The following is a 115,343-nucleotide window of genomic DNA, read 5'->3' as shown; positions in this document are numbered from 1 at the left end:
GTACCATTTCTTTTCTATAGCGGCCGCTTCGTTTTGATCACCAGCTTTTGCGGCTTTAACAAGATCAGCAGCGATTGTTAAGTGGTCTTTAATTAATGCACTATATTTTTTTACTGCATTTTCTCCGTAGAATGGTTCAAGTGATAGCCCCATGTGTGTTGCATTTTGTAGAAGACGTCCAACGGTAACGTTTACGTCGGGCAAGTTAAAGATGATGCCTATAATGGCTAATCGTGTCCAAGCAACGTGTTGTTCCCATAAAGAACGCATATATCCTTTTAGAAAGTTTTCGTTTTTACTAACTCGGTAATTTCGTACAAATGAATCGAAGTTTCCATTAGTGATATGATAAGGGGAGTAATACGATTGCCAATAAGTATACATAAATAGTTACACTCCTTTGAACATGTATATCTCACAATATGATAAACGTTATTTTTAAGTTACGTGTCCAAGAGATTTTTTGAGAGTTGGAAAAGGAGAAAGTTGAAGGGGAATGAAAAACACACTTATGATATATATGAATAAAAAGAATTTTAAAATAATAGAGGTCCTGCAAGGGAAATTGCAGGACCTCAAAAGGGTATTGCCGAGATGTCGGACTCGACTAAGTAATATTAACATAAAATTCTTTCAAAAAAACCTGGTAAATGTGTCCAAATGAGAAGGGTGCTTTTTAATAAAGTTAAAGGGATCTGCTTCCCGCGGCAGATCCCTTTAACTAGATAATGTTGATGAGCAAAAACTCATCTAGAGTACTTTTATAGTAACAAATGAAATTCACTTTGTGTATTGAGAAAAAATGAATTGCTTGTATGAATGTAGCGGATTTATATTTTGCTTTTTGGAATTATAATCATTTGTGGAGAGCGGAATAGGGTTCTAAAATGGAGAAAAGACTTTTCAGCCAGGCTACGATACATTGCAATATGTAAGTATAAAAAAAGACCTGCTAATTTAAGCAGGTCAACATAAGGGGTTTATCTAACAGATTATTATATATGGTAACAACTGTATTGTAGTAAGTCTATAAGTTATATGTTGAGAAAATTTGTTTGAATGATATATATTTGGCACATGTATTAACGTTTAAAAAGTTGAGAAAGGAAATTCATAAGCTTGCTATAAGAAAATAAGGGCTGATACTTATAAAATGATTCATATTTCCACGCATCATTATTAGAGAATTGGAGTTGTTTATTTGATGCTTTAGGTTTGTTGGAATTATTGTAACGACTCTTCATAATTTAACCTCCTCAAATTCATATGTATACGATTAGTAGTATTCTAGGAAGGTAAATTAAATGAATATTTATTTTGAAATTCTTTCTTCTTGTGTACTAGATTTGTTTTTTTATGTTGGAAAACGTAGGAAGCAAATAGAACTCAAATACTTATAAAATTCAAAGTGGCGAGAATCAGTTTGATGATATAATGGGAATAGATGAAAGATAAAGAAAAGCAGGTGACTCTTTTTTGTTTACAAAAGCACAAGAACTTTTAGCGTCTTATTTCGGTTATTCGTCATTCCGAAGAGGACAAGATGAAACAATTAAAAATGTATTAGATGGGAAAGATACAGTCTGTATTATGCCTACGGGTGGTGGTAAGTCAATTTGTTATCAAATTCCCGCATTAGTATTCGAAGGAACGACATTAGTTATTTCACCTTTGATTTCACTTATGAAAGACCAAGTAGATACATTAGTACAAAACGGTATTTCAGCGACTTATATTAATAGTTCTATTTCTATTACAGAAGCAAATCAACGAATTCAATTAGCGAAACAAGGCCATTATAAGTTACTTTATGTGGCGCCTGAGCGTCTTGATTCAATGGAATTTGTTGATCAACTTATCGATATGAAAATCCCGATGATTGCAATTGATGAGGCGCACTGTATTTCGCAGTGGGGACATGATTTCCGTCCTAGTTATTTACATATACATCGCATATTAGATTATCTTCCAGAAAAGCCGCTCGTATTAGCGTTAACTGCTACGGCAACACCACAAGTTCGTGAAGATATTTGCAATACGCTTGGAATTAATCAAGAAAACACGATTATGACAACGTTTGAGCGCGAGAACTTATCATTCTCTGTCATTAAAGGACAGGATCGTAATGCTTATTTAGCGGATTATATTCGTCAAAATCAGAAGGAATCTGGGATTATATATGCAGCTACAAGAAAAGTTGTCGATCAGTTATATGAAGATTTAGGGAAAGCAGGAGTTTCTGTATCGAAATATCATGCTGGTATGAGCGACCACGATCGAAATGAACAGCAAGAACTCTTTTTACGAGATGAAATAAGTGTTATGGTGGCAACATCTGCATTTGGAATGGGTATAGATAAATCGAATATACGTTACGTTATCCATTATCAACTTCCAAAAAATATGGAAAGTTACTATCAAGAAGCAGGACGTGCTGGTCGTGATGGATTAGATAGTGAATGTATTTTGTTATATTCTTCTCAAGATGTGCAAGTACAACGCTTTTTAATCGATCAATCAACTGGAGAATCACGTTTTTCAAATGAGCTTGAAAAACTCCAAAATATGACCGATTACTGTCATACAGAACAATGTTTACAATCATTTATTTTGCAATACTTCGGAGAAGAGCCGAAGGAAGATTGTGGTCGCTGCGGTAATTGTACGGACGACCGTGAAAGTATCGATGTGACGAGAGAATCCCAAATGGTACTATCTTGTATGATTAGGACGAACCAACGATTCGGAAAGCAAATGATTGCACAAGTATTAACTGGATCTAAAAATAAGAAAGTCATTGAATTTAATTTTCATACTTTGCCAACGTACGGTCTTTTATCAAACCGTAGTGTAAAAGAAGTCAGTGAGTTTATTGAGTTTTTAATTTCAGATGAGTTAATTGCAGTTGAACATGGTACGTATCCAACATTAAAAGTAACGGAAAAAGGAAAAGAAGTATTACTTGGTAAAGAGAATGTTTTACGCAAAGAACGAGTAGAAACGAGACAAATTGTTCAAGACCATCCTTTATTTGAAGTGCTTCGTGAAGTGCGTAAAGAAATTGCACAAGGAGAAGGTGTACCACCGTTCGTTATTTTCTCTGACCAAACGTTAAAAGATATGTGTGCGAAAATGCCACAAAGTGACTCCGAACTCCTAACTGTAAAAGGAATCGGAGAACACAAACTTGTGAAGTACGGGTCTCACTTCTTACAAGCAGTTCAGCACTTTATTGAGGATAACCCAAACTATGCGGAAACAATTAAGACTGAAGTTGTTTCAGAGAGTAAAAAATCAGGAAAAGCGTCAGCGAATTCTCATTTAGAAACGTATGAAATGTATAAACAAGGCATTGATCTAGATGAAATTGCTAAAGAACGTAGCTTATCAAGACAAACAATTGAAAATCATTTAATTCGCTGCTTTGAAGATGGAATGGAAGTAGACTGGAACAGTTTTGTTCCTGCAGAATATGAATCACTGATTGAAACTGCCGTGCAAAATGCAGAGGGTGGTCTGAAATCGATTAAGGACCAACTTCCAAATGAAGTGAGTTACTTTATGATTCGTGCTTATTTACAAATTAGAAAGTAGAGACATATAAAGGGGATAGGGATTTATGCATCACGTTTTCGTGTATGGCACGTTAAGAAAAGAGCAAACGAATGCTCATTTTATGCAAGGTGCAATATGCATCGCAGACGAAGCATGGACGTATGGTAAATTATTTGATACATACGAAGGGTACCCTGCGATGATTTGTTCAAATGAGGACAAAGTATACGGAGAAGTTTATGAAGTAAATGATGATGTTCTGCAAAAGTTAGATGAACTTGAAGAATACACAGGTAATACAGAGAGTGATTTATATGACAGAATCACCGAAACGATTTATTTAGGTAATAGAGAAATACGTGCATTTGTGTATATTGCTCAAGATAAAGAGATGCTAAAGAAAGTCATCATTTCTGGTGATTGGGTGGAGTATCAACAAGGAAAATAAAAGCAGCTATAGAGCAGATAGTGGAATCGACCATTATCTGCTTTTTATATTGGTAATTTCAAAATTCTTATTATTTTGATAAATCATAAATATAGAGAAATAAAAATGGTTTTTTTCATGGGTGTCAGAAATTTAGTTTCTCACCTGTAGCAGAAAAATTTAGTGCAGGAGGAGAATAATAATGAACGAATTAAATGTGAAGGAATTTTACCAAAAACAATTCGAACTGTCGAATTACGATATCAATACAGAAAGCTGGTTAGAGCAGGTTGCTAAAGAAGTTCAAGAACAAGTTGGTCATCCATTTCAAGCGATGTTAGAACTAGGAGCAGGAAATGGTAGATTTGCAAGGGCGATGTCTAGGTTACAAGTGAAAATGACTACGGTTGAACTTGTACCAGAGTTAGTTATGTTTGCAAAAGAACATTCTACTAATAATATAGATATTCATTGCGCTGATTTTTATAAAATTAACTTTGAAGAAAAGTTTGATGTTGTTAGTTATTTAGACGGATTTGGTGTAGGAACAGATGATGAGCAATTGATTCTATTAAAACGGATTAAAAATTGGATGAAGGATGATGGATGTGCACTTATTGATATTTATCAACCATTGTATTGGAAAAAAGTAAGTGGACAAGAAATGTTCTTAAGTGTAGCTATGCGAAAATACGAATATGATAGTATAAATGAAAGAATGTTAGATCATTGGTGGGACCCTAATTATCCAAATGATGTAGTAACACAGTCTTTACGATGTTATACGGTAGATGAGATTAGCAATCTATGTGCTGAAGCTGGTTTAAGTATTATGGGATTCTTCCCTGGGGGAGCATATGATTTTGAAAAACGAAAATATAAAGAATTGGCAACATTAAATGAATGTTTGGCATATCGAATTAAATTAAAAAAGAGTAGGGATTAATCTCTACTCTTTTTTAATTTAGAAAATTCTTACTAAAACTATTGACTTTATGAATGGATTTTTAATACAATTATATTTCGACTGAAAAAATTGGAACGGACAGGAGGGAATCATCAAATGAACAACATTTTTGACGAAGAGTTACAAAAAATGAAAGATACTTTAAGTACGATGGATGATCAATTAGAACAGCTTGAAAAAATCCCGGTTTATTATGGAGAAGATTTTAAAGAGCAAATTCTTGAAAGTATGAGGGAGTCTAATAGACAAAGCTTACGTATTGGTGTACATGAGCCGTATTTTGGAAGATTAGACTTTCAGGAGGATGGCAAGGAAGACGTAATGCCGATTTACATCGGTAAAGTAGGTGTTTCAGATAAAGATACGATGAAACCAATTGTAATTGATTGGCGTGCACCTGTCGCAAGTATGTTTTATTCATTTACTGGTGGTGAAGAATTAGCATTTTATCATTCACCAGACGGATTAGTAGAAGGCGATGTTTATTTAAAACGAAACATTTCGATTCGAAAGAGAGAACTAGAACGTGTTGTTGATACATATGTGAAAGGAAATGAAGATGTCTCACATGCTGATGATTTTCTTCTATATCGATTAGGTGAGAATAAAGATAATAAATTGAAAGATATCGTTTCGACTATACAATCGGAGCAAAATGATATTATTCGTGCGGAAAGAAACTTACCATTATTAATTCAAGGGGTTGCAGGGAGCGGAAAAACAACGATCGCTTTACATCGCCTTGCTTTTTTAATTTATGAATATCGTGAACAACTTGAAGCGGAGAGAATGATCGTATTCGCTCCAAACAGTTTGTTTTTAGACTATATTTCGAGTGTACTTCCTGAGTTAGGGGTAGGAAATATTAGTCAAACAACGTTTCCAGATTGGGCATTACGTACGTTAGATGGTTCGGTGAAACTAAAGCAGACAGAAGAAAAATTGAAAGAAGCTTTTTCAATTAATCGCGATGAAAAAAAGGTTATGCTCGGAAAATTAAAAGGCAGGCTGGAATTTAAGTCGTTTATTGAAGAAAGAATGATTCAATTTGAAAAAGAATTAGTACCGACAAAAGATTTTGAGGCATGGGATAAAGCAGTTATTCCAGTGGAAGACGTTAAAAAATGGATACAAGTTGAATATAAACATTATCCATTAAAGAAAAGAAGAGAACGTTTAGTCGGCCGAATGAAGCGCTGGATTGAAATTGAACTTAAAAAGTTTGGAGAAACAAACGAGAAAAAGTTACTAAAAAAAGAAGCGACAAAGAGATTGAACACATATATGAATTTTTGGCCGAAAATGAGCCCGCTTTCACTATATAATTCAATGATAAAGAGTAAAGAAATACTCGAAGTATTACCTGAAGAACTTGTTCAAGAAACAGAAAAGAATTGTCGTAAAAAAGAAGTGTATGTAGAAGACTTACCAGCTTTAATTTACATACAACATCGCATAACAGGAATTGAAATTGGACAAAAGTTCCATCACGTCGTTATTGATGAAGCGCAAGATTTCTCGCCATTCCAAGTATATGTATTAAAAGAAATTACACTAGGTAATTCTTTCACCATATTAGGTGATTTATCTCAAGCGATTTATGATTATCAAGGAATTGAAGACTGGGGTGCTTTTAAGGAAGTATTCCAAGAAACAGGTTATTATGAACTGACGAGAAGTTATCGTTCTACAAAAGAAATTATTGAATTCGCGAATGAAATAATTAAAAATGCAGAGATTCCAGTGGGACTCGCAACTCCAGTTTTCCGTAGCGGTGAAGACGTGAAAGTAATTCCGGCAGAGGACCAATTTACTGAAGTTTTAAAGACATTACAGCATTTGCAAACTGAAGATGTGAAAACAATCGCGGTAATTGGAAGAACAGACGATGAATGCCGTGATATATATGAGAAGTTAACAAATGCAGAGTTGACTGTTAATGTCATTGAAGCAGATCAAAGCAAATATGAAGGTGGTATTTCGGTAGTACCTGTATATTTGGCGAAAGGTTTAGAATTTGATGCCGTACTTCTAATCGACGTTGATGAGGAACATTACAAAAATACAAAACATGATGCGAAATTATTGTATGTCGGATGTACGAGATCGCTTCATGATTTATGGATTTTCCATAGTGGGGAAGCGTCGCCATTAATTAAGGGATTAAAATAAATAAAAAAGAGGATTTTCTAGTAATAAACAGAAAAACCTCTTTTTTTCTATATAAGGATATAAGGGGAATGGATATGATTACAAAAGTAATAACAAAAAGAAATTGGGAAATCGCAAAAACAACTAGAGAGATTAATGAAGCCTCACTTAAAGAAGAGGGGTTCATTCATTGTTCATTATTAGACCAAGCTTTAAAAGTTGCGGAAACACATTTCAGTCATGAAGAAGATGTATTATTACTTACAATTGATCCATCCCTAGTAAAAGCAGAAATAAAATATGAACTTGCTTCTAACGGTCAAGAATACCCGCATGTATATGGAGTAATCAATTTTGAGGCAATTGTAGGTGTTGCACCATTTCTTAAAGAAAAGGGAGATTTTTTATTACCAGAGGGACAAAGTTAAGAGTGTTATAGGTATTTAAGTTAGCTAGAAAAGCGCAAATTATATAGTTTGTGCTTTTTATTGTATATATTTTTTGAAAAATTATTGTTTTTGTCACACTAATACTGTACGATACATAGTATAAAACACATACTGTATGACATATAGTAATGGAAATGAGGTGGGTGAATGGATACTTTATTAAATTCATTAATTACTGAGCTAAGGAGAGGGACATTGACATTAGCGGTTTTAAGTCAACTAAGAACGCCGCAATATGGATATTCGCTTGTCCAATTATTGGAGCAATCAGGAATCATGATAGATCAAAGTACTTTATATCCACTACTTCGCCGATTAGAAAAGCAGGAGCTAGTGACGAGTAGTTGGGATAAAACGGAGAGTAGACCTCGTAAGTACTATGTTTTAAGTGAATATGGATTAAATATATTTTTGCAGTTGAAAAAGGAATGGATAAAGGATTCAAAAGAACTTTATAACTTATTAAAGGAGGAGGACAAGAATGAGTTTGATTGATATGTACGTCCAAGAAGTTGCGAAGAGATTACCTGAAAAAAATCGTGAAGATATTACGCTTGAGCTACGGTCGACAATAGAGGATATGTTATCAGACGATTATAATGAAGATGATGTGAAGAGCGTTCTCGAAAAATTGGGGAGCCCGGTTTCATTGGCTAATGGGTATTTGGATAGACCGATGCATTTAATTGGACCACGCTATTTTGATGTATATACGACGCTATTAAAAATGATTATACCAATTGCAGCTGTTATCGCACTCATTGCAATGATTGCAGAAAATTTTATAGGCTATACTGGTGATCAAGCAGTATTAAATGTTATTTTACAATTGATAGGTAAAGGCATTGGGGAAATTGTCGAAGTAGGCCTCCATGTATTTTTCTGGTTGACACTTGTATTTGCTATTTTAGAAAGAACAGATAAAGACAAAGGTACCCAACCGTTGACGACAAGTTTAAAAAAATGGACTCCTGATGATTTGAAAAATATCTCGTATGTTCCAAAGAAAAAGTCAATCTCAAAGTTTGAAGTTTTTGGAGGTTTGATGTGGACAGCAGTTTGGGCTACCCTTTACTTTTATGCGAATCATCTTGTTGGCGTATATAATGGTGCAGCAGATGGACTGAAATTTGTCGCACCAACTTTCAATCAAGATGTTTTACTTCAGTATTGGCCAATCGTTGTAATTATGATCGTTTTCGAAGTAGCTATATCTCTTTATAAGTTAGTACAGGGACAATGGACGACAAGGTTGGCAATTGGGAATGCAATCCTACAGTTAGCTGCAACAATAGTATTCATTGTAATTGTAGTAAATCCTCATTTATTTAACGAAGGATTCATTATGTATGTGGCAAATGTGTTTGCAATTTCTCCAGAGGAATTTAAAACGTGGTTAATTGGTGGAGGGATAATTATCTTCATATTATCTGCGGTACTAAATGCAATTGATGGTTTTCGAAAATCTAGAATTCGGTTGTAAAAATAAGTTTGAATTATTATTAGGTAGATCAGTTGAAAGAAAGGTACAGAGAAATATCATTATGAAAGGAAGAAAACAATGATAAGGGAAGCAATGAAAAAAGATGTAACATTTATTTTAGATATTTATAATGATGCAATCCTTAATTCAACAGCTGTATATGCGTACAAACCTGTAACCCTTGAAAATAGAATAGATTGGTATGAACAAAAAAAGGCTGATGGCTATCCAATTTTAGTCTACGAGCTAGATAATAAAGTAGTAGGATTTGCGACATTTGGCCCCTTTAGGGCATGGTCTGCCTATAAATATTCAGTTGAACATTCTGTGTATGTTGATAAGGAATATAGAAAAAATGGAGTTGGGTCCTCTTTAATAGAAGAATTAATTACAATAGCAAAAGAAAGAGAATATATGACCTTAATTGCTGGAATTGACGCAGAAAATGAGAAAAGTATTGCCCTGCATCAAAACTATGGATTTGTTCATGCAGGAACAATAAAAAAAGCCGGTTATAAGTTCAATCGATGGCTAAATTTAGCTTTTTATCAATTGGAGCTTAATGGTCCTAAAAATCCTACTGAAGAATAGCTGTATCTATTACTTTAAAAATAATTTTAAAAAGAAATTGTATATATTTCAAAAGGTAGTATGAAGAAATCTCATGCTATCTTTTTCTTATTGTATTCATGATTATCATTTAACAAAAAAGGATTCTTATATTCTATATCGAATTTTGAGAAGATGATAAAACGATATAAGAAGAGGGATGAATATGCAGGCTGTCATTAAAAAAATAAAAGAAATACAAATTGGTCAAGTTGGAATACTTGTTTATTCAACAAAGAATGGAAATATAGTCGCTACCCATAACAATGAGCTATACGTTCCTTTAGCATCAGCAGCAAAAGTTGCAATTGGATTTGCAGTAGCAAAGATGGTAAAGGACAAACAAATTAATTGGAATGATACACTTCATCACATTAAGTTTAATCCAAATGAGGATAGTGTGCAGTTATATCCTCATTTACAAGGAAGAACTACATTAACACTTAGTAAAGCGGTTGAAGTAATGATAGCTTGCCACGACAGTTATATTGCTCACTCGGTTGTAATGCACTGCGGAGGATGGGAAACTGTCAGAGAAAATGTTTTAACGTACTTTTCAAAGATTCATATACAGGAAAACCCTAGAGATGAGCAAAATGTCGGAGAGTTAAATCAAGTTCTTTCACTTTTAGTACATATTTTTCAAGGGTATAAAGCAGAACCAGAATTATGGGAATCAATTATAAATGGAATTGTAAGGCAACAAGGTGATTATGAAGGAATACCGTATTATCATTTAGCGCATGTGACAGGTGGTTTATCCACCGCTATAATAAATATTGGTATAATAGGGATGTTTCATGAATCTCCGTTTCTTTATGTAATTGGGGGAAGAGATTTACCTAATCGATTTGATAATAAAGAGGTTGATGAAACAATTCTAGAAGCTTTGAAGTGCTTATATAAAGAATATAAGATGACAAGTCAAACAAACGTTGTAACCGATAATTGAATAAAAACGTTATTTTAATAGCAGGGAGGGGAATAGTGCACCTAAAGGAGTATACCGTTTACAAAAGTGAATCGCTCATATGTATCGGGACTATAAAGGAATGCGCTCAGCATATGGGAGTGTCTGGTGATTTCTAACATAAAAAGAGAGCACAAAGGCTCTCCTTAATGGTTTTGTGATCCGCCAGCAAAACGAAAAGATTCAAGTACTTCAATACATTAGAAATTTTGTGAACATGAAGTACAAGGTCCACCAGTCGGCTGAAATACAACATTGTCAACAAAAGCTGTTGCGCCTTCTCCCCCTGTAGCAGTATTTTGGAAAGAAATACATGCTGTAGTTACAGTAGCAGGTATACACACAACAAGAATATAATGTTGGAAAAGAGATTGTGGTTGATTCATAACTGGTACAATATGTGGAATGTTTAATGGACCAAGAGTTACAGGGGCAGGAGGACATGCTTGCCCAAGTTCTGGGAAAGATACTGAAGCTATAAGAAATGCACCATCCCTTACATCTGCAGCAAAAGAAAACGTATAACAACAACCTGCGTCAACATCAACTGTTTGATTAATACTTCCACCTGGATTAATTGATGCAGCTAAGAGACTAAATGAACCATTTGACAGAAACCGGCCACTATGAACGTTTGGAAACCCTACTTCTGAAACAGAACCTGCTTGATTCCAACCTGGAACTGGATCTCCTACTACTGCCGGCTCGTCAAATCCAGGGTTGTCAAGAATATTATTACATGGACAACATCCTACTGCTGTTGGACCCGTTGGGCCAGTTACGCCTGTTGGACCTGTTGGGCCCGTTGGACTTGTTGGACCTGTTGGACCTGTTGGGCCCGTTGGACCTGTTGGACCCGTTGGACCAATTTCAGGTGGAGGTAAAGGGGGACCGAAACATTCGCACGGAATATGAAAATTTTTTTTAAATTTACTCATTTTTACACCATCCTTATCATTTACCCACTTACACTCTATAGTTTATGAATCAGCTAACACGCAAGTATAAGGAAAAAGCCTTTAAAAATAAAAATAAGCATAAGCCCTTATGACACAAATATAAACCCATTCTATAATATATAAGGAACATGGCTTTACTCCAACAGCACTTATTTTTTGGCCATCTATTTTATTATTAATCGCTAGTTTTGCCGTTATAAGTTATGTGAGAATAGGCTATGTCTCTGTACCAGGCATAATTGGTTTTTCATGCTTTGTTACATATGCTGGATTTATATTCATCAGTATATTAAAGAGAAGAAGTAAAAATTAAATGTAGCTTACTAAGTTGAAAGGAGGAAATATATGAAAAGCATAGAGAACGGTACTCGCACTGAAGGTGAATACATTAAAAATAAAGTAATTCAATATAATATGTCTATCTTAACAGATGAAGTAAAACAGCCCATGGAACAAGTAAGTTTTGTAGTGAAAGATGAGGAAGGAAAAATCTTTGGCGGGGTAACAGGAACGATGTATTTTTATCATCTTCATATAGATTTTTTATGGGTTGATGAATCTGTTCGTCATGATGGTTATGGTAGTCAATTGTTACATAAAATAGAAGGAATTGCGATGGAAAAAGGATGTAGACTTATTTTACTAGATTCATTTAGTTTCCAAGCACCAGATTTTTATAAAAAGCACGGATACCGAGAATATGGTGTTGTTGAAGATCATCCTAAAGGGCATAGTCAACACTTTTTAGAAAAGAGATTATAATAATATTATGTATACTGGTTGAGGGGAGAAAAAATGTACACGTATAGATTACAACATGAACAACCAATCTGTGTAGAAAAAATAAAGAAACTTTACGATTCTGTAGGTTGGTGGCCAGAAAGAAAAGAAGTCGATATTCAAAAAATGTTAAAGAATAGTATAGCAATTGGAGTATGGGAAGAAAACGAATTAATTGGATTTGCTAGAGTTGTTACTGACGGTGTTTTTCGGGCGTATATTGAAGATGTTGTCGTACATGAGAGTGTAAGAAACAAGGGAATTGGTGAGAAGATGCTTACAATGTTACTTCGAGAGATATCTCATATTGATATTGTAAGTCTATTTTGCGGCGAGAAACTAATAAAGTTTTATGGTGAACAGCAATTTAAAGCGACGAAGCAAATTGTGATGCATCGTAATCAAATAGTGAAAGAATAAGAGGTGCCAATTAGAATGAATGCAACAAGAGCGTATTGTTTATCGAAAAGAAAAGCGACAGAGGATTCTCCAGATGGCTGGAGTGCAACATGTATGAGGCTCAATAATAAAATATTTGCGATAGTGAACCATGAAGAAGGGGAAAAAGCTGCGATTACATTAAAATGTGATCCAGAACTCTCTTTACGAATAAGAGAAGATTATCCAGAAACAATAATTCCTGGATATCATATGAATAAAAAGCATTGGAATACAGTGTACATACATAAGGATGTGGGGCAAGAACAAATTAATAAAATGATAGATTGGTCGTATGATTTAGTATTACAATCATTTTCAAAGAAAAAGCAGCAAGAGTTATTGGATTAAATACAAAGTGAAGTCGACTATAAATAGCTAGTAAAATGATTATATTTTACTAGCTATTTGCAGTTTTACATTATATATTAGGGGGTTTTGAAATGAATACGAAACGAAATAGATTACTATATGCGGTGTTTACTATAGTTGTTATTATTTTAGGTCTTAGTTCAAGAAAGTTTGCTTTTGCGTTACCAGATTTGTTAAATGAGTACTTAGGTGATGCTTTATGGGCATTAATGATTTTTACTGGATTCGGATTTTTGTTTCCTAAAATAGAAATGAAGAAATTAGCTTTTATTAGTTTGATATTTTGCTACGGGATTGAAATTAGCCAATTGTACCATGCGGAATGGATTGATAGCATTCGCGCAACGACTTTAGGTGGACTCGTATTAGGTTATGGATTTTTATGGAGTGATTTAGTGGCTTACACAATTGGTGTTGGAGTAGGAATGCTTGGTGAGTTTATGCTATGGAAGAAATAAAAGATGTAAAAAGGGGTATTTATGAAAAAAATAATATTAATAGGTTCTGGTGGTTCAGGAAAATCTACATTAGCAAAACAGTTAGGGAATAAATTAAATATTAAGGTGCATCATCTTGATGCACTATTTTGGAAACCAAATTGGGAGGGTGTACCGAAAGAGGAGCAAAGAACGGTTCAAAATGAATTAGTTAAAGGGGAAAAGTGGATTATTGATGGGAATTATGGCGGGACAATGGACATAAGAATTAACGCAGCTGATACAATTATCTTTCTTGATATTCATAGAACAATTTGTGTTTATCGTGCTTTTAAAAGAATTGTGCAATATCGGAATAAAACAAGACCGGATATGGGGGCTGGATGTGAAGAAAGATTTGACTTGCAATTTTTCAAATGGATATGGGAATATCCTAAGTCGAAAAGACCTGCAATTTTAAAAAGAATCGATCAATTCAATAAGGATAAAAGAATTATTATTTTAAAAACACCAAATGAGGTTCAACGATTCATAAAGGAAGTGCAGTAAGTATAAATTGGTGCATTAAAAACATTAAATTATGTTCCATTTTGAATGGAGGAATAATATTGAATGAAATAATTCGCTTGATTGATTCTTATATGGTAAAAATCCCAGCAGGGGAGATAGTTTTAAGAGACGATCGAATTAAAAGAGAATGGAAGGCCCAAATTAAGCCGTTTCTTCTTGCGCAATATACTGTAACGATGGAATTATATTATACTGTTATAAATGAATCATCAAATTCTTTTTTAGGCAATCATAAACCCGTTGTTAATACTTCTTGGAATGATGTGATTATATTTTGTAATTTACTTTCAAAAAAAGCGGGATTAAAAGAATATTATTCTATTAGTGATGGCGGTCAAAAGGTTAGTTGTAATGTAGAGTCCAACGGCTACCGATTACCTTCTGAGGGAGAGTGGCAATATGCATGTAAAGCAGGGACTACTGGGTATACATATGGAGAACTTGATAAGATAGCTTGGTATAATAAAAACTCGGATGGGAAAATTCATGAGGTCGGTAAAAAAGAACCGAATGCATGGGGAGTATATGATATGTTAGGGAATGTTTGGGAATGGTGTTATGATTTGTATGATGAAAAGGTATATGGATCGTACCGAATTTTCCGAGGCGGTAGCTGGGCTGAAGAAGCGAGAGGGTGCGGTGCTACTTGTCGCCGTCGTAGTCATCCTACATTTCATATAGATGATCTCGGTTTTAGGCTTGCTAGGTCAATTTAGCAGGAAAATGATACATATAACTCCGTAAAGAGTATGGAAAGTATCCATACTCTTTACAACATAGAAATTTTAAAATTTAAGGAGTGTTTTGAATGGCACGTGTTTTATTCATTAACGCTGGATCAGAAGGACATATAAATCCAACATTACATGTTGTAGAAGAACTGATTTCTCGCGGTGAAGAGGTAGTTTATTTTTCAATAGAGGCTTTCAGGGAGCGTATTGAGAAGACAGGTGCTACTGTACGAACGATTGATGATGAAAAATTTATAAAAGCATTTCTTTCCGGTGGTCGAAATTATTTACAGGAAAGAATAAACGGCCTTCTACATACAGCTGATATTGTAATACCTAGTGTTCTAGAACAAATTGAAGGTGAACATTTTGATTATATTATTCATGATTCGATGTTTGGCTGTGGTCGCTTAATTGCCCAAATTCTTAATCTTCCAGCCATAAATTCATGCACATCTTTTGCACAAGATGAAAAATCATTTAAACAAATGTTAGACCATCTTTCTAAAAATATCCCACTGGAAGTTCAGGATAGAATACATAATGATTTTGAAAACTTAACTAATGGAATTACAGAAAAATATGGTGTTAATATAAACTCACCGTATGAAGTTTTCTGTAATCCAGCTTCACTTACTATTGTGTATACAATTAAGGAGTTCCAACCTTTTGGGGATACATTTAATGAAACATTCAAATTTGTGGGTCCATCTATCTCTACACAAGTGAAAAATGAAGGTTTTGATTACACTTCAATTGAAGAAAAAAGCCTGATTTACATTTCATTAGGTACTGTTTTTAATGAAGCGCTTGATTTTTATAAACTTTGTATGAAGGCGTTCGAGAATAGTAAGCATACACTTGTTATGTCTATTGGCAACAAAACGGAAATAAGTGATTTAGGTAATATCCCTAAAAACTTCATTGTGAAAAACTATGTACCACAAACTGAACTTCTCAAATATACGAAACTATTTATTACACACGGCGGTATGAACAGTACGCATGAAGGGATATATAACGGTGTTCCACTCGTTGTAATTCCGCAAAGTGCAGATCAGCCAGTAATCGCAAGGCAAGTTGAGAATCTCGGAGCAGGGGTTACATTACAAATGCAAGGATTAACGGAGAGTCAACTACGTGAGAGTGTAGATCTAGTATTAAATAACTCTTCATTCAAAGAAACTGTTTTGAATATGAAGGAGTCTTTCCGAAAATCAGGTGGGTATAAGCAAGCTGTTGATGAAATTTTTAAATTTACAGGCTGTTATTAAAACTATACATGTGAAAGGGTGTCTATATTAAATGATATAGACACTTTTATGTTATATGAAGCGAGGAATTGATGAAATGGAAAGAATGAAAATACTAGATGTAAATTTTGCTGATATGACAGCTACACCATTTTTTCAAGTGGAGGCGAAAAATAGAATTAGATTCGATATAGAATTATTTGAGGGTAATTTGAGAGGATTAAGAGGGATTTTGACTGAACTTTTTAAAAGTCCTGATACGATTGATGTTTCATTTATTTCCGGTTACATAACATATGGTAAAAGTAAGAGAATAAATGAGAAAACAAAAATTGGAAGGTTCATGAAGATTAAGAATTGGACAGAAACGAAAGTAGACGTTGATGATCTTGAAAGTACAATCATATTTACTACGATTAAAGGTGTACATGAAGATGAAGTATATAAGTATTGCAAGTATGTCGTTAATGGTGATCAGCAAGCGTATATTTCTTTTTATAACGATACTTATTTATTGTATATAAGTACAGACGTTATTGACATTGTTTCACCAGATACAAGTTTAATAGAAAAGTTAAAACTTCAATACAGTGAAGAATATGATAAGTTTTATGAAACTATATTGACGGATTCGGAAATGTTTACAAGTGATAAGTAATTTCAAAGTATTGATAGAAAGATATATGGAAAATGGAGATGGCACGTTGTTTTAAAATAATGTGATCTCACATTGCCATGCGTTTTAAGTTAACGATGAAGGGTTTCAAGACGACTTGGTGCAATTCATCCATATATATACCTAAAATTTTTCATTACAAGTACTACAATTTCTATTGCTCACTTTTACTTTATAAATTTAGGATGTAGTTTTACGTGTTAGTAGTAATTTCACTGTTTCTGCACAACTTCTGCACACATTTAGGTGATTTCTATGTCATGATATATTCCATAAGTGAAATATTTCACAAGAAATGAAATGTTTCTTTACGACGGTGTATGCATATTTACGCATACACGAAATAAGATTGACTCTTGTTATTCTTTTACATCAAAGCCCACATTACACTACGAAGTATAACAAGAAGGGGACAGGAACATGAATAATCGATTTTTAAAACAACTACAAAACTTGAAAATGAACAAAAAAAGTATAGGAGCTGTTGCATTAACAGCTGGAATTATCAGCACGACACTTATTCCTCAAAATGCATACGCGCACGGCTTTGTTGAAAAGCCTGGTAGCCGTTCCGCTTTATGTAGTCCAACTTATGGTGCTCTAAATGTAAACTGCGGAAGTGTTATGTATGAACCACAAAGTTTAGAAGCTCCAAAAGGATTCCCACAAGGTGGCCCAGTTGATGGGCAAATCGCTTCTGCAGGTGGAAAATTTGGCGGTATTTTAGATCAACAAACAGCAAATCGTTGGTTTAAAAATACAATCACTGGTGGGGAAAATACATTTACTTGGAAGTATACAGCACCTCACTTAACAAGCAAATGGCACTACTATATTACAAAAAAAGGATGGAATCCAAATAAAGCACTAACAAGAGCAGACTTTGAGCCAATTGGCACTGTACAACATGATGGTTCTGCAGCTTCAAATAATTTAACTCATAAAATCAATGTACCTACTGACCGTAGTGGATATCATGTGATTTTAGCTGTATGGGATGTAGCTGATACAGCAAATGCGTTCTATAATGTAATTGATGTGAATCTCATCAATAATGTGAAACCAGACACAGAAGCGCCAAGTATTCCAAATGGAATTCAGGCGCAAAAAGTAACAGCGAATAGTATAGAACTAACATGGAACGTTTCTACGGATAATGTAGGAGTAAAAGGGTACCAAATCTTCCGTAACGGAGAGATGATTGACACAGTACCAGGCACTTATTTTATTGATAAGAAATTACAACCAAGCACAGAATACACTTATACTGTAAAAGCAATTGACGCAGCTGGCAATGTATCGAAAGAAAGTACAGCGCTTACAGTGAAAACAACAGTTGAAGCTCCTGATACAGAAGCACCAACACAACCAAAAGGATTACATAGCATGGGAACAACAGCGTCAAGTGTGGATCTAATGTGGAGCCCATCTGATGATAACGTTGGAGTAGACTATTACGATATTTATAGAGAAATAGAAGGAACAATGAAAAAAATTGCAACATCCAATACGACTTCTTATATGGATAAAAATTTACTCGCTAATACTACTTATAAATATGCAGTGAAAGCAGTGGATGTAGTTGGAAATGAATCCATACAAAGTGATACGTTCACAATCACTACAAAAACTGAAAGTGCTTCATATGAAGCGTGGGATGCAAAGAAAGCATATAAAAAGGAAGATAGAGTTTTACACGAGGGAAAAGTGTATGAAGCAGTCCAGAATTATGAAGGACATGGGGATCCAAACTGGATTTTTGCTTTATCCTTATGGAAAACAGTGTAAGCTTTACCTCAAAATGAAATGAAAGATGATGGGCTTTGATGCAAAAAAAGGAAGTTTGAGAGTTAACTTTTCTGCTTATAAAAAAGAAGACGTATTCAGCGTCGTCTTTTTGTATTAATCTAGAATATTCATCAAAGAGACTTTCAAACGAATAAGCTACAGAAAGGTTACTATACGAATACATAATGTAGAATCATATAGTAACCTTTCTATTATGATAACACTTTCGTCATAAGAATATGTGGAATTCCATCTTCCATAAATACGTCGGAAGAAGTTTGATAGCCTAATTTTTCATAAAACCCTTCAGCTTGTGTTTGACCGTGTAGTTTAACTTTGTTTGCTTCTTTGTTACGAGCAATCTCTTCTAACTTTTGAATGATTACTTTGCCTAATCCGTATTTGCGATAGTCTTTTAAAATACAAATTCTTTCTAGTTTACCCATTCCGTCAACGAATCGTATACGGCCAGTTCCTACAGGAAGTTCATTATAATAAACTAATATATGTTTGCATGCCTCGCCAATTTGGTCATATGTATCGAATTCATCTTCAAGAGGGACACCTTGTTCTTTTACAAAGACTTCTTTTCGAATGTGAAAGGCAGTTTCTAAATCTGTAAGTTCTGTTATGAGTTTGGATTGCAAATTGTTCAGCCCTTTCTAGTGTGATATGAATGTGTTTTCATAGTATATCATACTGTAATGCTATAAAAGAAAAAACTGACTTGTAAAAGTCAGCCTTTAACATGCTTAATATTCTTTTATACCGTTTTTTGTTCCGATGATCGCTTTGCTCGTCATATTGATAAATAATCCTGTTTCAACTACACCGGTAATCATCTTTAACTCTGTATGTGTATCATTTGGATTCAATATTTTGTTTGGAAAAATACAATCAATAATTAAATTGCCGTTATCAGTTATAAATGGTCCGCCATCTTTCATACGTAAACGCGTTTCGCATCCTAAAGATTGAATTCTCTTTTCAGTTTGCTTCCAAGAGAAGGGGATGATTTCAATAGGAAGTGGAAAGGTACCTAAATGTGAAACGAGTTTGGATTCATCTGCAATAATAATAAGTTCTTTAGAGGAGGTGGCAACAATCTTTTCGCGAAGTAATGCACCACCACCACCTTTTATTAATTGTAAATCATTATTGATTTCATCTGCTCCATCAATTGTGAGATCAAGTATATCAATTTCATTTAAAGAGATTAGCGGAATAGATAATTGTTTTGCTAATACTTCAGTTTCTTTTGATGTCGGTGCAGCTTGAATAGATAACCCTTCTTGTACACGGTGACCTAACTTTTGTATCGTCCAATATACGGTTGAACCCGTACCAAGTCCAATCGTCATACCATCTCTTACAAAGCCAGCAGCATATTCGCCTGCAAGCTGTTTTAAATTCATCATTTTACTCCGCCGGGCGTGATCCAGCATCTAAACCGGAATTTTCAACTGTAAGTATAGGGCGAACGGTAATATCTTTATGTACACGCATTTGGCACGATAATCGTAAGTGGTCTTCAATTCCTTTTTCCGTAATAGCTTGTTTTTCATCATTTGTCGCCTCACAAAAATCACCTGCAATGACTTCAACTCTACAAGTTGTACATCTTGCTTTGCCACCGCAACGATGAAGAATGTGTACACCGTTATCTTCAAGTGCTAATACTAATTTCGTTCCTTCTTTAATATCGAAAGTTCCGGTACCTTCAACTGTTAATTTTGGCAAATTGATTCCTCCTCATGTAAAATGCTATATAACATATTTATGACCCGTATTCATGAACATAAACATAAAATTAATTATAAGCCCCGTAACTTTTTTATTTGTTCAATCGTTTATTAAGTAAGCGCTGAAAAGGAGTGGTTATTTTGTGCACAAAAGTAACTCAGGTTTTAAAGGATCATATCGATATGAATCATTCAAATATAAATTTTTTAATTACACATTATGCAGAGGTAAAAAGATACTGTACGTTTTTGACGAAAAACAAATGGGATGGGGAAGACCTTGCCCAAGAAGCAATTTGCAAAGTTCTTCAAAAGTATAGTGAGAAGGAAATTTGTATAACGCTTCTGTATAAAATTGCTCGAAATCAATGGTTAGATCAAATGAAATCAAAATCCGTTCAAGAAAAGTTAGAACAGCAAAATACATTTGAAGAACCACATGGAAAAATTGCAGATTTGCATGAAATGGTAGGGAAAGTATTGTCTTCGTTAAATGTGCAACAATCCGTAATTTTATTATTGAAGGATGTTTTTCAGTATAGTATCGCGGATATTGCAAAAATATGCTCTGTATCAGAAGGGGCAGTGAAAGCATCTTTATTTAGGAGTAGAAATAGGCTGAAAACTGTAAATGAAGAAGGCATTGAAATAGTGGAGTACACGGATGATGTTGAAATCGTTGTAACTTCTATTCGAGAAGAAAGACCTGAATTGTTGACGAAACTTCTCCCAACAATAGATTTCACTAAGTTACCATCAATACAACCAGTGTTATTCTTCAGTATGAAACAATCTTCTTCTTACAGTTGTATGCTTAATGCGGCATAAAACAGATGGAGGGATTTATAATGAGTGTAATTCCTTACGTAATAGAACAAACGAAATTAGGAGAACGCTCCTATGATATATATTCAAGATTATTAAAAGACCGAATTATTATGATTGGTTCAGAAATTAACGATCAAGTTGCCAGCAGTGTAGTAGCACAATTATTGTTTTTAGAAGCGGAAGATGCAGAAAAAGATATATTCCTGTATATCAATAGTCCGGGTGGTTCAACGACAGCGGGATTTGCAATATTAGATACGATGAACCTTATTAAACCAGATGTGCAAACACTTTGTATGGGCTTTGCGGCATCGTTTGGTGCGCTTTTACTATTAGCTGGTGCAAAAGGAAAAAGATTTGCGCTCCCTAACAGTGAAATCATGATTCATCAACCGCTCGGCGGTGTAAAAGGTCAAGCAACGGAGATTGAAATTACAGCAAAAAGAATATTAAAGTTAAAACATGATATTAACAAAATTATATCTGATCGAACAGGGCAACCAGTAGAAAAGGTAGCTCATGATACAGAAAGAGATTATTTTATGACGGCAGTAGAAGCGAAGGAATATGGAATTGTTGATGCAGTTATTGAGAAAAAATAACGTAAAACAGGCTAGAGAATATACTAAATTCTCTAGCCTGTTTTTGTCATTCTTTATTCTTTTATCCATTCATCAACTAAAGCTTGATTCTTTTTTATCCATTTTCGAGCAGCTTCTTCTGGATCTTTCGTTTTATTTAACATGACCATTAACGTACCAAGTTGTTCATCGTTCATTTTCCATTGATCAAAGTATTTCACAATATCCGGATGATCTTTTTCGAAACCTTTACGAACGGAGTAATAAATGTCATCTTTTTCACCATATACTTTCTTAGGGTCTTTTAAATATTTTAAGTCAAATTCTGAAAAGCCCCAATGAGGATTCCAAAGCGTAACAGCGATTGGTTTCTTTTTCGTATATGCCTTCTTTAGTTCGCTCATCATCGCAGCTTCTGAAGATTGGACAAGTTTTAGTTTTATATCATATTCCTTCATTGCTTTATTCGTTAAATTCATTAGGCTACTACCAGGTTCAATCCCAACAATTTTATTATCTAGCTCATCTTTATGTGCATTTAAATCTTCAATACTGTTAACGTTTTTCACATAAGAAGGGACGACTAAACCAAGCCCAGTACCTTCATACCATTTTGATTTTAAGACGAAGTCATCTTTGTAACGGGCATTTAATGGTTTATCCGTAACAGGAAGCCATACTTCTAGATTCGCATCAACATCACCACGTGCGACGCCAGTCCATATCGCAGCTTTTTCTAAATACATGAGTTCAACTTTATAGCCTTTTTCTTCTAATAAAACTTTCCACATATTTGCGGTTGCGATATTTTCTTTCCAACTTGTTACACCAAGTTTAATTTTTCCTTTCGAATTTGCATTTGTTGCATTACAAGAAGTGAAAATCATACTAATAAATAGTAACAGACTTATAATCCATATTTTTTTTCGCATTCAAAACCTCCTGTGAAGCTTTTGCTTTTTATAAATTAATCTATAAGTGAACCTTCTTATTATGAACGGAAACAAGAATTTTTAAAGAAATCTTATATATGTCATTTTTATGTAATATTTCTCTGTAAAATCGCAACACTATGTAAATAGATGGGTAGAAAAGGAGTAGTGACATGGATAATACAAAGGTACGTGTTGAAAATGTAACAAAAGTCTTTGGGAAACATCCGCAACGGGCGCTTACCTTATTAAAAGAAGGAAAAAGCAAATCGGAAATTTTAAAGGAGACAGGAATGAACGTTGGTGTAAAAAAGGCAACGTTTGAAGTATACACTGGAGAAATTTTCGTTATTATGGGTTTGTCTGGTAGTGGGAAATCTACATTGGTTCGAATGCTAAATCAATTAATTAAACCGACAGCGGGGCATATATACATAGATGGTGAAGACATCGCAACGATGGAAAAAGAAGAATTGCGAAGAGTAAGAAGGACGAAAATGAGTATGGTTTTTCAGAAGTTTGCTTTATTTCCACATCGTACGGTAATACAAAACGTTGCGTACGGGTTAGAAATTCAAGGAGTTCCAGTAGAGGAACGAGAAAATAAGGCGTTAGAATCGCTACAGTTAGTAGGACTCGATCATCATAAAGATAATTACCCTAGTCAACTTAGTGGTGGTATGCAGCAGCGTGTTGGAATTGCAAGGGCACTAACGAATAATCCAGATGTATTACTAATGGACGAGTCATTTAGTGCATTAGATCCACTAATTCGAAAAGAAATGCAAGATGAATTGTTAGAGTTACAAGATAAAATGGAAAAAACAATTATTTTTATTACACATGATTTAGATGAAGCTCTTCGAATTGGTGATCGTATCGCATTAATGAAAGATGGAGAAATTGTCCAAATTGGAACACCGGAAGAAATTATGATGAGCCCTGCAAATGAATTTGTAGAGAAATTCGTTGCGGATGTGAATTTAGGAAAAGTAATTACGGCAGAATCTATTTTAAAAAGACCAGAAACGTTATTAATCGATCGTGGGCCGCGTGTAGCTTTGCAAATTATGAGAAATGCAGGTGTTTCTACGGTATATGTTGTGAACAAAAAGTATGAGTTTTTAGGTATTTTAACAGCGGATGATGCAAGTAAAGCAATGAAAAAACAATGGCCAATTGCTGATTTATTACTTAACGATATTCCACACGTTTATCTAGATACATTACTGGAAGAAACGTATGCAAAAATGGCGGAGATGAAATATCCATTACCCGTAATTGATGAAAAGAAAAGGTTGAGAGGAATTATTAAACGTGAAAGTGTCATTCAAGCTCTTGCAGGTAACATTGAGGAAGAGGTGAAAGACGATGAATAATATTCCGCGCATTCCATTAGGCGAATGGGTCGATTCATTTGTTGCAAGTTTATATGAGCACTTTGAAGGCTTGTTCCGAGGATTCTCCTATATTATCGGTGGATTTGTTGATTTACTCACTAATTTTTTAACAATAATACCAGCCATAGTGATGATTATCATCTTATGTTTCCTCATTTGGTACACAACGAGGAAATTATCTTTAGTCATTTTTACGCTCATCGGATTATTATTTATTTTAAATATTAACTACTGGGCACAAACGATGCAAACATTAGCGCTCGTACTTACGTCAGTTATTATTTCAATTATTATCGGAATTCCCATTGGCATTTTAGCATCTCAAAATGAACGTTTCTCAAAATTTTTAAAGCCGACATTAGATTTTATGCAAACAATGCCGGCATTCGTCTATCTCATTCCCGCGATAACATTTTTTGGAGTAGGCGTCGTACCAGGCATTATTGCTTCCGTTATTTTTGCTATGCCACCGACAATCAGATTTACAGACTTAGGAATTAGACAAGTTCCAGAAGATTTAATTGAAGCTGCGAATGCATTTGGCTCTACCGCATCACAAAAATTATTTAAAGTACAATTACCGCTCGCAACCGGAACGATCATGGCTGGCGTGAATCAAAGTATTATGCTTTCGTTATCAATGGTTGTAACAGCTTCACTTGTAGGAGCGCCAGGACTTGGCGTCGATGTATATCGCTCTGTAACACAAGTAAATATCGGAATGGGATTTGAAGCTGGACTAGCTATCGTCGTGATTGCGATTATATTAGACCGAATTACGCAAGGGTTTTATACAAAAAGAAAATAATTCAAAAAACACACTTTATACTACAAAGTGTGTTTTTTGAATTCGAATTACATCCGAACAATAACAGAGCCTCCAGCTGGTGCACAAACTTGGTTTTGCTGTTGTTCCATTGATTTTATTAATTGATTATTTTCTTCGATTAATGAGATTAATTTAGCTAATTGGCTTTCAAGGCTTGCGATGCGCTGCATCATGTATTGCGAATCATAATGCAGTGTATTCCTTACTGGATGGGGGGAGTAAGCATATTGTTGATTTATATTTGGATTCCAATGAGGATACATTTGAATCGTTCCTCCTTCAATAAATTACTGATCTTTCTTATAGTAAATGCCTATGTATATGTAATGGTGACTTAAAAATTCTTTCAAACGAAGAGGATTATGTAGGGGGAATGGAAAAGTAATAAAGTACATTTTCTGGAAATTCCCAAGCGGAATAGCAAATATATTAGGAGACAGCAACGTTCATGTAAATGGATATTATATGGGGAGAAATTATGAGAGGAGATGCTATTTTGGCTAATAATAAAAAAAGAAATGATGCTATGACAATTGGTGTCGCTATAGGTGTTGTAATCGGTGTAATTCCTGGTGTATTTACTGATAATATAGCAATCGGAATAGCGATTGGGATTGCAGTTGGAATGGGGATTACGCTTTTGAAGAAATAATGAGTTGTAAATTATTTTAATGTGAAAATTCTTGTTTTAAGAGATTGAATTTTCTGAATATAAAACCTGTTTTCCCTTTTTTTATGATATTATATATGCAAAGGATGGTGATGGATATGCCAATAAACAATCAAGCAGAACAAAACTGCTTCATTTGTGAAAAACATAAAGGGAACATTACAGTTTCAGGTGGAGCTATTTACGAAGATGAACTCATTTACGTTGGACATGTCCATTGGGATGCAGAAGAAACATATCTTGGTTATGTAATGATTGATATAAAGAGACATGTACCTGGTCTCGCTGAATTAACTGAAGATGAGGCAAAGGCATTCGGACTGATAACAAGTAGAGTAAGTAAAGCGCTTAAAGAAAGCAAAGGTGCACCACATGGAGATTCAGAGAAAATTAAAAAACTATGCGAAAGAATACGAAAGTATATGGTAAATGAGTATGCATACAACAAATAATACACAATATTCATGGGTTGGAAGTAGGGAAATGTGTTTAGACGAAGTTTCAGTAAAGCAATATGGTGATATCGTACTTGGTAGATACGGCGGGAATATAAGTGCCGGAGCAAAAAAGAATGAAGACGGTGCATTAGTTTTGTCGAATGGTGATTGGGAATTCGCCGTTATATTAGACGGGCATAATAGTGCAGAAAGTGTTGAATTAGTAGTAAATACAATCCAAAAAGAATATGAAAATATAGAAGTGATTATGAAAGAATCAATTGAAACCGTATTTCGATCTGTTGAAAATTATATACTTACGATATTTCAATCCCGCTCATTTAAAGAAAAGTGCGAAAGGGTAAAAGGTGAAACTGCTTGCTTAATATGCGTAAGAAAAGAAAATTACATATGGTGGCTTTCCATAGGTGATTGCTTAGTTTATGTATTTCATGATGAATTACATAAATTAGGACAATATACATTGAATCAACGCCACTTTTACGAATGGATTGGAAATGTAAACACATTTGATTTACCCGTTCCTTGCTATTCATCAGGAATTCGTGAATTACGTACTGGAAAGAATCGAATTGTAATGGTGACAGATGGGGTATTAGAATGCGGGGAACGCCGTTATGAAACTCCATTAAATCTTTATAATGATATGAATGGAAATAATGTAGAGCTTAAAGAACATGTTCACAATGTTTTAGAACACGTTCATCATCAATTAGGACGAGATAGTGCGACCATTATTAGTTGGGACCTAGAAAACAAAACAAATGCTACGTATCCGAGTGATCAGCCGGAGAAAATTAAAGTAAAAAAATAAAAAGGAGAGGGTTTTCTGTCCGTTACAAAAATATCCTTATTAATTTTATGGGTGCTATCTTTATTGGTTTTTGAAAGAATAGCGAGAAGACAGTTAAATATACCGAAACAAAAAGGATGGAATAACCAATATGTGAATGATACACATAAGTGGGGAAATAGAATTATCATTTCCTCTTATATAGTTGTTATTGCTATAAGCACTTTTCTTCCAAATCGTATATATATGGGCTATGTACCTCTTTTATTTTTTATTACGTTATATGGATTTCAATCATATATGGAGTGGAAATATGATAAGGAATCGCGGGAGTTTTTGATTTCATTATTAGGAGTTGTAGCATTAATAATAACAGGGTTCATACTAAAATGATTATTGATGGTACAAATAATGAGATAACTAATTAATAAGAAACCATTCATCTATACATGAATGGTTTCTTATTATGTGTACGAAGTTCGGTCTTCGCAATTTAATCATTTATTTTAGCCAATATGGATTTAATGAAATTTGTTTTATCCTCTGCATATTTATGCTTATCATTAGGGTTAGCTGTTGAAAGTTGAATCTTTAACTGTTCATACTGCATACGAGAAGTTTTATTGTCTATTAAGTAATCTCTGAATTTTAATTGTTCTATTAAATATGGATTCCCTTGTTCATACATATGAATTTGATGAGTTCTTGGCTCACCTTTATTGAAATAATACCTTTCGGGTAATACATCTTTTCTATATTTATAATTTAATTGTTCTAGGTTCGTAATACATTTTAGACCACTTTTGGAATCTCTTAATTCCATCGCAATATCAATAATAGGTTTTGCGCTTAAATGCGGGATGGAAGTACTTCCAATATGGTGTATCGCTAAAATATATTTTCCAATGTGTTCCTCAATTAATTGTTTTTCTTTTGAAAACTCAAATTCCCACTCTTCGGACCACGGAACTAAAAACACTTTACCATAGGGTAAACCTAGCATTTAATTAGCACCTCCTTACATATTTTTTCAATAAAGTTACTTACATCTTCTTAAAACTCCTCAATACAAGAAACTCCCACAATCTCCAAGGAAGAACCTTCTTCGCAAAGATCATAAATTTTATACCTTTCCCAATTGGGTATCGTAATGTAGTACGCCTTGCTTCAGCAATTTCTACGATTTTATTTGCAACATCCATCGGATTACCAAGTGTATCGTTGCCATTGTTTATGTGCTTTTGTATTTTATCCATATATTCTTTGTAAGGAGAGGTTGTATCAGATTGGTTTTCAGCTAATTGTTTACCAACTTCCCATATGTTCGTGTTATAAGAACCAGGTTCAAGTAAGGCAACGTCTATTCCGAAAGGCTTTACTTCTAAGCGAAGGGATTCACTCCAGCCTTCTAATGCATATTTTGAAGAAACGTAAGGAGATAGACCAGGGAATCCTACTTTCCCGCTAATACTGCTTATATTAATGATTTTTCCGCTTTTCTGCTTTCTCATATATGGTAAGACAAGTTGCGTGATGGATATAGCTCCAAAAAGATTTGTTTCAAATTGTTTACGGTAGTCCTCCACTGGGATTTCTTCGATAAAGCCCCCATTTGCATATCCTGCATTATTTATGAGAATGTCTATTCTGTTTATTTCGTTTAAAAATAATTGGAAGTTATGTATAGAACCTTGATCTGTTACATCTAATTGTTGAACTTTTATATTTTGTTGTAAGTCGAGTTTAGTAGCTTGAGATATTAAGTCTATTTGTTTCTCAAGATTGCGCATTGTAGCAATGACAAAATAGTCTTTTTTTGCAAGTTCAAGTGTCGTTAAAAGTCCGAATCCACTTGATGCTCCTGTAATAATCGCGATTTTTTTATTCATTGTTCGCTCGCTTTCTTTTTCTTTTATCATAACGAGTTATAAAGAGAAAATCTATTTATTGTATAAAGATATTTGATATAATTGAAAATAATTATCAATTAAATTTTGGTTTTTACATAAAAGGAGTGTGGGTTTCATGGAGACTAACGGTTTTCATGATATTTTTCATAAATATTTTTATGGTTTACAAGTTGTAGAGGAAAGACATATGAATGTTCCAAAAACAATAGGTATGGGTGAAATACGAAGATGGACTTCATTTTCAGGTATGGAAATTGTGTTATCAAATTATCAATTTCATAATAACCATCGCATCCAGTTTGCATCTGATGCAGCAATGGTGGAGCTTAATTTTTGTTTACAAGGGTTCGGAGGAGTGCAAGTTGGTCATTCTTCGTATGAATTAATGACTGGAAATAGCTATTTATATTTTATGAATGATTTTGATGTAGTATTTGAATATGAAAAAGAAACGCCTCTATATTCATTAGCGATTGGGATTCCTGTACAATTGTTTAATCATTTCATGATGAATAATGCTATTGAAAAAAGTCTTGATTTTCATTCTATATTAGGAAATCAATCTTTTAAAAAGTTTCAAAATCCAATTGATTCTATAACATCTAATCTTATTAAGAGAATGATAGAGCATCCCCAAAAGGATCGTATTAGTCAACTAGAATTAGAAAGTAAAGCGCTCGAATTGCTTTCTATACATTTGGGGAGAGTGTTGCTTAATGATTGTGACGCAAATAAAAGGAGTCAATTATCAAAACAGGATTTGAATAAAATAAAACAGGCTGAAGAAATTTTACTTCAACGAATGGAATCACCCCCATCATTATTAGAATTAGCTAAAATAGTAGAGTTAAATGATTATAAATTAAAAATTGGGTTTAAAGAATTATTTGGGATGTCCACATTTGCATATTTACGAGAAAAGCGTATGGAGCATGCGATAGATTTACTGCGTTCGGGAAATAGTAATGTGACCGAAACGGCATTTGCAGTTGGATACAATAATGTCAGTCATTTTTCAGAGTTATTTCGTAAAAAGTATGGAATGAATCCATCAGAATTTTTACGTATTTATTAACGTAAAACAGGAATAATCCGCTATACCGTAAATTCCTCCGTCATTTGGTAGTTGCTTTTTGTAATGGTCATTATAATTACAAACAACATCCAATTGGAAATAACTTTTTATGGAGGAATTTAAATGAAAGAACGGAATGAAAGTCATTTTTGGATATTTGTATTAACAGGAATGTTTCTTATTATAACAACGACGGGTTTTGCACGTATGGCATATGGAATTATATTGCCGTTTATGCAAGAAGGACTCCATTTATCTACAGCTCAAGCAGGTATGTTAGGAACCATACTCTTTTTAGGGTATTTATTAACAGTCGGAACATCTGGAATACTTACTATCCGTTTTGGAGCAAAATCAGTTTTATTAATAGGGAGTTGGCTCGTCGTTATAAGTTTAATAGGATTAGCATTTGTCTCCTCATTTTGGATAGCCTCTATTTGTATGTTATGTGCTGGAGCTGGTAGTGCCCTTGTATATACACCACTCATGTCAATAACAGTAGGATGGTTTCCAGAAAAAAGAGGAACTGCAATGGGGCTATTATTAAGCGGTGCTGGCATAGGCATGCTATTTAGTGGAATAATTGTTCCTTATATAGTACGTGCATTTCCAGAGTATAGTTGGCGTGGTTCATGGCTTTTGTTTGGAGTTATTACATGTATTGTTGTATTCGTTGCCTCAATTGTTTTGAAAAATCCAGAAGTTACTGAAGATGAGGGGGAAAGGAATAATAAGTCGTTTTTATGGAAAACGAAAGAGCTATACATCATTGCATGGATGTATTTTATTGTGGGCGTTGTTTATTTAATTCCAAATTTATATCAAACTAGTTTTATGATTAATAATGGTATTGCGGCATCAATTTCGGAAACTGTTTATGCGATTGCAGGAATGTTTTCAATCGTAGGAGCTCCTGTCTGGGGATTGATTTCGGATCGGGTTGGTATAAAGAAGACGTTATGTATTGCACTTTTATTAGCTGTAATAGGTGATATGATTCCAATTATATTTGGACATACCATTGGCTTTATCATGTCGGCAATTATTTGGGGTTCCAGCCTCGGAGGTATCCTTTTATTAATTCAAGTTGCTGCTTCAAAGCAAGTATCTCCGAAATATGTCTCAATGGCAATTAGTTTTATATCCGTTTTCTATGCAGTTGGTCAAATGATTGGACCAGGACTTGCAGGATGGATTATCGGGGAAAGTGGATATACAACAGCTTATGGATTAGGTGCTTTTGGTTTCTTTATGTGCATATGTTTGGGATTAAGGCTAAAAAGAGGGGATCTGGCAAACTCAGCGTATATAGAGAAGTGAGTATTGTCTTGAAATGAATCTTTTTAATGGGGGGAAGCAAAGTGTTCCATGTTAAAGACGTATTAGCAGATCAGTTATTAGCAAATGCGAATGATCCCAGTTGGTATATTCCATTTTCAGATGCAGTTAAGGATTTATCTGAGAGAGAAGCTTTCTGGAAACCGAATGAAGAGTGTAATAGTATAGCTGAAATTGTACAACATTTACTGTATTGGAATACGACGTGGCAAACTAGGTACAAAGAATCAAATGTTAATGCTGTGCCCGCTATTGGTGATAATAACAAAAGTTTTATGCTATCAGATAATCAAACATTTGAAGAGTTAAGAGAAAAACTATTAGAGAAACTGTTACAATGGCAAAGTCTCATAAATGAAGACAAGGTTGAAAGTGATGTAATTGGATTTCCTGTATCTGCGAAGTGGTGGGAAGTATTAGCTAATGTAACGACTCATAACGCGTATCACATTGGTCAAATTATTTACATTCGGAAATTACAGAAGAGTTTTGATAATGAATAAGATAATAATTCTCAAATTAGGTGAACAAAAGTGGACAAAACGAGACAGATGTCTCATTTTGTCCACTTTTTTATTATGAAAGAAAAGAGAAAACCTATTAAATCAGGGATTAGAATTTGGCACAGTACTTGCAATATAAAAGATGAACAAGAAAATAGGAGGGCTGGACATGTTAAAAACAACTGAAAGTAAAGGGAATGAAATTACGAAAGAACAAGCTCGTTGGATGTATGAAAAAATGTTAGAGATTCGTAAGTTTGAAGACAAGGTTCATGAATTATTCGCGCAAGGCGTTCTGCCAGGTTTCGTTCATTTATACGCTGGTGAAGAAGCAGTAGCAGTTGGTGTATGTGCCCACTTAACAGATAGTGACAGTATTACAAGTACGCATAGAGGTCACGGCCATTGTATCGCAAAAGGTTGTGATTTAAATGGCATGATGGCCGAACTTTTTGGGAAAGCGACAGGGTTATGTAAAGGTAAAGGTGGTTCAATGCATATTGCCGATTTAGATAAAGGAATGCTTGGTGCAAATGGGATTGTAGGCGGAGGTTTTCCACTTGCTTGCGGTTCAGCATTAACAGCTAAATATAAAGGAACGAAAGATGTAAGTGTTTGCTTCTTCGGTGACGGAGCAAATAATGAAGGAACATTCCATGAAGGGGTTAATTTAGCAGCGATTTGGAAGTTACCAGTTATTTTTATCGCAGAAAATAACGGTTACGGTGAAGCAACAACATTTGAATATGCTTCTAGTTGTAACTCTATTGCTGATCGTGCAAAAGCATATAACATTCCGGGTGTTCAAGTAGATGGAAAAGATCTATTAGCAGTATATAAAGCGGCGGAAGAGGCTGTTGAGCGTGCACGTAATGGCGGTGGCCCAACTTTAATTGAATGCATGACATATCGTAATTACGGTCATTTTGAAGGAGAAGCACAAACGTATAAAACAGCGGAAGAAAAAGAAGAACATTTAAATGAAAAAGATGCGATTGTGCATTTCCGCAAGCATTTAATTCATGAAGCTTTATTAACGGAATCCGAACTTGTGGATATGGAAAAGGCAGTAGATGAAGCAGTACAAAAATCAATTGAATTTAGTGAAAACAGTCCATATCCAGAGGATGAAGAATTATTAAAAGATGTATACGTTTCTTACAAATAAGAGGAGGGTGAAAAATAATGACTAGAACAGTAAGTATGTCAACTGCAATTAATGAAGCGATGAAAATATCAATGCGTCGTGATGAAAACGTAATTTTAATCGGAGAAGATGTTGCAGGCGGTGCACAAGTGGATCACTTGCAAGATGATGAAGCATGGGGCGGTGTACTCGGTGTTACGAAAGGACTTGTACAAGAATTTGGTCGAAATCGTATTTTAGATACTCCAATTTCAGAAGCGGGTTATATGGGAGCGGCGATGGCAGCTGCTGCAACAGGTTTACGTCCGATAGCTGAATTAATGTTTAATGATTTTATCGGTAGTTGTCTTGATCAAGTATTAAACCAAGGTGCAAAGTTCCGCTATATGTTCGGTGGAAAAGCGAAAGTGCCAGTTACAGTACGTACGATGCACGGTGCTGGATTTAGCGCAGCGGCACAGCATTCACAAAGTTTATATGCGTTATTTACGAGCATTCCAGGTATAAAAGTTGTCGTTCCTTCCACTCCTTATGACGCAAAAGGCTTATTATTAGCGGCAATTGAAGATGACGATCCAGTAATCTTCTTTGAAGATAAAACACTTTACAATATGAAAGGCGAAGTACCAGAAGGGCACTATACAATTCCTTTAGGAAAAGCAGATATTAAACGTGAAGGTTCTGATGTAACAATCGTTGCAATTGGAAAACAAGTTCATACAGCACTTGCAGCTGCAAAGCAATTATCGGAAAAAGGACTCGAAGTAGAAGTAATCGATCCACGTTCTTTATCACCGCTGGATGAAGATACGATTTTAGCATCTGTTGAAAAAACGAATCGCCTGATTGTTATTGACGAAGCAAATCCAAGATGTAGTATCGCAACAGATATTGCGGCAATTGTAGCGGATAAAGGATTCGATTTGTTAGATGCACCTATTAAACGAATTACAGCACCACATACACCAGTTCCGTTTTCGCCACCACTTGAAAAGTTATATTTACCAACGCCAGAGAAAGTAATTGAAACTGTATCAGAAATGATCGGAGACCAATCTTTATTACATGTGTAATGAAACGATGAGAAGGGAGAGAGAAACATGGCTGTAGAAGTTGTAATGCCGAAGTTAGGTATGGCGATGAAAGAAGGTATTATTACGAGCTGGAATATTAAAGCAGGTGATAATGTAGAAAAAGGTGAACTAATTGCTAGTATTAACTCGGAAAAAATCGAAACTGAAATAGAAGCACCAGCTGATGGAACTGTTCTTGATATAGCTGTAAGTGAAGATGAGGGAGTGCCGCCGGGTACTGTAATTTGCTACATCGGTAAACCGGACGAAAAAGTAGAAGTTCATGAAAACATACATGTTGTAGAAGAAAAAGCATCTAATCCAGAACCTAAAAAGGTACAACATCCAGAACCATATGCGATAGATGTGACGAAGCAAAGAGTTAAAATATCTCCAGTAGCAAAGAAAATTGCAAAAACTGAAAATCTCGATATTAGATCATTAATTGGTACAGGACCTGGCGGAAGAATTACAAAGGTAGATGTATTAAAGGCGCTTGAAGAAAGAGTAGCAATTCCAGAAGTACTTGAACAAGAAGAAAGTAAAGTCATTCCTATTACTGGTATGCGAAAAGCAATTGCGAACCGTATGCATGCAAGCTTACAAAATAGTGCGCAATTAACATTAACGATGAAAGTAGATGTTACAGATTTAGTTGCTTTACATAAAGAAATAGCGGAAGTTGTACAAAAACGATACGATAACAAACTAACTATTACTGATTTCGTTTCTCGTGCTGTTGTATTAGCGCTAAGAGAGCATAAAGAAATGAACAGCGCGTATATAAATGATGTCATTCATCAATTTGAACATGTTCATTTAGGTATGGCGGTCGCGTTAGAAAAAGGATTAGTCGTTCCAGCTATTCGCTTTGCTAATAATCTATCTTTAGTAGAGTTATCTAAAGAGATTAAAAATGTGGCACAAAAGGCACGAGCAGGCAGTTTAAGTAGTGATGATATGCAAGGGACAACATTTACAATTAGTAATTTAGGTAGCTTCGGTATTGAATATTTTACGCCAGTATTAAATACACCTGAAACTGGTATTTTAGGTGTAGGTGCAATTGAACATGTTCCTGTATATAAAGGGAAAAAATTAAGAAAAGGAAGTATGTTACCTTTAAGTTTAACATTCGATCATCGTGTACTAGACGGTGCACCAGCAGCTGCATTTTTACGCACAATTAAACGTTATTTAGAAGAACCTATAACAATTCTTTTATAAAGAGAAGGTGAGAAAATGAGTAATTTAGTTGTTATTGGGGGCGGACCTGCTGGTTATGTAGCGGCAATTACCGCGGCTCAAAATGGAAAAGATGTCACTCTTATTGATGAAGCTGATCTTGGCGGGACTTGTTTAAATGTCGGTTGTATGCCTACGAAATCATTGTTAGAAAGTGCGGAAGTATACGATATTGTTAATCATGCGAATCGTTTTGGAGTATTAGTAGATAAGCAGAATATATCAATTGATTGGAAACAAATACAGACGAGAAAATCACAAATTGTTACGCAACTCGTACAAGGTATACAATATTTAATGAAGAAAAATAAAATAAAAGTTATACAAGGTAAAGCGAAATTTGAAACGGATCACCGTGTGCGAGTTACACATGGTGATAAAGAAGATGTAGTAGTTGGAGACCAGTTTATTATAGCGGCAGGATCAGAACCAACTGAATTACCTTTTGCTCCATTTGATGGGAAGTGGATTTTAAATAGTAGTCATGCAATGTCCCTAGAAAATATACCAAAATCATTATTAATCGTTGGTGGTGGTGTAATAGGTTGCGAGTTTGCAAGCATTTATAGTCGTCTTGGAACAAAAGTTACGATTGTTGAAATGGCATCGCAATTATTACCTGGTGAAGATGAAGATATCGCACAAATTTTAAGGGAGAAACTAGAAAATGATGGCGTAAAAATATTTACAGGAGCGGCTTTAAAAGGATTAAATAATTATAAGAAGCAGGCTTCATTTGAATATGAAGGAAGTATCCAAGAAGCCAACCCGGAATCCATTCTCGTTTCTGTAGGTCGAAAACCACGTGTACAAGAATTAGCTTTAGAAAAAGCAGGCATTCAATTTTCAAATAAAGGAATTTCTGTGAATGAACATATGCAAACAAATAGATCACATATTTACGCAGCGGGTGATGTGATTGGTGGAATACAGCTTGCTCACGTTGCCTTCCATGAAGGAACGACAGCGGCATTACACGCGAGCGGAGAAGATGTGAAAGTAAACTATCATGCTGTACCTCGCTGTATTTATACAGCTCCAGAAATTGCTAGTGTCGGTTTAACAGAAAAAGGAGCAAGAGAGCAATACGGTGACATCCTCATCGGAGAATTCGCATTTACAGCGAACGGAAAAGCGCTTATTATTGGAGAACAAACGGGGAAAGTAAAAGTTATTGTGGAACCTAAATATCAAGAAATTGTAGGGATTTCTATTATCGGTCCTCGTGCAACCGAACTAATCGGACAAGGAACGGTGATGATTCATACAGAAGTAACCGCTGATATAATGAGAGATTATATTGCAGCACATCCAACTTTATCTGAAGCGATTCATGAGGCATTATTGCAGGCAGTAGGACATGCTGTACATGCTTGAAGGTAAAAAGACCAGTCTAATAGGACTGGTCTTTTTAGTAAATAATATTTAAGTAGCAATATGTATAAAAAGATACTAGAAAAATCACTATACTCTCATGTTTTTTTAATCGATGAGAGTATAGTGATTTTGAAATTTCTTCGCTTATTTAATTGAAATGCGCTGTTACTATTTGATTTCAATTGCTGAAGTTATGTCGTTCCAATCCGCTGCTAAATTAGCAGTTTGACCATACCAATCAGAGTGTCTAAAGGAGACACCTTTTCCATATCCTTGAGTTGAAGAATGTTCCCATAGCGTTGTTGAATAACTTGCAGAAGGTGAAGCTGTACTTACAGAAGAAATTCTGTCGTTCCAGCTAGAAGGTAGGTTTTTAAAGCCACTGCTCCAATAAATATACTGTCCACCTTTATTTTGATGCTCATAAAAATCGGTACTACCAGCACCACTACCTAAAGGGTTAATTTGATTTTTAAGTACCTTTTTATCCTTTTCAATAAAAGCATTCAATGCTTCTCTGCTAGTAAAGCCATAAGCTAACCAATCTCCATTTTCATTTTGCTTAGGTAGTACCATAGTAATTTGGATGTCTTTTTTTGATTGATCGCTTAATTTTGTAAATGAATTAACATTCTTTTCATCAACTTTTAAATAGTCAAATGATTTAATTGTATTATCTTTTTCTGCAGCACTTACTACTCCTAATCCTCCAGTTAATGCAAAACCTGCTACTAATGTCCCTGCTACTAATTTCTTCAACATATAACCATCCCTTTTTGTTTAGATTTTTGTACAGGTAAAACTTGTACATGTAAAATGTATTCCAATTTCACATTTTTGTAAATATTCTGAAGTTTTAGAAAAAATAGGCGGAATATTTACAGTTTTGCATTTATTCTTTAGAAAAAATAGCTATTGGAATGATATAATAAATAGATATATTGCTTTTGTTGGATGTTAAAATGTTTTAGGAGAGATATCATTGAAATATTTTACAAGAGATTGGTATAAAGAAATGCAACTTTCAGGATTTGTACATTTCATAGAATCAATAGAAAAATGTAAAGAAATAGATCCCGATTATTTACAAAGTTTGAAAGATGAAGTAGAAGAAAGGAAAGAAGATTTATTAAATTATCTTCCTGAAACGCTACATTCATACTTTTATAACAACACTATTGATTCAGAATATCCTCCTAATGAATTAAAGAAACTTTTGTTAGAGTGGACAGCAGATTATGAAAAAAAGAATGACACAATTAGATCAATCATACTTAGAATATTTTAATTCCATTAAGAAAAAACTTCCGTCAAACGTTGTTCAATTACATGAATTCTCACTGCATGATAGTGTGATTAAAGTAGTAAAGTGTAAGTCAGAATATACTTTGTCTATCGTATTAGATTGCACTGGTACTTTTAGGGATTTCAATAAACTTCAAGTTTCTTTTACAGGAGTGACCAAATGTTCTATACCTGAAAATTTTGAAGGTGCTTGGTGGCTATACCATGAAATAGAGCTTACTGAAGACGGTTTCGAACTGGGTGTTTTATTTGACTGTCCATTTAGAGAAGTGACGATTTGTGCAACGAATTTATTACTTGAAAAGAAATAATATCATGCCTTTAAATTACAAATGTTTGACATGATGAAAAAATGAAGATATTGTAGATACATGAAGTCTGCAATAGGAGCCGTATTATGAAATATTCTAAAGCTACAAATTACGCTCTTCACACAATGCTTTTTCTGGCAGAGGCTACGCCAAATAAGTTAGTTAGTGTTCATCAGTTAGCGGAAATGCAGAAAGTTTCACCAACATACTTATCTAAAATACTAACTAAATTGACGAAGGAAGGCATGATTCATTCATCATCAGGACCTAAAGGTGGTTATTCACTTAGCGGTAATTGGGAAGATATCTCTTTTTTAGATATTATACATGCTATTGAAGGAAAAACATCATTGTTTGAATGCTGTTTACATCAGGAACCTGGATGTTTAATTAATGAAGTAATGCTTGCGGCAGAGGAAAAAATGGAAGAAGAGTTACGAAATCAAAAAATCGTAGATCTTGCGAAAAAAATAAATGTGGATTTTTAATCCGCTTTTATTTTTAAATTAATTAAGGATAAAAAGACTCTTTAATATCTATAATTATAGTTAAATGAGTTAAGCTTATTCATGGAGGATGTTTATTTATGAAATGTATTGACTGTGCAGTAATAGGTGCAGGTCCAGCAGGGCTTAATGCAGGTTTAGTTTTAGGGAGAGCTCGTAAACAAATAGCGTTATTTGATAATAAAACGAATAGGAATCGTGTAACGCAAAAGTCTCATGGATTTATTACACGTGACGGGATTAAACCAGAAGAGTTTAAGGAATTAGGGTTAAATGATTTGAAGAAGTATCCATCGATTCATTATTATGAAAAAACAGTTTTAACGATAACGAAGCAATCGACTGGTTTATTTGAAATTATGACATTAGATCATAAAAAATATTTGGCGGAAAGAGTTTTATTAGCAACAGGTATACAGGAAGAATTTCCATCCATCCCTAAAGTACGGGAATTCTATGGAAAAAGTTTATTTAGTTGTCCGTATTGTGATGGATGGGAATTAAAAGACCAACCTCTTATTATTATTTCTGAAAACGAAGATTATACGTTGCATATGACAAAATTAGTTTATAACTGGTCTACGGATTTAGTAATCGCAACAAATGGTAATGAGTTAAGTAAGCATTTCATGGATGAACTGTGTAATAAAAATATAAGAGTTATTACAGAGCCTATTCGTTCACTACAAGGTGAAGAGGGTTATTTAAAGCGAGTAGAGTTTCATTCAGGTTTGCACATTGAAAGAGCCGGTGGATTTATAGTACCTACTTTTTTTAGGCCAAATCAATTTTTAGAACAACTTGGTTGTGAACTGCAAAGTAATGAAACTTTTGTAATAGATGATTTTGGTCGTACTTCAGAAAAAAATATTTACGTAGCAGGAGAAACAACGACTCAAGGTCCATCGTCGCTAATTATTGCTGCATCACAGGGAAATAAAGCGGCGATTGCTATTAATAGTGATATTACAGATGAGCGGTTCTAACTAGCATTTAGAAGGAGGAGAAGAAGATGAATAACATGTGGGATGATCGATTTAAATCGGATGAATATTATTATGGGGAAGAACCTAATACGTTTATTCAAGAACAAGCATTTCGTTTAGCAAATTATAATAAAGTAATAGCTTTCGCAGAGGGAGAAGGTAGAAATGCTGTTTTTCTAGCAAGAAAAGGCCACGAAGTGACTGCTATTGACTACTCTGAGAGTGGATTAGAAAAAACAAAAAAGTTAGCCGAGAAGTATGACGTAAACGTGCATACAAAAAAGGTAGATTTATTAACTGATAGTTTGCCAGATAATGAATTCGATGCGGCAATTATGGTATTTGGACATTTTCATGCTGACAATCAAAAAATGGTATTGAATAAAATGATTTATACGATTAGGCCTGGTGGATTAATAATGTTTGAAGTTTATTCGAAAAAACAATTAAATTATGGTACTGGTGGGCCAAAAGATATTGATATGCTGTATGATCCAATTGATATTCTTACTTGGTGTGAAGGGCATGAGGTTATTCATTTCTTTAATGGAGAACAAGAGCGAATTGAAGGGAAAGGACATACTGGCTTAGCTCATGTTATTCAAGTTGTTATTAGAAAATCAATATAAATGTTATTGGAAGTTGAATACTTGAATGTAAAAAGACCAGTCATTTAAGACTGGTCTTTTTATTTAGATACTAGATTATCAAGCTTCCAATATGTATTTGTTAATGGAGCAACTTTACTATCAATATACAAATACATGTTATTTAAGTCTTTAGGAGAAGTTTTCATTTCAAATACAACGTCAGTAGTTAAAGAGAATTCGTGTGGAACATTTTTATAGTGCTCGTCACCTATCGGATGAGCTTCACCTTCATATTTCTGACCAGTTTTTTCATCTTGTATGAAATATTTTATTTCCGAAAGATCAATAGTTTGTCCATCGTCTCGAACATTATTAATCATAACACGAGTTGTTAGGCGCCACTCTTTGTCTATTTTTTCAAATTTTGCATTTTCAACTGTTGCTCTATAGTATTCATTTTTAACAATTTCCCCATAATGCATTGCGTTTTTTTCAAAAGTGCTTTTTTCTTTTTTGGGTGTAGAATTACCGTTACATCCTGCCATGATTCCTGTAAATATTAATGCTGTACAAGTTACTTTAATTATAGATTTCATAGTAATCCCTTTCTGTATTAAAAAGTAAAACATAGGAATAATTTCACATCAATAGGAAGGTAAATGGAAGTATGTTTGTGGAATATGCAAATATACATTTATTTCGTTTTCAAGTTAATCGGATAGAAATAGGGAGAAAAACTGTATAAAGCTGAATAAATAAGAATTGAAAATATTGTAATACAGAAAAAGCATGCATATAATTAAAATAAAGATTAAATTTCTGAATCTTCAATAATGGTGGTGATAACATGTTCACTGAAGAGCGTAGAGAGAAAATTTTAGAGTTACTTAAGAGAGATGGAAGAGTAATCGCAAAGGATCTTGCGGAAAGTTTTGATATGTCTATTGATTCTATAAGAAGAGATTTGTCTATTATGGAGAAGGATGGTTTATTAAAAAGAACGCACGGAGGTGCAGTTGAACTTACGCGAGTGAGAAACTTAGCTGCCGAACCATCGAAACGTTATCGTGATAGTTCAATAGATGAAGATGCGATTGCGAAAGTTGCTGTATCCTACATACAAGAAGGAGGTTCCGTTTTTATTGGAGGGGCTTCCATTCATTATGCCATGTTAAAGTATTTACCTGAAACATCATTTACAGTTATTACGAATGCTTTAGAAATTGCTAGTAAGTTACAGGAATATAAGAACATTGATACGTACTTAATTGGTGGAAAAGTGAAACCATCAGGAAATATGACAGATACACTTGCCTCTGAATTGATAAGTAGATTCTCTATTGATCTTTATTTCTCTACAGGTGGCGGTATTTCATTGAATGGTATAAGTACTGCGACACCGGAAGTTGCTTATTTTGGAAAAACAGTAAGTAAAATTGCTAGAAGAAATATTTGTTTAGCTCCTCATACTAAACTTGGAATAGACTGCTTTATAAAAGGAGAGTCACTGATAGAAATTGACCTTATAATAACAGATGAAGGGGCTAGTAAAGAAACGATTCAACAATTTGAGAAACAAGGTAAAGAAATTGTAATAGCGTCAATAGACCTCATTTAAAAGGAGTTTGAAATGATTATAAAAGGACAAGAGTTTCATACGAATGGATTAACTTATACAGTTCGTTCTGCAGTTCAAACGGATGCTGAGCAGTTATCGGAAATTAGAGTTCAGATCGATGGAGAAACTGAGAATATGGATAGAGAAGCTGGAGAGGGATTTATAGATAAGATAGGGTTTCAAAAAATAATAAAAACAGATAGTGAAGAGATGAAGAATCTCTTTTTAGTTGCAGAAGTGCACAATCAAATCTTTGGATTTTCAAGATGCGAAGGATCAAAGTTGAAGAGATTAGCCCATAAAGTAGAATTTGGTGTTTGTATTTTAAGAGAGTTTTGGGGATATGGAATGGGTAAGAGTCTATTGCAACAATCTATTCAGTGGGCTGATGAAAATGAAGTGAAAAAGATATCATTGCAAGTGTTAGAGAAAAATGAAAAAGCCATCCAACTTTATAAAAAATTAGGTTTGGAGGTAGAAGGTATTCTAAAAAATGATAAAAAACTGTCGGATGGTAAGTATTATAATACGGTAGTAATGGGAAGGTTTACTGATACTTTTCATAAAAGAGGTGAAGAAGTATGTTTTACAGAAGGAAATACTATGTAGTAAAAAATGAATTCATAGAAATATTTAATGATCATTTCAATGATACTAATTTACCTAATCAAATAAAATATGGTTCTCGTTTAATAGGACGCTGGATGAAAGATAATAATGATGGTACGACTGAAGTATTTGCAATATGGGAATATGATAGTTATGAACAGTATAAAGAAATTGAATCAAAAATTAGAAGCGACAAGATACATGTTAAAAGAATACATGATTGGTATGAAAAACATGGCGGGAAAGAATATGTTTTACAGGAGTACATATTAGAGTTAAAAAATGAAGAGTTAGTATGTACTGTAAAGTGATAGAGAGGTGAGGAATAATGGGAATTAAAACAAAATTATATTTTAGTTTAGCATCCACCATTTTATTTGCAATAGCGGTGATAGTTTTCTTTATAAACGGCAATCCACAAAAGTGGTTTTGGTTAAGTATTTTCTTTGCGTCCATTATACAAAATATAGTTCTACTAAAAAAGAATAAAGAAGGTCATTAAGATATTCAAATTATTAACATATTTGTGTCATCTTTCTAGTTGTATTGAAAACGCTTTTATTCAGTTTTATAATAAAAGTATGTTTTATAAATCTCCAAAACAATTAATAGGGGAGATGATACAATGTTAGCTTCACCGTTTTACTTACATACATGGAAAAAGTTTGTTGATGAAGGAGTCCTTGATTCGAACCGTATAAACGAAAGAATTTCAGAGTCATGGCATCGATGTAAACAAGCAAATGTGAATCCTCATATGAATAAAGGTCAGAAAATTTTGTCTTCTGATATTTTTCAGGATCAAAAGAAAAAGAGTGAAATCTTCCTTGATATAGCAATACCTCAAATACAAAATATGAGAAAAACCATTGATGAACTGCAAATGATGGCATTATTAATTGATCCAGATGGTTATGTTCTATCATTAAGTGGAAATCAGCAAACGTTGAAACGAGCGAAACATATTAATTTTATTGAAGGTGTGAAATGGACGGAAGCAGCTGTTGGTACAAATGCGATAGGAACAGCGTTACAGATTGAAGAGGCTATTATGATAAGTGGTACAGAGCATTATTCTGTCGCATCTCATAGCTGGAGCTGTGCGGCCTCTCCGATTCATAATGATGATGGGAAATTAATTGGTGTTCTAGATTTCTCCTGTCCAATTGAGTTTTCACATCCATATATGCTCGGAATGGTAACTTCGATCGCGCATGCGATTGAACGTGAATGTAGTATTCGAGTACATCAAAATGAACTGGATTTAATCCATCGTTTTTTAGATGTAATTGACAGTGATGAACAAGTTGTTATTTGTAACCATCGTGATGTTATCGTTTCTGCGAGCAAGAGGGTTCGTGAACGAGTATGTAATTGGTCACGAATGAAACTTGAAGATTTAATGCACAATGGATTGAAACCTAAATTAGAGGTACCGGTATATAGTAATGATAGAATGATTGGGAAATGTATTTACTTAAAGGAAAATAAACAAGAAAATTTATTTTCTACTTACCCGTTTATAAACGGAATTACTTTCCCTGGAGTTATTGGGACAAGCAGCGTATTTCAACATACTTTAGAAGAAATTAAGCTTGTTTCACCAACTGACGCTAGTGTATATGTTTGTGGAGAAACAGGTGTAGGGAAAGAATATGTAGCGAGAGCGATTCATGAAAATAGTCCAAGAAAAAATGGTCCTTTTATAGCTGTTAACTGCGGTTCATTACCGAAAGAATTAATGGAAAGTGAATTATTCGGTTATGCTGAAGGTGCGTTTACAGGTGCGCGGCGCCAAGGATATAAAGGGAAATTCGGACAAGCAGATGGAGGAACAATATTTTTAGATGAAATTGGTGAAGTACCGCCAGAGATGCAAGTGGCATTATTGCGTGTTTTGCAAGAACGAACAGTAACCCCAATTGGTAGTTCAAAAGAGGTACCAGTAAATATTCGTATTATTACTGCGACACATAAAGATTTACTACGATTAGTAGAAGAAGGGAAATTCCGTCAAGATTTATATTATCGTTTACATGTTTATCCGCTATATGTTCCGTCCTTAATAGAAAGAAAAGAGGATATTCCGTACTTCATACAACATTTTTGTGAACGAAAGGATTGGAATGTTGTATTTCCAAAGAGTATTTGTAATCAATTTTCACAGCATACATGGCCCGGAAATATTCGAGAATTATTAAATGTATTAGAACGCATATACATTTTATCGCAAGGACGGGAAATATGCGAAAAACAAATCTCTTTTTTATTACAAACAATGATTGGAAATCAACATCAACTTGAAATGCAAGCAGAAAATAAAACGGAGCATACATTAAATTTCCGTGAAAAAATACAGCGTGATAGCATGATTGAAGCGCTAGAAAAGACGAACGGAAATGTTTCATTAGCTGCAAAACTATTAGATGTGCCACGCAGTACATTTTATAAACGTATGCAAAAATTTAGGCTATAAAAGTAGATTTTTGTAATCTACTTTTTCTTTATGGGCTCACGTTCTGTCGGAATGTGCGCTTGCCAGGGAAATAATAGAATAATTAGAAAGAAGATTTCCTGAAGGGGGTTAGCATGTGAAGTATATTGAAATTGGAATCGGGAATAGGTGGTTCATTCGAACGGAAACCGAAAATAAAGATGGAACTGAATTCGAGGAACGAGGAATTATTAAACCAATTTATTTTGAGTCTTTATATGTACGGATTTGGTTTCGGAAAACGTGTTTTATTTTTGATACGAAAGAGGGCTTTAAGAAAGTAAGAAAAAGTAGAGCTGAGTATAAGTTTATTGTTGGAATGGTGAGTAGGTTAAAACAATAGAATCAAATAGGGGGTGTTTTTATGATTAGAATTATCACATTCATACTCGCTTTTATTATAATGGGCTATTCTATTTACAGTTGGAATGATGATTCGAAGCAAAGTATGCTCATTTTACAATTACTTTTAGGTTTTATGCTTGCCGGTATGGGGATACACAACGTTAAGAAGGATGAAAAAGAGAATAAGAATATGGGGCTTTTGCTATTACTTACATCACTTTTTTGTATTATTGTATCGTTAATAAAATATTTTAAATAAACCGTTACTAAGCATATTGAGTAACGGTTTTTTGAGGTTATAATGTGCTATTTATATAACCCCGTCGTATACATTACCGTTAAAGTATGTACAATTTCTTCTAATTCTAGTTCTTTATCATTTTGCACGATTGTCCAAAGAAACGTTTCATTCATAGAGAACCAGCCGCATGCGACAATCTCTTTATTTAACTCAGTTCGTACTAATTCATTTTCCTGGGAATGGGTGATGTCTTGTATAATCCGTGTTACAAAGCGTTCGCGAATCTCATCCCATTTTTGACGTATTTCTTTTGAGGTTCTTATTGCTTCTTCAACAACTTGTAATATAGCTCTTTCTTCTTGTGCTAACTGTAAAAAAGCGCGCACTTGATTCTGAATCATATCTAGTGCTTCGGCCTTTGTTTGAGGGGAAAAAGAGCGATCAGCAATATCATAAAAGCGATTCATAACATCTTCCATCAAAACGACGAGGAGAGCATCTTTGTTTTTAAAATATACATATGCTGTTCCATAACCAGTTTCTGCATGTTTAATAATTTGCGTGATTGTAGTTTTTTGAAATCCGTTTTTTATAAACATAGTATAACCGGAATGTAATAGTTTCTTTTTTGTTTCTAAGGAGCGGTGTTTTCTTGTTGAAAGAGTAGAATTTTTCAAGGAATCACCTCTTTATACTGAAATATCTGAAAATATAATTGTATTGTAAAAGAAGTTCGTATATAAAGTCAACTGACATAATATCATTGACGTTATATCAATTTAAGTGATATATTTCAATTAGTTAGAATAAAAAGAAAATTAAAAGAAGGTGACACCATGTATAAAGAACCATTTCAACCAACTTATGAGTATGCGCTTGAATGTGATAAACATGATGAACTGAAAGATTTTCAATCTGAATTTTATAAAAAAGAAGGAACAATATATTTAGATGGTAACTCTTTAGGGTTGCTTTCAAAAAGAGCAGAGAAATCGTTACTTACCTTGCTAGATTCATGGAAAGAGTTTGGGATTGATGGATGGACTGAAGGTGAGCATCCATGGTTTTTCCTTTCGGAGAAATTGGGTGAATTGACAGCACCTCTTATTGGATCTTTACCGGAAGAAACGATTGTAACCGGTTCCACGACGGCGAATATACATCAAGTTATTGCGACGTTTTATGAGCCGAAAGGAATACGAACAAAAATTCTTGCGGATGAATTAACTTTTCCGTCAGATATTTATGCACTTCAGAGTCAAATTCGTTTAAAAGGCTTAGATCCAGATGAACATTTAGTACGAGTGAAAAGCCGAGATGGAAGAACACTTTCTGAAGATGATATTATTCATGCGATGACCGATGATATCGCTTTAATATTATTGCCTTCTGTACTATATAGAAGTGGACAAATTCTTGATATGAAGCGATTAACAGCTGAAGCTCATAAACGTGGTATTCATATCGGTTTTGATTTATGTCATTCAATCGGCTCCATTCCGCATCATTTTAAAGAGTGGGATGTAGATTTCGCTGTATGGTGTAATTATAAATATTTAAATGCAGGTCCTGGTGGTGTTGCAGGCCTTTATGTAAATAATAAACACTTTAATAGACTCCCAGGATTATCTGGTTGGTTTAGTTCTAGAAAAGATAAGCAATTTGATATGGAGCATTCATTAACTGCGGCTGACCATGCTGGAGCTTATCAAATAGGGACACCTCACGTATTAAGTACTGCACCATTAATCGGTTCTCTTGAAATTTTTAAAGAAGCTGGTATTGAAAAGTTACGTGAAAAATCATTACATATTACGAGATATATGCTTGATTTAATTGAACATGAATTAAAAGGCTTTGAATTTACAATTGGAAATCCATTAGAGGATGAAAAACGAGGCGGGCATATTTATTTAGAACATGCTGAGGCGGCGCGTATTTGTAAAGCGTTAAAAGCAAATGGGGTTATTCCAGACTTTAGAGCTCCAAATGGAGTTAGACTTGCGCCTGTTGCTTTATACAATACGTATAAGGAAGTATGGAACTCTGTACAAATTTTAAAGAAAATTATGAAAAATGAAGAATATAAAAACTTTGAAAATAAGCGAGAGGTTGTGGCGTAAGCATGAAAACATCGCAGTGGATTGATATTTCACAACCGCTAAATAATGATATCGCGACATGGCCAGGGGATACACCGTTCTCGTATGAAGTTTCATGGTCAAAAGAAAACAGTGGTTCAGTAAATGTCGGAAAGTTAACGATGAGTATCCATACAGGTACTCATATTGATGCACCTTTTCATTTTGATAATGACGGTAAGAAGGTGTTGGATTTAGATATTCAAGTTTATGTTGGCCCAGCGCGAATCATTGACGTTTCTAATCTTGAAAGCATCGGGAAAAAGGAATTAGAAAACTTTCATTTAGAAGGTGTAGAACGATTGTTATTACGTACATCTTCACATGGTAAAGCAAATGAATTCCCAGATGTAATCCCGCATTTACGCGCAGATATTGCAGCCTTTCTTTCTGAAAAGGGAATTCGTTTAATCGGAGTGGACGTACCATCTGTTGATCCTTTAGATGATAAAGAACTAGCAGCACATCATCAATTATTTAAACATGGAATTCACATTTTAGAAAATGTCGTACTCGATCACGTAGTAGACGGCGATTACGAACTTATTGCATTACCACTTGCATTAACAGATGCGGATGGGAGTCCAGTTCGAGCTGTTATTAGACCAATATAAGTAGAAATGAACACAAAGGGGCGTTTGGCTAATATGAAAGAAAATGAAAAGGTAATTATGGAAAAAGGGATTCATACGGATTTTAAGGAGAATATGACGTATGGAGAGTATTTACAGCTAGATAGCTTATTATCTAGTCAACAAAGATTATCAGATCATCATGATGAAATGTTATTTATCGTTATCCACCAAGCGAGTGAGCTTTGGATGAAACTAATTTTACATGAATTGAATGCTGCAATTGAATCTATTAAACAAGATAAATTACCACCAGCTTTTAAAATGTTAGCACGTGTATCAAAAATTCAGTCGCAAATTATTCAATCTTGGGATATTCTTGCGACATTAACACCATCAGAATATATTGAGTTTCGTGATTCACTTGGTCAGGCTTCAGGTTTTCAATCGTATCAATATCGAATGATTGAATATGCACTTGGTTATAAAACACCACATGCATTAAAGATTTATGAAAAGGACCCAGAATTACATGCTCGTCTTCATAAAGCACTTCATACACCAAGTTTGTATGATGTGGCGATACAAGCGCTTGTTAAAGAAGGATTCCCAATTCATAAAGATGTGTTAAATCGTGATATTACGCAGCCTTACGAAGAGGATGCAACTGTAGAAGCGGCTTGGATAGAAGTATATGCGGACGTGCAGAAATATTGGGATTTATATCAGCTTGCAGAGAAATTAATCGATATTGAAGACTGGCTACAACAATGGCGTTTCCGTCATATGAAAACGGTAGAACGAATTATTGGTCATAAAATGGGAACAGGTGGCTCTTCTGGCGTATCTTATTTAAAGCGAGTGCTTGATCAATGCTTCTTCCCAGAGCTTTGGAACGTTCGAACGAAATTATAAAAATAAACTTGTCAGCTATTAAATGCTGGCAAGTTTATTTTTTGTTTTAATAACAAATATGATTTAATAGAGAGAACGAAATGAATAACAAATATTACATAACCATTTAGATGGAGGAAGATTTCTTGAATTTCGAGCAATTACAAAATAAATTTGAAAAGAAAAAGGTTAATACATTTCTTGTTTATCAAAAGGGGGAATTAACGACTGAGTACTATAAAACGATAGACTGTGCAAATGACTTATTTAAAATTAATTCGATTACAAAAAGTATCGTATCTATATTAATTGGTATCGCAATTGATAAAGGATTTATAAATAATATACATATACCAATCACAACATGGATTCCCAATGTGCCGGAGGAAAAGAGGGAATTAACGCTGTATCATTTATTAACGATGACAACAGGAGAAAATTGGAAAGAGTTCGGAAATGGGGTTGTTTTCCCGAATGATTTTGTGGAATCAGACAATTGGGTGCAATACATTTTAGAAAAGCCGTTCATTGAAGAAATAGGTACGAAAATGAATTATAATTCAGGTTCTTCTCATTTACTTAGTTACATCATTCAAGAAGCAACTGGAATGTCGACGGAGCAGTTCGCGAAAAAGTATTTATTTGAGCCGTTAAACATTACGGAGTATGAGTGGCAACAAGACCCGCAAGGTATATATGTTGGCGGATTCGGTATGAAAATGAAATCTATAGATTTATTAAAGTTAGGAAAAGTATGTTTGAACAATGGATATTGGAAGGGAAATGATATTGTATCATCGAAATGGTTAGAAGAATCAGGTGAGGCTCTATTTGAAACGTATGAACATGTCGGAGCATATGGATATCACTGGTGGGTATTAAATAATGAAAGATTTCACATACCGTATTGTATGTATTTTGCTATGGGATACGGAGGGCAATACATTATTATCATTCCGCAGTTAGAGCTCGTAGCTGTAATTAGTAGCCACATGCCAAAACGTGGCCTCGTACCATTAAAGTTATTTATAGAGCATATAAAAGAGAATTCCAATCATAAATAAGTAGAGAAATGAGGTGTTTTATGAGAAGTGCAAAAATGATAGCGATTTATAGACTGTTATTAAGTCTTCTAGCGTTTAGTGCACTTATTACTCAATTTGTTACAAGGGCACAAGTGAAACCGTTCAATCCAGTTAACTTTTTTAGTTTCTTCACAATTGAAAGTAATATTTTAGTTGCGGTAATTCTACTATTTAGTAGTTTGGGGACAGCCCTATTTGGACGTTCCGAGCAATTTGGAGTTCTTCGCGGTGCAGCTACAGTATACATACTGACAACAGGACTTATTTATTTTTTGTTATTAAGGGGATTAGAAGAGTCACTTCAAACAGCGATACCATGGGTAAATACTGTACTTCATTACATCATGCCATTAGCGATGATTTTAGATTGGGTTATAAATCCACCTACGAAGACCATTACATGGAAACAGGCTGCGAGTTGGCTTGTTTTCCCGCTTTTATATGTTGTCTATAGCTTAATACGCGGGCCATTCGTGAATTGGTACCCATATCCGTTTTTAGATCCGAGAATAGGTGGATATGGGAGAGTATTTTTATATAGTATAGGGATATCTGTTGTTATTGGAGCTATTTGCGGATTAGTAAAAATGTTAGGTAATCGATCTTTGCATATAAAAAATAATCCTCCTTATTAAGGAAGAAGTACATAAAGAAACCTCTGTCTGTATGTAAAGACGGAGGTTTTTTTGTTTTACCGACTTGTCTTCTGAAAGGACATCTTTAAAAATTCCTCTGTTTTCGTATCAAACTCTACATCCACAAAAACACCATACTCTTTTCCACCCTCACGTAGCCATAATTTAAACTTTTCAACTGTTATTTGAACAGTTTTTGGTTGTCTACCTATATGAAGGTAATCGATAATCTCAGCTTTCGGATATTGTTCTTTCGTTTTTTCAACGGCTAGTTTACCCCATTTTGCATATGGCGGCTGTGCGTGAACAATAGATGGGTCGGTATATATATTTGAACATGTTGTTATTAAAAAAAATATAAATGCTGTACGTACGAAGAATCGCTTCATAATAAGCTCCTTTTATTCTTTTTGTATATTGTTTACATATTTCTTCAAGCATATAAGTTTGGATTTTTTTGTCTTCTTTACATAAAAGCGAGGGTTTTACAAAACATAACCATGAAATCATTTCCGTAATTAAGGAGGGAAATACATGCGTCAAAAAGCTGTTTTTAAAATAGCGATTTTGCTTGTCTTTATCGGGCTATCTTTAATGGTAAGTAGTATACAGACCAAAAATGTGGAAGCCTTCTCTAATCAAGTGATTCAAAGAGGGGCATCTGGAGAAGATGTCATTGAACTGCAAACTCGTTTGAAATATAACGGATTTTATACGGGGAAAGTTGATGGTGTTTTCGGATGGGGTACATATTGGGCACTTCGAAACTTTCAGCAAAAATTCGGATTGCCAGTTGATGGTTTAGCGGGTGCTAAAACGAAGCAAATGCTTGTAAAGGCAACGAAGTATGATAAGTCGACCGCTAATAAAGATACTACAACTAATAAAGGGAACAGTGGTGGAGGTAAACAGGAAAATAAGCCGCCAAAAAGTACAGGGACAAATGTTCCAAACGGTTATTCTCAAAATGACATTCAGTTAATGGCAAACGCTGTATACGGAGAATCCCGTGGTGAGCCGTATTTAGGACAAGTTGCAGTAGCTGCGGTTATTTTAAACCGTGTCACAAGTGCATCATTTCCAAATACTGTTTCAGGAGTAATCTTTGAGCCGAGAGCATTTACAGCAGTAGCAGATGGACAAATATATTTAACGCCAAATGAAAATGCGAAAAAAGCCGTATTAGATGCGATCAACGGATGGGACCCAACTGGGAATGCATTATATTATTTCAACCCAGATACTGCGACAAGTAAATGGATTTGGACTCGTCCACAAATTAAAAAAATTGGTAAGCATATTTTCTGTAAATAGAGCGGAGGTGGAAACATGTTACGAGGTATTATCATCGTATTGTTAACAGTAGGTGTAGTCGGAACAGGGTATTGGGGCTATAAAGAGCATCAAGAGAAAAATGCAGTATTAATTCGAGCGGAAAATAGTTATCAGCGTGCGTTTCATGATTTAGCATATGAAGTTGATTTATTACACGATAAAATTGGAACAACACTGGCGATGAATTCACGTTCCTCATTATCGCCAGCTTTAGTAGATGTATGGCGTTTAACATCAGAGGCTCGTTCTGATGTAGGACAATTACCTTTAACATTAATGCCATTTAATAAAACGGAAGAGTTCCTTGCGAATATCGGTGATTTTAGTTATCGTGCAGCGGTTCGTGATTTAGAAAAAGATCCGTTAAATGATCAAGAATATAAAACGTTACAAGGTTTATATTCAAATGCAGCAAATATACAAGATGAACTGAGAAAAGTGCAGCATCTTGTATTGAAAAATAATCTTCGCTGGATGGATGTAGAAATGGCTCTTGCGTCAAACCAAGATCCAGCAGATAACACAATTATCGATGGATTAAAGACGGTAGAAAAGAATGTAACATCATACTCGTCCACAAACTTTGGACCGACTTTTACAAGTGCACAAAAGAATAAAAAAGGCGGATTTGATGCAAAAGGAAAGGCGATTTCGAAAGCGGAAGCGGAAAAAATCGCGAAATCATTTTTAAATTTAAAAGGGAATGAAAAAGTAGAAGTTGAGAAAAGTGGAAAAGGTGCAAAAGAATCATTCTACAGTGTGAAAATTCAAGATCCAGCAACGAACAATGAGTATTATATGGATATTACCGGAAAAGGTGGATATCCAATTTGGGTAATGAACAACCGAGAAATTAAAGAGCAAAAAATCAGTTTAAATGATGCAGGAAGTAAAGGATTAACATTTTTAAAGGATCACAAGTTTACAAATATGGAGCTGTTTGATAGTTCTCAATATGATAATATCGGTGTGTTTACGTACGTTGTAAATGAAAATGGAGTGCGTATTTATCCAGAAGCAATCCAAATGAAAATTGCCTTAGATGATGGGTCGATTGTTGGTTTTTCCGCAAAGGAATATTTAGCATCACATCAAAAACGAACGATTCCGAGTGCGAAGCTAACCGCTGCTGAGGCGAGAAAGAAAATTAACCCCGATGTAAAAGTTATGGAAGAACGTAAAGCTGTAGTAGTAAATGACTTGCATAATGAAGTACTTTGTTATGAATATATTGGTACTTTAGGGAAAGATACGTACCAAATTTTCATTAACGCAAATAGCGGTGCAGAAGAAAAAGTGAAGAAGATGCAAGCTGTTGAGAAAATTTATGATTAAACATCAATGATAAAGTGGTGAAAATAATGAAAATCATTATATATATGTTAATGCTTTGTTTCGTTATTACTGGATGTAGCATTGGAAAAAAAGACAATCTTAATGAAAAGCCAGAACAAAAAAATGTCTCGATGAAAAATGTTACGTATACAAATAAATCAAATAAGCCAAATGAAAAAGCAGCTGATCATCTGGCATCTTTAGCTGCAAGTATACCTGGTGTAAACGATGCGACAGCAGTAGTAGTTGGGAAGTATGCTGTTGTAGGTATTGATGTGAAAGCAAAACTTGATCGAACTCGCGTTGAGTCAATTAAGTATTCTGTTGCAGAGAGTTTGAAGAATGACCCAAACGGTGCAAATGCAGTCGTTGTAGCAGATGTTGATACGTATGAAAGACTAAAACAAATAGGCAAGCAAATTAAAAAAGGTAAAACTGGTGAAGGCATACTTGATGAATTAGCAGCAATTGTTGGCCGAGTAATGCCGCAAGTTCCAAATGATATGATTGAAAATAGAGAAACGAATCCGATTAAAGATAATGATAAACAATTACCAAAAGATGAAGAACAAGAACTACGAAAAGAACAAGAAGATCAGTCAAATAACCATTTGAAAAAATAGTGAAAACCCCGTACTAAATTGTACGGGGTTTTTCTTCAAGATTAAATATTCAGTTTATTTTTAAGGGAATATATGGTTTAATAATGAGGGGAGGGACAGCCGTTATGATGAAAAAAAGCGCACTCATATTAGGTAGTTTATGCATAGGTTTTAGTATGACAGCGTGTGACCAGAAGAAAGAAGTGAAGAAGAAAACAGCTATGTCTTCTACTATAACGGAAAATAAAAAGCAAGAGACCATTAATATAAATCATTTCTCAAATATTAATGAAGGAATGACTTATTTAGAAGTGAAAGATTTAATCGGTTTTGAAGGGGATTTACTCATAGAAGAAGGGGAAGAACATTCTACACGAATTAAGCAAATTTTTGCTTGGAAAGGAAACGATCCAAAATCATTTGCTAAAATAACATTTTTGGATGGAAAAGTGCATTCTAAAACACAGCAAGGTTTAAGTTAATAACTTGAAGGAATGGGAGAGTTAAGCATGAACATACATACAGGAGAAATACAATTAGTGCCGTATAAGGAGCAATATAAAGAGATAATACAATCATTTACTTTACCAAGTGAACAAGTTCAATTTACGGCGAATCCAGGTGAATTACTGGAGAAAGCGAAAAATGATCGAACGAAAAATGTAGTTGTTATTTTAGACTATAACGGAGTACCTGTCGGTGTATTTATATTACAAACAGGTGATAGGGTACAGGAGTTTACAGAAAATAAGGATGCCATACTTTTAACTTCTTTTTCCATTAATCACAATAAACAAAATAAGGGATATGCTAAAAAATCATTGGCGTTATTACAAGACTTTGTAAAATATTATTATCCAGTAAAAAATGAAGTGATTCTTGCTGTAAATGAAAAAAACATTCCGGCACAAAAGTTATATGAGAAAGTTGGATTTCAAGATAAAGGGTTTAGAAGAATGGGACCAATTGGACAACAATTCATATTACATTTACCTATAACGAGATAATGAGATAACAAAGCTTACTCTTGAAAAAAATCATGTAGTAAGTTTTTTAATTTGAGATATTTTCCGTACATGATATGTTAGATGTATTAAAGTAAGTATTCGAGAAGCATGAAGGTGCAAAACAATTCGATTGTTAAGCATTTAAATACGTGAGGGGTAATCATATGACAATTTATATTGCACTACTACGGGGAATTAATGTAGGTGGACATAAGGTAATCAAAATGGTAGATTTGAAAATAATGTTTGAATCCATAGGGTTAAAAAGAGTGAAAACATATATTCAAAGTGGAAATGTAGTGTTTGAGTCAGAAGAAGAGATAAGTTTTTTAAAGGAACGAATTGAATGTGAAATTACGAACGTTTTTGATTTCAATGTTCCAGTCATGTTACGAGCAAATGATGAATTTATTAATATTATTAAAAAGTGTCCTTACGAGACCCATTCGTTATTAGAAGGAGAAAGTGTACATGTGGCCTTTTTAGCTAATCCACTTTCTGAAGAAGACAGTAAGCGGTTACTTATGTACAAAAGTGACATAGAAGATTGCCATATCGAAGGAAGAGTAGTGTATTTATTTTTCAAAAAAAGCATTCGTAATTCTAAACTAATGAACCAGTTTCAAAAATTACATACGCCAGCTACAGTAAGGAACTGGCGGACTGTGAATAAGCTGAAAGCAATAGCAGAAGGTATTTAAACATAAAAAAGTGGTTTTCTGCATTTAGAAAACCACTTTTTTTATTTATATTGTTTGGCGACAATGAGTTCAACAATAGGGAAAATAAGAAAGGAAGAACAGAGTGCAATAAAGAGTGGAAGGTTTTTTACACCATCCAAATTGGAACCCATAGAAAATCCTTCCGAGCAGAGTAATATAAGGAACATAACACCTACAAGCACAAAATACGCGATTTTAAAGCTTTTATATGTAATTTGTTGTCCCATCTCATCTTGACTTTCTTTCGATACTCCGTTTGGATCTCCCCATGTAATATGATTAATTAAATTACTAAGTATTAAAGAAGCAGCGAAAATAGTCCCACCCAAAATTGAACCTTCAGTTATGTATTTGTATGTGCCATGTACAAGTATAGCGATTAAAGATAAAGTTATGATTACAAAAATAATTTTTTTAGTATTCAATATATAATTGCACCTCCACTTTTGTAAAAAACTCTTTACATCCATAGTATAAAATTGGAAAAGTTTTATGTCAAACATTTTTTACATATGAAGTGAATGTTTATGATATTTTGTTTAAAGGATGAAGAAAAAATTACATTACATTTGAATGTAAAAGAATGGGCTCGCATATATTTGGAAGGGATGTCAGATTAATTTAGGGGGTAGTTATGTCTATTCTTTTAAAAGCTGGTGCAGATGCAGGAAATAATGGTTTGAAGTTAATGGTGAAAGGGCAGGAACCTATTTTTATTCCGAGTATTTATTCCTTATATATAGGTGAGTCTACGGGGTTGTTAGATGAGGGTGAAGTTTCATCGTCAGAATTAGAGAATCACATTGATGTGACCATTAGTTCTCCATCGCTAATGTTAAATAATGTACGATACATCGTTGGAGAAAAAGTGATTCAAGATCAATTAAAAGGTACTGAAGTGGAGAAAAAATCAAATAAATCTACTGATGAGTTAATGGTCATTACAATCCTTTCAGGTTTAGCGATAAGTGCTATGCGTCAAAGCCCTACTTCAAGTCATATTAATATTCGTTATGATTTATCTGTTGCTCTTCCAATGCAACTTATTACACAGGAAATTGCTGCTGAAAATGCGAAACGGTATATGGGTAATCACAAGGTCATATTCCATTATCCAAATGGACGCGATGTTACGATTAATGTTTCTATTGAGTTTTGTAAATGTCTACCTGAAGGCGCTTCTGGGACGTGGGGGATTGTATATGATGAGGAAGGAAATGTTGTGAAACATAAAATAGAATGTGAACAAAATCAAGTTTCAGAAATTGATTTTGTAGATAAAACTTTATTGTCTTTTGATATTGGCGCGGGGACAACGGAAGAAGTTGTTTCATTAGGGGTAAATTTCCGTCCGCAATTAAGTAAAGGATTATCGTACGGTGTAAAAGAAACGTTACTACAAATTATTACGAGATGGAATCGGAAATATCCTACGAAAACAATTGATAGCATTACAGAATTTAACCAAATTTATTTAAATGAAAAGCACCCAAGAAATGCATTGTTAGTTGAGGAATCGCAGCCAGCATTTTTAGGTTTAGCAGCACGTGTCGCAACGGATATTATTAACAAAATTGATGATATGAAAGACGATCCATATGTATTTATTTATGGTGGGGGCGCAGTTATTATTAAAAATAGCTTAAAAATGATTTTGAAACAAAAAGGACGCTTGAAAAATGTGATCTTTGTAGATAACCCGTTATTCACCAATGCTCGTGGGTTATTAGTATATACATGCTCGCCAAAATATAGAGAGCATAAGCAAAAAGAGTTAGGGTTTACAAACTTAACGATAAGTTAGTTGGTGGAAGTATGCGATCTAGGCGATATAAACGTGGTGATCGAGTGAAAATTAACATTAATAAATCAGTATCGCCTGAAATGATTGCTTGGCTTAATAAACAATCTAATCCAACTAATTTCTTTTTCTTTGCGGCCCAGCAATTATTTAAACAAGTAGGAGATATTGATGTATCAAAAACCTTGCCAAGTAGCCATGTTTTTTCTTTATATATAGAACCATCATCTCTATTAAAAGTTGAAATGAATCCATTTAAACACGTACCACTAGAAAATAGTAAATCCACCGAAAATGTAAAAAAAAAATCGTGGGAATCTGTTGACCAGTTAGATTGTCCATTTTTTTAAGCATAAAAAAATATAGGTAGAGCCCATCACTATACATACGAATGCAGTGATGGGTTTTTGATATTGTATCGTAATCTTTATAAAGTGAAACTATAATCAGTGGGGGTTTTGTTCATCCCCCACTGATTATTAGTTGAACCAATCGGGCGTTTACGGGCAGTTTATCTCCCACCTAATTTCTTTGCTTCAGCTGAATTTTGAGGTGGGAGTTTTACTGCCCACAAATAGCGGGATAAATAGAAGGGGCAAAACAATTTGTGCCCCTTCTAATAGTTGTTCTTATCTTATACAGGATATATGTTCTGAAACGGCTTTAATAATTTTATCCCAGTCATCGGGATGAATCTCGTGCCCTGTACCTTCAAGGGATAATAGCTTTGAGTTCGGAATTTCATCAATAAGTGCGAGTCCATGTTCAAGTGGAAGAGCTGTATCGTCCGTACCATGAATTACTAAAGTAGGTACTAGTAACGACTTTAGTATACCTTCATAAGAATCATCACCTGTAAGGAGGGCGTGATTAAACATACTTAATAGATTGTTAGCACGTTCTATTTCTTGCTTTACTTGTTTTAAAGTTCTTGCTTCATCAAATATACGCTTTGATCCACAGAGTAGACGTGATCCTGTAATTAAATATTTCGCTATAACATCTTTATTTGTCCAATCTAAATTTGCACCATTAGCATGATGTGTCAAAATTCTTTCATCCATTGGAGGCAAATCACGAGTATTGTTATCAGATCCAATAACGCTTGTTGCTAGTAATGTTAAGGTCAAAATTCTTTCTGGGTGTTTTACTGCAGCAATTTGAGCAATCATACCTCCTAATGACATGCCAAAAAGGTGTGCCTTGTCAATATGATACGCATCGAGTACTCCGATTGCATCTTCAGCCATATCTGCTACAGTGTAATTGGAAGTCCCAGGCTCATATGTAACAGAACGCCCAACATCACGGTTATCATAGCGAATGACAAACCTTCCTGTGCTAGCCAACCTTTCACAAAATTCTTCATCCCAATAAACCATTGAACACGTAGCTCCCATAATTAATAATATTGCTGGGTTATTAGGATTTCCAAAGCTTTCTGTACATATATCAATACCGTTTACTTTGAAAACTTGTTCACTCATAGCACACTCTCCGTTTCATTTAAAGGTCATTAATAAATAAAGAGAAATATAACTTTGGGTGTTTCTTAGGCGTAAATTAGATTGTATTTAAGTGAAATAAATGTTTTTTGCACTCATGATGCTTAATTAGTAGAGTAGCATAAATATCACCTCCTAACATATTTATTGTCATCCAAGGCGGAAAATTTTGAAAAATAATTGTTTGTTATTACAATAAACAACAAGGAGGAGAGGAAATGAAAGCAATTGTTATTAATCAATATGGTAGTGTTGAAGCATTACAAGAAAGACAAGTTCCTAAACCAGTTGTTAAATGTAATGAAGTATTAATACGTATACACGCAACATCTGTCAATCCTGTTGATTGGAAAATAAGAAAGGGAGACTTACAAGAAAAGTTGCGATTTTCATTTCCAATTACATTAGGATTAGATGTTGCTGGAATAGTTGAAGAAGTTGGAGAAGATGTGAATCATTTTAAAATAGGAGATAAAGTGTTTACGAAACCTGAAAATACAGGGAAAGGTTCTTATTCTGAATACATTACAGTGAAATCAAATTTAGTAGCGCAAATGCCTAATAATCTTAATTTTGAAGAAGCAGCATCTATACCTCTTGCAGGACTTACAGCTTGGCAAAGTCTTGTCGATTATGCACAAATAAAAGAAAATGACCGAGTATTAATTCATGCTGGAGCGGGCGGAGTAGGGAGTTTTGCAATTCAAATCGCAAAATCATTTGGGGCTTTTGTCGCAACAACTGCAAGTAGTAAAAATGAAGAGTTTTTAAAGTCTTTAGGTGCTGACCTTGTTATTGATTATAAAAAAGATAAATTTGAAGAGCTACTATCAGATTATGATATTGTGTTAGATACAATCGGCGGAGAAGTACAAGAAAAAAGTTTTCAAATTATTAAATCTGGTGGTGTTCTAGTTTCTATCGTTCATGAACCACTTCATGAAGTAAAGGGTATAAGATCAGGATTTTTATGGTTAAAACCAAGTGGAAAGCAATTAGACGAATTAACTAGTTTGATCCAAGCTGAAAAAATCAAACCAATCATTAGTAAAGTTGTGCCGTTTAATGAAAAAGGCGTTAGAGAAGCTCATATTTTGAGTGAAAGTCAGCATACTAGAGGGAAAATTGTAATTACGATGGAATGATATTTACATAAATATATGAGTGGTGACTATAAAAAATAAAAATTGTCACCACTCATATAAACTACAATTTTTGCACGACAAAAGTAATCGCATTCGTATTTAATTGAATGTGTTTACCGTTTCGTACAATATCATACGCTAAATTTTTCATTTCAACTTTTACTTCTTTCCATTCGTTATAAACGCCTTTTAGTGTACGTATCATTTCTTCCGTAGAAAGGTTAATTTCAATTAAAGCATCTAATTCTTCTCCTGTTTCTAAATCTATTTCTTAAATGTTAGAGTTAACTATTAAACAATTGATACCGCCACTCTTTGTCCCATTTTTCATAGTGTGAAGCACTTTTTTAAAATCGTCTATTGATCTAACATGTTCTAAACTTGATACTGCAACGATGTAGTCATAAGTATTAGGAGCAATATAGTAGTCTTCAATTGCTGCTTGTTCCGTTTTTATGTATTCAAATACACCATATTCTTTGCTATAAACTTGTAACTTCATTAAAGCCGAATCAAGTAGATCAATACAAGTAACAGTGCCGCCACTATTCATAATTTTTTGTGCAATCGGAGTACTGTTTCTACCGACACCAGAGCCAAGGTCCAGTATTTGTAGGTCTTTCTGTTCTTCAAGATAGTTCAGCATGTCCATAACTGTTTTAACAGGTTTATAAAGCCAAGATCCCGCTTCGAATAATTTATATTGTTCATAGCAAAGATCGTGATACTTTTTCTCTTCTTGTCTTATGTAATCGATTCTGTTCATAGTGTTTCAGCTCCAATAGTTTCATGGCGAAATGAATAGGTTGGACAACCTTTAACATTCATTTGAATTCGAAATATACCCCCAGCATGTGGGTACTGTTTTAATTCCGCATCAGTCATTCTTGTTCTGGCTGTTGTGATATATAAATCGGTCAAATTAGGTCCTCCAAATGTACACGACGTTACATATAAAGCAGGAATCGAAATACTTAAAATCTGTTCTCCAGTCAAGGGATTCCATCTAGTAATCTTCGAGCCTCCCCAATGTGCAATCCATAAACAACCTTCTACATCAATTGTCATACCATCGGGTAGACCTTCATTTTCAGGGAAGATGATAACATCTGTTGGATTGCTAATTACACCAGTATGTATATCATAATGAAAACGGACTACTTTTTTTTGTAGGTGTATCAATAAAATAAAGGTATGTATCGTCAGGAGACCATGCTATGCCGTTTGATGTATTTACATGTGATACCTTTTTCTCTACTTGGAGATTATTATTTAAAGAATACAAGGAACCGGCGCCACTTATACCATATAAGTCAGTAGTGCCTGCCCAAAAGCGGCCAGCCGGATCGCATTTCCCGTCATTAAAACGATTTTCTATTAAATGTGGTTCAGGATCATAAATATGTGTAAGCTCTTCTGTATTTAGATTAAAAGAATAAAACCCTTTTTCTAGAGCTAAAAGTACTACATCATCTAGATATGGAACGACACAGCCGATTTGCTGATTGAGGGCAATCACTCGGTTTGAATTATTAGCGGGGGTATAAATGCATAGTTTTTTCTCCATAATATCAACCCAGTATAAAAGCTGCTTTTTTTCATTCCAACATGGTCCTGCAGCTAAACTTGCTTTAGCATCTAAAACTAATTCTATATTACTGAACAAGATGTTCACCTCGCTTTATAAGATATTTATATAATTCGATAAGAATAGAGGTAAACCTTTTGTGAGAGATTATTAAGATTTGCAATGTCGAAAACAGACCTTTTCAAGTTATTAAAAAAATGTATAAACACTGTGAGGAAAATGCATATGCTGTTTTATGAGATTGTTTGCTTTTCGTGTGAAAATATATTCCGAGTATACGAAGGAAGTGAAAAATATAAGCGATTTAAAGAGAAACCGAAAGGGACATATTGTTGTGATGAGTGTAGCCACAGAATTCAATTAGAAGCGATAAAATGTTTTTTTAGGTAGTTTTATATTTTTGTTCAGAAAAATTTGACAATATATACGTTATAAATTATCATATGTAAAAACTAATATTCAAAATGGCATTGAAGAGAAGAGTAGTTAAGAAAGAATACGTACAGAGAGCTCTGGTAGCTGAGAAAGAGCGGTATACATCTTAATGAAAAAAGACTTAGAGCTGCGCAAGGAACTAATTCATTTAGGGATGGTGCGACGGGTTCTCCCGTTATAGAGATAGGGTATAAGCATGTTTTGCCGTACCTGAAGAGGTTAATATGGTGACGTATTAACAAACTGAGGTGGTACCGCGAAGTTAATAACTCTCGTCCTCAAGATGAATAATCTTGGGGGTGGGAGTTTTTTTATTGCATAAAACTGAAAATGTGAAAACAAAAATACAATTGAGGTGAGTAACATATGCATTGGGCGTATGAAGTAGCACATGAATTGATTAGAAAAAATCCAAACAAAGAAACTTTTGTTTGTGCAGCTGGAATTAGTCCATCTGGTTCTGTTCATATTGGGAACTTCCGTGAAATAGTAACGACTTATTTCGTTGTAAGGGCTCTGCAAGATTTAGGGAAAAAGACTCGTTTTATCTTTTCATGGGATGATTATGACAGGTTTAGAAAAGTTCCTAAAAATATTGATCCATCTTTTGCAAAATATATTGGTATGCCATACTGTGATATTCCTGATCCGTATGGGTGTCATAACTCGTACGCAGAGCATTTTGAAAAAGAGTTTGAGAAATCGCTCCAAGCATTTGGGATTGAAGTTGAATTCATATATCAACATGCTGAATATAGAAGCGGAAGGTATAACGAAAACATATTAGAGTCTTTGTATAAAAGAAAAGAAATATATGATATTTTAATGGGGTTTAAAACAGGAATACACCGAGAAGAAGATAGAGAAAACTTTTATCCCGTTACGTTATATTGTGAGAGGTGCGGGAAAGATGCCACAACTATTACACATTTTGATGAAGTATTAAAAACAGTTCGGTATGACTGTGAATGTGGAAATCAAAATAAATTATCCATATTAAATACAAGTCAAATGAAACTGAATTGGAAAATCGATTGGCCGATGAGATGGATGATAGAGGATGTTATTTTCGAACCGGGCGGAAGAGATCATTCATCGGAAACTGGTAGTTATAATGTATCAAAAGAAATTGCAAGAGAAATATTCAATTGTGAAGCCCCTCAATACGTTGCTTATGATTTCATTGGAATTAAAGGGCATCATGAAAAAATGTCCAGTTCTTCAGGGAATAGTATTACACCTAGGGACTTATTAAAAGTGTATGTACCAGATGTGATTCTTTTTATGTTTGCAAAATATAGGCCCGGCGCAGCTTTTCATATTGGACTTGATGAAGATGTGATTCGCAATTATACAGAGTATGAGAGATTGAAGGATAGTTATGAAAATAAAACACTCAAAAATGAAGATTTATTTGATGCAATTAAACTTTCTAGACTTGATAGCCAATTTAAAGAGTATCCAAAGTTTAATCAAGTAGCAGGAACTTTACCGTTATTAAATTTTGATTCATCTATTTTACAAGATATATTAGAGAAAATAGATAGGAGCTATGCATTACCTGAAATGATAGCGATAAGTAATCGTGCTGAGTATTGGATAAGAAACTTTCAATCTAAAAAATTAATTGCGGTAAATAAAGAGAAAAATACGGAGTTTTATAACACATTAGATGAACGGCAGAAAAAATGGTTAGTAGAAGTTTGTAAAATAATTCGTTCTAATAACGATCATTCTAAACTAATGGAGCAATTGTATACGATTTGTCATCATGAAAATAAAAAAATAATGAAAGAAAATCAAAAACAATTATTTACCATTTTATATAGGCTCATTATGAATCAATCAAGTGGTCCACGTATACCATTATTAATACATGTGGTAGGCGCTAGAAAATTCGTCACATTATTAGATTTCTAAAATATAGTTAAAAGCAACGCAAGTACTCAATAGAATAAGTACTTGCGTTGCTTAATTTTTACTATCTTGAATACATTTTTGGACATTCATCACCACTTGGTTCGTAAAAGCAATGGCTTTTAAATTGCCCTGCAAACGGCTGATTATACCATTCGGGTGGACAAGCTCCAACTGGACGAAAATACCAAAGAGCCCATCGTGCTGGCCAGCGCCATTCACCTTGTAAAACTTTTCTTGCGATTTCTTTTTCTGATTCACGGGCGCGTTGGTAAAAATATCCGAATTGCACTGCTTCGAATCCGCCAGGGCTTTGATATACTGCATCACGCACAGATCGAAGTTGTTTAAAATCTAAACAATCACAAAACACACGATTTACGACAACACAGCCAACAAGTTGTTCACCTTGTCGTCCTTCACCTTCAGCTTCAGCTCGAATTAAACGAGCTAGTAAATCAACGTCACTTTCGTTGTATGGAATAAGGGGCATTGTAATACCACCTTTCTTTACCTGTTATAGTAAAGAGTGTATGTTTCAAAATGAGCTAAGTGCATTTTTCTTGAAAATAACTACTAATTTTAAAAAGGAGCTTATACAGATAAAAGCTAATTATTATATAGAAGATAAAAACGAAAAAGGAGGGGTACTATGCATCGTATACATAAAGAACATATCATTTACGCAATGTCACCAGAAAATAATCCATGTATTGAAGTAGAAATTGGGAGCCGTCTTGTATTTGAAACATATGATTGCTTTGAAAATCAAATTGATTCTGAAGATGTTGTGTTTCAAGAATTAGATTGGAATCGAATAAATCCAGCGACGGGACCTGTACATATTAAAGGTGCAGAACCTGGTGATATATTAGTCGTAACGATTGAAAAGATTAAAATCGCAGAGCAGGGTGTTTTAACTACAGGTGCGAACCTAGGTGTAATGGGTGATGAGCTAAATGAAAATACAGTGAAAATTCTCCCAATACATAATGGACATGTTTCATTTTCAAATGAACTGCAAATTCCAATTAATCCCATGATTGGTGTGATTGGTACTGCACCGAAAGAAGAGAGTATTTCATGTGGTACACCGCATGATCATGGCGGGAATATGGATTGTAAAGAGATTAAAGAAGGAACAGCATTATTATTACCTGTAAATGTTCCTGGTGCTCTTTTAGCATTAGGTGATTTACACGCTGCGATGGGTGATGGTGAAATTGGTGTTAGTGGAGTAGAGGTTGCTGGTGAGGTAACTGTAACTGTTCAGACTATAAAAGGAAAGAAATGGCCATTACCATTGGCTATTCAAAAAGAAAAAATAATGACGATTGCTTCAGAGAAATTGCTAGATGATGCAGCGAATCGTGCTGTACGTAATATGGTGACATTTTTACATGAAGAATTAGAAATGTCTAAAGCTTATGCAACTCTTTTATTATCAGCAGCAGGTAATTTAAAAATTTGCCAAGTTGTGGATCCACTAAAAACGGCGCGGATGGAACTAGGAAGGGAATATGTGGAGAAGTTAGGATTTTCTCTAAATGCATTTCATATTAAATAAGAAAAATAGAAAAAGGATACTTTTGTATAAAAGTATCCTTTTTCTATTTTACGGATTTTGTGAAAAGAGGTAGTATTTATTTATATAAGTATATTTGAGATTGTGGATCAAAAAGGAGTTCAGAGATGGTTAAAATTATGATTGTTGAAGATGATATGAAAATTGCGGAGTTATTATCAACATATGTTGCGAAATACGGTTACCAAGGAATTATTGTAACGGATTTTCAAAATGTGTTAGACATATTTTTAGAAGAACAACCGGAGTTAGTTTTATTAGATATTAATTTACCAAGTTTTGATGGTTACTATTGGTGTCGTCAAATTCGCGGGGTTTCCACATGTCCGATTTTATTTATTTCGGCCCGTGAAGGTACGATGGATCAAGTTATGGCGTTAGAAAATGGTGGCGATGATTTTATTCCGAAGCCGTTTCATTATGAAGTTGTAATGGCGAAAATTCGTAGTCATTTAAGACGTGCTTATGGAGACTATGCACCGAAACTAGAAGAACGAATGATTGAGCAACAAGGTCTTAGTTTATATCCCGAAAGACTTGTATTAAAACTTAGGAACCAAGAGATTGATATAACGAGAAACGAAGCCATTTTATTAGAGATGTTAATGAAAAACTATCCGCGTGTTGTGAGTAGGGAAGTATTATTAAATAAATTATGGGATAGTGAATCTTATGTTGATGATAATACATTAAGTGTAAATACAACACGTGTGCGTAAAAAGTTAAAAACGTTACAAATTGAAGGAGCAATTGAAACAATTCGTAGTGTTGGATATAGATTACATATTACTTGGGATAATGGTATGGAAAAATGATAAGGTTATTTATACGTGATCATATAGCACTTATTTGTTTTACTGAGATCCAACTACTAGCCATATTCTTAGTTTATTGGTTTGATGGGCATAATCATATTTCAACGGCATTATATGCAATGTTTTTAGGTGCTTTTTTTATGGTAAGTTATTTAGTATTTCGTTATTTTACACATCGTTCTTTTTATGAACGTTTAGCAAATCCGTTGCAATCTTTGGATGAATCTGTTCAAAAATCTGATTTTGCAGTTTTATCTACTGCTCTCCAAGATTTGCTCGAAGTACAATATCGACATTATCAAAATCAGCTCCAGTTACAAGAGAGGAAAAATAATGATCATTTAACCTTTATGAATCAGTGGATTCATCAAATGAAAACACCTTTATCTGTAATAGAATTAATTACACAAGATGAAGTGGATTCACGTTTTGAAAGTATTAATGAGGAAACAGATAGGTTAAAAAAGGGGTTAGAGATGGCACTGTATGTCGCACGTTTAGAAGCATTTACACAAGATTTTTATGTAGAAAGAGTACAACTACATAAAATAGTGAATGATTCCGTGCATGAACATAAACGCTTTTTTATTCGGAATTTTGTATACCCAGAGCTTGAAATTGATAAGAGTATTACTGTAGAAAGTGATGCGAAGTGGTTACAATTTTTAATTGGACAAATAATATCGAATGCGATTAAATATTCATCAGGTAGTAGAGAAAAGATTAAAGTGAAAGCATGTAAGGAAGGTAATACAGTTGTACTTGAAATTACCGATAGTGGCGTAGGGATACCGAAGCAAGATTTACCAAGAGTATTTAAACCTTTCTTTACAGGAGAAAACGGTAGAGATTTTAAAGAATCAACAGGAATGGGATTATATCTTGTATATGAAATTACGAAACAATTAGGACATAGTGTAGGAATCCATTCAGAGGTTGGTAAAGGTACCGTTGTACGAATAATATTTTTTAATGTGTAAAAAGTGATTCAGGCTAAAGAACTTTTAAGATAAGTTTTTTAGCCTTGTTTTGTAATACTGATACAATTTGAGAATGTAAAATTATTTACATAAGAGAAGATAAACTCAACTGAAAAGGAAAAAGAACAACTAGTCATACACATGCTTTTTAGTAATAAAAGTGCTTTTTGGGTAATTGATAATGACTGGGGGATTGAAATGGATATTCGTAAAATGAGGTATTTCATAACAGTGGCAGAAGAATTAAACTTTAGTCGTGCAGCAGAGCGTCTTATGATGGCACAACCTCCTTTAAGTCAAGAAATTCGTAAATTAGAAGAAGAATTAGGAGTTCAACTTTTTCATCGAACAAAAAGAATGGTTGAACTTACGGATGCTGGAAAAATATTTTTAGAAGGTGCGCGGCAAACATTGCTTCAAGTAGATAGAACTATTAAAGAAACACAGCTTGCGGATGAAGGGAAGATAGGACATTTAATAATCGGTTTTGTCGATTCTACAGAAACCGTAATAGACATATTAAAAAAATTTCGAGAACGTTTTCCTAGAATACAGCTTATATTACGCGAGATGACAACAGACCAGCAAATAAAAGCGCTATATGAAAAACAAATTCATATTGGATTTATTCGTTCCAAGCAAAATAATGAAATATTAGTTTCCGAAGTTTGTTCTGAGGAATGTTTAAAATTAGTTTTGCATGAAGAGCATCCTTTAGTTTCGTTACGTAACATTTCAATCAAATCATTAGTTGATGAACCATTTATTTTATTTCCTCGTCATTTCGGTACTAACTTTTATGATTTAATTATTAGTTACTTTTGGGAACATGGAGTAAGTTTAAATATTGTTCAAGAGGCGATCCAAATGCAAACGATTGTGAATTTAGTTGCAGCAGGAATGGGGATTTCTGTCGTTCCATCATCGGTGGAAAGCTATAAAAAATCGGGTGTCATGTATAAAGACATTCAAGAAAATACACCGAAAATAAATTTATATGTTGGATGGAGACAAGATGAAAAGTCTGTCGTGTTAGAGAACTTCTTAACAGTTGTTAGAGAGGTTTATGCGACTTCACAATTTGAATTTGAAAAGTAAAAGCCCATCTTGATAGGATGGGCAGTGGAAATTTGGAAAGGGAAACTTCTATTTTTATTTTAAAGTCACTGATGATTCAACCTGTTTTACTCGGATCGTACTCAATGAAACCTTTTAGTACGCTATCAATTTGATCCATAATTTCAGGTTGCAATTTAACACTAGAAGCAATTACGTTTTCTCTTATTTGCTCCGGATTTGAAGCGCCAATAATTGCAGAGGAAACAGCTGGATTTTGTAGTACCCAAGCAACTGCGAGTTGTGGTAGGGTAAGATTAGTTTCTTGCGCGATGGGATTGAGTTTCTGAATTGCAGTGAGTACATCATCACTCATCCAACGTTGCACGAGTTTGTGGAAAAATGGTTTACCAGCATCTGAATTAGCACGTGATTGAGTCGGCAAGGGTTTACCAGGTTGATATTTTCCTGAGAGAATACCTTGTGCAAGGGGAGACCAAACAACTTGACCAAGCCCCTCACGTTGACATGTTGGTATTACATCAGTTTCAATAACACGCCACAACATCGAATATTGAGGTTGGCTAGCGATAAGTGGAATGTTCAATTCTCGTGCAAGTGCTGCACCGCGGGTAATTTGTTCTGATGTCCATTCACTTACGCCTAAGTAAAGGACTTTACCTTGTCTTACAAGATCAGCAAAAGCTAACATCGTTTCCTCAAGGGGAGTTGTTGAGTCAAATCTATGTGCATAATAGACATCAATGTAGTCTGTCTGCAACCGCTGTAACGATGCATTGCAATTTTCTATAATATGTTTTCTCGATAATCCACGATCATTTTTTCCAGGTCCGGTCGGATGGCATACTTTTGTACATAGTTCTATACTTTCTCGTCGTATACCTTTCAAAGACCGGCCAAGTACTTCCTCGGCTATCGTGTCCGAATAAACATCAGCAGTATCGAACGTTGTAATTCCAACATCCAGTGCGGCTTTCACACAATCATTTGCAATATCTTCATTTACTTTCCCGCCATGGTTTATCCAGTTCCCATATGCAATCTTACTTACTGTTAATCCACTGTTTCCTAGTTTGCTAAATTCCATTGTAGAATCCCTCCTTAAAAATGATAACTTTATTATAAGAACTGAAATGTAGTATGTATAATATATAATTAATCATAAATTTATATAAAAATTATATAAGAGGGAGTACTTAGAAGTTTATTACTAGGGAAATCTAAAGAAATTAGTACAACAAATGTAATTTATGCTTGTTCAATATGAAGTTAAGAAATGATAAATAGACCTAGAAGACAGTAATCTTTATGACAGCACATATAATTGCATTTACTCATACCATACTAGTATGGTACAATATGGTTACTTATGACGGAAAGGATTGATGGGTGGACGATGATTAACTAATCTTATTTTTAAATGTTGAAATTAAATAAATTTCAATTTCTAAAAAATAGGATTAGTCTGCCCAATTTCCATACAACGGTATTGCTATTTATGTTGTACAATAGCTTATTTGGGTATAAATATTTTAATGACTAATCCTGCCAAATTTATTTGGGAGGATTTTTTATTCTCCCTTAATGAAAGGGATCGGTATTATGAAAGAACTTTTAAAATTAAATGATGTTTATGTTGAAATAAAGGAAAATACTTTGTTAGAGAAAATGAATGTGACAGTTAAACAAGGGGATGTTATCGGATTAATTGGTAAAAACGGTGCCGGTAAATCAACGTTACTTCAATTAATAAATGGGAAGATTGAGCCATCAAAAGGGATTGTTGAATGGCAGCAAATGAATATGACAACGGCATATGTTGAACAAGAAATAGAATCTTTTATTAGTAATGATATGATTGCAAAAGAAGCAGAACTTCTTGCGAAATGGGGCGTGCCAACGAACGATTTTCTTACTTTAAGTGGTGGTGAAAAGCTGAAAGTTCGACTAGCAAAAGGATTTGCCGAAAATCCTAATTTATTAATATTAGATGAACCGACAAATCATTTAGATGAGATGAGTACGGAATTTCTCATTAAGCAAATAAAAAATATGAAGGGTACAGTTATCGTTGTATCGCATGATCGATACTTTTTAGATGTTGTCGCAACTAGAATATGGTCAATTGAGGATAAGAAATTAATTGACCATATCGGTAATTATACGAGTTATATGAAAGCACGTGAGCATAAAAGAATGACGCAGCAGCGTGAATATGAAAAACAACAAAAAAAGATAGAACAAGTAGAAACACATATAAAAGAATTAAGTTCATGGTCACAAAAGGCACACGCACAGTCTACAAAACAAGAAGGAGTTAAAGAGTTTTATCGTGTAAAAGCGAAGCGAATGGATGCGCAAGTGAAGTCAAAACGAAAACGTCTCGAAAAAGAGCTGGAGAAAACGAAAGTAGAACGTCTGAAAGAAGAGTATTCAGTGGAGTTCTCTATTCAAGCGAATAAAAAAGTAGGAAAACGCTTTTTAGAAGTAAAGAAATTAAAAAAAGACTTTCATGGAAAGACATTATTTGAAAACGTTAATTTTACAATCCAGCACGGTGAGAAGGTTGCGATTGTTGGACCAAACGGTTGTGGGAAAACAACATTACTGAAGATGATTATGGGAACGGAAACTGTACAAGGAGAAGTATGGATTTCACCATCTGCAAACATCGGTTATTTAACACAAGAAGTATTTGATTTACCACTAGATAAAACACCAGAAGATTTATTTTTTAAAGAGACATTTGAAGAAAGAGGAAAAGTCCAAAGTTTAATGAAACATTTAGGATTCCAAGCTTCTCAATGGAAAGAGCCGATTGAGCATATGAGTATGGGAGAACGAGTAAAATGCAAGTTAATGGCTTATATTTTAGATGAACCGACGAATCACCTTGACCTTCCTTCACGTGAACAGCTTGAAAATACATTAGCTGAGTATAATGGAACACTCGTTATAGTTTCTCACGATCGATATTTTCTGGAGAAAACAACTAACACGAAACTCGTGTTTTTAAATAATACGATACAAAAGCAGCTAGAGGAACTTATTAAAACAAGAGATGATATTGAAGAGCTACGTTTAACATTAGAAACAGAGCGACAAGAAGTATTAGGTAAATTAAGTTTCTTAACTTCTAACGATAAAGAATATAAAGAACTTGATGCACGTTTTATAGAACTTACGAAGCAGATTAAGGCGCTTTAATATAATTAAGGGGGATTAACATGGGAGAAGAGAGTTCGACTAATTTATTTAGAATAGACTGTGGAGATATATACTTGCAAGAGTTTACTATCAAAGATGCGGAGAGTATTTATAAAATATCGAATCAACCGGAAATAGAACAGTTTTTACCAGACTGGAAATCAACGAAAGAACAAAGGATTGACTGGGTTATTAATGATGAAATACCAGCAAATAAAGCATTTCTTAATGCAGTGAAAAATACATGTAACATAGATGATCATATATTAAAGCTAGGAATATTTAATAAAGATACAAATGAATTTATTGGATGGTGCTGCACAAGCATTAAAGAAGAACTCCCTTCACCAAATAGAGAAATAATGTATGCTATTTCAAGCGAGTATCAAAGCAATGGTTACGCTACGAAAGCGACTAAAGGGTTAATTGATTATTTGTTTAAAAATACAAATGTAGATGTCCTCAACGCAATTGCTTTAATTAACAACGTACCATCAAATAAAGTTATTGAAAAATGTGGATTTACTTATTTGAGCAAACAGACGATAGAAAACCAACTATATAATCATTATTTATTAAGCAAATCAGAGTGGATAAAAAATATTGCTCTTTAAAAGGAGTTATAATGGAATGAAATGATTTTAAAAAAGCTTAGAGCTAAAGCTCTAAGCTTTTTTATGTACTATTTACTTTTGGATTATACTTATGAATTATAAGTTATTATTCATCGTTTTGAAGTTCTATAGTGATTCTTTATAATATATTTTATGTTGCTAATAAAGAATACAAGGAATACAGCAACTTTTAATGATGATAATCGTTTCTTAAACCCACTTTTATTTATATATTTAATAGGCTTACAAGGTGTCCTGGCAACTAGAAATAAGTAGCATTGTATTTTATGCTACTATATAGATATTACAAGATGAATAATCGTTAATTATAGTTTGAAAACAGGTTTGTTATCAGTTTTTTTAGAAATCTTACAAGCGTGTAAGATAAATGAAAGATGAATCAATATGTGCTATAAGACAATTCATTTACACTATATTGTGAGAAGTGCAAATGAAGGGAGAATATAAATGGAAATTCTACATGCAAAAAGTATTAGTAAAGTATATAAAGGGAAAGTACCTTTTAAAGCATTGGTAGATATTGATTTATCAATTCAAGAAGGTGAATTTATAGGGATTATGGGGCCATCAGGGAGCGGGAAAACAACGTTATTAAATATGGTATCTACTATCGACTCTCCAACATCGGGAGAAATATTAATAAATGGTACAAATCCTTTCCAGTTGACATCAGATAATTTGGCTTTATTCCGTAGGAAACAATTAGGATTTGTTTTTCAATCATTTAATTTACTTAGCACACTTACAGTAAAGGAAAATATCGTATTGCCGATGACATTAGATGGTGTTTCTGTACAAGAAATGAACAAACGAGTTGTAGAAATTGCAGAGAAATTAAATATTACAGATATATTGAGTAAAAGAACTTTTGAAATTTCAGGGGGGCAAGCTCAAAGAACAGCAATTGCTCGTGCAATTGTTCATAAGCCGCAATTATTACTTGCAGATGAACCAACAGGGAATTTAGACTCTAAATCTTCAAATGATGTAATGGAGATGCTAGATACTTTGAATAAAGAAGAAAAAGCTACGATGATGTTAGTTACACATGATCCGTATGCAGCGAGTTTTTGCAGCAGAGTCATATTTATTAAAGATGGTCAACTATATAACGAAATTTATTGTGGTGAAAGTAGGCAAGCATTTTATCAAAAGATTATGGATGTCCTTTCTTTGTTAGGAGGGAAAAGGCATGACTTTTCGTCAGTTCGCATTTAATAATATTTTTCGCAATAAGCGTACATATGCAGCTCATTTTTTAAGTAGTGCATTTTCTATTATGATTTTCTTTACGTATGCTCTTTTATTATTTCATCCTGATTTACAAGGTGAGTTGAAATCGACAAGTGCAACAATAAGTGCATTTGGTACATTGGGATTTTCAGTTTCGCAAGGCTTGATTTTTGTATTTTCATTTTTCTTCATTCTATATTCAGTTAGTTCATTTTTAAAAACGCGTAAGAAAGAATTTGGGATATTAATGATGCAAGGTATGTCAATGAGACAGCTTAAGAAATTATTATTAATTGAAAATATGTTGATTGGACTTGGCTCAATTTGTATAGGAATTCTAATTGGACTCGTATTTTCTAAACTAGTTTTATTGATAAGCGCAAGTGTATTAATGATTAGTAATGGTTTGCCTTTTTATATACCAGTGCAGGCCGTATTATTAACAGTCATCACATTTCTTTTATTATTTTTAATTGTTTCGCTCGTTACATTTAAAATGATAAAAGTAACAGAACTTGTGGAACTTATACAAGCAGAGGAAAAGCCAAAGCCAGAACCGAAAGCATCAATTTTATTATCGCTACTTTCTTTAATTAGTATAGGGTATGGATATTTTTCAGTATTTCGCTTTATCCCAAGTACTAATTTTATTACGCTTGGAATAGGGGTGCTCCTAGTAATTATAGGAACGTACTTTTTATATACACAGTGTAGCGTTTATATATTGCACCTTGCGAAAAGGAGAGAATCTTTCTTTTTAAAGAGAACAAATATATTAACATTTTCTGAATTAATTTACCGTATGAAAGATAATGCAACGATGTTTTTTATAGTATCTATTGTTTCAGCAGTTGCATTTACAGCGATTGGTACAACAGCTGCAATTGGAAATAGGGATTTGGTAAGGATGACAAATCCCTATACATTTTTGTATGGAAGTTTTGAAAACGACAAAGTATTAAATAAAAATCTTTCTATTATAAAAAAACACCTTTCTGATGCTAATATTCCGTATCGAATGGCTTCATCTTCATATATATACACGGAAAATGGTGTAGATGTAATGAAGTTAAGTGAATATAACGATCTTGCTAAAGCACTAGGCTATCAACAAGAAACAATCGAAAAAGAAGATGAAATTTTATTAATTCCTGGAGTCGTATCACAAAAACAAGAATTTAAAAATGGCGAGTATAAAAAGAATATAGAAGTCATTCAAGGAGATTGGACAAAGACATTTCATGTGAAAAAAGCCGTAGAAAATTTAGTTTTACCACATGATTCTAGAACTATTTATATCGCTGTTAAAGATCAGGTATATGATGGAATACCTCTTACTAGTGACCCAGTTAATAAAGACATTCAATATCGTACTTACGGATTTGTTGTAGACGATTGGATGAAAACGAAGGGAATTTCAAACGAATTAATTAGTAGATTTGAGAAAGATACTAGAGTAGGTAATTTTCAATTTCGGGCTTTAACTATAGATTTGTTAAGTGCAAAGCAAACGAATGGATTATTACTTATGGCAAGTGTTTTAGTCGGAATCGTCTTCTTCACATTCGCTGCTAGTTTTATTTATTTCCGATTATATACTGATTTGGATCGCGATCAACAGCAATATAAAATGATTTCGAAAATGGGATTAAGTAAACGAGAATTAAAAAAAATTGTAACGAGACAGTTATTATTAATGTTCTTCTTACCGATTGTTGTTGCAGTGATTCATACTGTAGTCGCTTATACGGCATTACAGCAATTAGTCGATTTTTCTATAATTAATAGCTCTATCGTTATTTTAATTTCATTTATATGTATACAAGTATTATATTTCTTTATAACCCGTTGGCGTTACCTGCAAAAGCTTTATAAGGTTATGGAGCAATAGAGTTTATTAGCTTGTAAGACTACATTAAAGTATGTGGAAAAAATGAACTGTATGATGAAAGGAAACGCGATGAAAAGAACTTTAACTATTTTTATGTTAACGATACTACTATTAATAAGTTTTAGTGCATGTTCTAAAAAGGAGAATCCATTTCCTGCAAACGGTTTATTAATCATTGGAAATGAAAATAAAATTTCACCAATTATTAATCGTTATCAAGAAATTACGAAAGAAAATGAAGTGTTTTCTGTGAAAACAGGTACTTATGGAAACGGACAGGTATTAATTTTAAATGAGTCTACAGCACAAGCATTGATTAAAGCTAAAGTTTTCCGTAAACGAGATAATGGCTCCAATTTTATGCCTGTAAATACGTTACCGAAATTCCCAAAAGAGGGTTCTCTACTGTTTGCACAAGAAGACGAAAAGACTTTGAAAAGTATTAAATTAGAAGGAAAAGAGGTCCCTGTCATATACAATAGTGACGCTTGGATAGGTAACAAGCGTAATTATCCAACGCAATGGTATGTGATTGTATCCAAAAATAATATATATAAGGAAATAAAAGCAAATGAAACAAAAATGCATCTTCTTCAATTAAAAAAATCTTTAGGTGACGAAAAACCTAAAATGTCGACAGATAATACATTGGTTAATGAAAATGTAAAAGTAAGAAAGCTAATTAAAGATTTTGAGGGAGAAGTATCAGTTCAGTTTTTAACGATTGAAGAAAAATCTTAAAAAAGAGTTCAAGGTTGATAAAGTTTCTATCAACCTTGAACTCTTTTTAGTTATAGACCATTCAGATAACATAGTTTACATGACTTCATTTAATCGAGTCTCGCTCGTTTCTTCAATCGCATTTGAATGTTGAACCGAACCATTTTGAGATTCCTTTTCTTTACGAAATTTCTGTAACATTTCTAAAATCATCCATAAAGGTACACCTTTGTCTTTTAGCATTTTCCATAAGTCTAATTCGCTAAATTTATGATCCGCTTGTTTCATTTCTTGTTCAGATGTACGAATATCAAATTTGATTAGATCATTAGATTTCTTATCTTCATGCTTAGTAGAAGAGATAGTATTATGCTCAAGATTAGATGGGGTTATTTTAGAAGGTTGAGCTAATGTATGAATGTTTAATCCGACTTGCATGCTTTTTTCCTCCTTTTCAAGCAATGAAATTAGTTTTCTTATGATTTTTAAATCCATTTAACATGAGGAAACTATATTTAATTATAAATTCAAATAATCAGATTTACAAGTTGTGTTATGAAAAGTAAATGCTTACTAGAATTAATATTTATCAACATTTGTATATGTTTTCTATATATACAACGTATATAAAATACTTTACATTATGTTTAAGTTGCAAACTAATTTTGTGTTTTTTTTCAAAGATAAATGTAAACGTTTTATTGAGGGGGAGAAAGTATGGGGAAATTATTTTTAAAAGTATGTTTTTTCGCATTAGTGACTGTTTGTTCATTCGCAGCGAAAACAACATACGCTGAAGAGAGACAACAAAATAATTATCCTATCATTTTAGTGAATGGATTTGCTGGATGGGGTAGAGAGGAAATGCTAGGGGTAAAATATTGGGGTGGTGTTCATGATATACAAGAAGATTTAAAAAGAAATGGTTATACAGTACATACTGCAGCTGTTGGACCAGTTTCTAGTAACTGGGATCGTGCATGTGAATTATATGCGCAAATTAACGGTGGAATAGTAGACTACGGTGCGGCACATGCTGAGAAACATGGACATAATCGTTTTGGTAGAACTTATAGTGGATTTGCACCGAATTGGAGTGAAACAAATAAAGTTCATTTAGTTGGGCATAGCATGGGTGGACAAACGACAAGAACATTAGTGCAGTTATTAAAAGAAGGAAGTTATGAAGAAAAAGATTATGTGAAAAATCATCCGAACACAAAGATATCACCACTATTTGAAGGTGGCAAATCGTATGTTCATAGTGTTACAACTTTAGCAACTCCTCATAACGGTACAACACTTGCGGACGGAAGTCTTCTGTTGCCGTTCGTTAAAGATTTACTCATTACAGCTGCAAGTTTAGGTGGAAACAATAATTTATCATTATATGATTTTAAATTGGATCAATGGGGTATAAAAAAGAATGCCGGAGAGTCCTTTTTCCAATATTCTGATCGTATTTTAAATAGTTCAATTTGGGAAAATACAAAAGATATAAGTCAATGGGATTTAAGTACTGATGGAGCAAAGGAGTTAAATAATTGGGTAAAGACGCAATCGGATGTATATTACTTATCTTATAGTGGACATGCATCGCAAGCAGCACCAATAACAGGTTTACATTTACCTCATATAACGATGAATAAAGTGTTAATGGGTAATGCATTTTTCTTAGGTTCCTATGCAAGATATGAAGAGAATCGAACATTAATAGATACTTCTTGGTGGCAAAATGACGGTGTAGTAAATACAAATTCTATGATTGCGCCTTCGTCTAATATTGCTGCAAATGATAATGAGTCTTTACAGGTTGGAAAATGGAATCATATCGAAACGAAAGCAAATTGGGACCATCTTGATATGGTAGGATTAAGCGTTTCAGACACGTTAGGTTTTTCTAATATTCAAGAGTTTTATAGAACAATTGCAGAAAAATTATCACGGTTACCGAAATAGATAATAATAAAGCGCTCTCGATGGAATTCGAGGGCGCTTTATATTATATTGAAAGAGGGATTTGGTATAAAAATATGGGGGGATATTATGAAAATTCAAATTGTATTATCAGGATATGGGACAGTAGGAAGAGAGTTTATAAAATTATTAAATGAAAAATATTTATATATAAATGAAACATATGGAATTGACTTAGTTGTTAGTGGAGTGATAGGAAGAAATATTGCAATACATAACGGGAAAGGTTTGCAGATTAATGATTTATTGACGTATGGTGATGGTTCTGCTGCAATTGAAAAATATATCGAACATTATCCAGAGGAACGCGGAACGATTAATATAAATGGTACTGTATTGGTTGAATCAACTGCTACAAATCTTAAAAATGGAAATCCAGGGAAACAGTATATGAAACAAGCTATTGAAAATCAAATGGATATAGTAGCTATTTCAAAAGGTGCACTTGTTACAGCTTGGAGTGAACTGAATACAGCAGCACGTATTTCAGGCTCACGCATTCGATATAGCGGTGCAACTGCCGCTGCGTTACCGACATTAGACATTGGACAACTAAGTTTAGCAGGTTGCCATATTGAAAAAATAGAAGGAATATTGAACGGGACAACAAATTATATTCTTACAAAGATGCATGAAGAATATAAGACGTTTGAAGAAGCATTGCAAGAAGCACAAAATAAAGGAATTGCGGAGACTAACCCGTTATTAGATATAAGCGGGATGGATAGCGCTTGTAAATTATTACTTTTGACGAATAGTTTAATGGGAAACGATTATTCACTCAAAGATATAAAAATAAACGGAATAGAGCACGTTACAACGCAACAAATTCAAAATGCAAAGGAACAAAATAAATCAATTAAATTAATTGCATCAGCATATAAAGATGATAATGGAAAAGTAAACCTTAGTGTACAACCTTGTAATTTAGAGAAAGAACATCCGTTAGCAAATATAAATGGCACGGAAAAAGGAATTACGTTCTTTACAGATACAATGGGACAAGTCACTACAATTGGTGGAGCTTCTAATCCACGCGGAGCTGCAGCAGCTGCTTTAAAAGATGTAATCAATTTATATCGAAATGATTTATAGGCTTTATAACCGTACCGCTATTAATAAAAAATACATATGTAGTGGACCTTTTGAGAATGAAATAAATATGCAAAAATAATTGCAGGGGGTAAGAAATTGTTTAAAGATTTTAAAGTTGTAAAAGATCGTCCCGTTTATATTCAATTAAAGGATTATTTAAAAAAGATGATTATGAAAGGGCATTTGTTGGGGGACCAAAAAATCCCATCAACAAGGGAACTGAGTGAATTATTATCAGTGAGCAGAAATACAGTACTCTCTGCATATGCGGATTTAGAACAAGAAGGACTCATTTATGCAGTTAAAGGAAAAGGAAATTTCGTTGCGAAGGTGGATATAAGTAACACCTCGTCTGTTGAAATAGATTGGAAAAATAAACTTAATACAGTTACCATATTAGCGGATGAATTAGACTTAATGAAGCATGGAGTTCGCTGGGAAAAAGGAATGATTGTTTTTAATAGTATAGCCCCGGACGAAAAGCTATTTGATGTTGAAAATTTCAAAAGAGCTTTTCTTACTCGTATGTCCATTGAAGGGGATATCGTATTGAACTACGGATATGCAAAAGGTTATAGACCGTTAATGAATTATTTACTTCATTACATGGAAATGAAAGGTGTAGATATTTCGAACAAAGATATTCTAATTACAAATGGATTTACAGAAGGATTAGATATTGTGTTATCTTCTTTATCGAAGAAATCAGGGCGTGTTATTTGTGAGAACCCAACTCACCATGCTGCATTGAAGCTTTTTCGTTTACATGGACTTGAAGTTCATGGAATTAATATGAATGATGATGGTATTGATACGAATGAAGTAGAAAAAAGTTTGCGTGAAAAGGATTTTGATTTCGCGTATTTAATCCCTTCTTATCATAATCCAACTGGTATTGTTACGAGTTCGGAGAAAAGAACGGAATTGATGAGGTTATTTTCAAAATACAAGATCCCTATTATAGAGGATGGGTTTAATGAAGAATTACGTTATTCGGGTTCACATTTATCGCCATTATTAACTTTTGCAGGGGCTGGTAATAATGTGATTTATATTAGTAGCTTTTCAAAGGTACTTTTCCCTGGTTTACGTGTAGGTTGGATCATTGCAGATAAAGAACTGATACATTATTTAGAAAGTGTTAAAAGAGCCAGAACCATTCACACATCTACGTTAGATCAAGCTGTTCTGTTTCAATATTTACATGAAGGATATTTTGAAAAATATTTAAAAAAAGCAAGATCTGTTTATAAGAAAAAATATGAGTTAGCTGTTGGGGCGTGTAATCAGTACATTCCGTTTAAAAGAATGAATGGAGACGGTGGACTTCATTTGTTTATAGAGTTGGAAGAAAAAATTCAAGCCCGCACACTTTTACAAAAGTGTTATGAGAAAAGAGTTACGTTTTCTCCTGGAGATGTTTTTTACTCTGATGGAGGAGGAGCGAACACATTCCGATTAGGATTTTCACGTTTGAAAGAACAGGAAATTGTTAGCGGGATTCAAATAATTGGTGAAACTTTAAAAAATGAAACTTGGAGTTGAGAAAATGAGAATTGGCGTTATTATGGGAGGAGTATCCTCTGAAAAACAAGTATCAATTATGACTGGGAATGAAATGATTGCACATTTAGATAAGAGTAAATATGAAATCGTTCCAATTACGTTAAATGAAAAAATGGATTTAATTGAAAAAGCGAAAGACATTGATTTTGCATTGCTAGCATTACACGGAAAGTACGGAGAAGATGGTACAGTTCAAGGGACGCTAGAGAGTTTAGGTATTCCTTATAGCGGTAGCAATATGTTATCTAGCGGTATATGTATGGACAAAAATATTTCGAAAAAGATTTTGCGTTATGAAGGAGTAGAAACACCAGATTGGATTGAACTTACAAAAATGGAGGATCTAAAGCTTGAGGAGTTAGATAAATTAGGATTTCCGTTAGTGGTAAAACCAAACTCTGGCGGCTCAAGTGTTGGAGTTAAGATTGTCTATGATAAAAATGAATTAACCTCTATGCTGGAAACTGTATTCGAATGGGATTCTGAAGTAGTAATTGAGAAGTATATAAAAGGTGACGAGATTACATGTTCAATTTTTGATGGGCAACAGTTACCTATCATTTCGATTCGACATGCTGCTGTGTTCTTTGACTACAATGCAAAATATGATGATACTAGTACAGTTGAAGAAGTTATCGAACTTCCAGCTGAAATAAAGGAACGTGTAAATAAAGCGTCACTGGCTTGTTATAAAGCATTAAAATGTAGTGTTTATGCAAGGGTTGATATGATGGTGAAGAAAGGAATTCCATATGTAATGGAAGTTAATACATTACCAGGGATGACACAATCAAGTTTACTGCCAAAAAGTGCGGAAGCAGCGGGAATTAATTATAGCAAACTATTAGATATGATAATTGAAACTTCATTAAAAGTAAGGAAAGAAGAAGGTTTTTAAGGTAGTTATATAATTAATTCTTTTGACAGTTCCACGAATTATGCTATGATAATTACAATACGACAACTAAATATTTGTCCACTAGGGGGGCCTTTTATAGGCTGAGATCAGATGAAATTTTGAGACTCTTAGTACCTGATCTGGTTAATGCCAGCGTAGGGAAGTGGGAAAGACGTTGCTATTTAACGAATAAATACTGTCAATTTCACTTTCTTTACGCCTGTAAAGAAAGTTTTTTTATTTTACAGCTTTAATAATTGTGGATAAATACGTATATTTTTTACATTATTTGGAGGGGATTAAATGACTTTTTCACAATCATTACGTAAAGAAGTAGATTCAATTTGGGAAGCAAGTTTTAACCATCCTTTTGTAAAAAAACTAGGCGAAGGAACATTAGATTTAGCTAGTTTTCGATATTATGTGCTTCAAGATTCTTATTATTTGAGTCATTTTGCTAGAGTACAAACGTTAGGTGCTGCAAAGGCTCTTGAATTAGAAACGACAGCTCGTATGGCACACCATGCACAAAATACGTATGAAGCTGAGTTATCATTACATGAGAATTTCGCAAAGAAATTAGGGATTACAAAAGAAGAAAAAGATAATTTTATTCCTGCGCCAACTGCATATGCATATACATCTCATATGTATCGTGCAGCTTATGAAGGGCATTTAGGAGATATTATTGCGGCTATTTTACCTTGTTATTGGTTATATTATGAAATCGGTGAACGATTAAAAGAATGTCAACCAGAAGAGCCAATTTATCAAGAATGGATTTCTGCATATGGATCTGATTGGTTCCGTACTCTAGTAGAAGAGCAAATCACACGATTAGATACGATCGCTGAAAAAGTAACAGAGGCAGACCGTAATCGTATGAGACAACATTTTATTTTTAGTAGTCAATATGAATATTCATTTTGGGAAATGGCATATACATTAGAAAAATGGCCGGTGAATGAAGAAGTTAAAGGTGTTATTTAATTAAGAGTGTATAAAGGGTATCGCTATATAAAGAGGCGATACCTTTTATTATATTTAGTTTCTGTAATTTTTTTGTAAATCGTAGATAAAAAATATAATAATTCATTATAATGATTTTATAATATAAAGTCCCATAAGGAGGTAGTTATATGTTAATAGTTACTTTATATTAATTTGATTTTAATAATGTTTTATTTGTATAACTAAATGTAATTTAGCTATTTCCTTTAATGTGCTTGGTTAAAAATTGATTCGTTAATGCTTAAAAAATTGGTATCTTTTCTAGTATTACTCATGATCAATATAAATTAAGAGAGGAAGTATTAATAATATGGAAAAATTACAGTTATTAGCATTTAAAAATATAGTAGAACCCCTCTATAATGAGAAAGTATCGTATATTTATTTTCCTATTGAATGGCTTGAGATTGTAGAGATACATTATAGAACATTTTTATTAACGAGCAAATTAAAACTTGTAAATGAAAGATTGTATGAAATGTTTTCTGATATATTATTCATTCAGCATAATCCATATATATTAAAGGAAGATACGCCCTGGATTGTAGCAAAAGAACCAATGAAACAAGAACAGTTAGACTATATTTTCCAAAGCTGGTATGAGGTTATTCATGATTGGAAACCTAATAAATTAATAGATCCACCACATTTAGAATGGCAGTATGATTTAATTAGTAATTTACCAGCATTACATGATAAAAAAACGTTTTCTAAATGGGTACCAGCTCTAATTACTCATATTTTTTGCGAACAGCCTTTACGTATGGAAAATAAAAATGAGGAAGAAATATATTTTTCACCACTGCGATCACAACATGTTTCTGAAGCGATGTCTGAGCCAATTAAAGATGAAGAAACACATGATTATTTCTCTTATGTATATCGGTTTGAATACGTAACTCGTGGAGGTGAGAATATTCCGCTATTAAAAGTATCTGTAGGGATTAGGAGGTTTTATCAACAATATAATCATAAAGATATCCCTATACTTTTAGGGCGAAAGCGGAGCCAAATACTGATTTCAACTCCTGAATTTGAATCAAATAATAAAAAGCAAAGATTTGTAAAGTTAAAAGTACAACAAGCTGTAAAAGGAATAAAGTGGATTAAACGTTTTAGAAATTTAAAAGATGATTATAGGATAGGGGGAGAAGTTAAATTAGAGAACATTCTCCAATGTCCGAAAGAGTATATTAGAGGAACAAAGATAAGAGTGCTTCTTCCATATAACGAAAATATATATAAAGTTCAAGGAACAAAAATAAAATTTGGTATAAAAGTAAGAGAAAAAGAGGAACTTTTTAATGAATTCCAACGAATATGCCCATATTTCACGTTACTTCCAGAATGTGAAAATGTATTAACTAATAATGAGAATGAGTTATTACCTTTATTTGCCCCAAAGGGATTAGACTCAATTACGTTAGAAGTATGGTCAGATGATATAGTAATAGAGATAGAACAAGCGTTATTAGATAGCAAAATAGTTTTAGCTCAAAACGGAGATTCCTCCTATGTATTAAATGCAGACAATCCGGTGTTGTTAAAAATAGTAAGATATAACATTAGGAAATTGTTACAAAATCCATATAGAATGCAATATAGCCATAAAAACAAAAAAAAACTAGTAGACGATGTCGTAAAAGCTGTACATGCTACGGCAGGTGAGCAAAATGAAATGAAATTAGCATTAATTGCAATAAAAAATTGTGATGGTCGCGAAAAAATTAATCCAAAGCAAATTATTCGGGAAGGATTCGCTCAAACGGAACGTATTTCAGCATTTATTAATTTATTTATCGGACAAAGTGTATCTAAAAAAGAAATTATTAATGCCATTCTTAGTTTGTTAGAACAAAAGGGGTTCTTAAAGTGTAGTTGGAATAAGATAAAATTACCGGGGATAATTGTAAATTTATCAATTGAGAAAATGTCTAAATATGATTTCTTACCTATTTTTTCAAAAATAAATGGGAGAGAAATATTATATAAATTATATGGTCAAGAAGAATGGGGCACAATTGATCATACTTTATTAAATATAGGTAATAATAAAGTGTTTTTACCACAACCATCAAAAAGGAATGATATAGGAGTCAGTTTTAAACAATTTATGTCAGAAACATTAGTTGAAATTTCACAAGATGCACATAAACAAAATAAAGAAGTTTATTTTATTGTAGATGCCAATATGAGGAAATATTGGATAGAGGAATTGCAAAATAAAAGCGTTAATATTGGGGTTTCACCTGAAATAATCTCAAATTTAAAAGAGGATATAAACATAATTAGAATTAATACTAACTCAGATGTACCGAACTATATTGTTAGAGACCAAGAACATGTTATGAATGAAACGAGATTATTTGTAGATCAAATGGGAATTTACTATAGCACGGCTGCATACGAATTAGATTGTAATGAGATAGTACAGCAGTACATACTCGAAGTTATCCCGCTTGGTGTAAAATCTGAAGAGAGAGAAGAAATCGCCAAAATGATACATTACATGTGCTGTAAATCAACCTTGCTCTCAGAACAAAATACTCATAATACGTATGTAATGCATATGGTTAAATTAATTAAAAATTATACTACCGATATTGATTCAAGGGAGTTTAAAGAATTCAATGACGAATTAGATGAAGATGTAATAATTTTAGAAAAAGAAGATACATTGATATTAATATAAATAATAGTGTACAAATCCTGCTAGTAATAATGAGCAGGATTTGTCATTTTTTCATGTAAATAAGGCTATCCTTTGTCATGTATCTTTTCTTTTACGTATTTACTTTATTTACATACAGGATTAAGATGTTTTTTAGAAATACAAAAACTACATCATATGGAAAAGCGATTTTTATTAATTGAAAAGAAAATTTGAAAGGAATGGGGAATTGTGAAGAAATTAGATGTATTATTAATGCTACTGAGCGGCCTCTTTCCAATTGCAGGAATGTTAAAGCAAATCCCTCTTGAACAATCTTTATTTATTGGAGGACTTTTATTTTTTACTAGTTTCGGTAGTTACTTTGCGAAAAAGATATATTCACGTATATGTAGCTGGATAGCGTATGCACCATTTATAACATTACTGTTAGTCATTTGGAATCAGGATATTTCAATAAGTTCAATAATAGCGAACGCGAAAATCGCCGCTTGCATTGCGTTAATTCCGTGTTTATTCCGGTTTCGTACATACGGGCTTACTTTGGGCTTATTCTCATTATGGACCGCCTTACTATGGGATATAAAAGAAGTACAGTCGTTAGTCATACTTGAGCGTATGACTAGTTTAATGACAAGCCATTACTTATATATTCTCCTTTTAGTTGGAGGACTTATATTAGGTGGATTACTTGTGATGTTATTACATCGAAAAGAAAAAGATAATAAAGTTGAAAATACAAATATATTTAAACAAAAAAAGAAACGCAACAAACCAACATTTAAAATTCGTATTCCTAGATTACCAAAGTTTAAGATAAAATTATTAAAGTTTGGTGGGAAATCTTCTAAACGAAAAACACCAGAAACAATTTATGAGCGTAATTATGATGAACCAGCTCAATCAAATCAAATGATAGAGCAAGAACCGCAATATAAAGTAGAAGCTATCCAAGGACAAACAAGGATGGAACGTCGAAGAAATAGGCATAATGCATAGTAAAATTAGTTAACCCCTTAATGTTTTATCGTAGAATTGATAAATCATTAAGGGGTTTTATATATTCCTCTGTGTGCTTTTTTATCTCTCACATGTTTATTAGCAATTATCCAGTGAAATATATAAACTACTAGTAGTTTATATAATACATTTTAGTAATGAGAAGAAATTAATACTTAACAAATCTTTATGTATGGCGGTTTCTGGGTAATCAGAAACTGCCTATTTTATATGGTTGCAAACATCGACTATTTGGAAAATCCCTTTGTTTTATTTGATGGAGATATAGTACCGCATATTGGTCATTCTTATTTAGGGCTATTTATTTCGATGAAGAGGTATGAAATATAATAAAAAAGGACAAGCAGTCGTACCTACTGTCCATTAAAGGAGAAAAACATTTTGGTTTAGAACTACGAATAAACAGAAAATCTGCTTGTAATTATTGTTAACCTAAGTGTATTTATCTATACAATAAAAAAGGGATAAGTAAAATATACTTATCCCAAGAAAGGAAATTCAAAACACCAAAATGGCTCGTATTGGTCTACAGGTTCAAAACTAGTATATGTAAAATATAAAATCTCATACACAAAGCAGACAGCAATTTTAGTTGTCTGCCAGTTAGTCGAATGAGTTAGTCAATTGTGATAATTTGCTTTCCCATTACAAGAAGAGTGAAGTTGATATTTCAAACAGCTTGTAGGTAGTGTTTACGATGTTTTTAAAAATATACAGAGAAAGCAGATAAGTGAAGAACCTATCTGCTTCGCTGTAACAAAAGAAAGAAGTACCAGCCGTGGATACAGCGGCTTGAAAATAGTATGTATTGTTTTTTTGAAAAGTATTCAAGGAGTGAAGTCTGGTGGAATATATTCTATATGGTGTATATGAAATCACTCAGTTAATCAGTGAAGCAAAGGGGAAAAAAATAATGAATATCACACAATTACGTGGAATATAAAAGAGGCTAACTAATCGAAAGCACTAAATATGGCGATCAAGGTAGCCTTGTAGATGAATGATATGAGACTAATAAAAGAATAACGAACTCAAGTCACATACGAAATTGACGATATCATCGAGCGAAAAGATAGACGTTGTTATTACAGTCATTCAGCTAATGAATAAAGCGTGCCCAACTGGTGAAGAGTTACACCAGTTGGATAGATCCCTTGATATACAACCGAAAAAAAGAGGAGGACAAGAAAAAATACCGATTTGGGAAGATAAAGAAGAAGTGGACAAGTGAAGGGAAACGGTATGAGAGAAATTAAATAGGATGAAGAAAATGCCTGAAACCGTTGACGTGAAAGTTATGTCGGATGATGAGTTTCTAAAGAAATATAAGGGCATATTTAAAAAGGAAAGACACCAATTCAAAAACTACTATAAAGATTGCAAGCAGAAACATAACGGTTTGTTATAGAAATTTCATTTTGGTCAGATAGATTTTTGTTTGGAGTTTTAAGACTGTTGCATTTTTTTTATTTTTTTTGTTCCCAAAACACAACTAATAATTGCAAGTAATGCACTTGAGGAGATGAAATTTACGGTCCAATAAATTCCTGTTCCAGTAATTAAGTCGATAATTACAAATTTTTTAATTGCCGAACTTTTTATTGTATGAAAAACAAATTGATTGTTATTGTTATCCAATGTTGTCACGTCCCTTATCTTTTTTAAAACATATGACAAGGTATGCTTGTTCTAGTCATTTAATCTCAAGAGAATGATAAAGAACCATAAAAAGAACAGCTAGCAAAAGCTAGCTGTTTCATAAATCAAAAACAAAAAATCAGATTGGTTTTGAAAAATGATTGAGACGAATTATTTAAAATGTTGTAGAGAATTTAGTAAGTCATTATGGATACGTAATAAGGTTTGGATATCTTCTTCAGACAGTTGTTCTAGTGCTAGTTCCATTGCTTTATAAGAAGTAGAGTTTTCAATGGATCTCTTAGATATTTCTTGTCCTTTTGTTGTTACTTTTAATTGTATTTCTCTACGATCTTCATGTGATTGTTTTCGCTCAATTAATCCTAAATTAACTAACTCATCTACATTTACACTCATTGTGCTTTTAGGAACTGAAAGGCGTTCTGAGATATCTTTAAGAGTAGTATTAGGAGTTGCATAAATTGAATTTAAGATGCCCATTTGTTGAACTGTTAATCCTAACGTAGAAGCGTTTTGATGAGTAAACTTTATAATTTCTTTGTTTATTTTTACAAATGAATGGACAATTTCACTGGCTTGTTTGATACCTTGTTTATGTAGACTCAAAGTAATAACTTCCTTTCATTTTAAAATAATTCAACTCGAAATTGTTCATTGATGAACTATTTTATTTTGAATCAAATTGTAGGGAAAGTCAATAAACGATATTGATAAAAAACCTAATAAAAAATTCATTTTGTAGAAATAAAAAAAGGTGATGAACGTCGCATCACCTTTTGATAAAGCAGAGCACTTTCAAAAATAAAGTATTCAAAATTAAAACAGAAGTTATCATAAATTTCTTTAATCTTTGACTTGAAACTTATCTTTAATATTAATAAATAATAAAAATAATATTATGGCAGATATTAAATTAGACAAGTAGAAATCTTGGTGGAACAGTAGTTCAAAGATGACATCGAAAGTGTATAATAAAGCAACAGCAGGTAATATGCAAATGAACATAAATCTCCAATTTTTTAAATAATGTTTGTAATAAGTATGTACTTTCTCCATAGATATTGCTCCTGTAATTTTTATTTTCTATATAAATATACATTTAAATAAAAGAATTTACAAAGCGTTTTAAAAATAAATAAAAAATATCGTGAAAGTGATGTGTAATAGAAGAAGTGTACTGAAATGTTAACATCTATACGAAATAAACATAAATTAACGCTAATATATCACTGTACTAATATGAAATTATAATTAGATATAATCTATAAAAAACTTTAAAACACCGTTACTAAAATGATACACTATAATCTACGTTATTTTAGTAATGAATAGAGGGATTTACATGATAGATAAAATCAAAAATGTTGTAGAGGATATGTACGAAGATGAAGCAAAACATTTACTGCAAAGCATTCTTATACAATTAGATTTATTAGAAGAGAACTATAGTGAAGATACGATTAAACACTTGATAAGTATACCTAAGCAACTAACGAGTAATACATCTTATAAAAAGAATGTAAAAGAAAGTACACACATTCATATCGCTTTTGATGATTCAACAACTGGGTGTTTAAAATATATGTTAAGTCAAGAAGAACTATTTGAGGAGAGTGTTGTTGCATTCTCTGAATTCTTTTCAATTGGACCGATTAATCAATTACATACGAATAAAGGGCAACTCGCAAGACAGCAATGGTTATTAAACAACTTAACTTCTTATGATAGTTATTTTGAAGAAGAATATTTACCAAAATTTATGGAAACTTTAGAAGAGCTACATTCTATTCCTAATGAAACACCGATTACCATTTGGAAGGCAGATAACGCACATGAACATGTAGGCCTTTGTTTTGTAATGGCGCAATTAAAAGGTAAGAAAAATATTCGAATCATTAATACATCTGAAATGAGTAGAGAAATATTAAACCAAGAGTATGATATACGTGGAACTGGAGAATTATCGCCCGAAAGTTTAGCTACTTTCCAAAATAGTTTTGCAGAATCACCGTTTTTAACTAAAAAAAGTAGAGTGAATCTTGAACACGAGTGGGATAGTTTATCGAATAGCATGGAATTTTTAAGAGTTTGGAAAGACAATGAAGTGCATTCTGTACAAGAAGAATATTTTGACCAATTCATTATTGAGTGTGCGAAAAAAGTAGGTGCTGATAAAGACTTCCTTAAAGCTCCGAGAGTAATTGGTGAAGCGCTTGGCCTTGTAGAGCAATTAGTTGGGGATACTTTCTTAGAGTATCGCTTGAAAGTATTAATTAAACAAGAGGTATTTGAATTTGAAGGTTTATTAGAGGAAATGCGTTTTTATAGTGTGAAGTTGAAAAAATAATAATATATTCCGTTTATAAAAAAGCTCGTATTTTTGAAAAAAAGATACGAGCTTTATTTTTTTAGTTTAATTTGGGCTATACATAAGCTTCCGATGGGTGTCATATCACATATGAATGTTAAAGGTAATGAATGAAAAGAAGGTGATTTGTTAATATGTATAACGAACAAAATTATCCATATGATCAAACGATGTATTATAATCCACAACAATACGGATATGAACCTGATATCGAAGTTAGAGAGGTTGAACTAGAAGATTATAGACCAGATGATGCGGAAGATGCTCCAACGTCACCACCACCGTCACAAGCTCCGTCTTTACCATCCACATTTGCTTCTCCAGCACAAGCAGGGAATATGAAATCATGGATGTGTAACTGTCTAGGAAGATGGGGCTATTTACGTTTGCATCGTCCTGGACCTTTCGGAAGAGACTTATGGTTTTTTCCGACAGAAGTAAGAAGAAGTGGGGTATCCGGCTACACTTGGCAAGCTGGTCGCCGCCGTAAAGTAAGTTATCGATATCAACAAATTAGTAATTTTATGTGCTTTGCATAATGGGAAGTGAGAGGGTAGAATGATTTTACTCTCTCACTTTTTTATTTTTCAATATTAGAAGTAAGATTTTAATTGAAAATTTACAATTTTTCAGTTCTTATTGAAGTATAATTCAAATATTGGGTTGATTTTTAAAAATAATTGAGAGTGAGGGAATGTAATGTCAATTAAAAATAAGGTTGGCCGAAAAATAGAAGATGGCATTAATTTAGCTTCTGCTCAGTTTAAAGAAGATGCATATGAAATTTATAAAGAGTCACGAAAAATGCAACCTATATTATTTGTAAATGAAGTTGAAATCGGTAAAGAATGGCTCATTACAAGATATGAAGATGCTCTGCCACTTTTAAAAGATAATCGTTTAAAAAAAGATATGGCAAATGTGTTTTCTCAAGATACAAAGAACATGTATCTTTCTGTTGACAATAGTGATCATTTAACAACGCACATGTTAAATTCAGATCCACCTAATCACAGTCGTTTACGATCTTTAGTTCAAAAAGCTTTTACACCAAAGATGATTTCACAATTAGACGGAAGAATTCAGAGAGTAGCGGATGATTTAATAAATGAGATAGAGCGAAAAGGTACATTAAATCTTGTGGATGATTATTCATTCCCATTACCGATTATTGTAATAAGTGAGATGCTTGGAATTCCAAAAGAGGATCAAGCGAAATTTAGAATTTGGTCTCATGCTGTCATTGCATCGCCAGAAACACATGAAGAAATAAAAGAAACCGAAAAACAACTATCTGAGTTTATTACATATCTTCAATATATAGTTGATGTAAAACGAAAAAATCCAAAAGAAGATTTGGTTAGTGCGCTAATACTTGCAGAAAATGAAGGGCATAAACTTAGTGCTCCAGAGCTATATTCAATGATAATGCTGTTAATCGTAGCAGGACATGAGACAACAGTGAATTTAATTACGAATACGGTATTAGCACTTCTTGAAAATCCGAAGCAATTACAATTATTAAAAGATAATCCGAAATTAATTGATTCAGCTATTGAGGAAGGATTGCGTTATTATTCTCCAGTTGAGGTGACGACTGCAAGATGGGCGGCTGAGCCGTTTCAAATTCACGAACAAACAATCCAAAAAGGAGATATGGTTATTATCGCATTAGCTTCAGCAAACCGTGATGAAACAGTATTTGAAAACCCAGAAGTATTTGATATTACACGAGAAAATAACCGTCATATTGCCTTTGGGCATGGTAGCCATTTCTGCTTAGGCGCTCCACTTGCTAGGTTGGAAGCAAAGATTGCTATTACTACTTTGTTTAAACGGATGCCATCGTTACAAATAAAAGGTGAGCGTGAAAAAATTAATTGGCAAGGTAATTATTTAATGCGTTCTTTAGAGGAATTACCATTGTCTTTTTAGAATAGTTATATTGAGACATGCATACATGACAAATGATTAACATAGAGTATGTATGTGTTATTTAAATTCGAAACGGAAGGGTGAAAACATCCCAATGATCAACTAATTCTATTTGTAAGAGATCTTCGTTAAAAAACGAAATATTCTTCTGAATAGGATTAGTATGTGCATGTATAGAAAAGGGATGTGTTTCGCACTGCGAATATATAGTCTTTTCATATGATTTGTGCTGCCTCCTGTTCAGAACACGAAATAGGAGGATTTTTTATGTCGACGACTGCAGAAACGAAACAAAATCATGGGGTATCACAAGTATTAAAAAATCGATTTGTGCAAGGGATTCTAGCATCAGCATTATTTTTACAAGTTGGTATTTGGGTTCGTAACTTTGCGATATTACTTTATGTTATGGAAATGACGAAAGGTGATGCTTTTGCTATTTCGATGATTTCGGTTGCTGAATTTGCTCCCATTTTTATTTTCTCATTCATTGGTGGAACTTTTGCTGATAGGTGGAAGCCAAAGAAGACAATGATATGGTGTGAGACGTTAAGTTCTATTTCCGTATTCGCTGTATTAATTACTCTTATGTTTGGAACGTGGAAAATCGTGTTTTTTGTGACGCTTATTTCTGCAATCCTTTCGCAGTTTTCTCAACCATCTGGTATGAAGTTGTTTAAACAGCATTTATCAACGGAACAAATTCAATTAGCGATGTCTATATATCAAACAATATTTGCGATTTTTATGGTGTTAGGACCGATTCTTGGAACATTTATTTTTCATAGTTTTGGAATTTATATTTCAATCATCATAACAGGTATCGCTTTTTTACTTGCAGCAGCTGTGTTGTTATTTCTTCCGAAAGATCTTGAGAATGATAATGAGAAGAAAGAAATTACGCTGTTACAGGAAATGCTGGATGGTATTAAATATGTAAAAAAGAAAAAAGCATTAACTTTGCTAGGGTTTTGTTTTATGGCAGCTGGACTAGGTATAGGTTTAACTCAGCCACTAGGCATTTTTATTGTGACTGAGCAGTTAGGGTTATCAAAAGAGAGTTTACAATGGTTACTAACAGTAAATGGTGCGGGAATGATTGTTGGCGGGGCTTTAGCGATGGTATTTGCGAAAAACGTTGCTCCCCAAAAGATGTTAATTGTAGGGATGCTCGGTCAGGCAATTGGAATTGGTATTATAGGCTACTCCACAAATTTATGGGTGACACTTACGGCACAACTTTTTAGTGGTTTAGCTCTTCCATGTATCCAAATTGGTATTAATACGCTCATTATTCAAAATAGCGATACCGATTTTATTGGTCGCGTGAACGGCATTTTAAGTCCACTATTCACCGGTTCAATGGTAGTAACGATGAGTATAGCTGGTTCCTTAAAGGAGATGTTTTCATTAGGTACGATGTACGAGGGGACGGCTCTACTATTTATAATTGGATTATTGTTTATTTTACCTATATACAATTTAAAGCCAGTAATAGCAGTAGAAAGTGAAATGAATGGTAAAGGAAGTGCTGTGCAACATGAATCCTAATCCAAATGTTAAATATCCTATTGAAGGAAATCAAAACGTTCATTTTATAAAAAATACAATAACGAAATCTAATATATTTGTTGGTGACTATTCTTATTATGATGCGAAAGATGGAGAAACATTTGAAGATCGAGTATTATATCATTATGAATTTATTGGGGATAGGCTTACCATTGGAAAGTTTTGTTGTATTGCAAATGGAGTTACCTTTATTATGAACGGAGCGAATCACCGGATGGATGGATTTTCGGCATATCCATTTAATATATTTGGAAATGGGTGGGAGAAGTATACACCTAGTTTGTCTGATTTACCTTACAAAGGTGATACAGTTATAGGAAATGACGTTTGGATTGGTATGGATACAACTATTATGCCCGGAATAAAAATAGGGGATGGTGCAATCATTGCAGCTAAATCTGTTGTGACTAGAGATGTCGTACCATATACAATTGTTGGCGGAAACCCTGCAAATAAAATAAAGGAACGATTCACAAATACAATAATAGAAGAATTATTGCAAATTCAATGGTGGCATTTTGACATTGAAAAAATAACCGAAAATATAGATGCTATTGTACAAGGAGATATTGAACCATTAAGAAAGTTAAAAAGGTAATAAAAAATGCATGACAAAGAGTATCATACCTCCGAATTTTGTTAATGATAATAGAACAAGGAGGTGTGATACTATGGCACAAGACGTTTTATGTGAAGTAAACAACTGTAAATTTTGGGCTAACGGCAATAAATGTAGTGCAGATGCAATTTATGTAGTAAGTCATAAAGGTAAACATGCATCTACAACTGAAGAAACAGATTGCAAAACTTTTGATCCAGAAGTATAAATTTTTGAAGGGTAGCCAAATCGTGGTTGCCCTTTTATTAATTATAGTATTGATAATAAATCTCATTTTCATTCATTGTTTTTAACTTTTCTTTTTATTTTTTCATATTTTCTTCATAAGTGATGCAATCCAGAGCAATTCATGTTCAATACGTGATTTACTAAATTCAATGACTTCTGTAATAAAAGGTGAGCTAACATGCAAAGATTGAATAGCAGTAAGTTGTTTATGTAGTACGTCTTGGCGTATTGTTAAAATTTCTTTTCTAGCTTCGTAATCAAGTTTTTCAAATAGCGCGATACGCACAAGGAACTCAGCGTTATTTGTCGCAATCTTTTCGGGAAACTCTCTTAACATTTCAGAAAAAATTTATTCTCCTGTTTCAGTTATGTCGTACATATTTCGGTTTGGCTTTCCGACTTGTTTATGTATTTTTTTCGTTATAGCACCCATATTTTCGAAGCGCCGAAGAGCGGGATAAAGTGTATTATGGGGTTCAGCCGAGATACGTGTAAAAACGGGTCATAAGCTGTAATATATTTCCATTATTGGTTTTTTAGTTAAAAATATCTACCTCATGATTAACAAAAAGCTGATTACCTATGCGCTATAAATGAACTGCCCCCAATTGTTAAACAAAACCTAGCAATTGGGGGCAGTTCATAGTTATCATTTGACTCTTCTAGTGACTTTCTCAAGTAAAGCACCCTTTGGTTGAATAAGATTTATTTATTCATTCCCATCAATCGCTTAATTGTTCTTATTTGTCCACGATGATTAATTTCGTCTTCCATAACGTGAAACCACAAGTAGTAATTATTATAAGGCACACCATTATCCCACTTGTTTTCCTCGAATAACCAGCTATCTTGTTTTGATTTCAGATATGTTAGTGTATTTTCTCTAACTTGTGATAATTCATTCAAATAATAATCTAAAGATTGCTTTTTTATTCCTTCCCTTGCTTTGTCTCCAAGTTCTAAAGAAATTCGCCACTTTAGATATTCACTTTCAGTTAAATCTCTTTTTTCAAACGAGATAACTTGATGAACAAACTCCATCGCTGCAATATGTGATAAGAGAGAACCAATAGTGTTTGAACTACCGTTTGGTAAGAAATCTAAATCACTTTGGTTTAAATTGGAGATTTCGCTCAATGTAACATCTCTTGTATGTTCAAGCATTGTTACAAGCTCTCCAATCTTATTTGAATAGTTTTCTCTTGAAATTATTCTATAATATATATCCCTCCAATTCATGCTAAGCATAAGTTTACCAATAAAATAAAAAAAACAAAGTCTGAAAATTCATGTAAAATAATGATATAATTTAATTGAATATAAAGAAAAAGGAAACCTGTTTTTATCAGTGTTACCTTATCCAAGACTAAATTTTACCCATACATCATTTTTTTGATGTAGCTCTTGAAGATAAAAACTATTTAATTTTCAAGGAACAGTTATTAACTTAAAACTTATTATACGAGGAGGGTGTATCATGAAAAAAATATGCTTTGTATTAATTGTCGACGCTGGTATAAATTATGGTTCAATATTTTCTCTACCATTTTTAAGGAATCAGGATGATTTGAAGGAATATTTTTCTAAGTATTATGATGTTTCAATTAATTATATTAGGGATAAAAACTCAGTTGACTATTTGGTAGTTCCCAAACCGTGTCCACCTTTTGATAATGAAAATAATCTTCCAATAATTGAAGTACCAGCAATCTTATTTATGGAAAAGGATTTTGAAAAAATAAAGACTTATATAGACAATTATTTTTCTAATAACTCATAAAGAAAATAAAAGTACAGTAAAAAGAAGTCCGATAAAAAACGAGTGGCGTAGAATATTTCTATTAATCATTCGTTTTTTATTATATTTACATATCAGTCTATCGCAAATGAACTTGTACAACATATCGGAAAATATAGTGAGGTTAATATCGTTGAAGAGTTTGCTGCACCTTTACCTGTTACCGTCATATCCGATTTATTAGGAGTGCCAACAACGGATCGTAAAAAGATTAAAGAATGGTCTGATATTTTATTTATGCCATATAGTAAAGAAAAATTTAACGATTTGGATGTAGAAAAAGGAATTGCGTTAAATGAATTTAAAACGTACCTGCTTCCAATTGTTCAAGAGAAAAGATATCATTTAACCGACGATATTATTTCAGATTTAATACGAGCTGAATATGAAGGTGAAAGATTAACCGATGAAGAAATAGTTACTTTTTCTTTAGGCTTATTAGCGGCAGGTAATGAAACAACTACAAATTTAATTATTAATAGCTTTTATTGCTTTTTAGTGGATTCACCTGGAATATATGAAGAGTTAAGAAAAGAACCTACATTAATTTCAAAAGCGATTGAGGAAGTATTACGCTATCGCTTTCCCGTTACATTAGCTAGGAGGATTACAGAGGACACAAATATATTTGGACCTTTTATGAAAAAGGATCAAATGATTGTTGCATGGGTAAGTGCAGCAAATGTAGATGAGAAAAAATTCTTACAAGCTTCTGAGTTTAATTTACACAGAATAGGAAATGAAAAGCATTTAACCTTTGGTAAAGGTCCTCACTTTTGCTTAGGGGCACCACTTACACGTTTAGAAGCTGAAATTGCATTAACTACCTTTATAAATGTCTTTGAAAAAATAGAGTTATCTCCATCGTTCAATTTAGAAAAATGTATATTGGAAAATGAACAAACATTAAAATATTTACCTATTCTTTTGAAAACTAGGTAAAACGTTCAGCAAGGTACAAAATTACTGTACCTTGTTTTTAATTTCTCAATTGTAAATTTTTAGTGGTCTATTTAGTATGGAAGTGTGTGAAAGAAGAGTGGAGGAGGATGCTTATGTTAACGTGTAATGGAAGTAAAACGTTTCAAACATTTATTAAAGCTGTAACGGATTTAATTGATAGTAATTTATTAGAAGATCAAATTGTTTGTGCGATTGAAAAATTACTAGAAGAACTTTTAGAAAAAAAAACATGGCTTCCGCTAGAAAAACAGAAGGCGAATTCGGCTCAATATGCACGACACTTGTTATATGAAGATCCTTTAAAGCGATTTGAAGTATTAGCTCTTGTATGGAAAGATGGACAATCTACACCTTTACATGATCATGATGGTACATGGGGAGTAGAAGGCGTTTTTTCAGGAAGGATAATGGTGCAGAACTTTATACAAACTAAGCAGCTTGAAAATTCACTTGTTTATTTAACCCATACAGGAAATCTTTATTTGGGAGAAGGAGAAACAGATAAAGTCATTCCACCAGCTGATTGTCATATTCTTAAAATAGCTGAATGCGAAAGCGTTGTCACGATTCATATTTACGGAAAACGTTTAGAAAAGTTTGAAGTATATTTCCCAACTGAAGAAAAGAATGTGTATATGTGTGAGACACAATATATTAGTTATAGTTCATAGTTTAAAATCAAAAGCTTTTCTTTAAAGAGAAAAGCTTTTGATTTTATTTTTAATTATTTCTTGACCTGAAACGCTTTTCATAAATTATAAATAAGAAGTACTTAACGAGCTCAATATGAAAACGATACCTTTTCGTTAAATAAATCTCGTGTATTTATAGAAAGTGGTGAAGAAATAATGAAATTAATAGCAATTGATTTAGATGGAACCCTTCTTTCCGGTAATAAAATGATAAGTAAAGAAAATGCAGAAGCAATTCGAAAATGTCAGGAAGCAGGCCATGTTGTAGCTATTTGTACAGGGCGTTCTATCGTTGATATTGAACGATTATTGTTAGAAGTTAATTTAGAGTGTCCAATTATTGCGGAAAATGGTGCCCTTATTTATAAAGATAAGAAAATGATGAAGAGATATCCAATTCAAAATATGCAGGCACTTGAGATTGTAGAATATCTTGAAGAGAATGGCTTGTATTATCAGCTTTATACTAATAAAGGTGTGTATGTACCGGATTATGGCGTAGAGAGTGTACGAAATGAAATCGAGTATGTAAAGAATTCAAAAGAAAATTTCAACTTGAAAGAGTTAGAAACGATTGCAGCATTATATCTCGAACATACAGCATTTCATAGTGCGGAAAGTTGTAAACCAATTGTAGAAACTGATATACATGTGCATAAGCTTTTACCATTTTCTTATGACATAGAAAAGTTAAAAAAGTTAAAAGCAGCGTTTCTGCATAATACTGATTTAGCAATTACATCTTCATATTGGCATAATTTAGAGATTAATCATCGAGATGCTCAAAAAGGAAATGGATTATATACTTTAGCAGAACATCTTAATATTCCAGTTGAAAACACTGTAGCAATAGGCGATGGCTTAAACGATGTTTCTATGATGGAGAAAGCAAATATATCAATTGCAATGGGAAATGCAGTTGAAGAAATAAAAGTGATGTGTCAATACGAAACGTTAACAAATGAAGAACATGGTGTCGCACATGCTTTATATAAATATGTAATGTAATAAAAAAAGAAAAAAAGAATCCAAATAGATTCTTTTTTTCTTTTTATTAGGGGTAAGGTATTCTATGAGATTCATAGAAGCCTTATTACAACTCATTATATAGAATATATTGGAATAAATGTTTATATTTTTCATGAAAGTTGTGAAACTTTTGTGAATTTTACGGTTATTGTATTTTTATACTGCTACTAGCAGCGCGTAACAATCCCATATTATTTTCTGTTTTTAATTGAAAAATAGAATTTGTTTGAATAATTATTCTACAGCTATATACCTAGGGGCACTTTCTTCGTATAATGAAGAAGTATGAATTTTGAATTTGTATAAATTTTACATATCGAGGTGAAAAAGGAATGAATGCGCGGCTAATGGAACTTATTGATGTGAGTACAATAGAAACCATGGCAGAACAATTTTATAAATTAACCAACATATCACATCAACTTCTTGATGCTGAAAACGAATGTATATTTTCATTTGGAATTAATGAAATGAAAGTATGTAAACTTCCCAAAATCGAAATCCCCCTTTTCTTATACAATCAATATTTAGGATCTTTTGTTGTATGGTCCAAACGAAGCGAAATTTTCAATTGCCAAAAATATTTTGAAATGCTTTCTAACCTCATTATAGCTGGGGTGAAAAAAGCAGTTCAAAGTAAAAATACATCGTTACTTTCTCGAAAAGAGGAAGAACTACATACGATCTTACAAAACATGCCTGTTATGGTTGATGCGCTTGACTATAATGGAGATTTTGTTTTGTGGAATCGAGAATGCGAGATTGTAACAGGTTATACTGCTGAAGAAATAATTGGGAATCCAAACGCTCTTCAATTACTGTATCCTGACCATAATTATCGCCATCAAATACAAAATAAATTTTTGACTCGTGGAAAAAATTTTAGAGATTGGGAAATGAGTTTAACATGTAAAAATGGTGAAATTAAAACGATAATGTGGTCCAATATATCTGAGCAGTTTCCTGTAACAGGATTTAGTTACTGGGCTGTTGGGGTAGATATTACACATTTAAAAACGATAGAAGGGCAATTAAAACAACAAACCTCTGAATTAGAATTAATTTTTAAAGCTTTACCAGATTTATGTTTTTTAACAGAAGACGATGGGACAATTATAGATTATAAAGCAGGATCTCCTACAAAATTTTACGTACCCGCAGAAGCTTTTATGGGAAAAAAGTTTTACGAAATATTACCGTCTCCAGTAGCACAGCAATTTCAAGAAGCAATTCGCCAATTGAAAGAAGAAGGAAAGAATGTAATTGTAGAATATCCTCTAACAATTAATGGAAGTATCGATTTCTTTGAAGCTAGATGTTTACCATTATTACAAGATAAAATTATGATCATTGTCCGCGATATTACAGAGCGGAAAAAGGCAGAAGAATTGCTAAATAAATCAGATACACTTGCGGCAATTGGTCAATTAGCAGCCGGTGTAGCTCATGAAGTGAGAAACCCATTAACGGTAATTAAAGGATTTATACAGTTATTCCAAATTAATAAAGAAGATCAAGAAAAATATTTTGACCTTATGCTTTCCGAAATAGAAAGAATAGAAGCAATCCTCCAAGAGTTTTTGTCGATTGCTAAAACTGATGAAATAAATACAGAAAAGAAAAATATTTATCAAATTTTTAAAAATGTCGTATCATTAATTAATACAAAAGCAATCATGACAAATATTCAAGTTGAACTATTTACAGATTCCAAAGAGATAATCATTGAATGCTCAGAAAATCAATTGAAACAAGTATTTATTAATATTTTGCAAAATTCAATTGAAGCAATGCTAAATGGGGGGGGAATTTCAATCCATATAAAAGAAATACATAAAAATGGTGTCGTTATTAGTGTAATAGATGAAGGAATAGGAATACCTGAAGAAAGAATTAAAAGATTAGGTGAACCTTTTTATAGTACGAAAGAAAAAGGTACCGGTATTGGATTGATGTTAAGTTATAAAATTATTGAAAGTCATCAAGGAACAATAAGTATAATGAGTGAGGTTGGCGTCGGGACAACTGTAACGATGTACTTGCCGAAAATTCAGAGTAAACAATCTCTATCAAATTGTGATGATAGATGTATTTCAATACGTTCTAATATTAATTCCTAAAATACCTAATACCCAATAACAAAGCTAAGCTTTTGTTATTGGGTATTTTTATATTTAATTTAGTAAACTTTACTTTTTCTTTATATTTGTTTTAATTTCTATTAAGTTTTAAACGTTATATTAATATACGTACAAAGTAATGTGTGGAAATTGTACATTACTTTTAATATAGAGAGCTAAAAAATATTTAAAATGTTGTAAGGAGGAGATTATGACAAGGTGAAAAAGAAAGAGAAAAAGAGTGGTAGAGCACTACCTATACGGTTAAATATTTTATTCTTTTGCGTATTTTTATTATTTTCTGGAATTATAATCCAGTTAGGTAAAGTACAAATTTTCGATGGAGAAACATATAAGAATGAAGTAGAAAAAAGAGAGAATGCAACTGTTAGTCTTACAGTACCACGCGGCAAAATTTATGACCGTGAAGGGAATCCAGTAGTGGACAATAAGTCTTTACGTACGATTACATATACAAAGGTGAAAGGTGTAAAATCGGAAGAAATGCTAAAAACTGCAAGACAACTTGCAGAAATAATTGAAATGCCGCAAGAAGATATAGATAAGTTAACCGAGACGGATAAGAAAGATTTTTGGATGCAGTTAAATCCAAAACTTACTCAAGATTTAGTATCTAAAAAGGAAATAGATAAGTTTAGAGAAAAGGATATTAACGGAAAAGAGTTAGACAGAAAAATAGAAGAGTTAAAAAGAAAGCGAGTTACAGAAAAAAATCTTCAAGAATTAACAGCAAAAGACATAGAAGTGTTAGCTATTAAAAGTAAAATGACTTCAGGTTATCAAATGGCACCTCAAATTATTAAAAAAGATGTTAGTGAAAAGGAATATACTGTGATTAGTGAAAATTTAGCAAATCTCCCAGGTGTAGACGCATCAGTTGATTGGGAAAGGCTCTATGTAAATGATGGCTTATTCCGTTCAGTTCTTGGAAATGTTTCGAATGCTGATGAAGGATTACCACGTGAACGATTAGATTATTATTTAGTGCGTGAGTATAGCCGGAATGATCGTGTTGGGAAAAGTTACATCGAACAGCAATACGAAGATGTACTTCATGGTACGAAAAAAGAAGTAAGAAGTATTGCTGATAAACAAGGTGATACAATTAGAACAGAAACAGTTTCTGAAGGGAAAAGCGGCAAGAATTTAACGTTAACAATTGATATGGAATTACAGAAAAAAGTAGAAGAGAGCATAGAAAAAATATTAAAGGCCTATAAAGGTTCAGAATCGATGTTGGACCGTGCTTTTGTTGTAATGATGAATCCGAAAAACGGCCAAGTATTATCGATGGCTGGGAAAAGACTTGTAGAAAAAGACGGAAAAATGGAAGTAGAAGATTACGCTTTAGGTACGCTGACAAGTTCATATGAGCTTGGATCAACTGTTAAAGGTGCTACAGTATTAACCGGATTTGAAACAAAAGCTATAACACCGGGAACACATTTTTATGATGCACCTATGAAGTTTAAAGGAACTAAGGAGAAAAAGTCATGGAAAGATTTTGGAGATATAGATGACCTAAGAGCTTTACAAGTTTCCTCTAACGTTTATATGTTTAACACAGCATTAAAAATTGCTGGTGTGGATTATGTAAAGAACAGTTCACTAGATATTAAACAAGAATACTTTGATAAGATGAGATATTATTTCAGACAATTTGGTTTAGGTGTTCCAACAGGCATTGATTTACCGAATGAAACAGCGGGGCAAATTGGGAGAAAAGATAATCAGCCAGGTTTCTTATTAGACTTTTCCATTGGCCAGTATGATACGTATACACCACTTCAGCTTGCACAATATATTTCAACTATTGCAAATGGCGGGTATCGTATGAAACCACAAATTCTTCAAGAAATTAGAGAACAAACCGTTCAAAAAGATGAGGTCGGTAAAGTAGTACAATCAATAGAACCCGTTGTTTTAAATAGAATTGATATGAAAGAAGAATATATCAATCAAGTAAAAGAAGGCTTTAAGAAAGTATTCCAAGAAGGGGATGGAACGGGAGTAAAGGCGTTCAAAAAAGCACCCTATAAACCAGCTGGAAAAACAGGAACTGCACAGACTGTATACGGTGGAGAAAGTGATATTGGGAGAAATGAGAAAGGCGATCGTAGAGAATGCTATAATTTAACATTAGCAGGATATGCGCCATATGATGATCCAGAAGTAGCATTTTCCGTTGTAGTACCATGGGTTATAAATGATAAGTCTGGTATTAACTCTGATATTGGAAAAGAAGTTTTAGATGCTTATTTTGATTTAAAAAATAAGCGATTAACTGGCGAAGCACCAAAAATAGATGACTCTAAAGAGAATTAAAATCTACGAAACGTCTCTAGCATTTATATGAACTAGAGACGTTTTTACATACGAATAGATTAGAAATGAGGTATATATGAAGCAATTGATTCTAAAAGATTGGAGAAAAATATGTAGCTATATTTTAATTATAATAGGAATTATTATTATTAATAATTCATTTTTATTTTGTATGGTAGAAGGAATTTCGATGCAACCTACTTTGAATGAAAATAATCGCATACTAGTTAATAAGGCTAGTGTCTATTTTTCTTCTTTTCATCATGGTAATGTTGTAATAATAAAAAAAGAAGACGAGCCTACATACTATGTGAAACGAATTATTGGATTACCAGGGGATAACATACAATTAAGAGACGATGAGGTATATATTAACGGTAAAAAGCGTGATGAGTCGTATATACAGTTAGATATGTCACAAGTATCAAATCGTTTTTCAAACTGTAGAGAAATGAAAGTTCCCACGCATAAATTATTTGTGTTAGGTGATAATCGAAATCATAGTAAAGATAGTAGGAATACGCTTGGACTAATTGATGAGTCAAATATAATAGGTAAAGTGAAAATGGTATATTATCCATTTGATCAAATAAAATGGATAAAATAATTCTATTAGATTTGCACGTTTTATAAAATAAATCATATATTGATAGCATAGGACAAGCAGAAAAGCTTATCCTAACCTCACAGAACACTCCTTATCACAGTTAGGCATCTACATTTTATGTAGATGCCTTTTTCAATGTCTGATAATTATTTATCAACCTAAAGTAGTAAGTATATTGGGACTATTAAGGGAAGATTGTTTGTAATAATAACCGTACGATTAATAAGAAGATTGAATTGTAAGGAGTGAGAAATAAGTGATGAATATTTTAATAGTTAATTTCCCTGCAGAGGGACATGTAAATCCTACATTAAGTTTAGTAAAGGCCTATACTGAAAGAGGTGATAATGTACACTATATTACAACGGAAAGCTTTAAGGAAAGGCTTGAAGTTTTGGGAGCCATTGTACATACTCATCCGGATTTATTAAAGGAGATTTCTATTGATAATGAAACTTCATATGGATTAAAATCTTTCTTTCATGTACATGTTCAAACTTCTTTATACATATTAGAAATTACGAAACGATTATGTAAAAGCATTAATTTTGATTTCGTAGTTTATGATATATTTGGTGCTGGAGAGTTAGTAAAGGAATATTTACAAGTTCCAGGCATAGTTTCCTCTCCTATATTTTTAATTCCACCAGTATTATTGGAAACCTTGCCTTTTCATCCAAATGCAGAAATACAATTCCAACCCGATGAACTCTCTGAAAAGTTACTGTATCAAATGGAACATGAATTTGGAGTAAAGCCCAAAAATAATCTTCAATTTATGCATAATAAGGGAGATATTAGTCTCGTGTATACAAGTCGTTATTTTCAACCTAATAGCGATTCGTTCGGAGAAAACAATGTTTTTATTGGACCGAGTATTATAAAGCGCAAAACAAATGTAAAGTTTCCACTTGAATTGCTTTCAAAAAAGAAAGTTATTTATATTTCAATGGGAACACTTCTCGAAGGGCTCGAACCATTTTTTAATACTTGTATTGATGCTTTTTCAAATTTCGAAGGGATTGTAGTAATGGCGATTGGTGATAGAAATGATATTTCAAAAATTAAGCAAGCGCCAGACAACTTTATTATAACCCCTTACGTACCTCAATCAGAAATATTAAGTGAAGCAGATGTTTTTATTACACATGGTGGAATGAATAGTGTGCACGATGCAATCCATTATAATGTCCCATTTGTGATAATACCGCATGATAAAGATCAACCTATGATAGCGCAAAGATTAACTGAGCTTGAGGCAGCACATAGATTATTGAAAGAGCATGTTAATGTGCAAACTTTAAAAAAGGCGGTAACAGACGTTCTTTCAAATGAAAAGTATAAACATGGCATTCGAAAACTGAATGAAAGTTTTTTAGAGTGTGGTGGTTCCAAAAGAGCCATTGCAGTTATTGATGCTCTTTTAAATAAATAGTTCGGATAATATAAAAGCATAGAGGCTCTACCTGTATGCTTTTATATTATTATCCAGCAAATTGTACAGCAGTATTCGCATGTAAATAAGCAGTATCAAAAACAGGAACAGATAGATCATTTTGGGAAATGAGCAAAGGAATTTCCGTACAGCCAAGTAGAATTCCTTCAGCCCCATTATTAATTAATGAATTGGTAATTTGTATTAGTTTTTCTTTTGATGTTTCTGAAATAATTCCTCTACTTAATTCATTTAATATGACGTGATGGATAAAAGTTCTTTCTTCGTCATTTGGGATAATTGTCTCAATGTTATATTTTGCTAGTCGTGATGTATAAAAATCTTCTTCCATTGTTTGTTTCGTTCCTAATAATCCGATCCGTTTTATATTCTGTTCTACCATTTCTTTAGCACTTACATCACCGATATGAAGAAGTGGGATTGATATTGCTTGTTCTACTTCCTCAGCAAATAGATGTACAGTATTAGAACACATTAGTAAACATTCAGCTCCAGAGTGTTCTACTTTTTTTGCTACTGCGACTAATTCATTTTTCACTTCTTCATATTGATGATTTTGTAATAATGTAGTTACTTCACCAAAGTCCATACTATATAAAACAAGCTTCGCATTTTGATCATATTGAGAGAGAGTTAGTGTATTAATATGTTTATAATATAACGATGTTGATTCCCAACTTAGTCCGCCAATTAAGCCAATTACTTTCATCATGCATTCCTCCCGTAACAATTTTGAATTTATTATTTCATAATTCCGATAAGAATACAATGATTTAGTTGAACTATTTATCGAAAAATAAAAATAGTAAGAAAAGTATTGAAATTATTTATTGTTAGTGCCATAATACAGATTACAAATACATACTTATCCAGAGAGGTAGAGGGAACGGCCCTATGAAACCTCAGCAACCCCTATGTAATTACATAGGAAGGTGCTAATTCCGCAGAGGACACTATGTGTCTTTTGAAAGATAAGGGGATTCTTGTACGTGAAAGAAAATGACCTCTTATTAAAGAGGTCATTTTTTGTTGTATAGAAAGGAAGTGTCGATGCATAATTCATTTTCAAAATAAATATAGAGTATTAAAAGTTGAATAATACGAGAGGGGAATTGTAATGAACAAATTAACGACAAAGCTAGTAGTAGCTATTGGAATTGGAGCAGCTCTATACGGGGTATTAGGGCTTTGGGGATTTTCTATCGCACCGAATACATTTATTAAACCCGCATTGGCTATTTTAACAGTTTTTGGAGCGTTATTTGGCCCGGTAGCAGGGCTTTTAATAGGACTCATCGGTCATACCGTTACAGATACGATTGCTGGTTGGGGTATTTGGTGGGGATGGGTTATTAGTTCGGGTATTATTGGTTTTGCAATGGGACTCATACAAAAAAGATTTGGTTTTAGTGTAAAACATGGAACGTATAATAACCGTGATATTTCTTATTTTGCAATTGCAGGGTTAATTGGTATTGTCATAGCTATTATATTTGCTGGAGCATTCGATATTATTGTGATGGGAGAACCGTTTGACAAAATAGTTATACAAGTACTAGGCGCAACAATTGCAGACGTTATCGTATTTTTAGTTCTTGGCTTACCAATCACGATCGGCTTAGCGAAATCAAATAAGAAACATACACATTTAAAAATTGAAAAGTAGGGATGAATACATGCAACCAATTATTTCTTTTGAACAATTTACCTTTCAATATAGGCATGCTACGCAGCCTACTTTGAAAAATATTACATTTCAAATATATCCTGGGGAAAAGGTACTTATCGCTGGACGAAGTGGTTCAGGTAAGTCAACATTAGCTCATTGTATAAATGGGCTAATCCCATTTTCTTACGAAGGGATAAGTACCGGTAACATTTTAATAGCTGGAAAGGATCCGAGAAAAGGTAGTGTTTTTGAACAGAGTAAACACGTAGGGACAATATTACAAGATCAAGATGCACAATTTATAGGCCTTACTGTCGAAGAGGATGTAGCATTTGCATTAGAAAACGATTGTGTAAATCAAATAGAAATGAGAAAGATTGTTACGGATTCTTTAAAAAAGGTAAGCATGCAGGACTTTCATACACAAAGTCCGCATGAATTATCAGGAGGTCAAAAACAGACAGTCTCTCTTGCAGGTCTGCTAACGACAAATGCAGATATATTATTATTTGATGAACCGTTAGCTAATTTGGATCCTGCATGTAGTTTGAATACAATAGAACTCATTAAAAATATACATGAGAAATATAATAAAACAATTGTAATTATTGAACATCGAATAGAAGAAATTTTAAACCTTGATTTAGATAAAATTATTTTAATAGATGAGGGAGAAGTTATTGCCGTTGGTTCACCGGATAGTATTTTAAATTCTGATATATTACCAAATATCGGACTAAGAGAACCTATTTATATAGAGGCGCTAAAGAAATTAAATTTTGATAGTAATAATGTTAGGGTATTTCCAATTGAAAATCTTCGTAATGCAGGCGTTCATATCCTATTAAAGAACTGGATGCATAAGCAAGTTTCATCAAAAAACAAATATATTAAAAAAGCTTTATGCAAGATAGAAAATTTATCATTTACGTACAATAACAAACATACAGCCTTAGAAGATATCAACCTTTCAATAGGAGAGGGAGAAATAGTAGCGTTATTGGGTCATAATGGAGCAGGGAAATCGACATTAGCTCATACTCTTATAGGAATAAATAAAACAAAGAATGGGAGAATAACATTCGATGGAGAAAATATAAATTGTTGGTCTATTCGTAAACGCGGGGAAGTTATTTCTTATGTTATGCAAAACCCAAATCAAATGATTACACAGCCTACTGTTTTAGAAGAGGTTTCATATTCATTAAAATTAAAAAAAGTTTCTAAAGATGAGATTGAGACAAGAGTCGAAAAAGCTTTAAGAATTTGTGGATTATATCCATTTCGTAACTGGCCAATTCAGGCATTAAGCTATGGACAAAAAAAGAGGCTTACTATTGCATCTGTACTTATAACAAACCCAAAACTTATTGTATTAGATGAACCGACAGCTGGACAAGATTATTACCATTACAAACAGTTTATGTCGTTTATTAGAAAACTGGCTGAAAGGGGCATATCCTTTATTATTATCACACACGATATGAATCTTGCTTTAGAATATGCAGATCGAGCGGTAGTTCTGCACGAAGGGAAAATTATTGCGGACAATACTGTATCTGCTGTTTTAGGGGATCAAGGAACGTTACAAAGAGCTAATCTATGGGAGATTTCATTAATAAAACTAGCTAAATTAAGCGGAATTCCAACTCCAGAAACATTTGTGAAACTTTATATTGAAGCTAATAGGAGGGAGGAATATGCATAATACGTATTTTTATCGTATGGATGGTGCAATTAAATTATCTTTATTTATATTTTGTATGACACTTACTTTTTTATTTTTTGATTTTCGTATATTGCTAATTTTATTTATTGTTGGATGTATCGGCCTCTTAATTGCAAAAATTCAATTGCGTAAAATTATAGTTATTTTCAGCGTTATATTTACATTTAGTTTATTAAATTCCGTTATGATTCTTTTCATTACGCCCACCCATGGATCGGAATTAACGGGATCGTATACCTCTTTTTTTTATATAGGTTATGCAACAATTACATATGAAACTTTATTTTATGCAGCTACACTTTCATTGAAATATTTTACGTTATTACCATTTACACTTCTTTTTATTTATACAACTCATCCAAGTGAATTTGTGAGCAGCTTAAATAAATTTGCTGTTCCTTATAAAATTACATATGCAATAAATATTGCACTACGTTATATACCAAGCATTCAATCTGAATATATAATCATTAGACACGCACAGGAAGCAAGAGGCGTACCTTTTGAAAAAGGAGAAGCGAGCTTGTGGATTCGTATGAAAAACCGTGTTTTAATTTTTTGGCCACTTATTATTCATTCATTAGAAAGGATTGATACTGTTTCAAATGCAATGGATTTAAGAGGTTTTGGAAAAAAGGATAAACGAACGTGGTACTATGCAAAAGACGCACAAAAGGAGGATTACATCACACTTTTTGTTGGTATTATCATTTTGATTATTGCAGTTTACTTAAAGCTGAATGTATTCCAAAGTTTCTGGTACCCATTTTAAAGCACTCTCAATAGAGTGCTTTTACTAATTTTTATGAAGACATGCTCAAAAAAAGGAGATACACATACTGTATAATACGAACCAGTTAAAATGATCAACTACCTATTAGTTTTCAAACCAAAAGGAGGAGAAAATATGAGTTTCGGTGGTTCTTGTGGTTTTGGTGGAGGTTTCGCTTTATTAGTTGTGTTATTTATTTTATTAATTATTGTTGGATGTAGCTGTTGGAGCTAAGGGTACTAATTTCTAATTAGTCTCTTCTAAATGTAAACTAAAAAAACATAGCAGATACTTTTTGTATCGAAATAAAAAAGGAGCCATTATGCTCCTTTTTTATTTATTATGCAACGTGCTCTCATTATTATATTTTGGGAATGTAATAGTTAAAGTAGTTCCTTTATTAACGATACTTCGGATTTTTAAACTGCCTCGCATCGTTTCAATAATTTTAACAGCAACCATCGTTCCTAAACCCGTACCTTTCGTTTTTGTACTAAAATATGGTTCGCCAAATCGATTAATTTGCTCTTGCGACATTCCAATTCCACTATCTTGAATCCGTATTATAACTTTATTATTACTAACAGATGCAGAAATAATAAGATCACCGCCACATGGCATTGCTTCTATACTGTTTTTTATTAAATTTAAAAAACATTGATGGAAGTGCTGTGTATTACCAATAATTGTTCCCTCTGAGAACTCTTTTGTAATATTAATATTATTCATGTTACAAAAAGGTAACATCATATTAATAACTCGATTTAACTCGTGCTCCACTGAAATATGATCTAGTTTTTCTGAAGCAGGTTTGGCAAAAGTTAAGTAATCATCAATAATTGCTTGTGCACGATTTAACTCTTCAAGAATATGTTCAATATACTCATCTTTGGATTGTTGAGTTATATTGGGTGTTTTTAAAAGTTGTGTAAATCCTTTTACAACAGTCAATGGATTCCTTACTTCATGTGAAATACTTGCAGCGAGTTGGCTGACAATCTCCATTTTTTCGACTTTTATTAATTTTGATCGCATAAATATTGCATCTTTTAAAACCTCATTAAAATAGACCATAAATAATATTAAAATAGTTGGTAATAGAATGAAATAAATAATGTACAAATTATTCACTTCAAAATCTGATAGAGTTAAAACAATTACTGTTGTAAATATTGCAAGGAAAAAAGTTAAAAACATAGATGAAGTTACTTTTATTTTCCTATTGTATGTATTAAATTTTGATGATGCGAATGCTGTAATTATTAACATCGTTCCATAAACAATGATTGTTAACAGGCTAAAACCATAAAACATAAAACGTATTATTAATAAAATCATGAGTAATGCAATACCGACTGGAAATCCACCATAAAGTGTACCAATTAAAAAGGGGATTTGTCTTAAATCGTGAATATAATTTTCATCCATATAGATGGGATACCGCATACATAAAATTAGTGGGATACTCGTACAAAGAATGATAAGTAGTTTCTTATATTTCTTCCCGAAGTACCCACTATCATAAATAAAATAAAAAACAAATATACTGCTTAAAATATAAAGAAGATTATTTAAAACATTTTGATTAATGTAAACAAAGTTCATAATACATGCCCCGTTATCCTGAATTTCAATCCCATATGTATTATACATTATAAAAGTACAAGTTTTACATGTACTTTTACAATGTATGTAGTTTTTATAGATTTTCAGTGTTATAGGCTTTTAACCATGCATTATTAAACTCTTCCATTGACGCATAGCGCTCACTACGATTTTCATTTACAGCACGGTATGCTACTTCATATAAGCCTTCACTAGCTTCCCATTTCATAAAGGAACGATCTTGCCCGCCACCTAGTAGTGCAAAAGCCATAGCCCCCATATTAAATACATTTGTTTTTCCGTCTATTATAGAGTTAAGTTGAAACTCTTCAGGTGACATAAAACGAGATGATCCCCACATTCGTCCCATCTTATTTACATACGGTTTGTTACTGTATAAATCAATATCACAAATTTTTGTTTCATTAGTTTTAAAGTTGTACAAAATACTACCGTCATAAAAATCAATAGCTACATAGTTTTTGTGTTCAACGTAAGTATGGAAATTAAAAATAGAATTTAATGAAATTAGCCTATTTTTAACGGATAATTTCTTATATTTATAAAATGGTGAGTTAGGATCATTGTATTTTGCTGGGGGTGGGAAACTCCAGTGCGGGTGAAGACATTCACCGTCAAACCAATCGAAAATTAAAACATATCCATGTTGTACAGGGGAGTGATCAATTAAACTGATAAGAGAAACGTGTTTTAATTCATTGTATATAGTAACTGAGCTTTTTAATCTTTGTATTGCTTCATTTGTAGAAGCATTATATGCGAGTGTTTGTGCCCCTGCATATTTTATAAAGTTCTTTTTCCCATTCTTTTCAACACCAAAACTTATATTACCGGAATCTTGTTGGTCAAAAACCGCAAATACTGTACCTAGTTTTGTAAGCCAATCAAAATTATGATGTTTTTTTAGTTGGAATGTTATAGTATCTAACTGAATTTTAACTGGAATATCTTTCATAATTCACCTCAAATTTAATATAATTAAGTTGTCCATTACAGTATTCGACATATTTTGTGAAATCCCTATATTTATAAACTTAAATTTTATAAATATAATAATATACAGTTATAAGGAGGAAAGCAAATGGATGGAAAAATCATAATTAAACCGTACCAACAATATTGGCATACAGAGTTTTTAAATGAAAAAAATAAAATTGTGCCGTTACTCCATGAAGAAATTATTGCTATTGAACATATCGGAAGCACAGCCGTAGAAGGGTTAGGGGCTAAACCTCTTATTGATATGATGATCGGCGTAACAAATTTACAAATTACCGAAAATTGGAGGGAAGCCCTAGAAGAAATTGGCTATGAATATGTTCCTAAAAAAACACCTAATTGGCGTTTTTTTAGAAAAGGTAAATGGAGAGCTGGTACCCACCATTTACATGTTTATATTTATAATAGCGAAGAATGGAGGAACAACCTTTTATTTCGAGACTTTCTAATAAATCATGAGTGGGCACGTGAAGAATATAGAAAATTAAAAGAGATGCTTGCTGCTACCTATCCTTTTGATCGTGTTTCATATACAAATGCAAAAGCACCGTTTATTCAAAATATATTAGAAATGGCTAAAAAAGAAAATTAACTTACTATAAGTGGTTTACAAATTTTCATTTTATTTTAATCTTTCTTTCATGTTCCTTTCTTTTTCACTTGATACACTGCTGATTATAGAGCTTTTGAGTCAAAAGGAGATTATATAAAATGGAGAAAATACTTAGAAATAAATATTTCCATATATATGTTAAAATAATTGGTATTACTATTATTGTTTGTAGTGTAGAATTGCTATTTATTAATGTTTTGTACGGGAATGTATTAAATGTACAATGGCTAAATAAGAAATTAGGTTCTTTAGGTGAATACGGGGTAATTATAGCTGCATCATTATGGTTCTTACGTCATATATGGTTATTTTTAAAGAAGAAACATATTCACGGATTTAAAATAATTAAAGAGCTATATCTCTTTATAAAACATTTTCACGTATTAATTGGATACGCTGTAATAGCTGTTGCGACTACTCACGGTGTTTACTTTTTAATAAAAGGAAGTCGTCATATAATACTAATATACAGTGGTATATTTTCTCTTTTAACCTTAATAACATTAGGGGTTGCGGGATTTGTTTTACAGAAATCTAATCAGAAAACAAAATTGAAGATGTATCGAAAAGCACATCAAATTATTGCAGTCATATTCGGAATAGGATTACTTATTCATTTAATCGTATAGGAGGAAGTATCGTTGCAACATATACTAATTATTGAGGATGAGGAAAGCTTAGCAGATTTTTTAGAATTAGAATTAAAGTATGAAGGATATATAGTAGATATACAACTTGATGGAAGAAAGGGATTAGAAGCAGCACTTGAAAAGAATTACGATCTCATTTTACTTGATTTAATGTTACCAGGATTAAACGGACTGGAAGTATGTCGTCGACTAAGAGCAACTAAAAGTACACCTATTATTATGTTGACTGCTCGTGATAGTATTATGGACCGTGTGACAGGGTTAGATAGTGGAGCAGATGATTATCTTCCAAAACCGTTTGCAATTGAAGAACTTTTAGCACGTATGAGAGTGATTTTTAGGAGAGAAGAAAATACAGAGCAAAAGCACGCATCATTTCTTTCGTTTAAAGATCTACAGCTTCAGATTGAATCTCGAACTATAACTAAAGGAAATGAAGAAATTGAACTTACAAATAAAGAATTCGAGCTACTGCTTATGTTTATGAAAAATATTAATCGAGTTCTTACCCGTGATATTTTACTGGACCAAGTATGGGGTTATGATGCAATGGTTGAGACGAATATAGTCGATGTATATGTTCGTTATTTACGTAATAAGTTACATAGTGTGGATAAGGAGGAGTATATCCAAACAGTCCGCGGTGCTGGATATATAATGAAATGATAAAAAACATTGTGTACCGAATTCGAAATTTACCTATAAAGTGGAAATTAACACTTTGGTCCACTACACTAGTATTCATTTTGTTTATTTTGTATAGCACGTTACAATTCATTGTAATTAATAAGTGGACTATAGATTATGAACAGAAACAAATAAACAGACAATTGACAGAAATAGCGGCATATTTTCAAGATAAAAACGAAACGCTCTCGAGCAAAACATTTGAAAATAGTAAAGAATTTCTAAATAATATGATTGATAAACATCAAATGATTCGTATTATCGGAAATGATGGAAAGCCCATTGTTACTGTTTCTCGAGGTTTTAATGAAGCTTGGATAAAACCAAAACAGGTTACCCAAGATGAATCCTTAATAAAAAGACATATAGAAGATCGAATATTAGTTGAGCGCATACCAATTCAAACAAAAAAATTCACGGGAACTATTGAACTTACGAAAAACTTAGAGACATTTGATCATTTATTAAAAATTATCTTAGTGGTAATGGTCTTTGCAGGGATATGTGGATTAGTGTTTAGTTTTTTAGGCGGAATACTTATAACGAAAAAGCTTTTATCAAGTGTTCAAAACATAACGGATACGA

General features: G+C 33.2%; 122 protein-coding genes, 5 pseudogenes, 2 riboswitches and 1 other annotated feature (2 of these 130 cut by a window edge). Of the genes and pseudogenes, 99 read left to right on the top strand and 28 right to left on the bottom strand.

Annotated features, from left to right (window positions below):
• Positions 1–384, bottom strand: the 5' portion of a protein-coding gene (locus MKX37_RS13630; protein ID WP_002127750.1) for a hypothetical protein. It extends 240 nt beyond the left edge of the window; 384 of the gene's 624 nt are visible here — the first part of the coding sequence; its start codon is at positions 382–384; the stop codon falls past the left edge of the window.
• Between the two features lie 1,092 nt (positions 385–1,476).
• On the opposite strand from MKX37_RS13630, the gene recQ reads away from it, so the two are divergent.
• The 9 genes from recQ to MKX37_RS13585 all read left to right on the top strand — a co-directional run bounded on the left by recQ (position 1,477) and on the right by MKX37_RS13585 (position 10,593).
• On the top strand, positions 1,477–3,594 hold the full coding sequence (gene recQ / locus MKX37_RS13625; protein ID WP_002013002.1) for a DNA helicase RecQ: 2,118 nt from the start codon (positions 1,477–1,479) through the stop codon (positions 3,592–3,594).
• A gap of 25 nt (positions 3,595–3,619) precedes the next feature.
• Positions 3,620–4,003, top strand: a complete 384-nt coding sequence (locus MKX37_RS13620) for a gamma-glutamylcyclotransferase family protein (RefSeq protein WP_016127113.1) — start codon at positions 3,620–3,622, stop codon at positions 4,001–4,003.
• Between the two features lie 181 nt (positions 4,004–4,184).
• A complete protein-coding gene (locus tag MKX37_RS13615; protein ID WP_002168220.1) occupies positions 4,185–4,928 on the top strand; it encodes a class I SAM-dependent methyltransferase in 744 nt (247 codons plus the stop codon).
• A 117-nt stretch (positions 4,929–5,045) separates the two neighbouring features.
• Complete coding sequence (locus MKX37_RS13610; RefSeq protein WP_078203338.1) at positions 5,046–7,121, top strand: HelD family protein; 2,076 nt, start codon at positions 5,046–5,048, stop codon at positions 7,119–7,121.
• A 74-nt stretch (positions 7,122–7,195) separates the two neighbouring features.
• The gene (locus MKX37_RS13605; RefSeq protein WP_002127746.1) at positions 7,196–7,528 is read left to right on the top strand and encodes a DUF952 domain-containing protein; all 333 of its coding nucleotides are present in this window, start codon (positions 7,196–7,198) and stop codon (positions 7,526–7,528) included.
• 168 nt (positions 7,529–7,696) lie between these two features.
• Positions 7,697–8,044, top strand: a complete 348-nt coding sequence (locus MKX37_RS13600; protein ID WP_078422345.1) for a PadR family transcriptional regulator — start codon at positions 7,697–7,699, stop codon at positions 8,042–8,044.
• The gene (locus MKX37_RS13595; RefSeq protein ID WP_016127112.1) at positions 8,031–9,032 is read left to right on the top strand and encodes an HAAS signaling domain-containing protein; all 1,002 of its coding nucleotides are present in this window, start codon (positions 8,031–8,033) and stop codon (positions 9,030–9,032) included. Before MKX37_RS13600 ends, MKX37_RS13595 begins: the two co-directional genes overlap by 14 nt.
• Before the next feature lie 78 nt (positions 9,033–9,110).
• Positions 9,111–9,623 carry a GNAT family N-acetyltransferase gene (locus tag MKX37_RS13590; RefSeq protein WP_078422344.1) on the top strand — a complete coding sequence of 171 codons (513 nt, stop codon included), beginning with the start codon at positions 9,111–9,113 and terminating at the stop codon, positions 9,621–9,623.
• Positions 9,624–9,807: 184 nt separating this feature from the next.
• Entirely contained in the window at positions 9,808–10,593 is a 786-nt protein-coding gene (locus MKX37_RS13585) for a serine hydrolase (protein WP_078422343.1), read from the top strand.
• A 218-nt stretch (positions 10,594–10,811) separates the two neighbouring features.
• On the opposite strand, the gene MKX37_RS13580 is transcribed toward MKX37_RS13585, so the two are convergent.
• Positions 10,812–11,549 carry a hypothetical protein gene (locus MKX37_RS13580; protein ID WP_078422342.1) on the bottom strand — a complete coding sequence of 246 codons (738 nt, stop codon included), beginning with the start codon at positions 11,547–11,549 and terminating at the stop codon, positions 10,812–10,814.
• A gap of 366 nt (positions 11,550–11,915) precedes the next feature.
• Here MKX37_RS13580 and MKX37_RS13575 point away from each other — a divergent pair, with 366 nt between their 5' ends.
• The 9 genes from MKX37_RS13575 to MKX37_RS13535 all read left to right on the top strand — a co-directional run bounded on the left by MKX37_RS13575 (position 11,916) and on the right by MKX37_RS13535 (position 18,615).
• Positions 11,916–12,332 (top strand): GNAT family N-acetyltransferase, encoded by a 417-nt coding sequence (locus MKX37_RS13575; protein ID WP_002032649.1) that lies wholly within the window; start codon positions 11,916–11,918, stop codon positions 12,330–12,332.
• A gap of 33 nt (positions 12,333–12,365) precedes the next feature.
• On the top strand, positions 12,366–12,770 hold the full coding sequence (locus tag MKX37_RS13570; protein ID WP_002127741.1) for a GNAT family N-acetyltransferase: 405 nt from the start codon (positions 12,366–12,368) through the stop codon (positions 12,768–12,770).
• A gap of 15 nt (positions 12,771–12,785) precedes the next feature.
• Entirely contained in the window at positions 12,786–13,139 is a 354-nt protein-coding gene (locus MKX37_RS13565) for an MmcQ/YjbR family DNA-binding protein (RefSeq protein WP_000994618.1), read from the top strand.
• 92 nt (positions 13,140–13,231) lie between these two features.
• Positions 13,232–13,618: a ribosomal maturation YjgA family protein gene (locus tag MKX37_RS13560; protein WP_078422341.1), complete on the top strand. Its 387-nt coding sequence runs from the start codon at positions 13,232–13,234 to the stop codon at positions 13,616–13,618.
• 21 nt (positions 13,619–13,639) lie between these two features.
• Positions 13,640–14,146, top strand: a complete 507-nt coding sequence (locus tag MKX37_RS13555) for a DNA topology modulation protein (protein ID WP_002013022.1) — start codon at positions 13,640–13,642, stop codon at positions 14,144–14,146.
• Positions 14,147–14,205: 59 nt separating this feature from the next.
• Entirely contained in the window at positions 14,206–14,883 is a 678-nt protein-coding gene (locus MKX37_RS13550; protein ID WP_002127738.1) for a formylglycine-generating enzyme family protein, read from the top strand.
• Between the two features lie 92 nt (positions 14,884–14,975).
• Complete coding sequence (locus MKX37_RS13545) at positions 14,976–16,172, top strand: macrolide family glycosyltransferase (protein ID WP_002127735.1); 1,197 nt, start codon at positions 14,976–14,978, stop codon at positions 16,170–16,172.
• 76 nt (positions 16,173–16,248) lie between these two features.
• Positions 16,249–16,809 carry a phosphatase gene (locus MKX37_RS13540; protein WP_078422350.1) on the top strand — a complete coding sequence of 187 codons (561 nt, stop codon included), beginning with the start codon at positions 16,249–16,251 and terminating at the stop codon, positions 16,807–16,809.
• Positions 16,810–17,247: 438 nt separating this feature from the next.
• Positions 17,248–18,615 carry a lytic polysaccharide monooxygenase gene (locus MKX37_RS13535; protein ID WP_078422340.1) on the top strand — a complete coding sequence of 456 codons (1,368 nt, stop codon included), beginning with the start codon at positions 17,248–17,250 and terminating at the stop codon, positions 18,613–18,615.
• 212 nt (positions 18,616–18,827) lie between these two features.
• Here MKX37_RS13535 and MKX37_RS13530 read toward each other — a convergent pair whose 3' ends face one another.
• The 3 genes from MKX37_RS13530 to MKX37_RS13520 all read right to left on the bottom strand — a co-directional run bounded on the left by MKX37_RS13530 (position 18,828) and on the right by MKX37_RS13520 (position 20,355).
• Complete coding sequence (locus tag MKX37_RS13530; RefSeq protein ID WP_002189834.1) at positions 18,828–19,262, bottom strand: GNAT family N-acetyltransferase; 435 nt, start codon at positions 19,260–19,262, stop codon at positions 18,828–18,830.
• A gap of 105 nt (positions 19,263–19,367) precedes the next feature.
• Positions 19,368–20,030 (bottom strand): ribose 5-phosphate isomerase A, encoded by a 663-nt coding sequence (gene rpiA, locus MKX37_RS13525; RefSeq protein WP_002136714.1) that lies wholly within the window; start codon positions 20,028–20,030, stop codon positions 19,368–19,370.
• Between the two features lie 4 nt (positions 20,031–20,034).
• The gene (locus MKX37_RS13520; protein ID WP_002189833.1) at positions 20,035–20,355 is read right to left on the bottom strand and encodes a 2Fe-2S iron-sulfur cluster-binding protein; all 321 of its coding nucleotides are present in this window, start codon (positions 20,353–20,355) and stop codon (positions 20,035–20,037) included.
• A gap of 143 nt (positions 20,356–20,498) precedes the next feature.
• On the opposite strand from MKX37_RS13520, the gene MKX37_RS13515 reads away from it, so the two are divergent.
• Positions 20,499–21,185 (top strand): RNA polymerase subunit sigma-70, encoded by a 687-nt coding sequence (locus MKX37_RS13515; protein ID WP_002127730.1) that lies wholly within the window; start codon positions 20,499–20,501, stop codon positions 21,183–21,185.
• Positions 21,186–21,205: 20 nt separating this feature from the next.
• The gene (gene clpP / locus MKX37_RS13510; protein WP_002136712.1) at positions 21,206–21,787 is read left to right on the top strand and encodes an ATP-dependent Clp endopeptidase proteolytic subunit ClpP; all 582 of its coding nucleotides are present in this window, start codon (positions 21,206–21,208) and stop codon (positions 21,785–21,787) included.
• Between the two features lie 53 nt (positions 21,788–21,840).
• Here clpP and MKX37_RS13505 read toward each other — a convergent pair whose 3' ends face one another.
• Positions 21,841–22,698: a glycine betaine ABC transporter substrate-binding protein gene (locus MKX37_RS13505; RefSeq protein WP_002085124.1), complete on the bottom strand. Its 858-nt coding sequence runs from the start codon at positions 22,696–22,698 to the stop codon at positions 21,841–21,843.
• Between the two features lie 173 nt (positions 22,699–22,871).
• On the opposite strand from MKX37_RS13505, the gene MKX37_RS13500 reads away from it, so the two are divergent.
• Together MKX37_RS13500 and MKX37_RS13495 are read left to right on the top strand one after the other, a co-directional pair.
• Entirely contained in the window at positions 22,872–24,077 is a 1,206-nt protein-coding gene (locus MKX37_RS13500; RefSeq protein ID WP_078422339.1) for a quaternary amine ABC transporter ATP-binding protein, read from the top strand.
• The gene (locus tag MKX37_RS13495) at positions 24,070–24,906 is read left to right on the top strand and encodes an ABC transporter permease (protein ID WP_002127727.1); all 837 of its coding nucleotides are present in this window, start codon (positions 24,070–24,072) and stop codon (positions 24,904–24,906) included. Before MKX37_RS13500 ends, MKX37_RS13495 begins: the two co-directional genes overlap by 8 nt.
• 47 nt (positions 24,907–24,953) lie before the next feature.
• Here the strand turns inward: MKX37_RS13495 and MKX37_RS13490 are convergent, their stop codons facing one another.
• Positions 24,954–25,190, bottom strand: a complete 237-nt coding sequence (locus tag MKX37_RS13490) for a hypothetical protein (RefSeq protein WP_002085127.1) — start codon at positions 25,188–25,190, stop codon at positions 24,954–24,956.
• Between the two features lie 215 nt (positions 25,191–25,405).
• On the opposite strand from MKX37_RS13490, the gene MKX37_RS13485 reads away from it, so the two are divergent.
• From MKX37_RS13485 to MKX37_RS13470, 4 genes are all read left to right on the top strand, one after another.
• Entirely contained in the window at positions 25,406–25,579 is a 174-nt protein-coding gene (locus tag MKX37_RS13485) for a hypothetical protein (RefSeq protein ID WP_002127725.1), read from the top strand.
• Positions 25,580–25,683: 104 nt separating this feature from the next.
• Positions 25,684–26,049, top strand: a complete 366-nt coding sequence (locus MKX37_RS13480) for an HIT family protein (RefSeq protein WP_078422349.1) — start codon at positions 25,684–25,686, stop codon at positions 26,047–26,049.
• Positions 26,033–26,869 (top strand): PP2C family serine/threonine-protein phosphatase, encoded by an 837-nt coding sequence (locus tag MKX37_RS13475; protein ID WP_170935230.1) that lies wholly within the window; start codon positions 26,033–26,035, stop codon positions 26,867–26,869. Before MKX37_RS13480 ends, MKX37_RS13475 begins: the two co-directional genes overlap by 17 nt.
• Before the next feature lie 63 nt (positions 26,870–26,932).
• On the top strand, positions 26,933–27,241 hold the full coding sequence (locus MKX37_RS13470) for a DUF4181 domain-containing protein (protein ID WP_003189862.1): 309 nt from the start codon (positions 26,933–26,935) through the stop codon (positions 27,239–27,241).
• 100 nt (positions 27,242–27,341) lie between these two features.
• Here MKX37_RS13470 and MKX37_RS13465 read toward each other — a convergent pair whose 3' ends face one another.
• Positions 27,342–27,851 (bottom strand): GrpB family protein, encoded by a 510-nt coding sequence (locus MKX37_RS13465; protein WP_002200267.1) that lies wholly within the window; start codon positions 27,849–27,851, stop codon positions 27,342–27,344.
• A 40-nt stretch (positions 27,852–27,891) separates the two neighbouring features.
• Entirely contained in the window at positions 27,892–28,737 is an 846-nt protein-coding gene (locus tag MKX37_RS13460) for an oxidoreductase (RefSeq protein WP_217700480.1), read from the bottom strand.
• Between the two features lie 136 nt (positions 28,738–28,873).
• On the opposite strand from MKX37_RS13460, the gene MKX37_RS13455 reads away from it, so the two are divergent.
• The 7 genes from MKX37_RS13455 (at position 28,874) to lpdA (ending at position 36,516) form a co-directional block, all read left to right on the top strand.
• Positions 28,874–29,833 (top strand): helix-turn-helix domain-containing protein, encoded by a 960-nt coding sequence (locus tag MKX37_RS13455; protein WP_002065832.1) that lies wholly within the window; start codon positions 28,874–28,876, stop codon positions 29,831–29,833.
• Between the two features lie 123 nt (positions 29,834–29,956).
• Positions 29,957–31,153 (top strand): MFS transporter, encoded by a 1,197-nt coding sequence (locus MKX37_RS13450; RefSeq protein ID WP_078422337.1) that lies wholly within the window; start codon positions 29,957–29,959, stop codon positions 31,151–31,153.
• Positions 31,154–31,194: 41 nt separating this feature from the next.
• Positions 31,195–31,674 carry a DinB family protein gene (locus tag MKX37_RS13445; RefSeq protein WP_002085139.1) on the top strand — a complete coding sequence of 160 codons (480 nt, stop codon included), beginning with the start codon at positions 31,195–31,197 and terminating at the stop codon, positions 31,672–31,674.
• A gap of 169 nt (positions 31,675–31,843) precedes the next feature.
• On the top strand, positions 31,844–32,842 hold the full coding sequence (acoA, locus tag MKX37_RS13440; RefSeq protein ID WP_002127717.1) for an acetoin:2,6-dichlorophenolindophenol oxidoreductase subunit alpha: 999 nt from the start codon (positions 31,844–31,846) through the stop codon (positions 32,840–32,842).
• Positions 32,843–32,859: 17 nt separating this feature from the next.
• Entirely contained in the window at positions 32,860–33,894 is a 1,035-nt protein-coding gene (gene acoB, locus MKX37_RS13435) for an acetoin:2,6-dichlorophenolindophenol oxidoreductase subunit beta (protein WP_002127716.1), read from the top strand.
• A gap of 27 nt (positions 33,895–33,921) precedes the next feature.
• Positions 33,922–35,121 (top strand): dihydrolipoamide acetyltransferase family protein, encoded by a 1,200-nt coding sequence (locus MKX37_RS13430; RefSeq protein WP_078422336.1) that lies wholly within the window; start codon positions 33,922–33,924, stop codon positions 35,119–35,121.
• A gap of 15 nt (positions 35,122–35,136) precedes the next feature.
• A complete protein-coding gene (lpdA, locus tag MKX37_RS13425; RefSeq protein ID WP_002127713.1) occupies positions 35,137–36,516 on the top strand; it encodes a dihydrolipoyl dehydrogenase in 1,380 nt (459 codons plus the stop codon).
• Positions 36,517–36,684: 168 nt separating this feature from the next.
• On the opposite strand, the gene MKX37_RS13420 is transcribed toward lpdA, so the two are convergent.
• A complete protein-coding gene (locus MKX37_RS13420; RefSeq protein WP_078422335.1) occupies positions 36,685–37,278 on the bottom strand; it encodes a hypothetical protein in 594 nt (197 codons plus the stop codon).
• A 220-nt stretch (positions 37,279–37,498) separates the two neighbouring features.
• On the opposite strand from MKX37_RS13420, the pseudogene MKX37_RS13415 reads away from it, so the two are divergent.
• From MKX37_RS13415 to MKX37_RS13400, 4 genes and pseudogenes are all read left to right on the top strand, one after another.
• Positions 37,499–38,132: pseudogene (locus MKX37_RS13415) on the top strand (DUF4085 family protein).
• 86 nt (positions 38,133–38,218) lie between these two features.
• Positions 38,219–38,620: an Rrf2 family transcriptional regulator gene (locus MKX37_RS13410; protein WP_078422470.1), complete on the top strand. Its 402-nt coding sequence runs from the start codon at positions 38,219–38,221 to the stop codon at positions 38,618–38,620.
• A gap of 98 nt (positions 38,621–38,718) precedes the next feature.
• Entirely contained in the window at positions 38,719–39,624 is a 906-nt protein-coding gene (locus MKX37_RS13405) for an NAD(P)/FAD-dependent oxidoreductase (protein WP_002013066.1), read from the top strand.
• Between the two features lie 26 nt (positions 39,625–39,650).
• On the top strand, positions 39,651–40,253 hold the full coding sequence (locus MKX37_RS13400; RefSeq protein ID WP_001062014.1) for a class I SAM-dependent methyltransferase: 603 nt from the start codon (positions 39,651–39,653) through the stop codon (positions 40,251–40,253).
• Between the two features lie 59 nt (positions 40,254–40,312).
• Here MKX37_RS13400 and MKX37_RS13395 read toward each other — a convergent pair whose 3' ends face one another.
• On the bottom strand, positions 40,313–40,810 hold the full coding sequence (locus MKX37_RS13395; protein WP_000835754.1) for a hypothetical protein: 498 nt from the start codon (positions 40,808–40,810) through the stop codon (positions 40,313–40,315).
• Positions 40,811–41,061: 251 nt separating this feature from the next.
• Between MKX37_RS13395 and MKX37_RS13390 the strand changes: the two genes are divergently transcribed.
• The 6 genes from MKX37_RS13390 to MKX37_RS13365 all read left to right on the top strand — a co-directional run bounded on the left by MKX37_RS13390 (position 41,062) and on the right by MKX37_RS13365 (position 45,539).
• A complete protein-coding gene (locus tag MKX37_RS13390; protein WP_078422468.1) occupies positions 41,062–41,832 on the top strand; it encodes a DeoR/GlpR family DNA-binding transcription regulator in 771 nt (256 codons plus the stop codon).
• Positions 41,833–41,844: 12 nt separating this feature from the next.
• Positions 41,845–42,441: a GNAT family N-acetyltransferase gene (locus MKX37_RS13385; protein ID WP_078422467.1), complete on the top strand. Its 597-nt coding sequence runs from the start codon at positions 41,845–41,847 to the stop codon at positions 42,439–42,441.
• Positions 42,414–42,752 (top strand): NIPSNAP family protein, encoded by a 339-nt coding sequence (locus MKX37_RS13380; protein WP_002127705.1) that lies wholly within the window; start codon positions 42,414–42,416, stop codon positions 42,750–42,752. Before MKX37_RS13385 ends, MKX37_RS13380 begins: the two co-directional genes overlap by 28 nt.
• A 314-nt stretch (positions 42,753–43,066) precedes the next feature.
• Positions 43,067–44,917, top strand: a complete 1,851-nt coding sequence (locus MKX37_RS13375) for a sigma-54-dependent Fis family transcriptional regulator (RefSeq protein WP_002127703.1) — start codon at positions 43,067–43,069, stop codon at positions 44,915–44,917.
• A 115-nt stretch (positions 44,918–45,032) separates the two neighbouring features.
• Positions 45,033–45,278, top strand: coding sequence for a DUF3977 family protein (locus tag MKX37_RS13370; RefSeq protein ID WP_000873838.1), 246 nt, complete (start codon positions 45,033–45,035; stop codon positions 45,276–45,278).
• Positions 45,279–45,299: 21 nt separating this feature from the next.
• The gene (locus MKX37_RS13365; protein WP_002165667.1) at positions 45,300–45,539 is read left to right on the top strand and encodes a DUF3953 domain-containing protein; all 240 of its coding nucleotides are present in this window, start codon (positions 45,300–45,302) and stop codon (positions 45,537–45,539) included.
• 47 nt (positions 45,540–45,586) lie between these two features.
• Here MKX37_RS13365 and MKX37_RS13360 read toward each other — a convergent pair whose 3' ends face one another.
• Entirely contained in the window at positions 45,587–46,198 is a 612-nt protein-coding gene (locus tag MKX37_RS13360) for a TetR/AcrR family transcriptional regulator (RefSeq protein ID WP_016127093.1), read from the bottom strand.
• A gap of 159 nt (positions 46,199–46,357) precedes the next feature.
• On the opposite strand from MKX37_RS13360, the gene kynU reads away from it, so the two are divergent.
• From kynU to MKX37_RS13335, 5 genes are all read left to right on the top strand, one after another.
• Positions 46,358–47,644 (top strand): kynureninase, encoded by a 1,287-nt coding sequence (kynU, locus tag MKX37_RS13355; protein ID WP_003189895.1) that lies wholly within the window; start codon positions 46,358–46,360, stop codon positions 47,642–47,644.
• Between the two features lie 2 nt (positions 47,645–47,646).
• Positions 47,647–48,276 (top strand): arylformamidase, encoded by a 630-nt coding sequence (gene kynB, locus MKX37_RS13350; RefSeq protein WP_002065849.1) that lies wholly within the window; start codon positions 47,647–47,649, stop codon positions 48,274–48,276.
• A gap of 33 nt (positions 48,277–48,309) precedes the next feature.
• Entirely contained in the window at positions 48,310–49,149 is an 840-nt protein-coding gene (gene kynA / locus MKX37_RS13345; protein ID WP_002127699.1) for a tryptophan 2,3-dioxygenase, read from the top strand.
• A gap of 125 nt (positions 49,150–49,274) precedes the next feature.
• A complete protein-coding gene (locus MKX37_RS13340; protein WP_002127697.1) occupies positions 49,275–50,192 on the top strand; it encodes a serine hydrolase domain-containing protein in 918 nt (305 codons plus the stop codon).
• A gap of 20 nt (positions 50,193–50,212) precedes the next feature.
• A complete protein-coding gene (locus MKX37_RS13335) occupies positions 50,213–50,848 on the top strand; it encodes a Pr6Pr family membrane protein (RefSeq protein WP_002127696.1) in 636 nt (211 codons plus the stop codon).
• Positions 50,849–50,904: 56 nt separating this feature from the next.
• On the opposite strand, the gene MKX37_RS13330 is transcribed toward MKX37_RS13335, so the two are convergent.
• Positions 50,905–51,237 carry a DUF3889 domain-containing protein gene (locus tag MKX37_RS13330; protein WP_002032720.1) on the bottom strand — a complete coding sequence of 111 codons (333 nt, stop codon included), beginning with the start codon at positions 51,235–51,237 and terminating at the stop codon, positions 50,905–50,907.
• Positions 51,238–51,382: 145 nt separating this feature from the next.
• Between MKX37_RS13330 and sleB the strand changes: the two genes are divergently transcribed.
• The 6 genes from sleB (at position 51,383) to MKX37_RS13300 (ending at position 55,828) form a co-directional block, all read left to right on the top strand.
• Positions 51,383–52,162 (top strand): spore cortex-lytic enzyme, encoded by a 780-nt coding sequence (sleB, locus tag MKX37_RS13325; RefSeq protein WP_002032721.1) that lies wholly within the window; start codon positions 51,383–51,385, stop codon positions 52,160–52,162.
• A 15-nt stretch (positions 52,163–52,177) separates the two neighbouring features.
• A complete protein-coding gene (gene ypeB / locus MKX37_RS13320; protein WP_078422466.1) occupies positions 52,178–53,518 on the top strand; it encodes a germination protein YpeB in 1,341 nt (446 codons plus the stop codon).
• A gap of 26 nt (positions 53,519–53,544) precedes the next feature.
• Positions 53,545–54,141, top strand: coding sequence for a YhcN/YlaJ family sporulation lipoprotein (locus MKX37_RS13315; protein WP_078422465.1), 597 nt, complete (start codon positions 53,545–53,547; stop codon positions 54,139–54,141).
• A 104-nt stretch (positions 54,142–54,245) separates the two neighbouring features.
• Positions 54,246–54,602: a hypothetical protein gene (locus MKX37_RS13310; protein ID WP_002127693.1), complete on the top strand. Its 357-nt coding sequence runs from the start codon at positions 54,246–54,248 to the stop codon at positions 54,600–54,602.
• A gap of 27 nt (positions 54,603–54,629) precedes the next feature.
• Positions 54,630–55,127 carry a GNAT family N-acetyltransferase gene (locus tag MKX37_RS13305; RefSeq protein ID WP_002013093.1) on the top strand — a complete coding sequence of 166 codons (498 nt, stop codon included), beginning with the start codon at positions 54,630–54,632 and terminating at the stop codon, positions 55,125–55,127.
• Positions 55,128–55,291: 164 nt separating this feature from the next.
• On the top strand, positions 55,292–55,828 hold the full coding sequence (locus tag MKX37_RS13300) for a DUF1697 domain-containing protein (protein ID WP_078203324.1): 537 nt from the start codon (positions 55,292–55,294) through the stop codon (positions 55,826–55,828).
• 41 nt (positions 55,829–55,869) lie between these two features.
• Here the strand turns inward: MKX37_RS13300 and MKX37_RS13295 are convergent, their stop codons facing one another.
• Positions 55,870–56,274: a hypothetical protein gene (locus tag MKX37_RS13295; RefSeq protein ID WP_002127690.1), complete on the bottom strand. Its 405-nt coding sequence runs from the start codon at positions 56,272–56,274 to the stop codon at positions 55,870–55,872.
• Positions 56,275–56,483: 209 nt separating this feature from the next.
• Between MKX37_RS13295 and MKX37_RS13290 the strand changes: the two genes are divergently transcribed.
• A complete protein-coding gene (locus tag MKX37_RS13290; RefSeq protein ID WP_002013097.1) occupies positions 56,484–57,653 on the top strand; it encodes a ParM/StbA family protein in 1,170 nt (389 codons plus the stop codon).
• An 11-nt stretch (positions 57,654–57,664) separates the two neighbouring features.
• Positions 57,665–58,000, top strand: coding sequence for a hypothetical protein (locus MKX37_RS13285; RefSeq protein ID WP_002085171.1), 336 nt, complete (start codon positions 57,665–57,667; stop codon positions 57,998–58,000).
• Positions 58,001–58,279: 279 nt separating this feature from the next.
• Here the strand turns inward: MKX37_RS13285 and MKX37_RS13280 are convergent, their stop codons facing one another.
• Entirely contained in the window at positions 58,280–59,137 is an 858-nt protein-coding gene (locus tag MKX37_RS13280) for an alpha/beta fold hydrolase (RefSeq protein WP_002127689.1), read from the bottom strand.
• A gap of 236 nt (positions 59,138–59,373) precedes the next feature.
• Here MKX37_RS13280 and MKX37_RS13275 point away from each other — a divergent pair, with 236 nt between their 5' ends.
• A complete protein-coding gene (locus MKX37_RS13275) occupies positions 59,374–60,300 on the top strand; it encodes an NADP-dependent oxidoreductase (protein WP_002168245.1) in 927 nt (308 codons plus the stop codon).
• Positions 60,301–60,361: 61 nt separating this feature from the next.
• Here the strand turns inward: MKX37_RS13275 and MKX37_RS13270 are convergent.
• Both MKX37_RS13270 and MKX37_RS13265 read right to left on the bottom strand, forming a co-directional pair.
• A pseudogene (locus tag MKX37_RS13270) lies at positions 60,362–61,066 on the bottom strand (class I SAM-dependent methyltransferase).
• Positions 61,063–61,966 (bottom strand): annotated as a pseudogene (locus MKX37_RS13265) (SMP-30/gluconolactonase/LRE family protein). Before MKX37_RS13265 ends, MKX37_RS13270 begins: the two co-directional pseudogenes overlap by 4 nt.
• A 141-nt stretch (positions 61,967–62,107) precedes the next feature.
• On the opposite strand from MKX37_RS13265, the gene MKX37_RS13260 reads away from it, so the two are divergent.
• The gene (locus MKX37_RS13260) at positions 62,108–62,278 is read left to right on the top strand and encodes a DUF2197 domain-containing protein (protein WP_078422459.1); all 171 of its coding nucleotides are present in this window, start codon (positions 62,108–62,110) and stop codon (positions 62,276–62,278) included.
• A gap of 71 nt (positions 62,279–62,349) precedes the next feature.
• Positions 62,350–62,606 (top strand) — a binding site (T-box leader).
• 83 nt (positions 62,607–62,689) lie between these two features.
• A complete protein-coding gene (lysS, locus tag MKX37_RS13255) occupies positions 62,690–64,243 on the top strand; it encodes a lysine--tRNA ligase (protein WP_078422456.1) in 1,554 nt (517 codons plus the stop codon).
• 61 nt (positions 64,244–64,304) lie between these two features.
• On the opposite strand, the gene MKX37_RS13250 is transcribed toward lysS, so the two are convergent.
• Positions 64,305–64,733 carry a cell wall hydrolase gene (locus MKX37_RS13250; protein WP_002085180.1) on the bottom strand — a complete coding sequence of 143 codons (429 nt, stop codon included), beginning with the start codon at positions 64,731–64,733 and terminating at the stop codon, positions 64,305–64,307.
• A 159-nt stretch (positions 64,734–64,892) separates the two neighbouring features.
• Here MKX37_RS13250 and MKX37_RS13245 point away from each other — a divergent pair, with 159 nt between their 5' ends.
• From MKX37_RS13245 to MKX37_RS13230, 4 genes are all read left to right on the top strand, one after another.
• Entirely contained in the window at positions 64,893–65,807 is a 915-nt protein-coding gene (locus MKX37_RS13245) for an acetamidase/formamidase family protein (protein ID WP_078422455.1), read from the top strand.
• A 125-nt stretch (positions 65,808–65,932) separates the two neighbouring features.
• Complete coding sequence (locus MKX37_RS13240) at positions 65,933–66,640, top strand: response regulator transcription factor (RefSeq protein WP_002127681.1); 708 nt, start codon at positions 65,933–65,935, stop codon at positions 66,638–66,640.
• The gene (locus MKX37_RS13235) at positions 66,637–67,620 is read left to right on the top strand and encodes a sensor histidine kinase (protein WP_078422454.1); all 984 of its coding nucleotides are present in this window, start codon (positions 66,637–66,639) and stop codon (positions 67,618–67,620) included. Before MKX37_RS13240 ends, MKX37_RS13235 begins: the two co-directional genes overlap by 4 nt.
• Positions 67,621–67,818: 198 nt before the next feature.
• Positions 67,819–68,718, top strand: coding sequence for a LysR substrate-binding domain-containing protein (locus MKX37_RS13230; RefSeq protein ID WP_002168251.1), 900 nt, complete (start codon positions 67,819–67,821; stop codon positions 68,716–68,718).
• Between the two features lie 76 nt (positions 68,719–68,794).
• On the opposite strand, the gene MKX37_RS13225 is transcribed toward MKX37_RS13230, so the two are convergent.
• A complete protein-coding gene (locus MKX37_RS13225) occupies positions 68,795–69,784 on the bottom strand; it encodes an aldo/keto reductase family protein (protein ID WP_078422453.1) in 990 nt (329 codons plus the stop codon).
• Positions 69,785–70,299: 515 nt separating this feature from the next.
• On the opposite strand from MKX37_RS13225, the gene abc-f reads away from it, so the two are divergent.
• The 5 genes from abc-f (at position 70,300) to MKX37_RS13200 (ending at position 76,404) form a co-directional block, all read left to right on the top strand.
• On the top strand, positions 70,300–71,904 hold the full coding sequence (gene abc-f / locus MKX37_RS13220) for a ribosomal protection-like ABC-F family protein (RefSeq protein ID WP_078422458.1): 1,605 nt from the start codon (positions 70,300–70,302) through the stop codon (positions 71,902–71,904).
• A gap of 20 nt (positions 71,905–71,924) precedes the next feature.
• Positions 71,925–72,518: a GNAT family N-acetyltransferase gene (locus tag MKX37_RS13215; RefSeq protein WP_041868003.1), complete on the top strand. Its 594-nt coding sequence runs from the start codon at positions 71,925–71,927 to the stop codon at positions 72,516–72,518.
• 468 nt (positions 72,519–72,986) lie between these two features.
• Positions 72,987–73,757 carry an ABC transporter ATP-binding protein gene (locus tag MKX37_RS13210; RefSeq protein WP_002127673.1) on the top strand — a complete coding sequence of 257 codons (771 nt, stop codon included), beginning with the start codon at positions 72,987–72,989 and terminating at the stop codon, positions 73,755–73,757.
• On the top strand, positions 73,732–75,663 hold the full coding sequence (locus MKX37_RS13205) for an ABC transporter permease (RefSeq protein ID WP_002168255.1): 1,932 nt from the start codon (positions 73,732–73,734) through the stop codon (positions 75,661–75,663). The genes MKX37_RS13210 and MKX37_RS13205 overlap by 26 nt, the downstream gene beginning before the upstream one ends.
• Before the next feature lie 69 nt (positions 75,664–75,732).
• Positions 75,733–76,404: a lipoprotein BA_5634 family protein gene (locus MKX37_RS13200; protein WP_002127671.1), complete on the top strand. Its 672-nt coding sequence runs from the start codon at positions 75,733–75,735 to the stop codon at positions 76,402–76,404.
• A gap of 75 nt (positions 76,405–76,479) precedes the next feature.
• Here the strand turns inward: MKX37_RS13200 and MKX37_RS13195 are convergent, their stop codons facing one another.
• Positions 76,480–76,821: a DUF3914 domain-containing protein gene (locus tag MKX37_RS13195; protein ID WP_002127670.1), complete on the bottom strand. Its 342-nt coding sequence runs from the start codon at positions 76,819–76,821 to the stop codon at positions 76,480–76,482.
• Between the two features lie 279 nt (positions 76,822–77,100).
• Here MKX37_RS13195 and MKX37_RS13190 point away from each other — a divergent pair, with 279 nt between their 5' ends.
• From MKX37_RS13190 to MKX37_RS13150, 9 genes are all read left to right on the top strand, one after another.
• Complete coding sequence (locus tag MKX37_RS13190) at positions 77,101–78,342, top strand: esterase/lipase family protein (protein ID WP_078422452.1); 1,242 nt, start codon at positions 77,101–77,103, stop codon at positions 78,340–78,342.
• A gap of 87 nt (positions 78,343–78,429) precedes the next feature.
• Positions 78,430–79,455 (top strand): homoserine dehydrogenase, encoded by a 1,026-nt coding sequence (locus MKX37_RS13185; protein WP_078422451.1) that lies wholly within the window; start codon positions 78,430–78,432, stop codon positions 79,453–79,455.
• Between the two features lie 96 nt (positions 79,456–79,551).
• The gene (pdxR, locus tag MKX37_RS13180; RefSeq protein WP_078422450.1) at positions 79,552–81,000 is read left to right on the top strand and encodes a MocR-like pyridoxine biosynthesis transcription factor PdxR; all 1,449 of its coding nucleotides are present in this window, start codon (positions 79,552–79,554) and stop codon (positions 80,998–81,000) included.
• Between the two features lie 4 nt (positions 81,001–81,004).
• The gene (locus tag MKX37_RS13175) at positions 81,005–81,919 is read left to right on the top strand and encodes a D-alanine--D-alanine ligase (protein ID WP_078422457.1); all 915 of its coding nucleotides are present in this window, start codon (positions 81,005–81,007) and stop codon (positions 81,917–81,919) included.
• 73 nt (positions 81,920–81,992) lie between these two features.
• Positions 81,993–82,098, top strand: a riboswitch (TPP riboswitch).
• 124 nt (positions 82,099–82,222) lie between these two features.
• The gene (gene tenA, locus MKX37_RS13170; RefSeq protein WP_002032475.1) at positions 82,223–82,909 is read left to right on the top strand and encodes a thiaminase II; all 687 of its coding nucleotides are present in this window, start codon (positions 82,223–82,225) and stop codon (positions 82,907–82,909) included.
• 331 nt (positions 82,910–83,240) lie between these two features.
• Entirely contained in the window at positions 83,241–85,622 is a 2,382-nt protein-coding gene (locus MKX37_RS13165) for a pPIWI_RE module domain-containing protein (protein WP_002127661.1), read from the top strand.
• Positions 85,623–85,832: 210 nt separating this feature from the next.
• The gene (locus MKX37_RS13160; RefSeq protein ID WP_078422556.1) at positions 85,833–86,600 is read left to right on the top strand and encodes a DUF3959 family protein; all 768 of its coding nucleotides are present in this window, start codon (positions 85,833–85,835) and stop codon (positions 86,598–86,600) included.
• Positions 86,601–87,669: 1,069 nt separating this feature from the next.
• Positions 87,670–87,852, top strand: coding sequence for a hypothetical protein (locus MKX37_RS13155; protein WP_033708104.1), 183 nt, complete (start codon positions 87,670–87,672; stop codon positions 87,850–87,852).
• Positions 87,853–87,891: 39 nt separating this feature from the next.
• Entirely contained in the window at positions 87,892–88,029 is a 138-nt protein-coding gene (locus MKX37_RS13150; protein WP_002168260.1) for a hypothetical protein, read from the top strand.
• Between the two features lie 38 nt (positions 88,030–88,067).
• Here MKX37_RS13150 and MKX37_RS13145 read toward each other — a convergent pair whose 3' ends face one another.
• The 3 genes from MKX37_RS13145 to MKX37_RS13135 form a co-directional block, all read right to left on the bottom strand.
• Positions 88,068–88,259, bottom strand: a complete 192-nt coding sequence (locus tag MKX37_RS13145; protein WP_000369808.1) for a hypothetical protein — start codon at positions 88,257–88,259, stop codon at positions 88,068–88,070.
• 171 nt (positions 88,260–88,430) lie between these two features.
• Positions 88,431–88,886 (bottom strand): MarR family winged helix-turn-helix transcriptional regulator, encoded by a 456-nt coding sequence (locus MKX37_RS13140; protein ID WP_002127658.1) that lies wholly within the window; start codon positions 88,884–88,886, stop codon positions 88,431–88,433.
• 237 nt (positions 88,887–89,123) lie between these two features.
• On the bottom strand, positions 89,124–89,336 hold the full coding sequence (locus MKX37_RS13135) for a hypothetical protein (protein WP_002127657.1): 213 nt from the start codon (positions 89,334–89,336) through the stop codon (positions 89,124–89,126).
• Between the two features lie 286 nt (positions 89,337–89,622).
• Between MKX37_RS13135 and MKX37_RS13130 the strand changes: the two genes are divergently transcribed.
• The 6 genes from MKX37_RS13130 (at position 89,623) to MKX37_RS13105 (ending at position 94,982) form a co-directional block, all read left to right on the top strand.
• The gene (locus tag MKX37_RS13130; RefSeq protein WP_002013147.1) at positions 89,623–90,627 is read left to right on the top strand and encodes a DUF1835 domain-containing protein; all 1,005 of its coding nucleotides are present in this window, start codon (positions 89,623–89,625) and stop codon (positions 90,625–90,627) included.
• A gap of 155 nt (positions 90,628–90,782) precedes the next feature.
• Positions 90,783–91,187, top strand: coding sequence for a hypothetical protein (locus MKX37_RS13125; protein WP_002127656.1), 405 nt, complete (start codon positions 90,783–90,785; stop codon positions 91,185–91,187).
• Positions 91,188–91,347: 160 nt separating this feature from the next.
• On the top strand, positions 91,348–92,583 hold the full coding sequence (locus MKX37_RS13120) for a cytochrome P450 family protein (RefSeq protein WP_050000449.1): 1,236 nt from the start codon (positions 91,348–91,350) through the stop codon (positions 92,581–92,583).
• A 267-nt stretch (positions 92,584–92,850) separates the two neighbouring features.
• Positions 92,851–94,134, top strand: a complete 1,284-nt coding sequence (locus MKX37_RS13115) for an MFS transporter (RefSeq protein WP_078422553.1) — start codon at positions 92,851–92,853, stop codon at positions 94,132–94,134.
• The gene (locus tag MKX37_RS13110) at positions 94,124–94,753 is read left to right on the top strand and encodes a Vat family streptogramin A O-acetyltransferase (protein ID WP_002127653.1); all 630 of its coding nucleotides are present in this window, start codon (positions 94,124–94,126) and stop codon (positions 94,751–94,753) included. Before MKX37_RS13115 ends, MKX37_RS13110 begins: the two co-directional genes overlap by 11 nt.
• A 73-nt stretch (positions 94,754–94,826) precedes the next feature.
• Positions 94,827–94,982 carry a DUF1540 domain-containing protein gene (locus tag MKX37_RS13105; RefSeq protein ID WP_000046089.1) on the top strand — a complete coding sequence of 52 codons (156 nt, stop codon included), beginning with the start codon at positions 94,827–94,829 and terminating at the stop codon, positions 94,980–94,982.
• Between the two features lie 102 nt (positions 94,983–95,084).
• On the opposite strand, the pseudogene MKX37_RS13100 reads toward MKX37_RS13105, so the two are convergent.
• Both MKX37_RS13100 and MKX37_RS13095 read right to left on the bottom strand, forming a co-directional pair.
• Positions 95,085–95,489 (bottom strand): annotated as a pseudogene (locus MKX37_RS13100) (PadR family transcriptional regulator).
• Positions 95,490–95,707: 218 nt separating this feature from the next.
• A complete protein-coding gene (locus MKX37_RS13095; RefSeq protein ID WP_050000508.1) occupies positions 95,708–96,241 on the bottom strand; it encodes a DinB family protein in 534 nt (177 codons plus the stop codon).
• A gap of 238 nt (positions 96,242–96,479) precedes the next feature.
• Here MKX37_RS13095 and MKX37_RS13090 point away from each other — a divergent pair, with 238 nt between their 5' ends.
• The 8 genes and pseudogenes from MKX37_RS13090 (at position 96,480) to MKX37_RS13055 (ending at position 105,992) form a co-directional block, all read left to right on the top strand.
• On the top strand, positions 96,480–96,782 hold the full coding sequence (locus tag MKX37_RS13090) for a hypothetical protein (protein WP_000717614.1): 303 nt from the start codon (positions 96,480–96,482) through the stop codon (positions 96,780–96,782).
• A 93-nt stretch (positions 96,783–96,875) separates the two neighbouring features.
• Positions 96,876–97,742 (top strand): annotated as a pseudogene (locus MKX37_RS13085) (cytochrome P450); the annotation flags it as partial.
• A 113-nt stretch (positions 97,743–97,855) separates the two neighbouring features.
• Positions 97,856–98,434: a cysteine dioxygenase family protein gene (locus MKX37_RS13080; protein ID WP_078422571.1), complete on the top strand. Its 579-nt coding sequence runs from the start codon at positions 97,856–97,858 to the stop codon at positions 98,432–98,434.
• Between the two features lie 177 nt (positions 98,435–98,611).
• Positions 98,612–99,463: a Cof-type HAD-IIB family hydrolase gene (locus tag MKX37_RS13075; RefSeq protein ID WP_078422570.1), complete on the top strand. Its 852-nt coding sequence runs from the start codon at positions 98,612–98,614 to the stop codon at positions 99,461–99,463.
• 353 nt (positions 99,464–99,816) lie between these two features.
• The gene (locus MKX37_RS13070) at positions 99,817–101,604 is read left to right on the top strand and encodes a PAS domain-containing sensor histidine kinase (RefSeq protein WP_002127645.1); all 1,788 of its coding nucleotides are present in this window, start codon (positions 99,817–99,819) and stop codon (positions 101,602–101,604) included.
• Positions 101,605–101,823: 219 nt separating this feature from the next.
• On the top strand, positions 101,824–103,950 hold the full coding sequence (locus MKX37_RS13065; RefSeq protein ID WP_078422557.1) for a peptidoglycan D,D-transpeptidase FtsI family protein: 2,127 nt from the start codon (positions 101,824–101,826) through the stop codon (positions 103,948–103,950).
• Between the two features lie 76 nt (positions 103,951–104,026).
• Positions 104,027–104,557 carry a signal peptidase I gene (gene lepB / locus MKX37_RS13060; protein ID WP_078422558.1) on the top strand — a complete coding sequence of 177 codons (531 nt, stop codon included), beginning with the start codon at positions 104,027–104,029 and terminating at the stop codon, positions 104,555–104,557.
• A gap of 256 nt (positions 104,558–104,813) precedes the next feature.
• Complete coding sequence (locus MKX37_RS13055; RefSeq protein ID WP_078422559.1) at positions 104,814–105,992, top strand: macrolide family glycosyltransferase; 1,179 nt, start codon at positions 104,814–104,816, stop codon at positions 105,990–105,992.
• Between the two features lie 49 nt (positions 105,993–106,041).
• Here MKX37_RS13055 and MKX37_RS13050 read toward each other — a convergent pair whose 3' ends face one another.
• Entirely contained in the window at positions 106,042–106,725 is a 684-nt protein-coding gene (locus MKX37_RS13050) for an aspartate/glutamate racemase family protein (protein ID WP_002127641.1), read from the bottom strand.
• 150 nt (positions 106,726–106,875) lie between these two features.
• Positions 106,876–106,991, top strand: a riboswitch (SAM riboswitch).
• A 139-nt stretch (positions 106,992–107,130) separates the two neighbouring features.
• Here MKX37_RS13050 and MKX37_RS13045 point away from each other — a divergent pair.
• The 4 genes from MKX37_RS13045 (at position 107,131) to MKX37_RS13030 (ending at position 110,417) form a co-directional block, all read left to right on the top strand.
• Positions 107,131–107,679, top strand: coding sequence for an ECF-type riboflavin transporter substrate-binding protein (locus tag MKX37_RS13045; protein ID WP_002168272.1), 549 nt, complete (start codon positions 107,131–107,133; stop codon positions 107,677–107,679).
• 10 nt (positions 107,680–107,689) lie between these two features.
• Complete coding sequence (locus MKX37_RS13040) at positions 107,690–109,390, top strand: ABC transporter ATP-binding protein (RefSeq protein WP_078422567.1); 1,701 nt, start codon at positions 107,690–107,692, stop codon at positions 109,388–109,390.
• Positions 109,383–110,183 carry an energy-coupling factor transporter transmembrane component T family protein gene (locus MKX37_RS13035; protein ID WP_002127638.1) on the top strand — a complete coding sequence of 267 codons (801 nt, stop codon included), beginning with the start codon at positions 109,383–109,385 and terminating at the stop codon, positions 110,181–110,183. Before MKX37_RS13040 ends, MKX37_RS13035 begins: the two co-directional genes overlap by 8 nt.
• Positions 110,184–110,318: 135 nt before the next feature.
• On the top strand, positions 110,319–110,417 hold the full coding sequence (locus MKX37_RS13030) for a YjcZ family sporulation protein (protein WP_000007808.1): 99 nt from the start codon (positions 110,319–110,321) through the stop codon (positions 110,415–110,417).
• Positions 110,418–110,516: 99 nt separating this feature from the next.
• On the opposite strand, the gene MKX37_RS13025 is transcribed toward MKX37_RS13030, so the two are convergent.
• Both MKX37_RS13025 and MKX37_RS13020 read right to left on the bottom strand, forming a co-directional pair.
• Entirely contained in the window at positions 110,517–111,836 is a 1,320-nt protein-coding gene (locus MKX37_RS13025) for a sensor histidine kinase (RefSeq protein WP_002127637.1), read from the bottom strand.
• A gap of 46 nt (positions 111,837–111,882) precedes the next feature.
• Positions 111,883–112,764: a serine/threonine protein kinase gene (locus tag MKX37_RS13020; RefSeq protein ID WP_003189538.1), complete on the bottom strand. Its 882-nt coding sequence runs from the start codon at positions 112,762–112,764 to the stop codon at positions 111,883–111,885.
• A 126-nt stretch (positions 112,765–112,890) separates the two neighbouring features.
• Between MKX37_RS13020 and MKX37_RS13015 the strand changes: the two genes are divergently transcribed.
• From MKX37_RS13015 to MKX37_RS13000, 4 genes are all read left to right on the top strand, one after another.
• Positions 112,891–113,400 (top strand): GrpB family protein, encoded by a 510-nt coding sequence (locus tag MKX37_RS13015; RefSeq protein WP_003189540.1) that lies wholly within the window; start codon positions 112,891–112,893, stop codon positions 113,398–113,400.
• 119 nt (positions 113,401–113,519) lie between these two features.
• A complete protein-coding gene (locus tag MKX37_RS13010; RefSeq protein ID WP_002085249.1) occupies positions 113,520–114,050 on the top strand; it encodes a hypothetical protein in 531 nt (176 codons plus the stop codon).
• Between the two features lie 12 nt (positions 114,051–114,062).
• Entirely contained in the window at positions 114,063–114,737 is a 675-nt protein-coding gene (locus MKX37_RS13005; protein WP_002032425.1) for a response regulator transcription factor, read from the top strand.
• On the top strand, positions 114,734–115,343 hold the beginning of the coding sequence (locus MKX37_RS13000) for a HAMP domain-containing histidine kinase (RefSeq protein ID WP_033729364.1). 809 nt of this gene lie beyond the right edge of the window; only the first 610 of its 1,419 coding nucleotides appear in the window; it begins with the start codon at positions 114,734–114,736; its stop codon lies beyond the right edge, outside the window. Before MKX37_RS13005 ends, MKX37_RS13000 begins: the two co-directional genes overlap by 4 nt.

The sequence above is a fragment of the Bacillus sp. FSL R5-0709 genome (genome assembly GCF_038004785.1).
Lineage (GTDB): Bacteria > Bacillota > Bacilli > Bacillales > Bacillaceae_G > Bacillus_A > Bacillus_A mycoides.
This window is presented reverse-complemented; position numbering and strand designations above follow the sequence as displayed.

Excerpts from the sequence above, each read along its gene's own strand:
- MKX37_RS13620 (WP_016127113.1), top strand. The coding sequence starts at position 3,620 with ATGCATCACGTTTTCGTGTATGGCACGTTAAGAAAAGAGCAAACGAAT.
- MKX37_RS13615 (WP_002168220.1), top strand. The coding sequence starts at position 4,185 with ATGAACGAATTAAATGTGAAGGAATTTTACCAAAAACAATTCGAACTG.
- MKX37_RS13610 (WP_078203338.1), top strand. The coding sequence starts at position 5,046 with ATGAACAACATTTTTGACGAAGAGTTACAAAAAATGAAAGATACTTTA.
- MKX37_RS13605 (WP_002127746.1), top strand. The coding sequence starts at position 7,196 with ATGATTACAAAAGTAATAACAAAAAGAAATTGGGAAATCGCAAAAACA.
- MKX37_RS13600 (WP_078422345.1), top strand. The coding sequence starts at position 7,697 with ATGGATACTTTATTAAATTCATTAATTACTGAGCTAAGGAGAGGGACA.
- MKX37_RS13595 (WP_016127112.1), top strand. The coding sequence starts at position 8,031 with ATGAGTTTGATTGATATGTACGTCCAAGAAGTTGCGAAGAGATTACCT.
- MKX37_RS13590 (WP_078422344.1), top strand. The coding sequence starts at position 9,111 with ATGATAAGGGAAGCAATGAAAAAAGATGTAACATTTATTTTAGATATT.
- MKX37_RS13585 (WP_078422343.1), top strand. The coding sequence starts at position 9,808 with ATGCAGGCTGTCATTAAAAAAATAAAAGAAATACAAATTGGTCAAGTT.
- MKX37_RS13580 (WP_078422342.1), bottom strand. The coding sequence starts at position 11,549 with ATGAGTAAATTTAAAAAAAATTTTCATATTCCGTGCGAATGTTTCGGT.
- MKX37_RS13575 (WP_002032649.1), top strand. The coding sequence starts at position 11,916 with ATGAAAAGCATAGAGAACGGTACTCGCACTGAAGGTGAATACATTAAA.
- MKX37_RS13570 (WP_002127741.1), top strand. The coding sequence starts at position 12,366 with ATGTACACGTATAGATTACAACATGAACAACCAATCTGTGTAGAAAAA.
- MKX37_RS13565 (WP_000994618.1), top strand. The coding sequence starts at position 12,786 with ATGAATGCAACAAGAGCGTATTGTTTATCGAAAAGAAAAGCGACAGAG.
- MKX37_RS13560 (WP_078422341.1), top strand. The coding sequence starts at position 13,232 with ATGAATACGAAACGAAATAGATTACTATATGCGGTGTTTACTATAGTT.
- MKX37_RS13555 (WP_002013022.1), top strand. The coding sequence starts at position 13,640 with ATGAAAAAAATAATATTAATAGGTTCTGGTGGTTCAGGAAAATCTACA.
- MKX37_RS13545 (WP_002127735.1), top strand. The coding sequence starts at position 14,976 with ATGGCACGTGTTTTATTCATTAACGCTGGATCAGAAGGACATATAAAT.
- MKX37_RS13540 (WP_078422350.1), top strand. The coding sequence starts at position 16,249 with ATGGAAAGAATGAAAATACTAGATGTAAATTTTGCTGATATGACAGCT.
- MKX37_RS13535 (WP_078422340.1), top strand. The coding sequence starts at position 17,248 with ATGAATAATCGATTTTTAAAACAACTACAAAACTTGAAAATGAACAAA.
- rpiA (WP_002136714.1), bottom strand. The coding sequence starts at position 20,030 with ATGAATTTAAAACAGCTTGCAGGCGAATATGCTGCTGGCTTTGTAAGA.
- clpP (WP_002136712.1), top strand. The coding sequence starts at position 21,206 with ATGAGTGTAATTCCTTACGTAATAGAACAAACGAAATTAGGAGAACGC.
- MKX37_RS13505 (WP_002085124.1), bottom strand. The coding sequence starts at position 22,698 with ATGCGAAAAAAAATATGGATTATAAGTCTGTTACTATTTATTAGTATG.
- MKX37_RS13500 (WP_078422339.1), top strand. The coding sequence starts at position 22,872 with ATGGATAATACAAAGGTACGTGTTGAAAATGTAACAAAAGTCTTTGGG.
- MKX37_RS13495 (WP_002127727.1), top strand. The coding sequence starts at position 24,070 with ATGAATAATATTCCGCGCATTCCATTAGGCGAATGGGTCGATTCATTT.
- MKX37_RS13490 (WP_002085127.1), bottom strand. The coding sequence starts at position 25,190 with ATGTATCCTCATTGGAATCCAAATATAAATCAACAATATGCTTACTCC.
- MKX37_RS13485 (WP_002127725.1), top strand. The coding sequence starts at position 25,406 with ATGAGAGGAGATGCTATTTTGGCTAATAATAAAAAAAGAAATGATGCT.
- MKX37_RS13480 (WP_078422349.1), top strand. The coding sequence starts at position 25,684 with ATGGTGATGGATATGCCAATAAACAATCAAGCAGAACAAAACTGCTTC.
- MKX37_RS13475 (WP_170935230.1), top strand. The coding sequence starts at position 26,033 with ATGCATACAACAAATAATACACAATATTCATGGGTTGGAAGTAGGGAA.
- MKX37_RS13465 (WP_002200267.1), bottom strand. The coding sequence starts at position 27,851 with ATGCTAGGTTTACCCTATGGTAAAGTGTTTTTAGTTCCGTGGTCCGAA.
- MKX37_RS13460 (WP_217700480.1), bottom strand. The coding sequence starts at position 28,737 with ATGAATAAAAAAATCGCGATTATTACAGGAGCATCAAGTGGATTCGGA.
- MKX37_RS13455 (WP_002065832.1), top strand. The coding sequence starts at position 28,874 with ATGGAGACTAACGGTTTTCATGATATTTTTCATAAATATTTTTATGGT.
- MKX37_RS13450 (WP_078422337.1), top strand. The coding sequence starts at position 29,957 with ATGAAAGAACGGAATGAAAGTCATTTTTGGATATTTGTATTAACAGGA.
- acoA (WP_002127717.1), top strand. The coding sequence starts at position 31,844 with ATGTTAAAAACAACTGAAAGTAAAGGGAATGAAATTACGAAAGAACAA.
- acoB (WP_002127716.1), top strand. The coding sequence starts at position 32,860 with ATGACTAGAACAGTAAGTATGTCAACTGCAATTAATGAAGCGATGAAA.
- MKX37_RS13430 (WP_078422336.1), top strand. The coding sequence starts at position 33,922 with ATGGCTGTAGAAGTTGTAATGCCGAAGTTAGGTATGGCGATGAAAGAA.
- lpdA (WP_002127713.1), top strand. The coding sequence starts at position 35,137 with ATGAGTAATTTAGTTGTTATTGGGGGCGGACCTGCTGGTTATGTAGCG.
- MKX37_RS13420 (WP_078422335.1), bottom strand. The coding sequence starts at position 37,278 with ATGTTGAAGAAATTAGTAGCAGGGACATTAGTAGCAGGTTTTGCATTA.
- MKX37_RS13410 (WP_078422470.1), top strand. The coding sequence starts at position 38,219 with ATGAAATATTCTAAAGCTACAAATTACGCTCTTCACACAATGCTTTTT.
- MKX37_RS13405 (WP_002013066.1), top strand. The coding sequence starts at position 38,719 with ATGAAATGTATTGACTGTGCAGTAATAGGTGCAGGTCCAGCAGGGCTT.
- MKX37_RS13400 (WP_001062014.1), top strand. The coding sequence starts at position 39,651 with ATGAATAACATGTGGGATGATCGATTTAAATCGGATGAATATTATTAT.
- MKX37_RS13395 (WP_000835754.1), bottom strand. The coding sequence starts at position 40,810 with ATGAAATCTATAATTAAAGTAACTTGTACAGCATTAATATTTACAGGA.
- MKX37_RS13390 (WP_078422468.1), top strand. The coding sequence starts at position 41,062 with ATGTTCACTGAAGAGCGTAGAGAGAAAATTTTAGAGTTACTTAAGAGA.
- MKX37_RS13385 (WP_078422467.1), top strand. The coding sequence starts at position 41,845 with ATGATTATAAAAGGACAAGAGTTTCATACGAATGGATTAACTTATACA.
- MKX37_RS13380 (WP_002127705.1), top strand. The coding sequence starts at position 42,414 with ATGTTTTACAGAAGGAAATACTATGTAGTAAAAAATGAATTCATAGAA.
- MKX37_RS13375 (WP_002127703.1), top strand. The coding sequence starts at position 43,067 with ATGTTAGCTTCACCGTTTTACTTACATACATGGAAAAAGTTTGTTGAT.
- MKX37_RS13365 (WP_002165667.1), top strand. The coding sequence starts at position 45,300 with ATGATTAGAATTATCACATTCATACTCGCTTTTATTATAATGGGCTAT.
- kynU (WP_003189895.1), top strand. The coding sequence starts at position 46,358 with ATGTATAAAGAACCATTTCAACCAACTTATGAGTATGCGCTTGAATGT.
- kynB (WP_002065849.1), top strand. The coding sequence starts at position 47,647 with ATGAAAACATCGCAGTGGATTGATATTTCACAACCGCTAAATAATGAT.
- kynA (WP_002127699.1), top strand. The coding sequence starts at position 48,310 with ATGAAAGAAAATGAAAAGGTAATTATGGAAAAAGGGATTCATACGGAT.
- MKX37_RS13335 (WP_002127696.1), top strand. The coding sequence starts at position 50,213 with ATGAGAAGTGCAAAAATGATAGCGATTTATAGACTGTTATTAAGTCTT.
- MKX37_RS13330 (WP_002032720.1), bottom strand. The coding sequence starts at position 51,237 with ATGAAGCGATTCTTCGTACGTACAGCATTTATATTTTTTTTAATAACA.
- sleB (WP_002032721.1), top strand. The coding sequence starts at position 51,383 with ATGCGTCAAAAAGCTGTTTTTAAAATAGCGATTTTGCTTGTCTTTATC.
- ypeB (WP_078422466.1), top strand. The coding sequence starts at position 52,178 with ATGTTACGAGGTATTATCATCGTATTGTTAACAGTAGGTGTAGTCGGA.
- MKX37_RS13315 (WP_078422465.1), top strand. The coding sequence starts at position 53,545 with ATGAAAATCATTATATATATGTTAATGCTTTGTTTCGTTATTACTGGA.
- MKX37_RS13310 (WP_002127693.1), top strand. The coding sequence starts at position 54,246 with ATGATGAAAAAAAGCGCACTCATATTAGGTAGTTTATGCATAGGTTTT.
- MKX37_RS13305 (WP_002013093.1), top strand. The coding sequence starts at position 54,630 with ATGAACATACATACAGGAGAAATACAATTAGTGCCGTATAAGGAGCAA.
- MKX37_RS13300 (WP_078203324.1), top strand. The coding sequence starts at position 55,292 with ATGACAATTTATATTGCACTACTACGGGGAATTAATGTAGGTGGACAT.
- MKX37_RS13290 (WP_002013097.1), top strand. The coding sequence starts at position 56,484 with ATGTCTATTCTTTTAAAAGCTGGTGCAGATGCAGGAAATAATGGTTTG.
- MKX37_RS13285 (WP_002085171.1), top strand. The coding sequence starts at position 57,665 with ATGCGATCTAGGCGATATAAACGTGGTGATCGAGTGAAAATTAACATT.
- MKX37_RS13280 (WP_002127689.1), bottom strand. The coding sequence starts at position 59,137 with ATGAGTGAACAAGTTTTCAAAGTAAACGGTATTGATATATGTACAGAA.
- MKX37_RS13275 (WP_002168245.1), top strand. The coding sequence starts at position 59,374 with ATGAAAGCAATTGTTATTAATCAATATGGTAGTGTTGAAGCATTACAA.
- MKX37_RS13260 (WP_078422459.1), top strand. The coding sequence starts at position 62,108 with ATGCATATGCTGTTTTATGAGATTGTTTGCTTTTCGTGTGAAAATATA.
- lysS (WP_078422456.1), top strand. The coding sequence starts at position 62,690 with ATGCATTGGGCGTATGAAGTAGCACATGAATTGATTAGAAAAAATCCA.
- MKX37_RS13250 (WP_002085180.1), bottom strand. The coding sequence starts at position 64,733 with ATGCCCCTTATTCCATACAACGAAAGTGACGTTGATTTACTAGCTCGT.
- MKX37_RS13245 (WP_078422455.1), top strand. The coding sequence starts at position 64,893 with ATGCATCGTATACATAAAGAACATATCATTTACGCAATGTCACCAGAA.
- MKX37_RS13240 (WP_002127681.1), top strand. The coding sequence starts at position 65,933 with ATGGTTAAAATTATGATTGTTGAAGATGATATGAAAATTGCGGAGTTA.
- MKX37_RS13235 (WP_078422454.1), top strand. The coding sequence starts at position 66,637 with ATGATAAGGTTATTTATACGTGATCATATAGCACTTATTTGTTTTACT.
- MKX37_RS13230 (WP_002168251.1), top strand. The coding sequence starts at position 67,819 with ATGGATATTCGTAAAATGAGGTATTTCATAACAGTGGCAGAAGAATTA.
- MKX37_RS13225 (WP_078422453.1), bottom strand. The coding sequence starts at position 69,784 with ATGGAATTTAGCAAACTAGGAAACAGTGGATTAACAGTAAGTAAGATT.
- abc-f (WP_078422458.1), top strand. The coding sequence starts at position 70,300 with ATGAAAGAACTTTTAAAATTAAATGATGTTTATGTTGAAATAAAGGAA.
- MKX37_RS13215 (WP_041868003.1), top strand. The coding sequence starts at position 71,925 with ATGGGAGAAGAGAGTTCGACTAATTTATTTAGAATAGACTGTGGAGAT.
- MKX37_RS13210 (WP_002127673.1), top strand. The coding sequence starts at position 72,987 with ATGGAAATTCTACATGCAAAAAGTATTAGTAAAGTATATAAAGGGAAA.
- MKX37_RS13205 (WP_002168255.1), top strand. The coding sequence starts at position 73,732 with ATGACTTTTCGTCAGTTCGCATTTAATAATATTTTTCGCAATAAGCGT.
- MKX37_RS13200 (WP_002127671.1), top strand. The coding sequence starts at position 75,733 with ATGAAAAGAACTTTAACTATTTTTATGTTAACGATACTACTATTAATA.
- MKX37_RS13195 (WP_002127670.1), bottom strand. The coding sequence starts at position 76,821 with ATGCAAGTCGGATTAAACATTCATACATTAGCTCAACCTTCTAAAATA.
- MKX37_RS13190 (WP_078422452.1), top strand. The coding sequence starts at position 77,101 with ATGGGGAAATTATTTTTAAAAGTATGTTTTTTCGCATTAGTGACTGTT.
- MKX37_RS13185 (WP_078422451.1), top strand. The coding sequence starts at position 78,430 with ATGAAAATTCAAATTGTATTATCAGGATATGGGACAGTAGGAAGAGAG.
- MKX37_RS13175 (WP_078422457.1), top strand. The coding sequence starts at position 81,005 with ATGAGAATTGGCGTTATTATGGGAGGAGTATCCTCTGAAAAACAAGTA.
- tenA (WP_002032475.1), top strand. The coding sequence starts at position 82,223 with ATGACTTTTTCACAATCATTACGTAAAGAAGTAGATTCAATTTGGGAA.
- MKX37_RS13165 (WP_002127661.1), top strand. The coding sequence starts at position 83,241 with ATGGAAAAATTACAGTTATTAGCATTTAAAAATATAGTAGAACCCCTC.
- MKX37_RS13150 (WP_002168260.1), top strand. The coding sequence starts at position 87,892 with ATGCCTGAAACCGTTGACGTGAAAGTTATGTCGGATGATGAGTTTCTA.
- MKX37_RS13135 (WP_002127657.1), bottom strand. The coding sequence starts at position 89,336 with ATGGAGAAAGTACATACTTATTACAAACATTATTTAAAAAATTGGAGA.
- MKX37_RS13130 (WP_002013147.1), top strand. The coding sequence starts at position 89,623 with ATGATAGATAAAATCAAAAATGTTGTAGAGGATATGTACGAAGATGAA.
- MKX37_RS13125 (WP_002127656.1), top strand. The coding sequence starts at position 90,783 with ATGTATAACGAACAAAATTATCCATATGATCAAACGATGTATTATAAT.
- MKX37_RS13120 (WP_050000449.1), top strand. The coding sequence starts at position 91,348 with ATGTCAATTAAAAATAAGGTTGGCCGAAAAATAGAAGATGGCATTAAT.
- MKX37_RS13115 (WP_078422553.1), top strand. The coding sequence starts at position 92,851 with ATGTCGACGACTGCAGAAACGAAACAAAATCATGGGGTATCACAAGTA.
- MKX37_RS13110 (WP_002127653.1), top strand. The coding sequence starts at position 94,124 with ATGAATCCTAATCCAAATGTTAAATATCCTATTGAAGGAAATCAAAAC.
- MKX37_RS13105 (WP_000046089.1), top strand. The coding sequence starts at position 94,827 with ATGGCACAAGACGTTTTATGTGAAGTAAACAACTGTAAATTTTGGGCT.
- MKX37_RS13095 (WP_050000508.1), bottom strand. The coding sequence starts at position 96,241 with ATGAATTGGAGGGATATATATTATAGAATAATTTCAAGAGAAAACTAT.
- MKX37_RS13090 (WP_000717614.1), top strand. The coding sequence starts at position 96,480 with ATGAAAAAAATATGCTTTGTATTAATTGTCGACGCTGGTATAAATTAT.
- MKX37_RS13080 (WP_078422571.1), top strand. The coding sequence starts at position 97,856 with ATGTTAACGTGTAATGGAAGTAAAACGTTTCAAACATTTATTAAAGCT.
- MKX37_RS13075 (WP_078422570.1), top strand. The coding sequence starts at position 98,612 with ATGAAATTAATAGCAATTGATTTAGATGGAACCCTTCTTTCCGGTAAT.
- MKX37_RS13070 (WP_002127645.1), top strand. The coding sequence starts at position 99,817 with ATGAATGCGCGGCTAATGGAACTTATTGATGTGAGTACAATAGAAACC.
- lepB (WP_078422558.1), top strand. The coding sequence starts at position 104,027 with ATGAAGCAATTGATTCTAAAAGATTGGAGAAAAATATGTAGCTATATT.
- MKX37_RS13050 (WP_002127641.1), bottom strand. The coding sequence starts at position 106,725 with ATGATGAAAGTAATTGGCTTAATTGGCGGACTAAGTTGGGAATCAACA.
- MKX37_RS13045 (WP_002168272.1), top strand. The coding sequence starts at position 107,131 with ATGAACAAATTAACGACAAAGCTAGTAGTAGCTATTGGAATTGGAGCA.
- MKX37_RS13040 (WP_078422567.1), top strand. The coding sequence starts at position 107,690 with ATGCAACCAATTATTTCTTTTGAACAATTTACCTTTCAATATAGGCAT.
- MKX37_RS13035 (WP_002127638.1), top strand. The coding sequence starts at position 109,383 with ATGCATAATACGTATTTTTATCGTATGGATGGTGCAATTAAATTATCT.
- MKX37_RS13030 (WP_000007808.1), top strand. The coding sequence starts at position 110,319 with ATGAGTTTCGGTGGTTCTTGTGGTTTTGGTGGAGGTTTCGCTTTATTA.
- MKX37_RS13025 (WP_002127637.1), bottom strand. The coding sequence starts at position 111,836 with ATGTATAATACATATGGGATTGAAATTCAGGATAACGGGGCATGTATT.
- MKX37_RS13020 (WP_003189538.1), bottom strand. The coding sequence starts at position 112,764 with ATGAAAGATATTCCAGTTAAAATTCAGTTAGATACTATAACATTCCAA.
- MKX37_RS13015 (WP_003189540.1), top strand. The coding sequence starts at position 112,891 with ATGGATGGAAAAATCATAATTAAACCGTACCAACAATATTGGCATACA.
- MKX37_RS13010 (WP_002085249.1), top strand. The coding sequence starts at position 113,520 with ATGGAGAAAATACTTAGAAATAAATATTTCCATATATATGTTAAAATA.